The sequence below is a fragment of the Halomonas llamarensis genome (assembly GCF_023555005.1).
Lineage (GTDB): Bacteria > Pseudomonadota > Gammaproteobacteria > Pseudomonadales > Halomonadaceae > Vreelandella > Vreelandella llamarensis.
The window spans coordinates 55701-170564 of sequence record NZ_JAMJPJ010000004.1 but is presented as its reverse complement, the minus strand read 5'-3'; the positions used below and the strand labels follow the sequence as shown (position 1 = coordinate 170564).

Sequence of the window (114864 nt, the reverse complement as noted above, 5' to 3'; positions counted from 1 at the left end):
GTCGCTCTGGACGGCCAAAACAGGCTTAGAGGCACAGCAGACCAAGCTTGATGTGATCTCCAATAACTTGGCCAACGTCAGTACCAACGGGTTTAAGCGCTCGCGGCCGGTATTTGAAGACCTGCTGTACCAAAACATGCGCCAACCCGGTGCACAGAACAATATTCAAGACCGTCTACCTTCCGGCATGCAAGTGGGTACCGGTGTCCGCTCGGTAGCGACGGAGCGCTTGCATACGCAAGGCGGGCTCGAGCAGACTGAAAACTCGCGTGACCTGGCGATTAATGGCAAAGGGTTTTTTCAAGTGCTGATGCCCGATGGCACCACAGCGTATACCCGCGATGGTAGTTTCCAGCTAAATGAAAACGGCCAGATGGTGACTGCAAACGGTTATCCCCTGGAACCGGCCGTTTTTATTCCCGAAAACGCACTGTCGGTCAACATTGGTGAAGATGGTATCGTCAGCGTACGAGAGCCTGGTAACCCGGTAGATAATGAAATTGGTCAAGTTAACCTTGCTTCTTTTATCAACCCCACAGGGCTTGAAAGTATTGGCGGCAATCTTTATTTGGAAACGGGGTCATCCGGCGCACCAAACCAAAACATTCCCGGCCAAAATGGCATCGGTAGTCTCTTCCAAGGTTATGTAGAAACGTCCAATGTGAGTGTAGTGGAAGAAATGGTTAGCATGATTCAAACCCAGCGCGCTTACGAGATCAACAGTAAGGCAATTACGACCAGCGATGAAATGTTGGCGCGTTTAAGCCAGCTGTAATGGCCGTTATGATGAGACAAGCGATGTGCCACTTTTTTTTAGCTTTCGGCAGGCGATTAACGCTTCTTGGTTTGGCACTACTCATCCTTGCATTAGCCGGTTGTGCGCAAATACCACATGCCTCAGTGGTCGGTGAGCAAGAGCAAATCGAAATCGTAGATAGACCGCCACCGGTGCCCAACGGCTCGATTTATCAGACACGGCGCGGCTATCAGCCACTTTTTGAGGATCGTCGGCCGAGGGCTATTGGCGATATTTTGACCATTGTTCTCGATGAAGAAGTGAGTGCGAGCAAAAACTCGCAATCCAACGCTGACCGTAGTGGCAGTGCGGGTTTAGAGCTTGAGCAACTACCTGATGCATTAGACACGCTTGCTGAATACGGTTTTGATGTTTCCGGAAATAGCGAGTTTAGCGGTGGCGGGGGCTCGCAAGCCACCAACTCCTTTACCGGTACCATCACCGTCTCTGTGTTGGATGTTTTGAATAACGGTAACCTGCGCGTGCGTGGCGAAAAGCAAATCGCTATCAACCAAGGCACTGAGTTTATTCGCTTTTCAGGTGTTGTTAATCCGAGGACGATCACCGCGCAAAATTCCGTACCGTCGACGCAGGTCGCTGATGCGCGCATCGAATACGTCGGCGATGGCTATATTAATGAGGCGCAGCATATGGGCTGGCTGCAGCGCTTCTTCTTAAACGTATCGCCCTTCTAGCGGTGATGTGACAATAACCGAGAATAGAGATACACAATGCGATACAACCCCGTTTCAGCTAAACACTTTTGGCAGCGCGTTGGTGCTATCGCCTTGGTGTGCGTGACGTGTATCGCTGCGTTGCCCGCGCAGGCTGAGCAGGTACGCGAGCTATCGAGCTTTGCTGGGGTACGCAATAACCAGCTGGTGGGCTATGGGCTCGTCGTGGGGCTCGATGGTACCGGTGACCAGACCACTCAAGCGCCGTTTACCAGCCAGAGTCTTGCCAATATGCTCTCGCAGCTAGGAGTCACTATTCCCCAAGGCACTAACATGCAGCTACGCAACGTAGCGGCTGTCATGGTGACGTCGGATTTGCCGCCGTTTGCACGCCCAGGTCAAGAGCTCGATATTGTGGTCTCCTCCATTGCTAACGCCGGTAGCTTGCGTGGCGGTACGTTGCTGATGACGCCATTGAAAGGCGCCGATGGTGATACGTACGCCATGGCGCAGGGTAATATGCTGGTGGGCGGTGCTGGCGCGCAGGCGGGTGGCAGTAGTGTGCAGATTAATCAACAAGCAGTGGGCCGAATTCCCAATGGCGCCACGGTAGAGAAAGAGGTGCCGCTAAATCTTGGCGCCAATGGTGGTACGTTGGAGCTGCAACTAGATCAAGCCGATTTCGGCACCGCGCAGCGAATGGTCACCGCCATTAACACCGAATTTGGCCGCTCCGTGGCGTATGCGCGTAACGGTGGGGTGATCGCATTGGATGGCCCGGCTGACGATAATGCGCGTGTTAATTTTATGGCGCGTGTGGAAAGCGTCGATGTCACGCCCACACGCGCACCGGCTAAGGTGGTGGTGAATGCGCGCACAGGGTCGGTGGTGATGAATCAGGCAGTTACACTACGCGAAGCGGCCGTGGCCCACGGGAGCTTGTCGATCATGATCGATACCAATTTTGGTGTAAGCCAGCCCAATCCTCTCGGTGAAGGGGAAACCGTGGTGGTGCCCGATGCTGATATTGAGGTTGAGCAGCAAGAGGCTTACTTGAGAATGGTAGAAGGGGCTCAGCTCAACGAAGTCGTCAACGCGTTGAATGCATTAGGCGCCACGCCACAGGATCTGATGTCGATTCTTGAAGCCTTGAAGCAAGCAGGTGCCTTACGCGCTGAACTGGAGGTGATCTAGTGAGCGTGAATCAAGATATGACCGGCCAGTTCGCGCTGGATATGCAAGGGTTTCAGCGTTTGCAGCACACGGCGCGGGTGAGCCCAGAAAAAGGCGTCGACAGCGCGGCCCAGCAGTTTGAAGCGCTGTTCGTGAAGATGATGGTCAAAAGCATGCGCGATGCGGTACCCACCTCAGGGCTGATGGATAGCCGCCAAACCGATTTTTATCAGTCGATGCTGGATCAGCAGTGGTCACAGGTGATTGCCTCGCGCGGTATGGGGTTAGCCGATGCATTGGTCGATCAGCTTGAACGCCAAGGCGCGTTCACGCGTAGTGAGCCTGCAGTCGATAGTGATAATGCAATGCAAGCGTTGATTGCCGGCATTCCTCGTGGCACACCACGTGAGCTCAATAATCCTGGCGCATTGTCTGCTGGCGACAATCGCGGCGCTGCAGCGCAAACCGAGCGACAAGGTTTCTTGTCTGAGCTTGATGCTGTCCGTCAAACGGCGCCGATAATCGATAGCATTGATGAACAAACACCTGAGAAAAGCGGAACAAGTGACCATATCCAGCAGTTTAAAGACCGACTGACTGGGCCTGCTCAGGCGGCTAGCCAAGCGACCGGCGTCCCCGCTGAGTTGATTCTCGCACAGGCTGCGCTGGAAACTGGCTGGGGACGGCATGAAATCACTACCCAAGACGGTCGTAATAGCCATAATCTGTTCGGTATCAAGGCGGGTAGCCGGTGGGAGGGGGACACTACCGATATTGTCACCCATGAGTATGTGGATGGTCGCCGCACCCAGGTAAGCGATACGTTCCGCGTTTATGACTCCTTTGAACATGCGTTTACCGATTACGCGTCGTTAATTGGCAATAACCCTCGCTATGCCAATGTGGTATCGGCACCGGATGCGCAGCAGGCCGCTCGAGAACTCCAAGCAGGCGGCTACGCTACTGACCCCCGTTACGCCGATAAGTTAGTGGCGGTAATGCAAACCTTTAACCCAACATCATCAGGCGACTGGCTGGCGGCATCACGCTAGCACACCCTTAAGTTTTTCTGCGCTTAGCCGATAATTAAAGCATCGGCTTAAGGAATCGAACCATGAGCATGTTTTCTACCGGGCTAAGCGGCCTCAGTGCAGCGCAAAGCGCCCTCAATACGACCAGCAATAATATTAGCAACGTCTTTACGCCGGGCTATAACCGTGAGCTCACGCAGCTAGGTGAAGGCTCGGCGGGTACCCCTGGTGTGCAAGTTGATAATATTGAGCGTCAGTTCAATCGCTATGTGGCGGATCAGCTTAATAGCGCCAAAACGCAGTCGAGTGCGCTGCAAAAATATTCTGAGCAGGTTACCCAGATTGATAACTTGCTGGCGGACCGCGACGCGGGCTTGGCGCCGCTGATGCAAAACTTCTTCTCTTCGCTGGAAGACATGGCCAGCGCACCTTCAGACCCTGCTGCACGCCAAGGGGTGTTGGGCGCCACGCAAACGTTAAGCGCGCAATTCCGCTCGTTTGATGGGTATCTGCAAGACATGCAGAGCAATATCAATAGCGAGATTGAAGACGAAGTTACCCAGATCAATAACACCTCGGAGCAAGTCGCAGGCTTGAATCGTGAGATTGCGCTTGCACGCGCACGTACCGGTGAAGCGCCTAACAGTCTGCTGAATCAGCGTGACAAGCTAGTATCGGATCTTAATGAGCGGATGGACCTTCGCCTCAATATTCAAGACGGCAAAACCTATAACATCAGCCTGCCTAACGGCCAGCCGCTGGTAACGGGGACGGATTCCTTCACGTTAGAGCCGCTGAAGTCGGAGCTTGACCCACAGCGTACCGTTGTTGGTTACCGCGACGGCGGCGGCAACTTGGTGGAGCTAGAGGAAGATGTGATCACCGGTGGTGAGCTGGGCGGCTTAATGTCTTTTCGCCAAGAGACGCTGGACAAAACCCAAAACCAGATCGGCCAGCTGGCAGTGTCCCTCTCCGTTGCTTTTAACGAGCAACACAAGCAGGGCGTTGACCTAAACGGCGAGCAGGGTGAAGATTTCTTTGATATTCGCCAGCCGCAAGCGTATAGCTATGACAGCAATAGCGCGAATAACCTTTTAACGTCTGCTGAATTCGACGTTACCTCTATTGATGACTTGAGGGCGACGGACTACTCACTCACTTTTGCAGATGATGCAGGTGACCTTAACCCTGTCATAACTCGTACTGATAACGGCCAGGTTCTCGACGGTACAAAGGTCGATACTTCTGGCTGGGATGAAAGTGTCGGCACCGGCGAAATTACCTTTGGTGGTGTAACAATTGCGTTTAATAGTGGCACCAGCGTGGCCGAAGGAGATACGTTTGAAATTCAGCCGGTGCGCCGCGCCGGTGCGGGGATGGAAGCCAATATCGCCGATCTAGATAAGATTGCGGCGGGTAGTTTTGAAATTGATCAAAGTGGCAGTATGGCTGTGAGTGATGTTGGTGTTACCGGTGCTAATGCTTTTGCAAACACGAACCAACCACTTGGACTGCAACTGTCTGGCAATGAGCTAACAATAACTGGTTTCACAGGTTCATCTGTACGGGTAAATGGTGAAGAACGTGCTCTCACTAGTGGGGTAGTTCAGGATGATGCGGTAGGTGGTACGAATGCAACTCTCGCTGATGGCGATGAAGTTACCGTCGACGGAGTTACTTTTACTATCGATGACGCAGATACTAATTCAACATTGGACTTACGGCAGTCAGTTGCCGCTTCAGGCGATAACCGTAACGCCCTCGCGCTTCAAGACTTGCAAAGCCAAAACGTGGTGGGTGGCAGTTCGACGGTCAGTGGCGCTTATGGGTCGATGGTGAGCGACGTGGGTAACCGCACCAATATTACTCAGGTCAACTTGGATGCGCGCCAGGGCTTAACCGATCAGCTAAGGGCGGTGCAGCAGTCGGAATCTGGCGTAAATCTAGACGAAGAAGCAGCAAATCTGATTCGTTACCAGCAGTATTATCAAGCCAATGCCAAGGTAATTGATTCGGCAACGACAATCATGGACACCATTTTGGGTCTACGCGGTTAACTCGGGAGCTTAAGTCATGCGTATTAGTTCGGTCACCATGTTTGAGCAGAGCACTGCGTCGATTAATCAGCAGCAGAGTGACTTTCTCAACGTGAGCAAGCAGATTGCCAGCGGTCGCCGTGTGGTTAACCCATCCGACGACCCCCAAGCAGCTGCGCGCGCGGTTCGCGTTGATCAGTCGAAAGCGGTGACGCAACAGTTTGAAGACTCACGTGTTTCAGCACGAAACTCGCTGGCGCAGACGGAAAGCATTCTCAATAGCGTGAGTGATGCCGTTACCAGCGCTAAGACGCTGCTGGTACAGGCTTCTAGCGATACCTTAAGCAACGTTGACCGTGAATCTATTGCCAGCGAAATGCGCGGCATTTACGAGACGATGCTTGGCCAAGCGAATGCCACCGACGGCAACGGCCGCTATCTATTCGGCGGCTATGCGGATAACGCCCCGCCGTTTGTTAAAAACACCGACGGTAATGTGGAATACAAAGGCGATACCAATGCGCGCGAACAGCGTATTGATGCCTCGCGCTTAATGCCTGTTACCGAAAACGGTGACTCTATTTTCAAAAGTGTACCGAGTGGTGCGGGTTATGTAGCTGAGGCTACAAAAACAGACATTAATGGTGATCCTTTAGCTGGCAATAATGTTAGGAACGATGGAAGCGTCACCTTTGGCGGTCCGCAGGTCACCAACGTCAATGATGATGATCATGGTGATAGCTTCCGGATCGTTTTTGAAGAGTTTAATGGAGAAGATGCTTTTAGGGTTGAGAAATTTGATGCTGGCTGGGAGCCATTCAATCCTGCTACTTCAACAGATGATCCTATAGCTTATGAGGGCGAAGGCCAAACCGTGTCGTTTGGTGGCTTAGATATCACACTTGATGGTACACCTGATAACGGCGATCAAATACTAGTCGCTCAGGCAGGCAGCGAGCAACGGGAGCCGAATCTGTTCCGCACCATGGAAGAAGCCATTCGGGTGCTGGAAAAGCCGGTAGAGAACGATACGGATAAGGCCGATTTGCGCAACACACTCAACACCTCAATGCGCGATTTGGATAACGCGCTGGATAACGTGCTCACCGTGCGTGCCTCTGCCGGGGCGCGTTTAAACGAGCTCGATGTGGTGGATGCCGTGGGTGGTAACCGGATGCTGAACTACGAGCAAACGCTTTCAAATCTGGTTGACTTAGACTATTACGATGCGATTTCGGAATATAGCTTGCGCCAAGTCGGTCTGCAGGCATCACAGCAGGCGTTTGTTGATATCAAAGGCATGTCGTTGTTTGATTTCCTGCGTTAATACATCAAGCTAGCGTAGCTTAAAAACCCTAGGCCAACTGCCTGGGGTTTTTTTATGGCTTAAGGCAATTGGGCCATTAACTCGATCAAGCCTTGCATAAAGGCGACGCCATCGCTGAAAAGCCGCTGCAAAAAGCTGCCGATGTCTGTCATTAACACCATCATCAGCGTTAATCCAACGGTGAGCGAGGTAGGGAAGCCAATATTGAACACAGTGAGCTGAGGGGCTGAGCGATTTAAGATACCCAGCGCTAAGTTGATGATCAGCAGTGAGGCAACCAGTGGGAGTGCTAAGAGCATGCCGGAGGCGAAGATAGTGCCCCCGTAACGGGCGAGTATTTCAAAGGCATTGGCGTTAATCAGGTTGACCCCGATGGGCAGCGTCTGGAAACTCATCACCAACGTTTCCAGCACCATAAGGTGACCATTCATGGCAAGGAACATCAAAAGCGTAATCATATAAAGAATACGTGATAACACCATGATGTTAGTGCCGCTCGCAGCATCAAAAAAGCTGGCAAAAGCCAGGCCCATTTGCAGCCCAATGAATTCCCCTGCGGCTTGTACCACGGCAAAGACAATGTGCATTACCATGCCAATGGCTGCCCCAATAACGATTTGCTCAACAATAATCCCCGTCCCTACCCAAGATACAAGGGGCACATCAGGCATGGGGGGAAGAATGGGGGCAATGACCACCGCCACAACGGCGGCAAGTGCGACTTTGGCTTGGTTAGGAACGCTGGAGTGCCCCCATAGAGGGGTCGCCGCCATAAACGCGGTGATGCGTACAAACGGCCAAAAAAAGGCCACAAGCCACCCATGGAGCTGAGCGTAGGTGACCTCGATCATGCGCTTACATCACCATGCTGGGGATATTGGTAAAGAGGCGTTCTGTATAGTCAGTAATCAACCCCAACAGCCAAGGGCCCGCGATGACCAAGGTAGCAAAAACAGCCAGAATCTTGGGGATAAACGTGAGCGTCATCTCGTTAATTTGAGTGGCCGCCTGGAAGAGGCTGATCAAAAGGCCGGTGGCAAGAGCGGCAAGTAATAACGGGCCTGCCAGAAACAGCGTAACACGCATCCCTTGGTAGGCAATGTTCATGACCATTTCGGGTGTCATGGGGAAGCTCCTGCACGGCAGTGTGCTGGTGAATAGGGGCTATACGATATAGAAGCTTTCGGCCATCGAGCCGATGATAAGTTGCCAACCATCGACCAGGACAAAAAGCATCAGCTTGAACGGCAGTGAAATCGTAATGGGTGGTACCATCATCATGCCTAGCGCCATCAATGTGCTGGCCACGACCAAGTCGATGATCAAAAACGGAATAAAAATCGTAAAGCCGATTTGAAAGGCGGTTTTCAACTCGCTGGTGACAAAAGAGGGAAGCAAAACCCGCATCGGAAGTTCTTCCGGCCCTTCCATCGGGCCAATGTCCGCTAGGCGTGCAAAAAGAGCGATATCTGGCTCGCGGGTTTGGGCCAGCATGAACTCGCGAAAAGGCTGCTGCGCGAGAGCAAAAAACTCTTCAAAGTTGATGCTCTCTTCCGATAGGGGCACCCAAGCGGTTTGATAGACCTGCTCAAGTACTGGCGACATAATAAAAAATGTCAAAAATAGTGCAATGCCGAGAAGCACTTGGTTAGGCGGCGTGGCCTGCGTCCCCATGGCGGTACGCAGTAAGCTCAGTACAATAATAATGCGCGTAAAGCTGGTCATCATTAACAGCATGGCCGGCAAAAAAGCCAGCGAGCTTAAAAAAAGGAGTGTTTGCAGCGAGACGGACCATTGTTGGCCACCGCTCTCCGTTGGCTCGCTGACGATACCGGGAATTTCTTGAGCGAAACCTAGGCTCGGCAGTCCCAGCAACACGAAAAGCCCCAGTAGGGCAATAAAGGCAGGTAAGTATCTAGATGGCGGCGTTGGCATAGGAGTTAAAGCGGGCATCCTATAAGTCATTTCATTGTATCGGCGTCTGAGGATGCGGAAGAACTACCGCGTCTGCGTTGCTTTTGGAGCGCTTTAGCCAAGCGTTGCGAAAAACGCAAGCTTGGTGCGTTATCATGGGGTGACGGCTTGGGCGCGGAAAGCTCGTGCAGCTTGCTAATGTGACCGTTCCCCACCCCCAGTACTAGCCACGTACCTTCCACATCCACGATCACCACTCGCTCGCGGTTACCGACGGCTGTGCTGCCGACCACGTTGAGGTTTACGTTTTGATGCGAGCCTTGACGTGTCCAGCGCTTTAGCAAAGCTGAGCAGAGAAAAATGGTGGCCACAACTAGCGCAAGTGCTGCCGCCGTTTTACCTAGCGCCGCCATGCCGATGAGGGCATCGCTGCTGCCGACGGAGGTGATAGCACCGTTGGATGTGGCCTCTGTGCTCATCGGTTAAGCTTATGGATCCGCTCAGATGGCGTGATAATTTCGGTAATACGGATGCCGTATTTATCTTCAATCACCACGACTTCACCCTGGGCAACCAAATAGCCATTGATAAGAATATCCATCGGCTCGCCGGCTAAGCCATCAAGCTCAATCACAGAGCCTTGGGCAAGCTCTAAGAGTTGTTTGATCGTAAGTTTGGTGCGCCCTAACTCCACGGTCAGCTTGACCGGGATATCCATTATCATTTCAAGATCACGCGAAGCAGCGCTGTTATTTTCTTGATCCAACGGAGGGAAGACATCGCTGGTGGCGGCTTTTGCTTGCGGCGGCTCTGGAGTAAGCGCTTCTTCTTGCTCTGAGGTATTGTCTTCTTCTACCGCTTGCTGTTCTGCCATGGCAGCAGCCCAGGGATCTTCTTCCTCTTCTGAGCTATCCGTATCCGAGCTATCCGTGCTTTGTTGCGCTGCTTGCTCAAACGCATCATCGTCTGTGTTGGTATCGCCGTCGGTAGGCTCTTGTTCGGACATGGCGGCCGCCCAATCGTCATCAGAAATGTTCTGATCGTCAGAGTTTTGATCGTTAGAGTTCTGATCGTCGGGCTTGTTAGGATCAGTCATGCTTTCGATTCCTTGGCTTTCAGTCGCGTAGACCCGTTATTAAAGTCGTCGGACGATAGGTTATTCATAGCGGCGTGGTCATACATTCTTAAAACGCGCAGCGCACGTTGCTGCTTTTGGCTGCCGAACTGGCACTCCATGACGGGCACACCGCCAACATGCGCGTTTACCTTTTCGGGGATTTCGACAGGGAGTACATCGCCTTTTTTTAGCCCCATGATCTCGGCAATCCGGCTCGGAATATGGGCAAACTCTGCTACGAGCTCTACTTCTGATTGCCTTAGCTCGCTCGCCATGCGTTTGTTCCAGGTGCCGTCCTGATCATGGTTACTGTCATTGATCGGGTTGGCGAGCAAGTCGCGTAATGGCTCTATCATCGCGTACGGCATGCAGACCTGAAAATTACTGGCCAAGTTGCCCACTTCAAGATTGAATTTGGTATTGACCACTATTTCATTGGGCGAGTTGGTAATGTTGGCAAACTTGGACTGCACCTCAGAACGCAAGAAATTGATATCTAAAGGATAAACGACTTTCCAGGCCTCTTCGTACGCCTCTATTGCCAGATTGAGTAAGCGCTGGATAATGCGCTGCTCGGTATTGGTAAATTCACGACCATCTGACTTGGTCACAAAACGGCCGTCACCACCAAATAAGTTATCCACCACCATAAAGACGAGGTTAGGCGGGAAAACGATAAGTGCAGAGCCGCGCAGAGGCTTCATGGCTACAATGTTAAGGTTGGTCGGTACCGGCACATTGCGTGAAAAGTCGCTGAAACTCTGGTAACGCACGGATTCCACGGTGATATCGGCGCTGCGCCTAATCAGGTTGAAAAGCCCGGTACGGAAGTAGCGCGCGAAACGTTCGTTGATAAAATCTAATGCGTGCAGGCGCTCGCGTATGACGCGATGCTGCGTTGAAGGGTCATAGGGACGAATGCGCGATTCATCACCCTGCTGCTGGCTCGACGAAGAAGTTTCCTCGTCGCCGCTGACCCCTTTTAGCAAGGCATCAATTTCATCCTGGGACAGTAGATCGTCCTGTGACATGACGGCTCCGAGTTCCCGGGGTTATTGCACAATGAATTCAGTGAAAAGCACTTCACGTAAATCCAGGGGCGCTTGATTTTCTGCTAATGGCTCACTCAGCGCGGTGACGATATCTTGTGATAACGCTTTTTTGCCTTCCGGTGATGTGAGATCACCAGCCCGCTTACCTGAGAGGAGCGTGAGCAACCGGCTGCGTACTTGAGGCATATGCTCGTCTAGAATCTGTTTACTTTCTTTATTACCAACGCGTAGCGTAATGCCGGTGTAGAGTAGCCGAGAGCCTGCGCGGTCGCTTTCGAGGTTGACCGTAAAAGGTTCAATATTCAGAAAAATAGGTGATTGGCGTTCTGGTTCTACTTGGGCCTCAGCGGTATTATCATCACCACCACCATCCTGGTTCATTACCATATAGATGGCCGCTGCGGCTCCCGCTGAGGAGAGCAATACGAGGATAATCATTATCCAAAGCAGTTTTTTAGACCCACCGCTTGATTCTGCCATTGTGCTTCCCGTGATCATGATGCGCAAAAGAGCATTATGCCCAATGTGCGTGTTCGTGATGAAATGAATAGGCTCGCTGCGCGAGCCTATCTTCTAGCTTAAGACTGACAAGCGTTAGCTATTAAGCATATAAATCAACGCGGCCATCGATAGCCACTGCCCTTGGCGGCAGCGATGTTGGCTCGCTAGTGTCTTCGCCACCCCCTTCTAGGGTGCTACCTGACTGACCGGCTGTGTTGCTTCCACCCTCGGCAAGTTCGGATTCACCGTTTTGTTGTCGTTGCTCGCCAACTGATGTTTCACCTAGGGAAATGCCCTGTTCGGCTAACGCTTCACGCAGTTGGGGGATTGCCTGCTCAATGACTTGGCGTACTTGTGCTTGGGCTGAAAGGAAGAGGGCCTGAGTGCCTTGCTCGCCCACCTTGAGCGAAATAGACAGGGGGCCGAGTTCCGCTGGGTGCAGTTGTAGTTTTACATGCTGCTCTCCGCCACGTTGAGCAAACTGAACGAGCTGCTGACCGAGTTGCTGTGACCAGGCGGGACTGGAAACCGGGGTGGCTATACTACCTTGTGCTGCCGCTCCCTGAGAAAGTCCGTTGGCGCTATTTTGCAGCGCTGCAGCAGGCGAGCCGCCACCGTTTAAACTCGCTTGAAGGGCAGCGGGTAGCTCAAAATTAGGGGCGGGCGTTGAATTATGGGTGCTAGACAACGCCGCAAGTAATGCATCGCTACTGATACGCGATGAGTTATTAGCACTCGTGCCATCCAATAGTGACAGCGCTCGGTTAGCCGCCTCACTTTGTGACGCGGCGTCTGATGCTTGGGCATTGCCTCGCATGGCAGCAAGGGACGGCGAGAATAACGTAGAAGCGGAAGATTCCGTACTACCGTTAGCTGCCGTGATGTGTGTACCGTTATTTTGCATTGCCGCAATACCGCCTAAAAGCGCTGCTAACTGCTGGGCAAGCCCCTCGCTACCATCGTCATTGAGGGCTTCAAGGGTATTCGCGAGCGATTGTTGCTCCTTCTGCAATGCATTATCACTCATTGACGAGGTGTGTGTACCGTTATTTTGCATTGCCGCAATACCGCCTAAAAGCGCTGCTAACTGCTGGGCAAGCCCCTCGCTACCATCGTCATTGAAGGCTTCAAGGGCATTCGCGAGCGTTTGTTGCTCCTTCTGCAATGCGTTATCACTCATTGACGTACTGCCGGAGGATTCTTCAAATGCTGATATCAGTTGAAGCCGTTGGGTAATTTCAGCCAACGACGAAGCGCTATCTGCTAACTCGCCTTGAAACAGCTCGCTACCGGGTAACGCGTCGGCTCCGGTATTGGCATCCAAAGAGGCAGTCAGGGCTTGTAGCGCATTCATCAGCATGGGTTGCTGGCGAACTTGCTCCATCAGAGCTTGCATATCGGCTTTCTGCAGCTGCTCCTCGCTGAGACCAAGCGCTTGTAGCTGGTCGGCAATCTGTTGTAGCGAAACCGGACCACTGCCGCTTTTCGGGTTTCCACTGTCGGCTTGAGCACTGTGGCTCAGAGAAGTATGCGATGCCTGACTAAAGGCCTGCATAAAACCATTCGTCTGTGCGTTATCGGAACGACTTGCCGACGTGGCTTGATTGGATTGGCCTGGGTGCATCGAAAGCAGAGCATGAATGTTCATAATTCGTCCCTGACACCGTTACCGCGGTGTCTCAGATTGCTGGCGTGCCATACGGCTATTCACCAAGTCATCGTTAATCTTCTGTTCTTGGCGCGCGCTGCGGCGCTGCGCTTCGAGCAAACGGCGCGAGGCTAACGTGTCGTAGGAAGAGAGCTTGCGCTGTTCTTGGCGCCACTGCTCTTGGCTTTTCTCTACGCGGTTTTGCTGTTCTGCAAGCGCTTGCTGGGCACGTGTTAGTGCGGCATCCAGCGAAGCTAGAAACTGCTGGTAATTGTACATACTGGCGGGGTCAATGCCCTGGCGCATGGCCGTTTGTAAGCGCTCGCTGTACTCTGCCCGGTAACGATGCAGCGCTTGTAGCTGCGCCTGCGTTTGCTGCTCGGATTGACGCTCCTTGGCCAGCAGTTGCCCGGCTTGGTCGCGCGCATCTTTGGCAAGGCTCGAGAGCATCTCGAGTTGCGAAGTACCTGCTTGGGACGTGCTCATGCTTTCCCTCCGGCGGCCTGCTTACCAGCAACGGCGTCTAGTGCTTGCCGTGATGCCTCTATCGTCGCACATTCGTCAATATTTTGCTGTAAGAAGTGCTCAAGCTCAGGAAAACGCTTGACCGCTTCATCGAGTTGCGGGTCATGCCCCGGCGTATAGGCGCCAACGCTAATCAGGTCACGGTTGCGCTGGTAGCGCGAGAACAGACGTTTAAAGTTGCGCGCATTACGTTGCTGCAGTTCGTCCGTAATCGCTGTCATGGCGCGGCTAATAGAAGCTTCTATGTCGATTGCCGGATAGTGACCCGCCTCAGCTAGTGTGCGTGATAGTACAATATGACCATCTAGAATAGCACGCGCTGAATCGGCGATGGGGTCTTGTTGGTCGTCCCCTTCAGTGAGCACCGTATAAAATGCGGTAATTGAGCCACCGCCACGCTCCGCGTTACCTGCGCGCTCCACAAGGCTTGGCAACTTAGCAAATACGGAAGGTGGATACCCCTTGGTGGCAGGGGGTTCGCCGATCGCAAGTGCAATCTCGCGCTGCGCCATGGCATAGCGCGTCAGCGAATCCATAATTAGCAGGACGTCTCGCCCCTGATCACGAAACCCTTCGGCTAAACGAGTGGCGTAAGCAGCACCCTGTAAACGCTGTAGCGGTGAGGTATCGGCGGGGGCTGCCACCACCACGGCCCGCCTACGCCCTTCAGGGCCAAGGATATTATCAATAAAGTCTTGCACTTCGCGACCACGCTCACCAATCAACCCTACTATGATCACATCGGCTTGCGTATAGCGAGCCATCATGCCCAGCAGCACGGATTTCCCTACACCGGAGCCAGCAAACAGCCCCATTCGCTGGCCGCGACCGACGCTTAATAGCGCGTTAATGGCACGGATACCTACGTCGATTTGCTCATCAATCGGCGCGCGTAAAAGTGGGTTTAATGGTGGGGTGCTGAGAGTGGCGCGCGGTGCCTCTTCTACGCTTTCGTGATCGTCTAGCGGGTTTCCATTGCCATCAAGAACGCGCCCGAGAAGGCTTTCGCCTAGCGGAAAACGGCGGGCGCTGTGCCCGGCATCACTTAACGGCGAGACGCGCGCACCGGGCATCAGTCCGGATATCTCTTCCAGCGGCATTAAATAGAGCTTATCACCAGCAAAACCGACGACTTCAGCTTCAGCATAATGCGCGCTTTGGCCGAGTCGGCCGTCACTGCCGGGTAGTTCAATGCGACAAGCGCTACCTACCGCGACTTTTAACCCCACCACCTCAATCACCATGCCGGTGGCGCGTACGACACGCCCGCTAACGCGATAATACGGTAGCGGGTCGACGCGTTTAAGCGTACGTCGCAACGCTGTTTGCCAGCGCTGATGATGGCGTGCAGTCGCGGTCGTCATCGGGTTACTCTATCGCGTTATTCGTCGATTCACTATCGCTAGGCGTTATATGGCGCTGTCGCGTTTGCGATTGAATTGATTGCCAGCGACTTTCAAATGTCGCGTCTAACTCACCTTGTGCGCTCGTCACACGGCATCCGCCGCGAGCGAGTTGGTCGTCAGGCTGTAGTTTCCAGTTGGCAGCACGCAGCTCGTCGCCTAAGTGTTGTTCCACAATTGCATGATCTTCTGGATTTAGCCACAGACGTTGTTGGCCCACCAACGGGGGCTCGGTGTGCAATAGCTGACGCACGGTGTCGAGAATATACTCGGGCGAGGCGTCGAGTGCATCGCTAGCCAGCTGTTTTCCAGTCGCAAGGGCCAAGTCAACCAGGTCATGGGCGACTGTATTGTCGAGTTGGGCAAGCGCTTCGTTAAACGCTTGGGTCAGCGTCACCAGTGGCGTAATCGTCTGCTTTACTTGTTCCTTAAGCTCTTTACTTGCTTGCTCGCGGCCATCTACAAGCCCTTGCGCATGCCCCTCTTTTTGCCCACGTTCAAAGCCAGCTTGATAGCCTTCTTCCTCAGCTTGGCGACGCACCTTGTCATAGAGAGCTTGACGTTCTTGCTCTTCGCGTTTGCGCGCTGATTCCGCCGCTTTTTGGGCGGCGGCGACTTTGCGTTTATGTTCGTCGGCGGGTGACTCCGGTTCTCCGGGGTTGCGCTGTACGGGCTGACTCAGTTCGTCCATTTGCCAGCGCCGCCAATGGCCATGTCGGTCAAACTCAGCGGATTGAGAATTAGACATACTCGTCGTCTCCGCCGGCTAAAACGACTTCGCCTGCATCGGCTAGGCGGCGTACCACCTGAAGAATGGTTTTTTGCTCGGTTTCCACTTGTGAAACGCGGATCGGGCCGCGAGCTTCCATGTCTTCGCGCACCAAGTCTGCAGCGCGCTGCGACATATTGCGTAAGAACTTGTCGATCAAGGCGTCTTCTGCGCCTTTGAGTGCGACCACCAGCGAGTTGGTCTCCACCTCTTGAAGTACCATTTGAATCGCGCGATTGTCGAGGTCGAGTAGGTTCTCGAATAGGAACATCTCGTCGATAATCTTCTGTGCTAAGTCTTCGCTGTGTGCCCGGACGGTTTCGATAGCCGTCTCTTCCTGAGAGGAGTTCATCAGGTTGAGAATTTCGGCAGCGGTCCTTACGCCGCCCATTTTGCTGCGCTTGAGGTTTTGGCCTTCCAGCATATTACTCAGCACTTCCGTCAGCTCTTGAAGTGCAGCCGGTTGAACACCGCTGAATGTCGCGATACGCAGAAGGACATCGTTACGTAGCTTCTCGTCAAAATGCTCCAAAATATCGGATGCCTGATGACGCTCTAGGTGAACCAAAATAGTAGCGATAATCTGTGGGTGCTCATCGCGGATGAGCTCAGATACCATCGAGGCTTCCATGAGGTTGAGCGCGTCAATGCCGGAATTTTCCCCAGTGGTTTCGAGAATATCCTCAATTAAGCTGGACGCGCGCTCACTACCAAGCGCCTTGGTCAGCACCGAGCGAATATGGTCGCTAGAGTTCAGGTTAAGGGCGACAAACTCTTCTGTCTCGGCATGGAATGCTTCAAGAACGGCCTTCATGTCTTCATGAGAGACCTGTTGTAGCTTCGTCATTTCCATACTGATCTCTTGCACTTCGTTAGCGCCGAGGTACTTAAAGACTTCTGCGGCACTGTCCTCTTCAAGGGCGAGAAGTAGGATGGCGCTTTTACGTGCGCCAGTCATTTCTTCGGCTGCGCTACTCATTTTGAATTCATCCAGCTGCGAATGATCATGGAGACCATGCGGGGGTCTTCTTGGGCCATTTCACGAAGATCATTGAGATTATGCTCATAAAGCGATGTTTTACGTTTACGCTTAGGCTTGTGGTACGTCTCATCCGCGTCTTCCCCACCTTCGCGGCTTGCTTCGCTTTCCTCATCGTCGTCATCGCCCACGCTTGTCTGCAGTGTGCCGCCGCCGGGTGCCGTTGCCATGACTGGCACTTGGGTGTAACGCTTGATTAGCGGTCTTAGAATCAGCAAGTAAAGCAGCAGCGCGGCGAGGGCGACGAGCAGATAACGGCCAAGCGTTGAAGCGAGTTCCAGCACCTCGGGGCGTTGCCACCATTCTCTAGTGTCTTCTTCTTCGCGCACTTCGGCAAACGGCGTATTCACTACGTCAATGGCGTCATCGCGCGCAGGTGAAAAGCCCATGGCTTGACGGACCAAGCGTTCAATTTGCTGCACTTCCACGTCACTCAGCGCTACCTGTTCCCACTCACCGTCGTCGTTCATCTCTTCGCGATAGTTGACCACGACGGCGGCGGTTAAGCGCTCGATTTGTCCCAAGCGGTGCTGGATGTGCTCGACGCTGCGGTCAACTTCGTAATTAATAACGTCGTCTTGATTTAAGCGACGCAGATCGCCGGGGTTGTTGGCGCCTTCATCACCTTCACCCTCATCGGGGGCGTTGATGGGGGAGGCCGCAACGCCTGGCGGTGTGTTACTTAATGCGCCGGGAATACCGGTGGCGAGTGGATCTTCGCCATCGAGTGAGAGGCCCGTCTGGCGGCTGCGAACGGCCGCTTCGTTGGGCGGTTGATTGGGTCCGTAGGTTTCAGAGGTTTCTTCGCGGCGTGAGAAGTCAATCTGCGCTGCCACTTGAGCACGAATATTATCGTCACCGAGGATAGGCGTCAGAATATTTTCTATGCGTCGTTGATAAGAGCGCTCAACTTCTTTGATGTACTCCAGCTGAGAGCCATCTAAGTCGTTATTGCCGCCTGCGTCAGCCGAGAGTAAGCGCCCATCTTGGTTAACCACCGAGACATCTTCCGCCGCGAGCTCAGGTACACTGCTTGACACCATGTGCACAATCGCACTGACTTGGCCTTGGCCGAGTACGCGCCCAGGTAGAAGCGTGAGCACCACCGATGCCTTGGCGGATTCACGATCACGGATAAACACCGACGGTTTGGCCATCGATAAATGGACACGAACATCTTCGACAGGCCCTAGCGATGTGATTGACTGAGCTAGCTCACCCTCAAGGCCGCGCTGGTAATTGATCTGTTCGGCAAACTGGCTAATGCCGAAGGCTTGATCGTCCATAAGCTCCAGGCCGATGTTGCCACCGCGAGGGAGGCCCTGCTCGGCGAGTTGCAGCCGTAAGGTGTATACGTTTTCGCTAGGCACTAGCAGGGCTTGTCCGCCGTTGCTAAATCGGTAAGGGATGCCGCGAGTGTCAAGCTCGGTAATAATGCGCCCGCCGTCGGCTTCACTGAGATTGCTGTAAAGCACGCGGTATTCGGGGCTACTTGCCCACATAAATAGCGCCACGATAATTGCCACACTGGCCGCGCCTGCAATGAGCAGGACGACCAAAGGGTTGCCGCGGAGCTGCTGTGAAACGCGCCCAAACACAGACGGGGCAGGCTTGTTACTTGCCTGCGCCCCGTCTTGCTGGGAAGCTTGTGCTGTACTGTTTTGACGGCCTGTCGCTGTGCCGGTTTCGCTCATGCGCTCCTCCGAGAAGACAAGCAAAACCGATCAAGACCCAGGCGCATCACCAAAGAAGGCATAGGCTATATCCGTCAATCGCGATTGTCCGCTATTCTAGTCATGCGGAATTATGATGGACGCCATTATCCGGCGGCACGTCGAGCCTAAAGGAACGAAAAGCCTCGGTTTTTATACGCATTTGTTCGCATGAGGAAGCTGACACCGGTGTTAGGCTTTCTGCATTATTTCATTTTTTAGCGCTTGAGGCATGTGTATGAGCTCACCGGCGATTCAATCCGCGTTACAACAGATGCAGCAGCTAGCTAGCCAAGCCAGCCAGCAACCTCTTCAGGGGTCGCAAGTGGCAGCGACGATGGGGCAAGGAAGCTTTGGTAGTGAGCTTCAAACGTCTATCCAACGCATTAATCGTTTGCAGCAAACCGCTAACAGCCAGGCCGTGGCGTTTCAGGCTGGTGATTCTGATTTGGCGCTTAACGAAGTGATGGTTGATATGCAGAAAGCAAGCGTTGCCTTTCAAATGGGAATGCAAGTACGTAACCGTGTGGTTTCGGCTTACAGAGACGTGATGAACATGCAGGTATAACGTCGCGGGTTGGCAACGTCAGGCGGTTAAATTTACCAGCCCGCCTTGCAAGTCATTAAGGCGTTCGGCAATACGCAACACCTCTTCTGCGGGGATCTGGCGAATCACTTCCCCCGATTCGCGGTCGATAACACGTGTGATCACACGTGAGCTCTCATCACTTAAATCGAATTCCAGCCCGCGTTGGCTCATGACTTCATTGATGCGTTGCAAAGGTTCGATCAGCGCAGATGGCGACGCCACGATGCTGTTGCTCTCTGCTTGGGCAAGCTGTGAGCCCGCCGCAGGCAGTTTGTCAAAAACGCTCTCGAGGCTTTGCCTTGGTGTAACATCGTTTGGTGACGACGCTGATAGCGTATGAGTCGCATCCGTTAATGGTGAGCTCATATCTATTCCTCTGTTGAGTGCCCGTACAGTGCCTAGTTTCGGCAGGCCATCCAGGCATTTTTTTATGGTTTTATACTGCCTATCGGCAACATTATCCAAATCTTAAAATTATGTAACATAAGCGCAGTATAGCGAATAGCGTCGAAACTGCCAGGTTGATTAAAGTATCATACACCATACCGTGTATGAGCATTTCTGAGCTGTGGGGCGCTGTCGCTGTTGCCTAACATTTCTCAATTTTTCCACTATTGGCTGTTATTCAAGGACCGGCAGTTTTGAGGGTTGGCCTGTGTCAGGCTGAGTGGTTGTGCACATCGTTGGTTAACCTATCGGCCTAGGGGTTCTTTAGGCATTAAGCGAGAAATATTAAGCCAACTATGCGCTAGGTGAAAAAGGTTCTGGTATTCTGCAGTGCTGCATTAAGGCATTCGCCTTAACTATCAGGTTTGTCGTTAAGGAATATAGGGAAGTGAGGCGAGGATGTCAGCGCAAGAAGGTGAATATGAGCGGGTCGCAGGGCCTGTTGCGATCGAGTCACTGCTTGATGGGTTGATTGAAAGCGGTGGTGTTTCGTTGTGCTTAAACGAGGCTGGCACGCGTCCAGAGCCGATTGTGCTGATGGAGCAGCATGCCGCGGAAACATTGGTGATGGACCTTTCTTCGGTCGATCATCTGTTAACTCGTTTGCAAAAAGGCGCGTCCTTCTTTTTGCGCGGTCAAGCGCAAGGAAAAGTGGTGCGTACTCCATCGCTTGAGCTGACTGAAGTCCGCCATGCAGGCGGGCGCTATTTATGCTGTAGCGACTATCCGGCTTATCTCGATGTGTTACAGCGGCGGGAGTCATTTCGTGCTGAACTGCGGATGGGGATGGAAGTGCCGGTCACGCTGTTTGGGCATGATGATTTGGTCGCCGAGGGTGAGCTTCGCGATCTATCCCAAGATGGCTGTCAGGTCGAGCTGCCCATGACCGCCAGCGGTATTCTTTCTCAGGCAGACGCGCTGCCGCTAAAAATGGGGCTTAAGTTCCCTGATGGCACGTATTTTGAAGTTCAGGGCGAAGTGCGCCACCGGAAAACCGATCCTGACCACCAGTTACTACGGATTGGTTTGCGCTTTGCGAATTGCAGTTCTGAACAAGAGCGGCAGATTTGGTATTTCGTCTGTGAAATTGAGCGTGAAGCGTCACGCTACGAGAAAGATAGCAACAAAGCGGGGCGGCAGCCGTCGCCGTTATTTGAAGCCTCCAAAAAGCGCAGCGGCGATAATATCGGCCAACGCGAACTGAAGCACTACGCCACGCCGATGGCACGGCGTTTGGCCAAAGTGGCGGCGTATCTCGACTCTCAAATGCTGCTTTTGCAAAACGGCAGCGACGTGAACTCTCGCCAACTTTCCCGCTACGCTGATCGACTGCTGGCGCTGCATGAAGAGGATCGAGAAGCTCTGCTGTTTGCAACCCGCTGCATGACACGCGAGCCATTACTGGTGCGCCACAGCCTCTCCGTCGCCGTGCATTTATTAGATCTGGTGGGTCCCCATATTGCCCAGGATCTGCGTAAAGCCATTGCCGCGAGTGCCATGGTGCATGATTTGGGTAAAGCGCTCGTACCGCAGGTGCTTTTTCAGGCGCCTAAGTTTGAAGGGGTGCACCGCAGTGCGATGAGCGAACATGTCGAGTTAATTTTATCGCGGCTACATAATTGTCACTGGCTATCGACGCGGATTGCTCAGGCTGTGATTGGCGGCATTAATGAGCGTATGGATGGAAGCGGCTATCCTAAAGGGCTAAGTGGCCGTCAGTTGCATGATTTAGCAAAGGCCAGCGCAATCGTCGATGTGGTGGAGGCGATGCGCCGTGATCGAGCCGATCGGCCTGCCCGCACTGCCCAACAGATTTATCGTCATTTGCTTCGTCACCCGCATCAGTTTGATCCTAGCTGGATGAAGCGTTACATCGAGCATTTTAAGGCACTACCTATTGGTTCTTTGGTGCGTTTCTCAGGTGAGCAGTTAGCCTGGGTGCTACGTTTGGATGCCAAAGGCAATGCCGTCGAAGTGCGGCTTGCTAAACAATCCGAACCCCCTTCCAATGAAAACTTAGGGGCCGTCATTCGGGGCGATGTGGGCGAACGACTGGGTCGGCCTGTTGGTGAAGTGGCAGTTTCTACTTAATACCAACGTAGTATGAAGTTAAAAACCTTAGGATGAAGTTAAACGTTTAACGTTAAACGTAGCGTGAAGTTAAGAGCCATGCCAATGTGAAAAACATAGCGTCGCGTTAAAGTCTCCGTAGATGATGCCGATATGGTATGTATTAGCGATTTATTTCATGACAGGAGTTTGTATCTATGACTTACTCACGTGGCGCCAATGCCTACGGCCGAGGGGCCAATGCGTATGCACGGGTAGGTGTCGAGAGCGGCGTGATGTCGGCGGATCCGCATCAGCTGATTGTAATGCTCTTTGACGGCGCTCAGGCTGCCATTCGTGCGGCTCGCATCCATATGCAGGCAGGCAATGCCAGCGAGAAAGGCAAGTCGATCTCAAAAGCATTGGATATCATTAATAATGGCCTTGCCGCGGCGCTCAATCAAGAAAAAGGCGGTGAAATTGCCGAGCGTTTGGGGTCGCTTTATGAGTACATCGCACGGCTACTGTTGGCGGCTAATCTGCGCAATGATGAAGAAAGCCTAAATCAAGCAGAACAGCTGCTTGAAGATATCGCCTCGGCGTGGCGAGAAATTGGCCAACAGCAAAGCGCATGAGGCTTACATGTCAGTGTCTAACTCTGCTCACGGTCCAATGACGCAGCAATCATTGCTTGATGCCTATGCCGCACTGCTCGATAGTGCCGCATACATGCACGAGCTTGCGAATGCTGAAGAGTGGGCTGCGCTCATTGATCAGCGCACCCACTACGTTATGTCAGTGGAAAAATTGAAGCAACTTGATGGCTCTCTGGCATTAGATGAAAATGCGCAGAGAATAAAAGCCGAGCTTTTAGAAGCGATTCTTGAGCACGATGTTGAGATTCGTCGCCAACTTGTTGCGCGCCGTGATGAGTTGGGAAAATTGATCGGCGTCTCCCAGCGTCAGCGCAGTTTGCACCGTGCATATGCACCGCAACAAGGTGGTTCGGAAGCATTTTATGCGCTTGGTGAGGCGGACACGAAGAGGTCAACGTGAGCGGTATCACGCCGTTAATCGACACCTTAATGCACCAAGTGTTGGGCAAGCGAGGGGATGCTTCGCCGCGTGTCTTGAATGAGCCGGTGCGTCCCATAGACTCTGGTGAAGGGCCGCGTGCTTTGCATAGCGACTCGCGTTTGGATGCACGTTCTTCTGATACTCGCTTAACCGATCTGCGCCGTTTGCCGCCTCAACTGGATCTTCCGCGTCAAGGCGTTCGCGGCGATCTGCTACCTCAAGGTCCAGGCTCAACCCAAACGCACTTTAGCCCCGCCGCTCGCAGCATTGCTGATGTTCTGATGCGCTTTCCTGCGCCCCCTTCCGTGTTGCGGCCCGAAGCGCCGTTGATGTCGACAACCGAAGCCGCATCGCCGCAAGCGCTTGCTACGCGACTGGAGTTGAGCATCCGTGACAGTGGCCTGTTTTATGAATCACACCTGAAGCGTTGGTTTCAAGGTGAGGGGACGCGTCAACAGTTATTGCGTGAACCCCAGATGCAGCCCGGTATTCGGCCGTCGCCTTCGATAGCCAATGTAGCGCTGGGAGGCGGTGCTGTTGGCGCCGGAAGCTCGGGATGGGGCGCGATTAACAATCCACTTGTGCCCCATGGGCCACCGCTTTTGTTGCCATCCTCCGTTCCGTTTGTGGTACCGGAAAGGTCGAATCTAAACCTGATGCTTCAGGGTCTACTCGGCGGCCAACTGGGGCAGGGTGGCTCAAGCAGTCCCGGCGGTAGTTCTTTGATTCAGCCCGGTAGTGTGCTGCTGCCGACGCCTGGTAGTGCTGAGGCTGCGGCTGGGCGTGGTGTCAACGTACCGACTGGCACGCCGCTAAGTGCTACGCCAGACGCTGCACGAGGAGAGCTAGCCGGTGCGCGTGAGATGCTTGAAATGGGCGCGGCGCGGCAATCGCGAGACGTCGTGCATGAGAGCTTGCAGAGCATGGTGCGCCAGCAGTTAGAGATGCTGGTGATGCCCACGATTCGCTGGGAAGGTGATGTATGGGCGGGGATTTTCATGGCGTTGGTCGTTACGCTTCCCACTCGCGAAGAAGAGCAAGGTGGTGAAGAAAAAGGCAGTGAGGAGGCAGATGGTTGGCGCTCCGAAATGCGCCTTGAAGTGCCTAATTTAGGCGAATTAGAGGTGGCTTTATGGCTCTATCGTGGGGTGTTAAGCGTTGATCTCACCACCGAGAGTCAAACGGTTCATCAACGTTTAGAAGAGGGCGTGCCTGCGCTGGAAAAGCGCCTATCCGCGCTGGATCTGCGTAAAGTGCAGGTGCGCGCGCGTTATATACCACAAGAGGGCGCCGATGAGCTCTACGGATGAGCGACGTCGCCAAGCAGTAGCGCTTGCGTATCAAAGCGATGACGGTGCACCGCGCGTTGTCGCTAAAGGGTACGGTGAATTAGCGGAGCGCATTATGGCAGAAGCGCAACGCCAGGGGATCTATGTGCACGATGCGCCGGAGCTGGTGGCGCTTTTGATGCAACTTGATATAGATGAAGAAATCCCAGGCAGCCTTTATCAAGTCGTGGCGGAGCTTTTGGTATGGGTATTTGAGCTTTCTGCGGAGGGGGTTAGCCCTCGCGACGTGTCTGAGTAGCCAATATCGCATATTGTATGCAACCATGGAATGGATAGAGGTTCCCTATAAAGGGTACTTGCAGAGAAGAGGGTAAACCATGGATTTACCATGTTATTTTAATAGGGCAACATGAGCCAAACCAGTTTTCTCGACGAAATCCAAGAAATTAACTTGACCTACTTGCTTCTTGCTCAGCGCTTGCTGGGAGAAGATCGCGAGGCAGGGATGTTTCGTCTCAAAATTGACGCCGAGATGGCGGATCTTCTCATGGCGCTCAATGCACGGCAGCTCACTCAGTTGGCACGCACCAACCAGCTTCTGTGTCGCCTAACGTCCGTTAGTGCCGAACAGCTTCGCCAAGTGACACATAACCCGCGCGATCAAGGGTTAGCCGGGTTGCATACCTCGCTGTTGCTAGCCGGTAAGGCACCCGAGTTACTGCCTAAGTGTCCGAAGGCGTCTTCCTCAAAAACACCCAAATCAGATGAGGAGCCTCAGTGAGCCAAAAAAGCTTGGTGGATGAAATGCACCAAGTGCAGCTGGCCATCGAGCTGATTGAGCTAGGTGCGCGGCTACAGGTGCTGGAGACGGAAACGGAGTTGAGCCGTACGCGCTTAATTAAGCTCTATAAAGAAGTGCGTGGTATGTCGCCGCCAAAAGGTATGCTGCCCTTCTCGGCCGACTGGTTTATTACCTGGCTTCCGAATATCCACTCGTCGCTTTTTTATAATGTCTATATCAGCTTGATGCAAAGGGAGAATTGCGAGCGTATTGATGCGTTTGTAAAAGCCTATCGTCTATATAACGAGCAAATCACGTTAGAGGGTGTTGAGCCCGTCTTAGGATTGACTCGTGCCTGGACGCTTGTGCGTTTTTTTGAAAGTGACCTTTTGCAGTTGAATACCTGCACTCGTTGTGGGGGGCGTTTTGTGACGCATGCGCATAGCCCCGCCCAGGATTATGTGTGCGGTATTTGTCAGCCACCTTCAAGAGCGGGAAAAACCCGCAAAGCGTGCCCGAAAAAGACATAAAGCTAGCAGTCTAACATCTGCGTTGCTGTTCAAGTTCGATAAAAAAGTGCCGATTGTATAGATGCAGCTCAATGGTAATGGTACTTTTTGATTAGCGCCGATATTAACGTGTTGTGTACTTATGCGCTGCCGAAAGACTCTTCTGGCGACAAAAGAATAGAAAGGAAATTACTTGTGCTTATTTCTCTAGGATATTTAGTCGTTCTATTCTCCGTATTTGGCGGCTACGTTTTGGCGGGCGGGAGCCTCGGGCCGTTGTTCCAGCCAACCGAGCTTTTGATGATCGGCGGCGCGGGCGTCGGTGCGTTCATTGCGGCCAACAACGGCAAGGCGTTAAAGGCCACCTTTAAAATTTTCTCCAAGCTAAAGCGCACGAAAAAATACAACAAAGCCATGTACATGGAATTGATGGCGCTGCAATTTAAGTTGTTGTCTAAAATTCGGCGCGAAGGGATGCTCGGGATTGAGCGCGATATTGATGACCCGCAAGAGAGCCCGCTGTTCCAAGAACATCCGGCGTTGCTCGCTGACCCACATATCATGAATTTCCTCACTGATTACCTGCGCTTGATGGTGAGTGGCGGCATGGAGCCCATGGAGATTGATGAGCTGATGCTGCATGAGATTGAGGCATTTGAGCAGGAGTCGCACATTCCCATTGATGCGATCACCAAAGTGGGCGATGCCATGCCCGCGTTTGGCATTGTGGCGGCGGTAATGGGGGTGGTGAAAGCACTGACATATGCCAATGCCAGCCCCGAGCAGATGGGCGTAATGATTGCCCACGCGTTAGTGGGGACTTTTCTCGGAATTCTGCTCGGGTATGGCTTTGTGAACCCCGTCGCGAGCTACTTGGATCGCCAAGCCAAAGAAGCAGAAAAAATGCTGCAGTGTATCCGCGTGACGCTGCTAGCCAGCCTGCACGGCTACGCCCCCCAAATTGCCGTAGAGTTTGGTCGTAAAGCCTTATTTACCGCTGAACGACCAAGTTTCACCGAGCTTGAAGACTACGTGCGCGACGCCAAAAAAGCAGGCGGCGCATGAGTCAAGGTGGTGATCGGCGCCCGATTGTTATTCGGCGTAAAAAAGTGGTGCACGCTCACCACGGCGGATCGTGGAAAATTGCGCTAGCGGACTTCATGACCGCGCTCATGGCGCTTTTTTTGGTCATGTGGATCTTATCTACTGCCAGCGAAGAACAGCGCCAGGGTGTTTCTGATTACTTCAGTACGCCGCTAACCACGGTTATCACGGGAGGGGATCGCTCTGGCAGTACCAGTGCGATCCCCGGTGGTGGCCCCGATCCTACCCATGCGGATGGTGAGCGCGCCCGTATCGATACCTTTCAGCAAACCCGCCCCAGTATGCAGGAGCGGCGCTTTTTTCGCGACGTACAGGAGCGTATTGAGCAAGCCATTGCCTTAGACCCTGAGCTCAATCAGTTGCGCAACCAGATGCGCTTTGATCTCACCCGCGAAGGGTTGCGTATCCAGCTACTCGATACCGAACAGCGCCCCATGTTTGAGCTGGGCAGCGATCAGGTTGCGCCCTATATGCGTGATCTTTTGCGCACGATTGCGCCACTGCTAAATGAGTTACCCAATGATTTAAGTATTAGTGGTCATACGGATAGTGTGCCATATGGCGGCGGATTTCGCGGTTACAGCAACTGGGAGCTGTCAAATGACCGGGCAAACGCCTCGCGGCGTGAACTTATTGTCGGCGGACTTGATCCGGATCAATTGCTACGGGTTTCAGGCTTTGCCGACCGGGTTACTCTACCAGACACTGAATCGGATGATCCGGTCAACCGCCGCATTGAACTTGTGGTACTGCTGCCGGGGATCGCCGACGCTATCCGCAATCCTAGCGTGATGTTGGATATGCCGTCGCCGATTCCCCTGCCGGTTCCCGGCTTAGATGCCGAAGTAGGCACAGAAGTGGACGCTCTGAATGACAATTTTTCACAGCCGCCAGAGACCGCTGAGTAGCTGGTAGTTGACATAAAAAATACGACGTACAAGGTGGGATGGTGCATGGATATCACGGATTTTTTTGACACCTTTTTTGAAGAAGCCGAAGAGTTGCTTGCGGATATGGAGCAGCACTTGCTGGAGCTGGATGTCGAGGATCCGGACAGCGAGCAGTTAAACGCCATTTTCCGCGCCGCCCACTCTATTAAAGGGGGGGCGGGCACGTTCGGCTTCACGGCGTTGCAAAAAACAACGCATATTTTTGAGAATTTGCTCGATCACGCGCGCAAAGGCGAGCTTGCGCTGCGGGCTGACCTCGTTGATACGTTTTTAGAGGCAAAAGATATCATGCACGACCAACTTAATGCCTACCGTAGCGAGGAAGAACCCGATCAAGAAGTTTTTGAGCGTATTTGCCAAACACTTCAACAAATTGCGTTAGAAGAAATCGGTGAAGGTTTGGAAGCGGCAGAGGGTGCGCCGATTGCTAATGCCACTTCATCGTCTTCATCAAGCGACACCAAAGCGGCACCTGCCAAAGAAGCACCGGTGGAAGAAGCTAGCGGCGCAGATGATTCGTCGGCGGCGTCTGGTGACATGCTTAACGTCACACTGATCAACGTAGATGAAAAAGACCGCATTTTATTGGTAGAAGAACTTGAGCAGCTAGGCGATGTTAAGTCCCACTCAGGGGACGAGTCTCGCTACGAAGTCATTCTGCAAGGTAATACCAGCGCGGACGATATCGAAGCGGTCATGTGCTTTATTATTGAGCCGGAGCAAGTGGAAATTACCGCTATCGAAGGCGAAGCACCGACGCCTGCGCAAGAACCGCCGCAAGCGCCAGAACAAGCAACGGCGCAAGAGGAAACACCTGCAAAAGCGGCAGAGCCGGCACCCAAAGCCGAGAAAAAGCCCGAGAAAAAGCCCGAGAAAAAAGCTGAAAAGCCGAAAACCAAAAAAGCCGCCGCCGAGTCCTCATCGATTCGTGTTTCTGTCGACAAGGTGGATCAGATTATCAATCTGGTAGGCGAGCTGATCATCACACAGTCTATGCTCGATCAGACAGTGAGCGACCTTGAAGACGCCAATAGCTCATTGCAAAACGGCATGAGCCTTTTGCAGCGTAACGCACGGGATCTGCAAGAGTCGGTGATGTCAATCCGCATGATACCGATGGAATTCGTCTTCAGCCGCTTTCCTCGCGTGGTACGTGATACGGCGGGCAAGCTGGGTAAAGAGATTGAGCTTGTCACCGAAGGTAAGTCTACCGAACTCGATAAGAGTCTCGTGGAGCGCATCACTGACCCCTTAACGCACTTAGTACGCAATAGCCTGGACCACGGCGTTGAAATGCCCGATAAACGTGAGGCCTTGGGTAAGCCGAGAACCGGTAAGTTGATACTTTCAGCCCGTCACCAAGGTGGCAATATTCTTATTGAGGTGAAAGACGACGGCGCGGGTATGGATCGCGAACGTTTGTTAGCCAAAGCACGAGAAAATGGCCTGAACGTATCCGACACGATGAGCGACGAAGACGTTTGGCAGTTGATTTTTGCCCCCGGCTTTTCTCTCGCCAAAGAAGTCACCGATGTGTCTGGGCGTGGTGTCGGCATGGATGTGGTGAAACGAAACATCCAAGGAATGGGAGGCCGGGTCGAGATCCAATCGAAAAAAGGGGAAGGTACCAATACGCGTATTGTTCTGCCGTTGACGCTGGCCATCTTGGATGGCATGTCGATCAAAGTTGGCGCAGAAACGTTTATCCTGCCACTTTCTGCCGTGCTTGAGTCACTACAGCCGGCCAAAGAAGACATGTATGCCATGGCCGGTGACGATGTGGTGCTCAAGGTGCGCGATGAGTATTTGCCCGTCATTGCCATTCATGAAGTGCTCGACGTCGAAAATGCCATTACTGATCCGACCAAAAGTATCGCGGTGATTGTGCAAGGCGAAGGGCGACGCTACGCCATGCTTGTGGATGAGTTAATCGGCCAGCAGCAAGTCGTCGTGAAAAATCTAGAAGATAATTATCGCAAAGTGCCAGGCATCTCAGCGGCGACCATCCTTGGTGATGGTAGTGTGTCGCTGATTCTGGATATTACAGGGCTTCACCGCTTAAGCCGGGCGAAAAAAGCGTCTGGTAAACCGGTAAGTCAGCAAAACCCGACGTATTTTAAGGAGGCAGAGCCGTCATGAGCCAGGCTAACAACGATGCGGTGCTGGCCGCTGCAGAAGAAGACAACTGTGAATTTTTGGTCTTCTCACTAGGGGATGAAGAGTACGCGATTGATATTCTCAAAGTGCAGGAGATTCGTGGTTACGAAAACGTAACGCGTATTGCCAATGCTCCCGATTTTATCAAAGGGGTCACCAATCTTCGCGGTGTGATCGTGCCGATCGTGGATCTGCGCATTAAGTTCCATTTGGATAGCGTTGAGTACGGTGGTCAAACAGTCGTGATCGTGGTCAATGTGGCGGATCGTATTGTCGGCATCGTGGTTGATGGCGTCTCTGATGTGATGACACTCACGCCAGACCAAATCAAGCCCGCGCCTGAGTTTGGCGTAACGCTCTCTTCAGACTTCCTCAGTGGTCTTGGCAGTTTAGAGGATCGCATGCTGGTGTTGGTGGATATCGACAAGCTATTGACGAGTGAAGAGATGGCGCTAGTAGATAGCACCAGCAACCGCTAATAGGATGGGTTATGCAGGGAAGCGTTAAGCGACTAAGCAAGCTACGTCTGCACCGTCGCGCTTGGGATAAAAAACTAACGGTAAGTATTTAACGCGCAGGGAGCGTTGTGCGTGACACAGCTAATACGACAACTAATGCAAAACTTGACGGTTCGGCTCAGCTGGATCCTCATCTTATTGACGTTTTCCGTGCTGGTGCTGCTGGCTTGCGGAGTGGGCTTTTACGCTCTGCAGCAAGGAGAACAGATTGTAGCCAACGGGGGGGCGGCGGCGGCGCAACAGGCGGCATTTGTTGAGATCGCTCAGTGGTTGCGCTGGGCGTTGCTTGCCCTTGTGTTGATCACTGCAGTGACGGTAATTGTCGTCATATGGGGTGTGGCGGTTAACGTGCTACGACCGCTGGATAACCTGGTGGGTCATTTCGAGCGAATGGCGCAGGGAGATTTAAGCCAGTCGATACATGTGCCGGGTAATAACGAGATTGGCCGTCTTTATCGCGCGATGGCTGAGATGCAAGCGTCTCTCTCTCACACGGTGGGCGAGGTGCGTGAAAGTGGTACCTCTATTTACGACCGCTCCCAGCATATTGCGAGCGGCAATAACGATTTGTCGGCGCGTACCGAGCAGCAAGCCTCGTCGTTAGAAGAAACAGCATCAAGCATGGAACAACTTTCCTCCACCGTCTCTCACAATGCTGATAATGCACGCCAAGCCAGCCAGCTCGCTGGGGATGCCACCTTCACGGCAAGACGCAGCGGTGAAGACGTCGGTGAGATCGTTACGACGATGGAAGAGATTAGCCAAAGCTCCCATCAGGTCGGCGATATTATTACCGTGATCGACAATATCGCATTTCAAACGAATATATTAGCGCTTAACGCATCGGTAGAGGCGGCGAGGGCTGGCGAGCATGGCAAGGGCTTTGCCGTTGTGGCCCAAGAAGTACGAAGCCTAGCCGGACGTAGCGCTGATGCGGCTAAAGAGATTCGTCACCTGATCGATCAATCGCTAAGTAAAGTGGATGCTGGCACTGAGCGGGTTAATCAGGCGGGGGAGACCATGCATACGTTAGTGGCGGCGGTTCAACGTGTTAGCGATATCATGGATGAAATTGCCGCTGCGTCTGAAGAGCAAAGTAACGGTATTATTCAGGTCAACCAAGCGGTAACGCAGATGGATCAGGTGGTACAACAAAATGCTGAACTGGTGCAGCAAGCTTCCCGCAGCGCCAATGAGCTAGAAAATGATGCCGCGCGCCTACGCGATGCTGTTGAACGCTTTACGGTTCAAACAGAGCGTCCCCTTAAGCTAACGTGAAGCGTGCCGATACCTAACGAAAATACCCTGACGAAAAAACGAAATGTAAGGCATCACAATGCGAAACAACCAACCGGTGACTCAACGAGAAATCGAGCTCAACGATGAAGATTTTCTAGTCTCCAGAACGGATTTAAAAGGCTGCCTTACATACGCCAATCCGGCATTTATTGAGATCAGCGGTTTTACACAAGATGAATTGATCGGCTCGCCGCATAACATTATTCGCCACCCCGATATGCCGTCGGCAGCGTTTGAAGACATTTGGCGCACCATTAAAGCGGGGGATACCTGGCGTGGCTTGGTAAAAAATCGCTGCAAAAATGGCGATCATTACTGGGTAGAAGCCAGTGTGTCACCTATCACCGAAGGCGATGACGTCGTTGGTTATGCCTCGGCCCGGGTTAAGGCGAGCCGCGACGCCATTAATCACGCTGAGCGTATTTACGCTGAAATGCGCGAAGACCGAAAATCACGTGTGTATTTGGATAAAGGACGTATTCGAAAGCGCGGTATCATCGCGCGTTTATCGCGAGTGCGCCTTGATACGATTCGCGCCAAGCTAACCGCCATGATCGTCTTAGCGGGTCTTCTATTGCTTGTTAGCAGCGGGCTGGGGCTATACGGATTACAGGTGGCCGGAGAGCGTTTAGAGCGGGTTAACCACGATGGCCTACTTGATGTCATTCGCTTACAGCAGATTGATCAAACCATTGCACGGGCACGACAAGCAATGATTGAACCGGAACGGATGTCGCTTATCGACCAGCGCTTTGATATAGGCGAGGCAATAGAAGCACAAGCGGCTGAAGTGGCGTCTGCATGGGAGGCGTATTACACCCGTGAGGTAAATAGTGGCAAGCTCTCACGTGAATTTGATCAGCAACTGCAAACGTTTTTAGCGCAAGGAATGAACCGCGCGGCTAGCGTGCTCCAGTCAGAAGATACTTATGACGCTTTTGTTGGGCTTGATGACGTGATTAGCGTGATGAATCGTGATGGCCAAAAGATTTCGGCGCAGGTAAATCAGCTAGTTGAGCAAAAACAGCGCGCCGCAGAAGCCATGGTGGTAGACGCGAAAGAAGGGCAAACCTTGATGCTTTCCGCGCAGGCGGTGGTGCTGGTAGTGGGGCTTCTGTTATTAGGGTTGATTGGCGTGCTGACACTGCTCGCGATTACACGGCCATTGAATAGCGCCGCACGCTTTACCCTGCAGATTGCGAGCGGCAACTTGGCAGCGAAGGTGCCGGCTCATCGTCGTGATGAAGTGGGATACTTGATGGATGCGCTGAATACTATGCGCAAAAGCCTCAGTAGCATTATTGGCGATGTGAAAAGCGGTATTGATGTTGTTACACCCTCGGCACGAGATATTGCCAGCGGCAATGAAGCGTTGTCAGCCCGCACCGAACAGCAGGCGGCAGCGTTGCAGCAAACGGCATCGAGCATGGAAGAGATGACGACGACGGTGCGCCAAAATAGTGATAACGCACAGGAAGCGCGACGTTTAGCCGAAAATAACAACGCTCAAGTGACCCAAACGAATGACCTGATGGGTGAGCTTGTAGCGAACATGGAACGCATCACCAATAGTGCCAAGAAAATGACTGAGATCATCGACGTCATCGATTCCATTGCCTTTCAGACCAATATTTTAGCGCTTAATGCATCGGTAGAAGCGGCGCGGGCGGGGGAGCATGGACGTGGCTTTGCTGTTGTTGCCGACGAAGTACGCAAGCTCGCCGGACGCAGTGCGGATGCCTCGGGTGAAATTCGCCAGCTTATTGATGGTTCTAACCGCGATATCAACGTTGGCGCCGGGTTGGTGAAAAAAGCGGAAGGGTCGATTGCCGAGGTGATCCAAGCAACCCAAAGTGTAACGCAAATTATGCACGAAATTTCCTCCGCGTCTGAAGAGCAAAGCAGTGGTATTGCGGAGGTTAACCAAGCTGTGGTCGAGATGGACCAGAGCACGCAGCAAAATGCGGTGCGCGTTCAGGAAACGGCGCGGGCGGCGGCGGCGCTAGAACAGCAAGCATCACTGTTGGCGCTATCGGTAGAAGCCTTCCGTTTGAAATCAAGCGGGTCGTCGCGTTCAGCTGTGCTACAGCGTTCAGTTAATACGAGTGCAAGTCCGTCTGGCAATTTGCCAAGTCGTCAACGCGATAGCGATGAGCGCCGCGAAACTCGGCCCATGTTGTCGAATAATCGACAACCGGCCGCTGTGGATGAGTGGGAGGAGTTTTGACACAACAACGTGAAGGAACGGGCGCCGGCCAGTGGGCGTCGGGTAGCCAAATCGAACGCGATCTGGTGCTGACAGATGCTGACTTTACACGTATTCGCGAGCAAATTTACCTGCGCGCGGGTATCGTATTGGCGGAGCACAAGCGCGAAATGGTTTACAGCCGCTTAGCCAAGCGGCTGCGTCATCATGACCTTACGCGTTTTAGCGACTATCTTTCGCGTCTTGAGCGCCAGCCGGATGCGAAAGAGTGGGAGGCGTTCACCAACGCGTTGACGACCAATCTGACGGCGTTTTTCCGTGAGGCGCATCACTTCCCGCTACTCGCGGAGCATATTAAGCATAAAACCGGCTCGGTGAATGTTTGGTGCGCGGCAGCGTCAACCGGTGAAGAACCCTACTCACTCGCTATGACGCTCTTGGAAACGCTAGGCCCCAAAGCTAGCCAGTCTAAAGTGGTGGCGACCGATATCGATACCGAAGCGCTGAAAAAAGCGCGTGCGGGCGTCTACCCACTTGAGCAGGTCAACAAGCTCGATGAAGTGCGTGTTAAACGCTTTTTCCAAAAAGGCACTGGACGCCGCGTGGGAATGGCGCGCATACGCCCGGAGGTCTCGGAGATCGTTGAGTTTTTGCCGTTGAATCTGTTAGCACCACAGTGGCCGATTAAAGGCCCATTTGATGTCATATTTTGTCGCAATATCATGATTTATTTCGATAAAGACACACAGGCAAAAATTCTTAAGCGTTTTGCGCCGATGCTAAAACCCGACGGTATCTTGTTTGCCGGGCATTCGGAGAACTTTTCCTACATCAGCAGCGAATTCAAGCTACGTGGGCAAACGGTGTATACATTGGCGCCCAAATAGCGGGCGTCTAGATGGTTTATATTCCGCTAATAGTGTAGGGGCGTGTCAACCGATGGTGGTGGCCAGCTTAACTCTCGTATTAACACGAAAGGAGGCGTGCATTGAGCGCATCTAAAATTAAAGTCTTGTGCGTCGACGATTCAGCACTCATTCGCGACTTACTGACTGAAATCATCAACACTCAGCCGGATATGGAAGTGGTGGCGGTGGCACCCGACCCTATCGTAGCGCGGGATCTGATTAAGCAGCATAATCCGGATGTGCTCACACTTGATGTGGAAATGCCGCGTATGGATGGCCTGGATTTTCTTGAGCGCTTGATGCGTTTGCGGCCGATGCCGGTGCTGATGGTCTCCTCGCTGACCCAGGCAGGCTCCGAGATTACGCTGCGCGCACTGGAATTAGGCGCATTGGATTTTGTCGCCAAGCCGAGCTTGGGTATTCGTACGGGCATGATGGAGTACGCCAACGAGATTGCGGAAAAACTGCGTGCCGCTGCCCGTTCGCGTCCTCGTCAAGCACGCCATAAAAACGCGCCCCCGAAGCAAGAGTTGAAGGCCCCGCTGGTCTCGAGCGAGAAGCTGATTATCATTGGCGCCTCCACCGGCGGCACCGAAGCTATTCGTTCGGTATTAGAGCCGTTACCAGCCAATGCCCCGGCAATTTTGATTACCCAGCACATGCCGGGCGGTTTTACCCGCTCGTTTGCTGAACGCCTTGACCGCTTATGCCGTATGACCGTGAAAGAGGTCAGTGATGGCGAGCGCGTCCTGCCGGGCCATGCCTACATTGCGCCGGGGGATCAGCACATGGAGCTCGCGCGCAGCGGGGCTAATTATGTGGCGCGCCTCAACGACGGCCCGCCGGTCAACCGGCACCGTCCCTCGGTTGACGTGCTGTTCCACTCGGCGTCCAAACAAGCTGGGAAAAATGCTATCGGCGTTATTTTGACTGGCATGGGGAAAGACGGCGCTGCGGGGCTTTTGGAAATGCGCCAAGCGGGTGCCGAGACAATTGCGCAAAACGAAGAAACCTGTGTTGTCTTTGGTATGCCGCGCGAAGCGATTGCACTTGGTGGGGCAACCGAAGTGGCATCCTTGGACGATATTCCCGGTCGTTTGATGTCGCTAGTGGCCTCATCCGGCCGCGCCCAACGTGTTTAATGAGGCCGTGCGCCATGAGTCAGTACGTCGTGTAACTGATATTATAATACTCACACCATCGTCATCGCATGAGCATGATGATGGGTAAGAATTTTAAAAGCTGATATTGATAGAGGATGACCCATGGCAGATAAGAACATGAGCTTTTTGGTAGTAGATGACTTTCCTACCATGCGCCGCATTGTGCGTAGCCTACTCAAAGAGCTTGGCTTTACCAACGTGGAAGAGGCAGAAGACGGACAAGACGCGCTCAACAAACTGCGTGCAGGCAGCTTTGAGTTTGTGGTTTCCGATTGGAACATGCCGAACCTTGACGGGCTCGAAATGCTCAAAGAGATGCGTCAAGATGATGCGCTTAAAGAATTACCGGTGCTGATGGTGACCGCTGAGGCCAAAAAAGAAAACATTATTGCCGCCGCCCAGGCAGGTGCCAATGGTTACGTGGTTAAGCCCTTTACCGCTGCGACCCTCGAAGAAAAGCTCAATAAGATCTTCGAGAAAATGGGTAAGTGAGCGGTAGGACGTCACGGCGTCTGAATAACAAGGAGACAACACCATGAGTCAGAATGAGCAAACCGGCTCTGACCAGCTGTCTGAGGAGGCCTCTGAAGAGCTGATTCATCGCATTGGCAAGCTGACGCGAATGTTACGTGAGAACATGCGTGAGCTGGGCTTGGACAAAGAGATCGAAAAGGCGGCCGAGGCGATTCCCGATGCGCGTGATCGTTTGCACTACGTGGCGGCGATGACCGAGCAAGCAGCCGAGCGCGCACTCAATGCTATTGACCGCGCCCAGCCCATGCAAGATGAGCTAACTGAGCGTGCTGAAGCACTGGATAAACGTTGGGCTGAGTGGTTCGACGCACCGAAAGAGCTTGATGAAGCCAAAGCGTTGGTCAACGATACGCGCGGCTATTTAAATGATGTGCCGGATATGACCGCTGCGACCGGTAAAGAGCTTCTAGAAATCATGATGGCTCAGGATTTCCAAGACCTGACCGGTCAAGTGATCAAGAAGATGATGGACGTGATCCGTGAGATTGAACATCAATTGGTGCAGGTGCTGATCGATAACGTGCCTGAAGCGCAAGCGCGGGAAACCATGCAGCGTAAGGCCGAAGATCAATGGAAGCACGACACCGCGCGGCGTAACGAAGAACTACTAAACGGCCCACAAGTCAAAGAGGACGTACCTGACACCGTATCAGATCAAGATCAAGTGGATGATTTGCTAGACGAACTTGGGTTCTAGCGCCGGACATTCTTTGTGTTTCCTTTGCGCACCCGCAACGTGATCACGGGCTCAGCCGCCCTTTGGGGCGGCTGAGCCCGTATGCGCTGCTCTCAATGATAGATAACCCGCCATGGCCGATAACGATAGCGACGAGGAAAAGACCGAAGAGGCCACGCCCCGACGCGAGGAAAAGGCACGCGAAGAAGGTCAGGTACCGCGCTCGCGCGAGCTCACCACCTTTTTGATGCTGCTCGGCGGTGTGATTGGCCTTTGGAGCATGGGGAGGTCGCTGTATGACCAGTTGGGCATGGTCATGGAGCAAGCGTTTCTGTTTGAGCGCCGTGAGGCAATGGAAACCATGCCTATGCTGGTCTCAGCATTGGATTTAGGCGAACGCACGCTGTATGCGATTCTGCCGTTATTTTTGCTGCTGACGGTCATCGCGCTGGTCGCACCGGCGCTTTTGGGTGGCTGGCTTATCTCCGCTAAGTCACTGCAGCCCAAAATTTCCAAGCTCAACCCGGTGAAGGGATTGCAGCGAATTTTTGCCCTGCAGGCGCTGATTGAGTTGGCAAAGGCGCTCGCCAAGACGGTACTTGTCGGTGGTGTGGGTGGGGCGTTTTTGTATTTTAATATTGGCAAATTTTTGGCGCTGATGGATCAGCCGGTGCAGCAGGCGCTGGCGAATGCTTTGAGCATGGCGGCGCAGGCGGCGGGGCTGATGGTCTTGACGCTGATCGTGGTGATTTTGATTGATGTGCCGTTTCAGCTCTACAGCCACGCGAAAAAGTTGCGCATGACCAAAGAAGAGGTCAAGCGCGAGCATAAAGAGTCTGAGGGTGATCCTCAGGTTAAAGCGCGCATTCGTCAGCAACAGCAAGCTATGGCGCGTGGCCGGATGATGAGTCAAGTGCCCGACGCCGATGTTATCATTACCAACCCGAGCCATTACGCCGTCGCGCTGGTTTACCAAGAAGGGTCGATGGGTGCGCCGCGCTTGGTTGCAAAAGGGGCGGATGTCGTCGCCGCTAAAATTCGCGAAGTGGGCGAAGAGTCTGGCGTGCCGCGCCTAGAAGCGCCGCCGCTGGCGCGAGCGCTTTACCATCACGTTGACTTGGAAGAAGAAATACCCGCCCAGCTGTACAGCGCTGTGGCAGAAGTCATGGCTTGGGCGTATCGCTTGAAGCATGTAACCGATCAAGGAGGCGAGGTGCCCCCCACCCCTGACAACCTTCCGGTACCGCCGGAATTGGATAGCCGCACAGAGCGCGGTAACGAGGCGCCGTCATGAAAGGGCTGAGTCAACTACTGAGTCAGCGTGATCGTCTGGGCGATGTGCGGATGAAGATGCTCGCCGGGCCAGTCTTGATCCTCATGATTCTGGGCATGATGATCCTGCCGCTGCCGCCGTTTGTGCTGGATTTGCTCTTTACTTTCAACATTGCATTGGCAGTCATGGTGCTGCTGGTCAGCATGTTTACGCAAAAACCGCTCGATTTTGCCGCCTTTCCTGCGGTGTTGCTGTTTACCACGTTGCTGCGCCTGTCGTTGAACGTGGCCTCCACCCGTGTGGTGCTGATGAATGGTCACGAAGGGGGGGACGCGGCGGGTAAAGTCATCGAGGCATTTGGTACCTTCCTCGTTGGCGGTAATTTTGCCGTGGGTTTGGTCGTGTTCCTGATTTTGGTGGTGATCAACTTTATGGTGATCACCAAAGGTGCTGGGCGTATCGCCGAAGTGGGCGCGCGCTTTATGCTTGACGCCATGCCGGGTAAACAGATGGCAATTGATGCCGACTTGAACGCCGGGCTGATCGGCGAAGAGGATGCTAAGCAACGCCGTGCCGAAGTGTCTCAAGAAGCTGACTTTTACGGCTCCATGGACGGTGCGAGCAAGTTCGTGCGCGGCGATGCCATGGCGGGTCTGGTGATCATGGTAGTTAATATCATCGGCGGGCTACTGATCGGTATGATGCAGCACGGCATGAGCTTTGGCGATGCGGGGGAAACCTACACGTTGCTGACTATCGGTGATGGCTTGGTCGCGCAGATTCCGGCGCTGGTCATCTCCACTGCGGCGGGTGTCACTGTCTCGCGGGTGACGACCGACCAAGACGTGGGTCAGCAGATGTTGAGCCAGCTGTTCGTTAACCCACAGGTGTTGATTCTTGCCGCTGTGGTAATGGGGCTTCTGGGGCTGGTTCCCGGTATGCCCAACCTGGTGTTCTTGATTTTTACCGGGCTGCTCGGTGGGTTGGCGTGGTTTTTGGTTCGGCAAAAGACGCAATTGTTGGTCAAAGAAGAGATATCCACGGAAGCGCCGCCGCCCTCTCAAGAGGCACCCGAGGCCAGTTGGGAAGACGTGCAGTTGGTCGATACGCTGGGCTTGGAAGTGGGCCATCGGTTGATTCCTCTGGTCGATTCGCGCCAGAAAGGCGAGCTTTTGGGGCGGATTAAAAGCGTGCGCAAAAAGTTTGCCCAGGAAGTGGGTTTTTTGCCGCCGGTGGTGCATATCCGCGATAACTTGGAGCTTTCACCTAACGCCTATGTGCTGACCATGAAGGGCGCGGAAATTGGCCGCGCCGAGGCACACCCAGGCAAATGGCTGGCGATTGACCCCGGTCAAGTCTCGGGCGAGCTGCAGGGCACACCAACGCAAGACCCGGCGTTTGGCCTTCCTGCGGTATGGATCGACAGCAACCAACGCGAACACGCCCAGGTGTACGGGTATACGGTGGTGGATGCCAGCACCGTGATTGCCACGCACCTCAACCATCTGCTGCACCGTCATTCACCCGAAATGCTGGGGCGTGCCGAGGTGCAGAAACTCCTCGACAAGCTCAGCGATGAACAGAAATCGTTGGTTGAAGAAGTGGTGCCTAAAGCGATTTCACTTACGGTTTTACAGCGTATTTTGCAGAACCTGCTCGACGAGGAGATCTCCATCCGTGATATGCGCTCCATTCTTGATACCCTGGCCGAGTATGCGCCGCAGCAGCAGGATGCCAACGAGCTCACTGCGCTGGTGCGCGTTGCCCTCGGCCGCGCGATTACGCAGCAATGGTTCGCCGGACAAGAGACGCTTAACGTGATGGGGCTGGATGCTCAGCTTGAACAAGTCTTGTTGCAGGCCATGAACGGCAGTGGTGCGCTGGAACCGGGCCTTGCCGATACGCTGATGACGCAAGCCGAGCAGGCGCTTGAACGCCACGAAAGTGCGGGCGAGCCGCCGGTGTTGGTCGTGCAGCACTCATTACGCGCCGTATTGGCGCGTTTCTTGCGCCGTCGGCTACGCCACTTGGTGGTGATGTCGCAGGCAGAAATTCCCGATGATCGCACCTTGCGTGTGATTACGTTGGTAGGCGGGCGTCAGTAATGGCGCGAGCGCTTTAGTTATTCCACGGGCAGAGGGTGAAGCATGAGCGTAAGACGTTTCGTGGGCGCCAATAGCCGCGATGTAATGCGCCAAGTGCGCGAGGCGCTAGGCGACGACGCCCTGATTGTCGCTAATCGCCGCACCGAAGGTGGCGTCGAAATTCTCGCCATGGCGGATTCGGCGGTGGATCACTTCGAGCCCGCGCCGGAAGAGCCACCGGCAGCGTCACCTGCGCCCGCCAACCCCGCGTCGTCGGCGGATGTCACATCGCCAGCGCCTCAGCCGTCGCCTTCCGCCGCACCCGACCCACTGCAGGCGATGAGTGAGCGACTGCTCAAAGAAATGCAGGACATGCGCGCGCTGCTCGCGAGTAGCGGCCAGCCAGCGGAGGCCCATACGCCGCCCAAAGGTTGGGCGCAGCGTCTACACCAGCTGCTGTTTGAAGTGGGTTTTAGCGTTGAGATCGCTAACGAGGTGCTGGGGGGGATGCCGCCGGATTTCGCTGCATTGCCTGAAGACAGTGAGCGCCCGCTGACGTGGCTGCGTGAGCAATTGATCGCACAGCTTTCCGTGCTTAAGGCGGAAAACGCCTTTTTCGACGAAACCGGTATCGTGGCGTTGGTGGGTCCCACCGGCGTGGGCAAAACCACTACCACAGCTAAGCTTGCCGCGCGCTTTGTGATGCGCCACGGCACGCGTCCGGTTGCGCTGGTCACCACCGATAGTTTTCGTATCGGCGCCCATGAGCAGCTGCGTATCTACGCCCGTTTGCTGGATATTCCCATGTACGCACTGGACGCTGAGCAACCTATCGATTCGCTCTTAGGGCGTCTTCAAGGCAAGCAGTGGGTCATTATTGACACCGTGGGTATGAGCCAGCGCGACCGGCGCGTGATCGAGCAAATCGACCACCTGCAAGGGGGGCACTCGCGGGTACGTTTGGTGCTGCTGCTTAATGCCGCGAGCCAACCGGAGACCCTTGAAGAAGTGGTGCTACGCTATCGTCAGGCCGCTCGCGCGGCCGGCGCGGAACTTGATGATTGCATTATCACCAAGCAGGACGAAGCGGGCCGTTTGGCGCCGGTGCTGGATATTATTATGCGCCACGGCATGCGCGTGCTGTTCGGCTCCCACGGCCAGCAAGTGCCGGAAGACATGAGCGTCGCCAATGCTGACGGACTCATTGAACAAGCGCTGAAAACGCGTACGCCGCGCTCACCGCATGCCGTTGACACGCCGAACGAATCGACGCTGGCGCTGCCGCGCTGGTCGCGGGATGTGCTGGGCCAAGGGCGGCGGCTGTCATCGCTTTTAAGCCGCCTGCGTCAGCGCATCGGTGGCTTTGCCCATTTAGAAGCGAGCTGGGATTTAGCCGCACTGCCGGCGACCGTGCAAGATCAGCGTCTCGATCAGCTGCTCGCGGATTATCCACCCGCCGGTGCCACGCTGGGGATGCAGTGGTCACCGCGGCGCAACGAACGCAATTGCGACTGGGCGATGCCTGATATTGGCCTCGACCCGGATGGTGCGTGGCTGGCCCTGGCGTGGTTACAACATCGTCAACCGGCCGGTTGGCAGCCGCGTCTGGCGGCGGTCACGGCGCAAAGCGGTGTGGCGGTGCATCTGCTGCCGCTGCTGCCGGATGCTGCGACTCGCGAATGGCTCGATACCGAGCGTCTGACCTGGGTTAGCCAAGTGCGCGCCTCGCAGCGGATTATCTGCCGGGGTGAGCGCACCAGCTTGAAGCCGTTATTCGCTGAAAGTACGTTAACCCACAGCGTAGATGTACGTTTTCGTGGCCAGCCGCTGGAGCTTTGGGATGTCTACGCCGAAGTAGAAAGCGATGATGGTCAGGCGTTGCTCGCTTGGTACGGGGAAGTCCGCGACCCCGAAAGCGCCAAAACCGTGGTGCGCCGCTACTGGCTGACGCCGCAGCACTTAGGCGCCGATGCACTCTCGTTGTTGGTCACTCAGCTCCAAGGAGAGGGGCTGGCGCCGTTGACCCGTCGCGCCTGGCAGCAGCTAAAACAGGATGACGGCGGCGAAGTCAGTGCCGAAGTGCGGCTCTTGATGGCGAGCGGCTGCGCGGCGGTGGCAAGCCATCTCGATCTGGCCACCGACGAGTCAGCGGCCACACTACGCAGCGATTTGCTCGGCTTGCTCGGTGGTCGGCGTCGGCGGCGCGATACAGCGTTGTTGGATGCACTTCTGTATGCGTTGATGGCCCGCGATGCGATTCGCCAACTAGGGAGCGTTAATCGGGAGGGTGTCGTGTGACAGGCTCGCAAGATCAAGCATCGGGGCTGCGTAAATGGGCCAACCTGCAACGTCAGCAGCAGCCGGATACGACCGGTGACGCGGTAGACGACCCGCAGGCGCCCGAAGAGGAAGCGGTTGAAGGCTCGGTCGAAAGCGCCGAGATGCTTGCCGACGCCGAGCCGCGCGTGGAAAACGCCCCGGTTGAGCCAGCCCCGACCGCGGCCGCCGCCGCAGAGCCGGAAACGGTCGCCCCCCCAAAGCCAAAAACCGTCTTGATGGTCGTGGGTTTGCCCTCAACCAGCACGCTACAGGCCAATCGCGTTAAAGCGCGGTTAGGGCAATGGTCAGCGCTGGGGCGGCAGTGGGCTGGCGATCCGGATGACTGGGACGTACGCGTGATAATGCCCGATGACCCTGCGCTACACCACCTTGCGCGCGAGCACTCGCGCTGGGCGCTTTGGGTGAGCAGCCACGCCGATGCGTTTGCGGAAACCTACCGCACGCTGCGTCAGCTGCGTAATGCCGGTGGCCCCAGGCGTTTACTGGCGCTGCACGAGCCCCACTTACCGCGTGCCGGGCTTTTGGATAATTTGCACGCGGCCGCACAGACTTATTTAGGCGTTGAGCTGCTAATTTTGGCCCAATAGGCGCCGATTGGCGTAAGCTTAAGTGATGAGAGCAACACAGCGAGGCAAACGCCATGCAACGACACAATGATAGGCAGCGTTGGGCAAGTATCTTCGCTTTGCTCGCTGTACTGTTAACGGGCGCGGCTCAGGCCGCCTCAGGTAGCTGGGTGGCGCAGGTGCCGGGTATGATGGTGGCGATGAGCGATCGCCAGAGCACTTCTCAACAGGCAGTGCCCCCGCTGGATGCCCCCGTTCAGAGCGGGGCAATAAACCGTATTCAGTGGCGTTTCCAACATCCACCGGGGCAGACGGTCAACGCTTGGCTGTGTCAATCTGAGCGTTGTACAGCGTTAACGGGAATGCGCGGGCGCACGCAGGCTTTTGCTGGCGAGCCCGCCGCGGCGGCGCTGCATTTTCGCTTTACCTTGCCTGCAGGGAAGCCGCCAGTGCGGGTGCACGGCATGCAAGTTATCGTCAATTACCAGTGAAGGTGCCAGCCGCGAGGCGAAACGATGTACACAGCACAGGGTAGATTTGAACAGCAAGATCAATTGACCCAATACATGCCATTGGTGCGTCGCCAGGCGTTATCGTTGCAGGTGCGGCTGCCGGCGAGTATCGAGCTCGATGACTTGATTCAGGCCGGTACGGTGGGGCTTTTAGAAGCGCTAAGCCGTTTTGACGCCAGCCAAGGTGCCACTTTTGCCACGTTCGCCAGCCAACGTATCCGCGGGGCGATGGTGGATGAGCTGCGTACCCGTGACTGGCTCCCGCGCAGTGTGCGGCGCTCGGCGAGAGCGGTGGATGAAACCGTGCGCGAGCTAGAACAATGCCTTGGACGCGCCCCCGACGAGCACGAAATTGCCGCTGAGATGGCGATGCCGCTTGGCGAGTACCAGCAGCTCCTTCACGATACCAATAGCGGGCAACTGCTGCCGTTTGAGGCGCTGGTAGAAGAAAGCGGCGAGCCCGCCGCCGGGCAAGGGGCGCAGAGCCAGCCATTTGAGCAGCTGCTGGATAGTCAGCAGCGCGAACGTTTGGTGGCGGCCATCGCCATGCTGCCCGAGCGCGAAAAACTCTTAATGGCGCTCTACTACCAAGAAGAGCTGAACTTGAAAGAGGTCGGTGCGGTGCTTGGCGTGACTGAGTCGCGCGTATCGCAGCTGCACAGTCAGGCGGTTAGCCGTCTGCGGGCGAAACTACACGACTCCGCCTAAGCGGAGCCAATAAGAATTCTCGCCGTGCCGAGGGCACGACAATTTTTGACGTTATGTGACCGGCAAGGAGCCGTTGATGAACCCTTCAACGCTAATCGGTATGTTTGCCAGCATTGTGCTGCTGGTGAGTGTGCTTTTTTTTACTGCAGAGTCGCCTGGGAGCTTTCTCAATTTACCGGGGCTGGCGATCGTGATTACCGGCACACTTGCCGCCACGTTTATCAGTTACCCCCTGCGTGAAGTACTGCGCGTGGTGCGTTTGGTGGGGGTGGTTTTCCGGCGTGAAAATACCTACGTGCGCGACGACATTAAAGAGCTCGTGGATATGTCGCGGCTGTGGTTCAAAGGCGATGTTCGCGCGGTCGAAGAGGCGCTTGAGTTCACTCGCAATCCCTTTTTGCGTTCGGGGATTCAACTCGTGATTGCCAATACCAAAGAAGACGAAATTTTCGATATGCTGCGTTGGCGAATTGCGCGGCTTAAGGCACGCGAACACGCTGAGGCGCAAATTTTTCGCACCATGGCCACCTACGCCCCGGCGTTTGGGATGATCGGCACGTTGGTGGGGCTTGTGAATATGCTGGAAGTCATGGATGCCGGCGACTTAGAAATTATCGGGCCGCGGATGGCCGTGGCCCTTTTGACCACCTTTTACGGCATTTTGTTATCCAACCTGATCTTTAAGCCCATCGCGGTTAAGCTTGAACGCCGCACGGAAGAGCGCTTGATCACCATGAACATGGTGCTGGAAGGGATTTCGTTGATTACCAAGCGCCGGCTGCCCTCGTTTATTGAGGAGACGCTTAACTCGTTTATCGCGAACTATCATGATGAAATTCGCGACCCTAACGTGAAAACGCGTAAACATAAGGGGTAGCGGCCATGTTGGACCGTGATACGCGTCGCACGTTGGAGCCGTCGCCATCAGGAGATGGTGATGACGAGAGCTGGCTGACTAGCTACCTTGATGTGTTAACGCTATTGATCACGCTGTTCGTACTGCTGCTCGCGCTGACGCCCCCCGGTGGTGGTGAGGCGAGCGATAGTGACCAAATGCGCCCGCCAAGCGCGGTGCCCTCGATGTCGCTTGCCACCATGGCTACTGGCATTCAGCCGCGCCACGATGGCCTACAGCCACAGTTTTCCGGCCTGACGGTGCCGGGCGTTAACGTCGAGCAGGGGCGTGAAGGGATTACCCTGCGGATTGATGACAGCCTGCTGTTTTCTAGCGGTGCTGCGCAGCTGACGGCGCAGGGGCGCGGGGTAATTGACAGCCTGGTCGACGTGTTAGAATCCTTTGATGGACAAATTTCAATTGAAGGCCACACCGATAGTATTCCCATTTCGACCGTACGTTTCCCTTCTAATTGGGAGCTTTCCGCAGCGCGTGCGATTGCTGTACTGCGCCATTTAGACAGCAAAGGACTTGATGTCTCGCGTATGCGGGCTGTCGGCTATGCTGATACTCAGCCCATGGAAAGCAACGAGATGCCAGAAGGCCGCGCGGCCAATCGGCGCGTTGAGCTACTGCTGCGCCAACCGGTGGGTGGGTAACCTGTTTCCGAGGCAACGCTCGTGACGCCATTGTTAAACAAACCGTCGACTAAGATGCACCCGGCACACCCATCAGCCGCCCATATTCAGCCTTTTGGTGCGGTGATAGCGGTGGACAGTGCGTGCCGCCGTGTGCATTCGGTAAGCGCCAACCTGGGCGCAATACTTGATATTTCCTTACCTGAGCCAGATCAGCTTTCGCTTGCGTGTTTGTTGGGTAAGCGGCTGAGTCAGCGTGTGCGTCGTGCCATGCAAGGGCGCGAGCGCCTGCTGGCACCGATTACGTTTGTGCGCCCAACAGACAGCCGCAACGTGCGCTACCAAATTCATGCACTGCGTAGCGGTGAGCAGGTGCTGGTCGAAATCGAGCCGTTGCAGGCGTTGGGTAAGTGGCGCTTGCTTGGCGCCGTGAACGAGCGGCTGATGCAGCTCGCCGATGCCACACACCAGGAAGCGCTACTCGATAACCTGGTAGGGGCAATTCAAGAATTAACCGGTTATGACCGAGTGGTGGTGTGTCATTTTGATAGCGATTGGCACGGCTTTACTCTGGCTGAGGCTCGGGAGGGACGTCTGCCCACGATTTTGGGGCAGCACTTCCCAGCCAGCGACTTTCCCGTCGCGTTGCGCCAGGCCTACGAGCGCAACGCCATTCGCTATATCCAAGATGTAAAAGCGCCAGCCGTGGGTTTTGTACCCGAAACGGCGGCTCCCTCGCTGGAAGACAGCCTGTTACGCGCCCCAGCGGCGGATCGCGTGCGTTACTTACAAGCGCTTGAAGTGCGTGGCTCGCTAAGCCTTGCCATGCAAGGTGATAGCGGGCTCTGGGGTATGGTCGTTTGTCATGCGGCGGCGTCGCATCCTACGCCGCCGCCGGTGCGCGATGCCGCACGGGCGCTGGTACAGATGGCAACACAACGTTTACTCCTGCTACGTGCCCGGCAAGAGGCGCGCTATCTTCAGCGCGTGCAAGATAGCCTGGTCCTCTCTAGCACCGCCCGTAAAGCGCCGCAAAGCCCAGCGCAGCTATTGCGTGCGCATGCTGATACCTGGATGACGCTTTTCCGTGCCCGTGGCGTGGCGCTCTGGATTGACGGTAATACTTACCAATCAGGCAGTAGCCCATCGCCTACCGTGACCCGTCAGCTCGTTAAACGGCTAGCGCGTGCCCATGATCATTCTGGCCCCTGGTGCAGCCGTGAGTTGGCAACAAACCCGCTGACCCGTTCGCTGGCGATGAACAAACAGTGCGGTTTGCTGGCGGTGCCGTTGCCGTTTAGTTTGGAGGCGTGTGGCTGGCTGCTCTTTTTCCGTCCCCAGCAGGTTGAAACGCTTTATTGGGCCATGCAGCCTTCGTTCAATCAGCCTTCATCCAGCCAACCGTCTGTACTAACGCACCCTTCGTCGCCTGCCGCATGCTACGAACACGTCGTGGGCAAAAGCGAGGCGTGGCAGCGCGTTGAGCGGTTAGCCGCGGTGGATTTGGGCGAAGACCTGACGCTGGCGATATCGGTGTATGAGATCAGCAAACTAAACGGTTGCTTAGAGCAAGAGCGTAAAGCCCTGGCAGACGCCAATCAGCGCCTAGAGCAGCTGGCGCATTTTGATCCCTTAACGCAGGTGTGGAACCGCTACCGTATTGAACAGGCCATCGACGCCGAGCTGGTGGCGGCGAAACGTTATGGGGCGCAATTTGGACTACTGCTGTTTGATGTCGACCACTTCAAAGAGATCAACGACACGCATGGCCATGCCTTGGGCGATGACGTATTGGTTGCCCTGGCGCGCCTGGTGGAAAACTCGCTGCGCGGCTGCGACCACTTGGGCCGCTGGGGCGGTGAGGAGTTTATTGTGCTCGCCAAGCATGCAGATACTGAGGCATTAATCGGCCTAGCAGAGCGTCTACGCGAGCTGATAACAACGCTCAATGTTGAGGGGCTGAGCAAACCGTTGACAGTCAGTGTCGGCGTGACTGAATGGCAGTTGGATGATAGCTGCAAAAGCATGGTGGCGCGGGCAGATAAGGCGATGTATCGGGCCAAGCACAAGGGACGGAACCGGGTGGAAGTCGCGACGAGGAAGGGATCGTGACGTTACGTTCGTTAATCGGGCACTGGATGTCCCCGCGGCGCGCCACGTGGGGGGCCGGGGTGATGTTTGTGGGTTTGTTGCTACTGGTGATGTGGGAGATGCGCCACTTCTATCACAATCAACAGCAGCAAGCACAGGCACGCACCGCCGCTAATGCCGAGATGGTCGCGCAGTGGATGGAAAGCGCGCTTGATGCGTCACGGCACTCGCTGCAAGGCGTCGGTGACCTTTACCACCTTTGGCAAGCCCAAAGCTTGGCACAGCAAGATTTGGCGATGCTGCTAAATCGCCAGCGCGATAGCCTGGATGTGTGGCAAGACGTGGCCGTGCTGTCGCCAAAGACAGAGCTTGTGGCCACAACCGCACCGCTATCCTTGTCCTTCGATGAATCGAGGTTACTTCAAACGCTTGCTTGCAACGATGGCGGGCCGAAAAGTGCGGTATCACCGCTTTACCGTGAGGGAGACAACGATTCGCCGTATTTGCTTCACGCCCTGCGGATTGAAAACAGTAACGGCGAATTGGATGCCTTGGTGGTTGCCCGGCTATCACCGCGCTATATCGTTCACGTGGTGAACCAGTTGCCACTGCGTCGCGGTGATAGCGTGGCGCTTTTAGATACGTCGGCGCGGGTAATGGCCCGGCGTAGCGACGAGCGGCCCAAAGCCAAATCGCTACTGGGCAAAGCGGTTAGCACCGAGCAGCTTGACACCTTTTTGAATTCATCCGTTGTGAGTAATAGCTGGGTGCGCCATTCACCGCTGGACGGAGATCAGCGGATGTTCACCGGGCGCAAGCTGCAGACGGCCCCGTGGCTTGTGATCGTCGGCGAAAATACCACTGTGTATCTGCACGATTGGTGGCGACGTTTTTGGGCGCTATTGGTTGGCAGCTTGCTGTTGCTGGCACTGGGAGCACTCACCCTGCGTCATTATCGTCAACTCTATGACGCCGAGCAAACCTTGCGCGAGCACCGCAATCGGTTAGTCAAGGAAGTGACCTTACGCAAAGAAATGCAGCAGGTCAGCGAACTCAAAGCCGCGCAGCTCAAAATTGCAGCCATGGCGTTTGAAACACATCTGGGGATGTTCATCGCCGATGCAAACAATCGCATTGTGCAGGTCAATCGTACCTTCAGCGAGATCACCGGTTATCGCGAAGAGGAGGTGCTCGGGCAGACCCCGGCGCTGCTTAACTCCGGACGCCACGATGCTACCTTCTACAATGAAATGTGGCAGCAACTGAACGAGTCCGGTCGCTGGCAAGGTGAAGTGTGGAACCAGCGCAAAAGCGGTGAGGTTTACCCGCAGTGGCTCACCATTAGCGTGGTGCGTAACGATGCCGGTGAGGTGACTCACTATGTCGCCACGCTCAGTGATATCACCCAGCGCAAAGCGGCTGAGCAGGAAATTCACCAGCTGGCGTTTTTTGATTCGCTGACTGGACTACCTAACCGGCGTCTGTTGATTGACCGGCTAGAGGCTGCGCTTAAAGACACTCAGCGCGAAGGCCACTACAGCGCGGTGATGTTTATTGATCTGGATAACTTCAAAACCATCAATGACAGTCTTGGCCACTATTTAGGCGATGCACTGCTAAATGCCGTGGCCGAGCGGCTATCCGGCATCATCCGTGATAACGATACCGTGGCGCGCTTAGGTGGCGATGAGTTTGTGGTGATGCTGCACAAACTCGGGAGTAATGAGCAGGCGGCGACGCACAGCGCAGAAGCCGTGGGGCAAAAGTTGCTCAAAACGCTACTGGAGCCAATTGACGTTGATGGGCACATGCTGCAAGTCAGCGGTAGCGTCGGCATCACCCTGTTTTACGGTGACGGCATGGGGGTTAGCGCTATTCTCCAGCAGGCCGACCTTGCCATGTATCAAGCCAAGGCCGCTGGGCGAAATACGCTGCGCTTTTTTGACCCGACGATGCAGGCGGCGGTGATCGACCGTGCGCAACTTGAAGCCGACTTGCGCCATGTTATCGAGCGCCAAGAGCTGGCGCTCTTTTATCAAACCCAAGTGAATGCACGGGGTAACGTCGTTGGCGTTGAGGCCCTGGTGCGCTGGGAGCATCCTAACCGCGGCGTAATCTCGCCGGGGGTATTTATCCCCTTGGCGGAAGAAAGTCACCTGATTGGGCCAGTGGGGGCTTGGGTGATGGAAACGGCTTGCGCACAGTTAGTGCAGTGGGCAAGTGACCCATCAACCGAGCACTTAAGCATTGCGGTGAACGTCAGCCCCAACCAGTTTCGCCAAGTAGGGTTTGTCGAACAGGTTGAAACGGTGTTATCGCGAACCGGGGCGAATCCACAGCGGCTTAAGCTTGAAGTCACCGAAAGCCTGCTAATGGAAGATTTAGAAGCGGTGTGCGCACGCATGGAGCAACTGCGTAAGCTCGGCGTGCGCTTCTCACTGGATGATTTCGGCACGGGTTACTCGTCGCTTGCCTACCTGAAACGGCTGCCGCTGGATCAGCTTAAAATCGATCAATCCTTCGTGCGCGATGTGCTTGATGACCCGGCGGATGCGGCCATTGTGCGTACCGTGATTGCGCTCGCCCACAGCCTAGAGCTTGAGGTGATCGCCGAAGGCGTTGAAACGCAGGCGCACCGCGACTGGCTTTATGCTGAGGGCTGCATGGCGTACCAAGGTTACTGGTTCTCGCGCCCGGGGCCGGTGGAGACGCTGTCGCTATAACGTTCGCTATAACATGCGCCTTGCATCCGTTTGAGGGCCGTATCGGCGCCGTCCAGACTGAACGTCATATGCCACGGTTCGCGTTCGCCTTGTTCGAAGGTCGAAAGCTCAAAGGCAAGAAAAAGCTGCTCACCGTCGCGCATGTCTGCCAATACGGCCTCCAGCGCATTGATATAAAAGTGTGCATAGAAACCGTCGTCGCCGCGCTGGGTAATAAACTCCGCGACCGCGTGGCGAATCTCACCGTCATCCACGCGTATCAGCGCCGGCACCACGTTCAGCGTATCGCTTTTGCCTTGGTGCTCCTCCAACGTGACGCGCATCTCCAACCAAGGTAAATCGCACACATCGCGTGTGGCGTTCACGCTGAGGGTCGCATCGGTATAACTGTGACCTTCCACGGCGCGAAAATGACGCTCATCGCCGAGGGTGAGCGTCATTGATTGCCAGTGAGCGTGGCGCTTTGCATCGCTGACGTTAAAAGAGGTGGCGAAAGCAATGGCCGACAGCAAACTGATCACGATCAATAAGCAGCAACGTAGCGGGTGTAACAAGCTTAATGGCATGCGGGGCTCTTTATCCAAACGGCAGGGTTGATGGAAACGGTGCAAAAAATAGCAGCCTATAATGGTGAGGGCGCTAGGGAAAGCTAACGCGCTGATTTTCCTATATCTAGTAGATTTTTTAAAAAAAGATAGCCTATATAGTGGCTGTCAAGCCTATACTTCACCACTGTGCGCCGTATAATGCGCGTCAATTTCCGCTCTGCTGTTTTTAGTCGCCACGTTCCCGTCGGGAAGGAGTTAAGCCCCATGAGCACTGCTGCCAACGCCGTCAAAACCTCCAATGATGTGCCGCTACAAGCGCCGTCGAAGGAGATTTGGGACGCCAAATATCGCCTGAAAGACCGCCATAATCAGCCGGTTGATCAGGATGTAGGCGCCACCTTTGAGCGCGTTGCCCGCGCGTTGGCAGCGGTAGAAGAAGATAAGGCGGACGCGTGGTTGCCCAAGTTCCGTTGGGCATTGGAAAACGGTGCCGTTCCCGCGGGCCGAATTCTCTCCAACGCTGGCGCGGAAGTTTACAAACCCGCGGTGAGCTTGATCAACTGCACCGTGTCGCGCACCATTCGCGACTCCATGCGCGATATTCTCGACTCCGTGGTCGATGCGGGCATGACGTTAAAATCCGGCGCGGGCATTGGCTACGACTTCTCGACGCTACGCCACAAAGGGGCGTTTGTATTTGGCGCAGGCGCGGGTACCAACGGCCCGCTGGCGTTTATGGATATCTACGACAAGATGTGCTTTACCGTCGCCTCAGCGGGCGGGCGTCGTGGCGCGCAGATGGGCACGTTCGACGTCGGCCACCCGGATGTGCGCGAGTTTATCCAAGCCAAGCGCGAAGCCGGGCGTTTGCGCCAGTTTAACTTGAGCCTGTTGATCACCGACGAGTTCATGGAAGCGGTGAAGCAGAACGCTGACTGGCCGCTGGCCTTCCCGCTGCACCCGGGCGAGAAAGAGGATGTGAAGCCGGAAGATTTGATTTACCGCGACTGGCCGGTGATTGAGGAGGGCTACACAGTGGATGACGAAGGCCGCGTCGCCTGCCGCGTTGTCGAGGTGATCAAAGCCCGCGAGCTGTGGGACACCATCATGGCGTCCACCTATGACTACGCCGAGCCCGGGTTTATCCTGATTGACCAGGTCAATCGCATGAACAACAACTGGTTCTGCGAAGATATTCGCGCCACCAATCCGTGCGGCGAACAGCCATTACCGCCGGAAGGCGCATGCTTGTTGGGGTCGATCAACCTGACCAAGTTCGTGATCGACCCGTTTGGCCAAAAGCCCCGCTTTGATTGGGAGCGCTACCGCAAGGTGGTGGCGATTTTTACCCGCATGCTGGATAACGTGGTTGCAATCGCCGGCTTACCGCTGCCGCAGCAGCAGCGCGAAATCGAGCACAAGCGCCGCCACGGCATGGGCTTTTTGGGGCTGGGTTCTACGTTGACCATGCTCAAGATCCCTTACGGCTCCAAAGCGTCGCTCGCCTTTACCGAGGAAGTCAGCCGCCACCAAGCCATTGAGGGCTGGAAGCAGGCGCTGGAACTCTCACAAGAAAAAGGGATGGCGCCGGTGCTGAGTGAGGAGCACACCATCACACCGAAGATGATGCGCGAGCGCCCGCAGCTGAAAAAAGACGGCTATGAAATTGGCGACAAAGTACCGGGGCGGATTTTGCACGCCCGCTACAGTGAGTACATGGCAAAAGTGGCCGAACACGAGCCGGAGCTGGTAGCCGCCCTTGCCGAGCACGGCGCGCGTTTTACCCATCACAGCTCGATTGCGCCGACCGGCACGATTTCGCTCTCCATGGGCAATAACGCCTCTAACGGCATCGAGCCATCGTTCTCGCACCGTTACTTCCGCAACATTATTCAGTCGGGCAAAAAGACCAAAGAGCAGGTAGAGGTGGTCTCCTTTGAACTCGCGGCGTATCGCCACTTTATTGCCGCTGAGGCGGTCGAAAGTGATCTGCCGGACTACTTCATCACTGCCGATGCGGTCACGCCCGAGCAGCACGTTGCCGTGCAGGCCGCCGCGCAGCAGTGGGTCGACTCAGCAATCTCCAAAACGGTCAACGTACCGACTGATTTCCCCTTTGAGCCGTTTCAAGATCTTTACCTGCAGGCGTATGAAAGCCGCCTGAAAGGCTGCACTACCTTTCGCTTTAACCCGGAGGCTTTCCAGGGTGTGCTGGTCCGCGAGGATGATCTCAAAAACACCACCTATGTGTTTGAGCTGGAAAACGGTGAAACCGTCGAGCTTAATGGCGACGAAAAGGTGGTCTACGATGGCGAAGAGCATAACGCCGCCAATCTGTTTGATGCGTTGAAAGAGGGCACTTACGGCAAATGGTGATGGCGAACTTCACCTGAACGCATCACTCTTTTTTGCCTCAGTGCGAAAAGACAGTTAATAAGACAGTGGAGAAGACAATGACTGTTGAAATCACCTCAAAGATCGTCGGTTACCGCATCAAGCAGGATGAGCCTGCGACGCCTGAGCCGGTGTTGCAGGAGGAGAACCCGCTCACGGTGCGCATCCCGTCGCGCCCGGAGGGCACGCTGGAAGCCGTCTCGGAGAAGATCTCTTACGTCGGTGCGGAAGGCCGTAAGAAAGTCTACCTGCTGGTTTCGTTTATGCCCGTTGAGGGCGTGGTCGGCGGCAAGCGCGTGGTGATCGAGCGCCCGGTAGAGTTTTTCTTTCCCTCCGGACAGCTCTCAAGCGAACACCAGTGGATCACTGCCACCATGCGCAGCCTATCGCTGGCCGCTCGCGGTGGTTACGTTACGCAAGCGGTGGCCGATTTGCGCAAGGTCGCGTGGGATAAGGGCTTGGTACGCTGCGGTTGGAACCGCTGGGGCAAACCGATGTTCCATGACTCGGAAGTCGCGGCGATTGCCTGGTCGATCCAGCAGATTCTCTATCGCCGTGGCTTCCTCGATCAGGATGGCAACCAGGTGCCGGTAGAATCACTCGTCGAGTGCTACCAGCACCGCATGCAGCACGGCCACGCTTGGCAGCCGCCGGTTGAGGAAGAAGAGAGCGTGCCTGGCGCCGTCGAGCCGATTGGCGCAGGCTCGGAGGCGGAAAAAAAGCCTAAAGGCAGCGGCCTAGCCACGGTCGGCCACTGCCCTGAATGTCGTGGCGAGCTGATCATGATGGACGGTTGCCCCACTTGCTACGCCGGTTGCGGCTGGTCGAAGTGTGGCTAATCCGCTTTTTTAGTGTTTAACCACGGTTTTCGGGCTACGCGCTAGTAGCGGCTTAAGAAACCGCCCGGTGTGGGACGCGTCCATCTTCGCGACCTGCTCGGGCGTGCCTTCGGCGATGATCTCCCCGCCGCCGGCGCCGCCTTCGGGGCCTAAGTCGATCAGCCAGTCGGCGGTTTTGATCACGTCCAGGTTATGCTCGATGACTAATACCGTGTTGCCGTGGTCGCGCAGGCGATGCAACACCACCAGCAGTTGGCGAATATCCTCAAAGTGCAGCCCCGTGGTGGGTTCATCAAGAATATACAGCGTTTTGCCGGTATCGCGCTTGGCCAACTCGCGCGCGAGCTTTACCCGCTGCGCTTCGCCACCAGAGAGCGTGGTGGCACTCTGACCGAGGTGGATATACGAGAGCCCTACATCGAGCAGCGTTTGCAAGCGTCGGGCGATGGCGGGCACCGGGCTGAAGAATGCCAGCGCGTCTTCCACCGTCATTTCCAGTACCTCGTGGATGGTTTTGCCTTTGTACTTGATGTCTAAGGTTTCGCGGTTGTAGCGCTTGCCTTTGCACACATCGCAAGGCACGTAGATATCCGGCAGGAAATGCATCTCGACCTTGATCATGCCCTCGCCCTGGCACGCCTCGCAGCGCCCGCCTTTGACGTTGAAGCTAAAGCGACCGGGCTTGTAGCCCCGCGAGCGCGCTTCCTGGGTACCGGCAAATAATTCCCGAATCGGCGTAAAGATGCCGGTATAGGTAGCCGGATTAGAGCGCGGTGTACGGCCAATGGGGCTTTGATCGATATCAATGACTTTATCGAGCTGATCAAGCCCATCGATTTGCTGGTAGGACGCTGCCTTGAGCGTGGTCGCGCGGTTGAGTTCGCGGGCGGCAATCGGCATTAAGGTGCCGTTGATCAGCGTCGACTTGCCCGAGCCGGACACCCCCGTGACGCAGACAAAACAGCCCAGCGGCAGATTGAGCGTAACGTTTTGCAGGTTGTTGCCGGTGGCGCCGCTGAGTACCAGCTGTTTCTCTGGATTGCCGGGAATGCGGTAGGGCGGTACGGCGATCTCGCGCTTGCCGGATAAGTACTGGCCAGTAAGTGAGTCAGGGTGATCCATCACCTCTTGCGGCGTGCCCTGGGCGACGATTTCGCCGCCATGAACGCCTGCGCCGGGGCCGATATCCAAGACGTGGTCGGCGGCGCGAATGGCCTCTTCGTCGTGCTCGACGACGATTACGGTGTTACCCAAATCGCGCAGGCGCTCTAGGGTTTTTAAAAGCCGGTCGTTGTCGCGTTGGTGCAGGCCGATGGAGGGTTCGTCGAGAATATACATCACGCCGACAAGACCGGCACCGATTTGGCTCGCCAAGCGGATACGCTGGGCTTCACCACCGGAGAGGGTATCGGCGCTGCGCTCTAGGTTGAGGTAATCCAGCCCCACGTTGACTAGAAATTCCAACCGGGCATGGATTTCGTTGACGATCTTCTCGGCGATTTCGCCTTTACGCCCGGGAAGCGAAAGCGCAGCGAAATAGCGCTGGGCGTCGCCAATCGGGAAGCGCACGATATCGGCGATGTTGTGATCATCGACGTAAACGTGGCGCGATTCCTTGCGCAGCCGCGAGCCCTGGCAGGTGGCGCAAGACTGCACGGCGATGTATTTGGCCAGGTCGTCGCGCACCATGCTCGATTCGGTTTCGCGGTAGCGCCGCTGTAGGTTGGGCAGCACGCCTTCAAACGGGTGCTCGCGGGTCACCTTGCGCCCGCGGTCGCTGACGTAGCCAAACGGGATCGCCTCGTCGCCGCTGCCGTGAAGAATGATCGCCTTCTCGTGGTCGCCAAGGTCCTGCCATGAGGTTTCCAGGGTAAAACCGTAGTGCTCGGCGAGTGCTTGTAGCTGGGTAAAGTAATAGACGTTGCGACGATCCCAGCCCTTGATCACGCCTTCGGCGAGCGATAGCTCCGGGTGGCTGATTAGCTTGTCTGGGTCGAAGTACTGCTGTACGCCCAGGCCCTCGCAAGTGGGGCAGGCGCCCGCCGGGTTGTTGAACGAGAACATGCGCGGTTCAAGCTCGGCGAGCGAGTAACCGCACACCGGGCAAGCAAAACGCGAGGAGAAGGCGATGTCTTCGTGCTCGCCGTCCATAAAGTGAATCATCGCCGTGCCGTCGGCTAAGTTCAGCGCGGTCTCAAACGACTCCGCCAGGCGCTGGGCGATGTCGTCGCGCACCTTAAAGCGGTCGACCACCACGCTGATATCGTGCTTTTTGCGTTTATCCAGCGGGGCGATGTCGTCAAGCTCCAGCACTTGGCCGTCGATCAGCACGCGCACAAAGCCCTGGGCGCGAAGCTCAGCGAGAAGCTGCAGGTGCTCCCCTTTGCGCCCCTTGATTACGGGGGCGAGCAGCATCAGCTTGGTGCCCTCAACCAGGTTCATTACCTGGTCGACCATCTGTGAGATGGTTTGCGCTTCTAAGTCTTCGCCGTGCTCCGGGCAGCGTGGCGTACCCGCCCGCGCGAACAGTAGGCGCAGGTAATCGTAAATTTCGGTGATGGTGCCGACGGTAGAGCGTGGGTTGTGTGAGGTGGATTTCTGCTCGATGGAAATGGCCGGCGAAAGCCCTTCGATGTGGTCGACATCGGGCTTTTCCATCATTGATAGAAACTGCCGCGCGTAGGTGGAGAGCGATTCCACGTAGCGGCGCTGGCCTTCGGCGTAGAGGGTGTCGAACGCCAACGACGATTTGCCCGAGCCAGATAGGCCGGTGATCACAATCAGCTTATCGCGGGGGAGCTTGACATCGATCTGCTTGAGGTTATGGGTGCGGGCACCCCTGACCAGAATGCTGTCCATTAACACCTCGTGTCGCGCAGCAAAAGAACGATTATACGTTTCTTATACCCTGTTCGGCAAAGCGGATGAGGTTTGATGCAGGCGGGTAAGGTTTCCCTCGGTCGTTTCCACTATCGAGGCAACGCGCTAGAATAGCGGGCTGTCTTAAACGTATGGTCACCATTGTTGATCAAAACGTTCATTCTATACGTTCACCACGTGTAACCGTCGTTGCCACAAGGATTCTATGCGTAAGGTTTCCGCACTGTTGCTGGCCTCTGAGCGCCGAGCTATTAGCGGTCTCGCCGGGCTCTATGCCTCGCGTATGCTCGGGCTTTTCATGGTATTGCCGGTGTTGGCGATCTATGCCGAAGCCCTAGCGGGCGCCACGCCGCTTCTTATCGGTGTGGCCTTAGGGATTTATGGGTTGACTCAAGCGTGCCTGCAGATCCCGTTCGGCTGGCTGTCTGATCGTTATGGGCGCAAGCGAATGATTGCGTTGGGGCTTTTGCTGTTTGCTGCGGGAAGTGTGGTGGCGGCGCTAGCGGATTCGATCGGTGGAGTGATCGCCGGGCGAGCGTTGCAGGGTAGCGGGGCGGTCGCGGCGGCGATCATGGCGCTGTTGGCGGATCAAACGCGCGAACAGGTACGCACCGCCGCGATGGCGACAATTGGCGTCTCGATTGGCCTTTCGTTTGCGCTGGCGATGGTGCTGGGGCCGTGGCTCGCCGCCTGGGCCGGGCTTGCCGGTGTGTTTTGGTTTACCGCCGCGCTAACGCTCGTGGGGCTTTTGGCGCTGTGGCGCTGGGTGCCGCCGGCGCCTCGGCGGCTTAAGCACCGCGATGTGGGAATGGACCGCCAACAGCTACGCCACGTGATCACGCGCCCGGATTTATGGCGGCTCGATCTGTCGATTTTTACCCTGCATTTAGTGCTAATGGCGATTTTTGTTGCCGTGCCGCTTCGCTTGGTCAATGCCGGTATCAGTATTGAGCATCATGGCCTGGCTTATTTGGGCATTATGGGTGCGGCCTTTGTGCTGATGATTCCAATGGTCATCATCGCCGAGAAAAAACAGCGTATGAAGCTCATGTGTCTCGTGGCGATTGGCGCGATGGTGCTGAGCTTGGCAAGCCTTGGATTGCCGGTATCGCAAGGCGCGGGGCTATTTTTCTGGTTACTGATATTTTTCACCGGCTTCAACTTGCTAGAAGCAACGCTGCCTTCCATGCTCAGTAAACTCGCCCCGGCGGGGGCCAAGGGCACAGCGATGGGAGTGTACTCCACCGGGCAGTTTTTAGGTGCCTTTTTAGGCGGGACGCTAGGCGGGTGGCTGGCGCATACGTGGGGGTTAGACGCGGTATTTCTCGGCGCCGCCGCGCTGGCATTTTTATGGTGGGTGACGATGTGGTCGATGCCCTCGCCACCGCCGCTATCGAGTGAAGTGGTCGCTTTAAGTGAGGAGCACACCGATACGCTAGATGCCTTGTTGGAGCGCTTGGCTGATGTGGCTGGCGTAGAAGACGTGATGGTGGTACCGGAAGAACGGCTGGCCTACCTTAAGGTCAACCGCCAGCAGCTCGACCAAGCGGCGTTATCACGGCTTTTATCACCGCCCAAGCAATAGCATTCACTCAGCAGCAACAGCATCGAAAGTAGATGCATAATGATTTGACGACAGCTTTACAAAGACAGACAAGGAGCAGCTTTTATGGCGCGCGGCATCAATAAAGTCATCTTGATTGGCAACTTGGGGCAAGACCCTGAAGTACGTTTCACACCATCAGGCACCGCGGTGGCAAACCTCAATCTAGCGACCACCGACACCTGGATGGACCGCCAAAGCGGCCAGCGCCAAGAGCGTACTGAGTGGCATCGTATTGTGCTGTTTAATAAAACCGCGGAGATCGCCCAGCAATACCTGAAAAAGGGTTCTAAGGTTTATATCGAAGGACGATTGCAAACGCGTAAATGGCAGGACCAAAACGGTCAGGACCGCTTCACCACCGAGATCGTCGGCAACGACATGCAGATGCTCGACTCTCGCGGTGGCGGTGACTCCCAGGGTGGCGGCATGTCGCAAGGCCACTATCAAGGCGCTCAGCAAGGTGGCGGCTACCCGCAGCAGCAGAATACCCCGCAGGGGAACCCGTACCAGGGCGGTGGTCAGCCCCAGCAAAACGGACCTCAGCCCGCCCCTAACCAGCAGGGTACACCCGCGCAGCCCCAACAAGGCCAGCAGAACAATCAACACAACAACCAACAAAACAATAACTATGGTGCACCGGATCCGGGTAATTTCGACGATTTCGACGACGAGATACCGTTTTAACGCATGGCAAGATAGCGTGTAACGTTGCCAATACCCACGCCTTGTACATATTTGAATTATAAAACCCTGATTTATCAGGGTTTTATATTAGGCTTCGATAGGCAAGCTACATCCAATGCAAACAAACGTTTGTTTGTATCCTGTCGTCCTATTAGGGAAGTAGAATGAAATTTCAAAAAGCCTTCTTTGTACCCTTAACTGCCGCCAGCTTGGCAGTATATAGCGCCTCAGTTATCGCGGCTCCTCGGTGATGTCAGCACATAGACGTTGCTACGGGTGGGCTGATGAGCTGATATACTATGCCCACCTAGAACCTTTGAAAAAGTAGGCATTTGTCCTGAGGGGGTTAATTAGCCATTACTTTTGAGGGGTCGAACAGCGTTATTACCGCGATGGGAGAGAGGCATTCGTGAAGCTGCTGATTTTAGATGCGGGGCACTGCTTGAGCTTGGCGCTGGCGCGGGAGGCTAGCCGCCGCTCGGATACAGAGCTGGTGATTGAGCAAGATGCCAACCTTGCGCCCGAGCACTTAACGCATGTGGCCCCGGATGCGGTCATTATCCCGCCGCTGGCGCACCCGCTTTCTATGGCGCCGGCGGCGGTCACCGCGCATGCGGATGCGGTGGATGCGTGCCTGGATGCGTGCCGCGCCCAAGGAGTGCCATTGGTGTGGTGCGTGTCGGATCAGCTGTATGAAGATGGCTTTGACGTGCCGATTGATGAGCACGTTGTCCCTGCCCCGCGGGATGATAGCCTGCGGCGGCTAGTCAAAACCGGTGATCGTATCCGGGCAGACTACCCGCGCCACCTGATTGTGCGTTTAGGGCCTCTGTTTGCGCTGGAAGGTAGCCACGCGTGGGTCAATGAAATTATCGATAGTTTGGTGGTAGGCGATAGCGTGCGGGCGGCAGAAGATGTGATTTTTTGCCCCACCTCGGCGGATGCCGTCGCGGCGGCGCTAGTGGGTATGCTGCAGCAGCTTGGTTGCGGCGCAAACGCCTGGGGCGCGTATCATTTGGCAGGTACTGAGCCGGTCAGTGCCTTTACCTTTACCTCGATGGTGCGCACGCAGTTGGCAACGCACTTAGAAGGGCGCGGTGAAACGATTATGCTCGGCGAGGTAAAGGCGCTGAATCACCACCACGATGCCAAGCTTCGTCGCGTATTGAACTGCCGACGCGTGTTGGATGTGTTCGGTGTCCATCAAAAGCCGTGGCGGTTAGAAGTGGGAAGACTTTTAGATGCGTGGTGCTTAACCCGTGACGCGCAAGACGAAAATGGCGCGGAGGGTGCTGCTTTATGAACACCGTGCGTAGCGCGATTTTTTATCTGGGTTATTTCACCGCCCTGTTGGTATGTGGCGTGCTATTTCTACCAATCTCCCCGTTTTTGCCACTTTCTGCCCGTTATCGGCTACTTAACCTTTACAACCACTTTATCGTTGTCTGGTTTGGTATCGCGTGCGGCGTACGCTATGAGATCGAAGGTCGGGAAAACTTACCCAGTGGCCCCTGCGTGATTCAAGCGAACCACCAATGTGAGTGGGAAACGGTATTTTTGCAGGTGATGAAACCGCCAGTCTGCACGGTGCTCAAGCAAGAGCTGCTAAAGTTTCCTATATTTGGCTGGGCACTGCGGTTATTGGACCCCATTGCATTGGATCGTTCTAGACCCGCGCGGGCGATGAAGCAGGTGTTAACGCAGGGGGAGGCGCGTTTAAGAAGCGGGCTTTCGGTGCTGATTTTTCCTGAAGGTACGCGGGTGGATCCGGGCCAGCGTCGACGCTACAACAAAAGCGGTAGCGTCATCGCCTGCCGGGCAGGCGTGCCGGTATTGCCCGTGGCGCACAATGCCGGCGAGTGCTGGCCGGGGCGTCACTGGGTGAAACGCCCAGGGGTTTTGCGAGTGCGGATCGGCGCGCCGATCGACACGGCCGATAAAACCCCGGATGTAGTGATAGCGGAAGTGGAAGCCTGGGTGGAAGGGCAGCTCCAAGAGATCTCCGATGTGCCGCGCCCAGAGTCAAGTTAGCGTGCCTAAACCATGATAAAAATAGCTCAGTAAAAAAACGGCACCGCTGCGTTAACAGTCGGTGCCGTTTTTGTTTGTCGCTAACGTTTATCTCGCACGTTAGCGATTAGTCCATATAGCGCTGGAATACCAAGCAAGCATTGGTGCCACCAAACCCGAAGCTGTTCGATAGCACCCGATTTAGCGTCACGCTATCGCGGCGCTGGGTCACGATGTCAAAACCGTCGGCCTGTTCGTCGAGGTTTTCGATATTGGCAGAGGCAGCGACAAAGTTGTTTTCCATCATCAGCAGCGAGTAAATCGCTTCTTGCACGCCGGTTGCCCCTAAAGAGTGACCGGTAAGCGATTTGGTCGAGCTCATCGCTGGCGTGGTATTGCCAAAGACTTCGCGCACAGCTTTGAGCTCTGCGACATCGCCCACGGGCGTGGAGGTGCCATGGGTGTTGATGTAGTCGATATCGCCGTCGACCGTGGCCATCGCCTGGCGCATACAGCGCATAGCGCCTTCGCCGGAAGGGGCGACCATATCGTGGCCGTCAGAGGTGGCGCCATAGCCGACCAGCTCGCCGTAAATCTTAGCGCCGCGGGCTTGGGCATGCTCTAGCGCTTCGAGCACCAGCATGCCGCCGCCACCAGCGATCACAAAGCCGTCGCGGGCCTGGTCGTAGGGGCGCGAGGCTTTGTCTGGCGTCTCGTTGTAGTGGGTCGAGAGCGCGCCCATGGCGTCGAAAAGACACGAGAGCGTCCAGTGCTCCTCTTCACCGCCGCCGGCAAATACCACATCCTGTTTGCCCATCTGGATCTGTTCCATGGCGCTGCCAATGCAGTGTGCCGATGTCGCGCAGGCAGATGAGATCGAGTAGTTGACGCCTTTGATTTGAAACGGCGTGGCCAAGCAAGCTGACACGGTGCTGCCCATCGTACGTGTTACGCGGTACGGGCCAACGCGACGAAGGCCTTTTTCGCGCAGCACATCGGCGGCTTCTACTTGGTTGGCGCTTGAGGCACCACCGGAGCCGGCGATGAGGCCAGTGCGCTCGCTAGATACTTGCTCGGGCGTTAGCGCTGCGTCTTCGATGGCCTGGGCCATGGAGATATACGCGTAAGCGGCCGCATCGCCCATAAAGCGCAGCAGCTTGCGGTCGATGAGCGCTTCAAGGTCGATATCCACGCTACCGGCGACATGGCTTCTAAAACCGCGCTCGGCATACTCGTCTTTAAAGCGAATACCGCTACGCCCTTGTTTGAGCGCCTCTAGCACCTGTTGCTGGTCGTTGCCCAAGCAAGAAACGATGCCTAGGCCGGTGACTACCACTCGTCGCATGGGAGCCTCCTGTTAAAAATTCGCAGTGGAGGTAAACAGGCCAACGCGTAAGTCGTTTGCCTGGTAAATGTCACGCCCGTCGACAGCAACGGTGCCGTCGGCGATGCCTAAGATTAGGCGCCGCGTAATGATACGCTTGACGTTGATACGGTAAGTGACTTTTTGCGCATCAGGTAAAATTTGGCCGGAAAATTTCACTTCGCCGCAGCCGAGTGCGCGACCGCGGCCAGGGTGGCCTAGCCAGCCAAGGTAAAAGCCGACGAGCTGCCACATAGCATCCAGCCCCAGGCAGCCGGGCATGACCGGGTCACCGGGGAAGTGGCAGTCAAAAAACCACAAGTTGGAGGCAATATCCAGCTCGGCGATCAGCTCGCCTTTATCGTGCTCGCCGCCATCTTCCGTAATAGCTGTAATGCGGTCGAGCATCAGCATATTGGGAGCCGGAAGTTGGGCGTTTCCGGGGCCAAAAAGCTCGCCGCGCGAGCAGGCCAGCAGTTCTTCGCGATCAAAAGAGTGTTGCTTGGTCACTGAGTCGTTCCGAGTGTCGAGATGATTGTGCGCCTAGTCTACTTCCCGAAGCGAGCGAATGCACGTAGCGCGGCACTCTTTCCCTTTACCGCTCGATAGCGTTATGCCCATGGGGTTAATGCGCAAGGTGTCTGGTCTAAGGGCTTGTTGGAGCATTAGACAGCGTAAAGCCTTCTACCCACGGCAGCATGTCGTTGGCGGGCATGGGGCGTGCAAAAGCATAACCTTGGCCGTACTGGCAGCCAAGAGTCAGTAGTGCCTGCGCATGGGCGTAGGTTTCTACCCCTTCGGCAATAACGCGCCGCTGAAACGCTTTGGCAAGGCTTAGTATGCCTTTGAGCATGACCAAATCCTCTTCTTTCTCGAGCATATGGAACACAAAGCTGCGATCGATTTTAAGCTGCTCGACGGGTAAATAGCGTAGGTAAGCAAGCGAGGCATAACCCGTGCCGAAGTCATCCAAGGCGAAGTGAGCGCCAAAACGTTGGCAACGTCGCATAATGCCTGCCACATGATGAATGTCGTCTAACGCACTGCTTTCTAACACTTCGATTTCGATATCGCCCGGCGCCACACTGGGGTAGCGTGAAAATGTTTGCTGCAGCCAGTCGGTAAAGCCTGCGTCCTGCAAGTGAATGCCATCAATATTGATGCTAACCGGCAAATGCACACCTTGTTCTTTCCAGTCGCAAAACTGGGTTATTGCCGTGTGAACCACCCATTCGCCCACGGCAATCGCGAGCGAATGTTGCTGAAGGTCGGGTAAAAACGCGACGGGCAATAACAGGCCTCTGTCAGGGTGTTGCCACCGAATGAGCGCTTCGACGCCAATCACCTCACCGCTGTGCATGTTGACTTTGGGTTGGTAAAAGAGCACGAACTCGTCATTGTTCAGTGCTTGCTGCATACGGGCGATGCTCCGGTGGTGGCCGCGTACGGCGCGTTCGTGTGCGGAATCAAAAATGTGGTAGCGGTTTTTCCCTAACTGTTTGGCCTGGTACATGGCGTGATCGGCATGACGAATGAACTGGTCTGGCTCAATATCATCATGACCCGCGTAACAGGCGACGCCAATGCTAGCTGACACGTTGAGTTCGTGACCGGCAAGCCACATTGGCTGGTTGACGCGTTGGATGAGGATATTGATGACATGCTGCATCGCTTCGTCGCTGTGCAGGTGAAGTAGCATAATCGCGAACTCATCACCGCCTAGGCGCGCGACCGTACTATTACCCTCTACCGCGCTGCGAAGCCGCTCAGAAATGACTTTTAACACTTGATCGCCTAGCGTATGACCATAGGTATCGTTAATTTGCTTGAAACCATCAAGATCGAGATAGGCAAGCACCACGCGATGGCCGTGGTGTCGAGCGCTGGTCATGGCGTGTGTTAGGTGCTGGGTTAAGCCTTCGCGGTTAGGTAGGTTGGTTAGGCGATCAAAGTAGGCGAGGTGCTCCAGCCGGTTTTCATACTCTTTTTGGCGGGAAATATCGGTTAAGACAACGACAAAGTGGGTGCTACGGTCAGCGCTATTATCGACGCGTGAAATGGTCAAAAGCGCCGGAAAATGTTCGCCATTCTTGCGTGTTTCCTGTACTTCGCCCTGCCAGGTCGCCTGCTCATTACCTAGGCAATCCAATAGTGTCGCACGCGTGTGAAGCACGTCCTCCGGCTCAAATCCGCTAATGTGTGTGAATGCCGCATTGATGTCTACGATCACGCCATCGCGATCAGTGAGCAGGATGGCATCGTGGGCGTTGCGAAAAACACTCGCCGCCAAATGAAGATCCGCTTCAGCGTGGCGTTCAGCGCTAATATCAATGCGGGTTCCTGAGACTTTAAGTGCGTCTCCTTGGTCATTGCGGCTCGTGACTTTGCCGCGGTCAAGCACCCATAGCCAGTGGCCATCGCGGTGGCGTAAGCGATATTCGCAAGAGTAGCTGGATGTTTGGCCACGTAAGTGGGCGTTTAGCGTTTGCTCCGCTTCGGTAAGGTCATCCGGGTGGACCCAACCCCGCCACTGCGAAAGGCTGCAAATGCTGAGCGTTTCGGGCGCGTAACCCAGTATTTCGGCCCAGCAGTCGTTGACGCTAAGTAGACCGGTGGCGACATCCAGTTCCCAGGTGGCCGTGCGGGTGACGTGCAGTATTTCCGTTAAGCGTTTTTGGTGATGACGTAGTTCGCGGGTTTTGCGGCGTACTAGCTGGCGCAGCCATAGGTTCCAGGCAATCACCCAGAGTGCGGCGATCATCACAAGCAGCGCATGGGGCCAATAGTCGCGCCAGTTGATACGCGCGGAGGGCAGCATCTCGCCGAACCACTTTTCGTTTAATCGATCCAACGTGCCTTGCTTGCGAGCCTGGTTGATTCCCTTGTTAAGAATGCTTTGTAGCGGTTGATTGCCCTCAATCACGGCCATGGCGTTTAAGCCGGTATAGAGCGGTTCCCCTACCCGTTTCATCTCATCATTTAGCCCTTCACGGTAAAGGTGATAAAGCACGATTTGCTCATCACCGACCATGGCGTCGGCATCACCGGCCAAAACGGCCTGAGCGGCACTGGCAAAGTTGGCGGTAGAGACGAGTTCAATATCTAGGTTCGTGTCTGCCAAATATTCTTCGGCGTAGTCACCGCGTTGAGTCGCCACGCGACGGCCTTTTAGGTCCTGTAACTGCGCAATATCGGGGCGGTCTGCGCGAACAAAAATGGCGGCTGGGACCTCGAAAATCGTTTGAGTAAAATCAAAACGTTGGTCGCGGTTGTCGCTGTAGAAAAAGCTGGTGAGCACATCGGCGTCACCGCGTTGAATCTGCGCTTGGGCGGCACTGAAGTCAGTGTTAACAAACTGGGCGTGAAATCCCGCCTCGGTAGCGATCCAGTGGGCCAGCTCCACCATCATGCCCTGCCGTTCGCCATCGTTGCCGACAAATTCAAACGGCGGGTAGGCACGTTGGCTGACAAAAATGATCGGCTCGTTTTCCTCAAGAAAGGCTTTTTCTGCGCTGCTTAGCCGAATCCCAGGCTTATCGGCATAAGCCGGGAAGGTGATCAGCAAGCCGATAAGCCCTGCTGTCAGCCAATGCAAGCAAAACGATTGGGCGGTGCAATCCTTGTCTGCCACGCGTTACGCCTCCCTAATGATGGTGGTTCTGTGAAAACGGTTGTGTTGGCTTAGCCGTTGCGTCAACGCGTCGCTATCGTGTTGACACTTGGTAGCCTCGCGCAACTTTTGCGATCCGTCTAGGACGCAGGTCAACGTTTTGACGCCGCCGCCTAAGCAGTATATATCACGCATCCAAGTTGGCTGACGTCGTAAGCGGGATGTGCCATGGCAGTACCTTGTCGGCTAAGAGAAAAGCGGTTTCACTGCATCAAGCTGCATATATTTCAATAATAGATGAAAAACGTAACATAAAAGACGACGATGCAGTTCTACCAAGGAGACGTCATGCCACAAGAGACCAACGCCTTTTTTGTCGCGATATCGCTGCTCTTAAGCGGGGACGCGGCGCTGATGAGCATTGTGGCGCTGTCGCTGAAGGTGTCGCTGGTTGCCGTGCTGGTGGCTGCTGTGCTGGGCTTTCCTTTAGGTGCGGCAGTGGCGCTGTGGCGCTTTCCAGGGCGTGGTGTGGTAGTGGTGACGCTTAACGCGTTGATGGGGCTGCCCCCGGTGGTGGCGGGTCTCTGCGTTTATTTGCTGCTCTCCCGCGCGGGCCCGCTGGGTGAGTGGGGGCTTTTGTTTACCCCTGCAGCGATGGTCATTGCTCAGGTGGTGCTGGTGCTGCCGATTTTGGCCGCGCTGTCACGCCAGAAAGTGGAAGAGCTTTTAGGCGAGTATCGCGAGCAGTTGGTGTCGCTGGGGATGTCGCGGTTGCGCATGATGCCAACGCTTTTGTGGGATGCACGTTTTGCGCTTTTGACGGTGCTACTTGCTGGTTTCGGTCGCGCCAGCGCGGAGGTCGGCGCGGTGATGATGGTGGGCGGCAATATCGACGGTGTCACCCGAGTGATGACCAGCGCCATCGTGCTGGAAACCAGCAAGGGAAATCTGCCGTTAGCGCTGGGCTTAGGGATGGTATTACTGACCTTGGTGATGCTGATTAATGCCGCTGCTTATGTGATTGGCGAAATGGCGAGGAGGCGCATGGGATGACATCACTCTCGATGCCCGACGCACACACTATCCCTGATATACCGGTGTTTAGCGGCCCAGTCGCGTGCCTCACGTTTGAGGCGGTGAGCTTTGCCCACCAAGGTAAAACGCTCTTTGGACCGTGCTCGTTCACCCTGGCGGGCCCCGGCCCGACGCTGGTGATGGGCCCTAATGGGGCGGGGAAAAGCCTGCTGTTGCGCCTGGCGCACGGGCTGCTCTCGCCCACTCAGGGGGGCGTGTCATGGTCGTCTGCTCGTCCGCGCCAGGCGATGGTCTTCCAACAGCCGGTGCTGTTGCGTCGCTCGGCGCTTTCCAATCTCACGCATGCGCTGGCGGTGAATAAAACCCCGCGCAAGGCACGCAAGCCGCTCGCTGAAAAAGCACTGGCGCGCTTTGGGCTCGCTGCCTGCACCGATACGTCCGCCCGCGTGCTCTCCGGCGGCGAGCAGCAGCGCTTAGCGCTGGCGCGGGCCTGGGTGCTTGAGCCCGAGGTGCTGTTTCTGGATGAACCCACCTCCGCGCTCGACCCGGCGGCGATCAAAGCGGTGGAGGCAGCGGTGCACGCCTTTCAGCGTCAAGGCACGCGCGTTGTGATGACCACCCACGACGTGCATCAAGCAAAGCGGCTGGCGGGCGATGTGTTGTTTCTTGCCGGCGGCCATGTACGTGAACACACTCTGGCGGATACGTTTTTTACCGCGCCCGCCTCAAAAGCGGCGCAGGCGTTTCTTGCAGGCGAGCTGATCGAATAACGGTGCTCTGGCTGTTTTGCGCCATGACAGGAGAACGACCAGATGAAATCGACTATAACATTGGCCTTTGCGGGCATTATGACCGTGGGCTGGGCCTCACAAGCCCACTCGGAAGACTACATTACCTTGGCCTCGACCACCTCGACGGAAAACTCGGGGCTGTTTGATGCGATCGTGCCGCTATTCGAGCAAGCGACCGGTATCGAAGTGCGCGTGGTAGCCGTTGGCACCGGGCAAGCCTTTGAGATTGCGCGTCGCGGTGACGCCGATAGCTTGCTGGTGCACGACACAGCCGGCGAAAAGACGTTTGTCGAAAACGGCTACGCCACCGAGCGCGCCGATGTGATGGTTAACGACTTCGTGCTGATTGGCCCGGCGAGTGACCCAGCGGGCATTGCCGATGCACAAAACGCCGCCGAGGCGTTTGCGGATATCGCCGAGGTTGAGGCACCTTTTACCTCGCGCGGCGACGACAGTGGTACCCACCGCGCGGAGCTTCGCCTGTGGGATGAGGCTTCCGTCACACCAGAGGGCGACTGGTACCGCGAGCTGGGCAGTGGCATGGGGCCGACGCTCAACACCGCCGCCGCCATGGGTGCCTACGTGATGTCCGACCGCGCCACCTGGGTCGCCTTTGAAAATCCGCAACACCTGACGCTGTTATTTGAGGGTGACGACGTATTGTTTAACCAGTACGGCAGCTTATTGCTATCAAAAGCGCGCTATCCGCACTTAAAACGCGATCTTGCCGAGCAGTGGCACCAATGGCTGCTGTCGGATGAGGGGCAGCAAGCGATTGCGGCGTTTGAGGTGGAGGGCCAGCCGCTGTTTTTCCCCAATGCGCAATAAGATGTCGTGATGGGTGGTCGCGGTTGTAATGTGATGTCACAGCACTCATGTTATATAGGAACTACTCAACTCACATCAGGAGCCGATTATGTCACTACGCATCAACGAAGTTGTACCGGATTTTGCAGCCGAAACCAGCCAAGGTAAGATTCACTTTCATGACTGGATTGGCGATAGCTGGGCAATTTTGTTCTCCCACCCGAAGGACTTCACGCCGGTGTGCACCACCGAGTTTGGCGCCGTCGCGTCGCTGAATGAAGAGTGGAAAAAACGAGGTACCAAAGTGATCGGTGTGTCGGTGGATGGCGTCGAAGATCACAAGCGTTGGATCAACGACATTGAAACCTACTGCGGTAACGATGTTCATTTCCCGATCATCGCCGATGAAGACCTGGAAGTTTCCAAGCTTTTCGACATGCTACCGGCGGAAGCCTACTTGCCGGACGGTCGCACCCCAGCCGATAGCGCCACGGTTCGCTCGGTATTTATCATCGGCCCGGACAAGCAGCTTAAGCTCTCCATGACCTATCCGATGACCGTTGGTCGCAACTTCGCTGAAGTGCTGCGCGCCCTTGATGCACTTCAAACCACGACACAGCATGGCATCGCGACGCCAGCTGACTGGACGATTGGGCAAGATGTCATCATTCCGCCGAGCGTGTCTGATGACGACGCTAAGGCAAAATATGGTGAATACGACACTATCTTTCCGTACCTGCGCAAGACCAAATTGCCTGAGTAGTGCTGCCTGAGTCGTTAAGAGAAACGGCTTAAGACAGACGGCAATGGTCAGCCAGTTAAGCCACCTCAATGTGATGGGGTGGCTTTTTTAATGCGCACAGGTTGGATAAAATTCTTAACACATGAGCTATAAATGTCTAAGCTCATTGTTTTATCGCATATAATGTTGTTGCCGCTTCGCCGTAAGCACGGTGTTGTGACTGATCGCACGGTAGACAGGAGGATCGCAGGTGAATACGTGGCTTTACGCAGCAGGATTGTTAGCCGGCGGCTCGGCGCTGGGCATTGTGCTGCAGCAGCGTTTTCACCGCCGTTTGCACTGCGAGCTCGCCGCACCCCGGGAGCCGGTGAGTCACGCGCTTGATGCTTACTCGTTAGTGGGGGAAACGGTGCACTTCCCCACCCAGCGTGAGCGGAAACTAGAAGGCTGGTGGTTGCCTGCGGCATCTGCTCAAGGGCACGTTGTGATGACACATGGCTGGGGAGCCAACCGGGCCACCCTTTTGGTCTTGGCACCGCTGTTGCTTGAGGCGGGGTGGAATGTACTGCTGTTTGATGTGCGCAATCACGGTAACAGCGATAGCGATACGTTTTCGTCCATGCCACGTTTCGCCGAGGATATCGAGGCCGCACTTGCCTGGTTACACAAGACTCAAGCCACACGTCCGGTTGCGTTGATCGGTCACTCTGTAGGCGCTGCCGCCACGCTGCTTGCCGCTTCGCGCCGCGACGATATTGCCGCGGTGGTGAGTCTTTCAAGCTTTGCCCACCCGGATGGCATGATGCGCCGCTGGCTTTCAGAGAAAGGTCTGCCGTTTTTCCCCTTGGGATGGTACGTACTGCGCTATGTTGAGCGTGTGATTGGTCACCGTTTTGATGCGATCGCTCCGGTGAATACACTGGGTAAGATACGTTGCCCAGTGCTCTTAGTACACGGCGAAGATGACACCGTCATTCCGCCTCAAGATGCGCATACGCTGGCGGATCAGAACAAAAATGCGACGCTGCGCTTGGTTGAGGGTGGGCATGACTTAAGCGAAAGCCTTGCCCGCCACGGCGATGAGCTGGTGATGTTCTTACGTGCGGCGCTGTTATGAATGACCTTGTGCGGCTTCTAGCGCGCTGCGGCGGTCTTCCAGGTCGTGGCCCGCTTTGTGGGCCGCCGTCAGCAGCGCGGGGATATCGCAGCTTTCCTCTTGGCTTTTCGCGTGTGCCCAAAGGTGTACGGCGCGCTTGCCGCTACGGCAGAAAGCGAGTATCGGCGTTGGCAGTTCATCCAGCGCCCGTCCAAAGGCGGCAATATCGGCGTCGCTGTATTCGCCCGGCGTGACAGGAATGCAGCGCCACTCAAGACCCAGCGATTGCGCTTTGGTGCTTAGCGATTTGTCGTCCGGGTGGTCCTCGGCTTCACCAGGGCGGCGATTGCAGATCACCGATTTGAAGCCGCGCGCCGCGACGTCTTCCAAGTCATCTGGGGTAACGGCTTCGCTGATGGCAAATCCCGGTTCGAGTTCATGAATATTCACGGCAGGCTCCATATCGTCATTTGAGTGAAAATGCCCACAATGCCACCTGAGCCGGTGACGCCATGGGCAGTTTAGTTTGCTGCGTTGCACTGTGCCCAAGATTAATCCCAGGCAGCCCCCTCTAATGCATCCAACGGAATTTTGAGATAGCGCTTGCCGTTGGCTTCCGGTTCCGGCAGGCGCCCGCCGCGGGTATTGACCTGCAGTGCATGCAGGATCAACTTGGGCATTGGTAACTCGCTGTCGCGCTTGTCGCGTAAGGCAATAAAATCTGCCTCACTGATGCCTGCCAAATGCGGGTTCTCTGTTTTCTGCTGTTTTACCGTGCTTTCCCACTGTGGCTCGCGATCATTTGGCATGTAGTCATGCCCGGTGAACAGGCGCGTGTCATCCGGCAAGGCGAGAATGGCCTGAATCGAATCCCATAGCGCTTTAGCGCTGCCACCGGGAAAGTCGGCGCGCGCGGTGCCAAAGTCCGGCTGGAAGAGGGTGTCGTGGACAAACGCCGCCTCGCCGATCACGTAGGTGATGGAAGCAAGCGTGTGGCCGGGCGAGAAGATGACCTGCGCCTCAATATTGCCGACCTTAAATGTCTCGCCTTCGGTGAAAAGATGATCCCATTGGCGGCCGTCGGCGGGGAAATCCGGCCAATGGTAAATGCCTTTCCACAGTTGTTGGACGTCTTTGACGTAGCTGCCGATGGCGGTGGGGGCGCCGGTCTCTTCTTTCAGGTAGTGTGCGGCCGAAAAGTGATCGGCGTGGGGGTGCGTGTCGAGAATCCACTGCACGGTAAAGCCTTGCTCTTTGACGTAAGCCAGCAGTTCATCGGCGTGATGAGTGGCGGTGGCACCCGATTTCTCGTCGTAATCAAGCACAGGATCGATAATCGCGCACTGCTTCGTCGCTGGATCGCTGACGATGTATTGCACGCTGAACGTGCGCGAGTCAAAAAAGCCTGCTACATCCGGTGCGTAGGTGTCTGTACTTTTATCCGTTCTCTTATCAGGGCGGCGAGAAAGCGAAAACGTTTGCATGGTGCCCTCCGTGAAGAAGTGAAATAAAACTTATATTTAATTATAAAGGTAGCTCATTTTTTTATAAAAGAAAAATAACGTCTCCGTATAATTGACATAGCGCCGGGGTATCAGAAAAAGGGCGCCAATACTGGCGCCCAAATCTGCATTTAAAATGCAGAGGGGGAGATAAACTGAGCCACGGTTAATGGTAGCCTTCGCCGACTTTGACCTTGCCGCGGAAAACCCAGTAGGTCCATGCGGTGTAAGCGACCACAATCGGGATGATGAAGACCACGCCAACCAGCAAGAAAAGCTGTGATTCGGGCGCTGAGGACGCATCCCAAATGGTGTGGTCGGGCGGCACGATCACCGGCCACTTACTGGCAATCAGCCCTAGATAAGTGAAGATGAAAAGCCCCAGCGCCATGACGAACGGAAGACCTTCCTGCTCCCGCTTGACGCTGCGATAGAGCATGCCAGCGCATACTAATGTCAAAATGGGGAAGACCCAAATAAGGTGGAGTTGATCCAGCCAGCGTGACCTGACCTCAAGGCTCACTAGTGGTGTCCACAGGCTAATGATGGCGAATACCGCCAGCACCGCAAACAGCAGTTTTGGTGTGATGCGATACGCCCATGCTTGCACGTAACCTTCCGATTTTAGAATCAACCAAGTCGCCCCAAGCAGCGCGTAGCCTGCCATTAAGCCAAGCCCCGTGAGTACGGTGAAAGGAGTCAGCCAGTCGAGCGCGCCGCCGACGTAAACGAAATCTTCCACCGCGAAGCCCTGGATATACGTGCCGACCAACGCGCCTTGAGCAAACGTCGCCACCACCGAGCCCCAGCAAAAGGCGCGATTCCACCAGTGGCGGTTTTTACTCGATTTAAAGCGAAATTCAAACGAGATGCCGCGGAAAATAAGTCCCGCCAGCATTAAGAAAACACCGATATAAAGGGCGGGCAGAAACACCGAATATACCAGCGGGAAAGCACCTAACAGGCCTGCGCCCCCGAGCACTAACCAGGTTTCGTTGCCGTCCCACACGGGCGCGACAGAGTTCATCATCACATCCCGTGCGTCGTCATCTGGGGCAAAGGGGTACAAGATTCCTAAGCCCAGGTCGAAACCGTCCATCAGCACGTACATAATCACGCCAAAGCCAATAATACCGGCCCAAATCAACGGCAAATAGAACTCCATCATGAGCGAACTCCTTGCATGTCGTTGTCATCGAACGGCGTGTGTGCAGCAGAGAGCGGACGCTTGGGACGCTCTACTTCGCCATGGGTTTCTTCTGGATCTTCCAGCATGCCAAAGCGCACCACGCGGGTGAGGTAATAAACCCCCACGCAGAACACCACGCTATACACCGCGATATAGCCAATCAGGGTGAACAACGCCATGGCGCCGGTCAGCGAGGGGGTAAGGCCTTGTGCGTGAGTCATAACGCCATAAACGAGCCACGGCGCACGGCCAGATTCAGTGACAATCCAGCCCGCTAACACCGCCAGGAAGGGCGATACGATCATGGCCACCAGCGCTTTGAGGAATAGCGGGTTTTGATAAACGCGGCCACGGCGGCGCAGTATTAGTCCGGCAATGGCCACGCCGATCATGGCAAAGCCAAGCGCCACCATGATGCGGAACGACCAAAACACAATCGCCACCGGTGGCTGCTCATCAGGTGCCGCCTCGGTAATACCCGGCACGACACCATCAGCGCTGTGCTTGAGAATAATACTCGCCATGCTGGGGATACCGATTTCAAAGCGGTTGGTTTGCGCGTCTTGATCCGGTATGGCAAACAGCAATAGCGGTACGTTGGATTGAGTTTCCCAATTACCTTCCATCGCGGCCACTTTAGTCGGCTGGTGCTCCAGCGTATTCAAACCATGGAAGTCGCCGACAACGGCTTGCGCCGGTGCGAGAAATAGCAGTAGCCACAAGCACATGGAAAGCGCCTTCTTGTTCGCTTCCACATCGCGCTTGCGCAGGAGGAACCAAGCACTGACGCCCGCCACGACAAACCCACCGGTTAAGAACGAGGCCATGACCATGTGCGAAAAGCGATACCAGAACGACGGGTTAAAGATCGCCGCCATCCAGGACGTGATATGGAAGTGACCGTCAATCACCTCAAAGCCCGCCGGTGTTTGCATCCAGCTGTTAGCGGAAAGAATCCAGAACGACGAGATAAACGTGCCCACGGCGACCATGATGGCGGCAAATAGATGCACGCCCTCCGGTACTTTGTGGCGGCCAAAGAGCAGCACGCCGAGAAAAGCGGCTTCAAGGAAGAAGGCCGTTACCACCTCGTAGCTGAGCATGGGGCCAAGAAAGTTGGATGTTGCCTGGGAGAAGTTGCTCCAATTCGTACCAAACTGAAACGACATCACGATCCCTGAGACCACGCCCATGCCGAAAACGACGGCAAACACCTTGGTCCAAAAAAGCGCTAGGCGATCCCAGGCCGGGTTTTCTGTTTTATAGAAAAGGCCGTGCAATACGGCAATATAAGACGCCAGCCCGATGGTGAATACCGGAAAAATGGCGTGAAAAGACACCACAAAGGCAAATTGCAGCCTTGAAAGTAACAGCGGATCAAGCTCCATGATGACCTCCCAGAGCACGTCGCGGGGGAAGAGATAAGCACGCCACTAACAATCAAAACTGGCGCGATAACGTCCGAATTTTATTTTTTAATGGAATATGCTTATCACGTATAATCTATTGTAGAGGAAAACCTTGCTTGCAATAACCTTAAGTTAATCCGTTGGCAATGGCGTATTGTCGCAGTAAAGGGTAATTAACCGGTTAACGCCAAGGTATGCGTGATACGCGGCGGCATAGGGGCGTTCACGTTAAGGCCATGAACAAGATAGATCACGCTGCGCCCCGCTAACCAAGCATCTAAAAAGTTAGACAAATGTTGTGCAGTAAGTTCGTCAACGCCAGCAAACGGCTCATCCAACAGCACAAGGTCTGGGTTGCGCAAAAATAGCCGTGCCAGCGCCACGCGGCGAGCTTGCCCGCCCGAGAGCTGGCGACCGCCTTCCCCCACACGAGTATTTAGCCCTTGAGGTAGCGTATTCGCCCATTCGCCCAGGTCGACGTTGTTGAGTACCTGCCACAGGGCGGTGTCGTCGGCATCGGGAGCCGCCAAGCGCAGGTTAGCCGCCAGGCTATCGTCCAACAGTTCGGTTTGCTGAGTAAGCACGGCAACGCGTTGGCGCAGCGTGTCGTTCGGCCATTGCTCAAGCGGTACGCCGCCAAGGGTGATGTGCCCAGCGGTGGGGTATAGCTGGCGGCTAACCAGGGCGGCCAGGGTAGATTTCCCCGCGCCGGAAGCACCGGTGACGGCCAAGCGTTCGCCGGGGTTAAGCGTCAGCGAGAGTGACTCAAGCGCAGGCTGTAGCGATCCAGGGTAGTGAACGGAGACATTTTCCAGCGTCAGCGTTTGGGCGCTACTCACCGGCTGAGTGGCCTCAGCGTTCACCGGCATTTGCTGGTCGTTAAGCTGATTTAAGCGCGCCGCGGCGCCTTTGGTGGCGCCAAGCCAGGTGAACGAGGCCGGTAGCGCCCCAAGTGCCTCGTTCATGGCGAGCACCGCCATCGGTAACATCACCATTACCGGGCCGCTAATAGCTCCGGCCTGCCACGCCTGGGCGGCAAACCAAAGTGTCATTAGCGTAGCGGCACTCACAAGCCACCCTTGTAGCGCGTTACCCAACGCTGATAGGCGCCCGAGTGTTCGCTGGTCGTGCTGCAGGCGAATTTCAATTTCATCGAGACGAGCGCGGTGGTCAGCCAAACTGCCGTACGCTTCCAGTTCCGCGAGCCCCTGAAGCTGCTCGATGGTGCGACTACGCAGCGCTTCCAGCTGGTGAACGTGGCGCTCGCTTGCCGCCATGCCCAGCCGCGCCTGACCGAGCGTTAGCCATAGCCAGCCAAGAAGCAGCACGGCCGCGAGTAGGGCACCGGCCTGCGGGACAAAAATCGCGACACCGCCGCTTAGCAGGAGAATCGCCACCAAGGCCACCGCAGGCGGTGCGAGCAGGCGCAGATAAAGGCTGTCCAGGGTATCAATGTCGGCGGTTAAACGGTTGAGCCAATCGCTGGCGCGACGTTTGGCTAGCGTGCGGCTATCCAGCCCTGCCAGCACGCCAAAAAGCTGGGTGCGTAAATCTGCCAGCAGGCGCAGCACCGTATCATGGTTGTACACACGCTCGACGTAACGGGTCACCGTGCGGCTGACGGCAAAAAAACGAATCGCCCCGCCGGGCACATACACCTCAAGGCTGGCAGCGACGCCCGCGGCAAGCAATAGCCCAGTGATACCGGTGGCGGTAATAAACCACCCGGAGACGGCCAGAAGCCCCAGCGCGGAGAGCAAGGTGAGCGCCATGAGCAGCGCCCCCAGCCACAGCCGCGCGCGGCGTTTGGCCAGCGCCGAAAGCCACGGGCGTAGTGTGGCGAAAAGCGTATCAGGCGGGGTCATCGCGCACCTCCTGTCCTTGAGCCGAGTAAAGCTCGCCGTTTTCGATATGCCAATGACGATCAGCCAAGGCCTTAAGCGCCGGGTGATGGGTCGCAATCACCAGCGTACGGCCTTCGCGCTTGAGCGTCTCAAGCCCCTGCATTACCGCACGCTCGGTGTGTTCATCTAGGCTGGCGGTGGGTTCATCGAGTAATACCAGTGGCGCTTGGGAGAGAAACACTCGCGCCAGTGCCAGTCGCTGCGCTTGCCCGCCGGAAAGTCCCACGCCGCGTTCGCTAATAGAGGTTTCGATACCGTGGGGTAAGCTGCTGACCAGGTCACGAAGCTCCGCCTGGGCGAGCGCTTGGTGAAGCGCTTCATCGCTGGCGTTCGGGGCGGCAAGGCGGAGGTTTTCCGTCAGCGTGCCCTGAATCAGCAGCGGGCGTTGGTCCATCCAGGCGAAGCGGAAATCTTCCGCTATCAGGCGTTTGCCCTTGCCTGGGTCGACAAAACCGGCGAGTAGCTGCAAAAGCGTCGATTTACCACTACCCGAGGCGCCGGTGAGGATCACCGTTTCACCGCGTGAAAGCGAAAGGGTGACCGGGCCAAGCACAACGCCACGCGCCGGGTGGGCAACGTTAGCGTTTTGCAGCGCGACAAGCGTGCTGGGTGCTTGTGGTGCGACCGCTGGCGCGTGATCGGTGCGTGTGGTCGGTGGCGATTCGGCGAGTAAGTTGACCAAACTGTCTGCTGCCCCTAGTGCGGCCGCGCGGTCGTGGTAGTGCTGGGCGAGGCTTCTTAGTGGCTGAAAAAATTCCGGCGCCAGCAGCAAGATGAATAAGCCGCTAAACAGCGTTAGCTCATCCGAAGGGCCATAGTCGATGTAGCCAAGAAGGCCAAAACCGATATAAATCGCCACGACGGCAATCGCTACGGCGGCGAAAAACTCCAGCACCGCCGAGGAGAGAAACGCAAGGCGTAGCGTACGCATGCTGCGGGTGCGATAGCCTTCAGAAGCCGCCCACACGCTTGCGCGCGCCTGCGCCGTTTGGCCGAAAAGCTGCAGCGTTGTGAGGCTTCTCACACGGTCAATAAAATGCCCGGAAAGCCGCGCGACCGCGGCGAACTGGTCACGGTTTAAACGCTCGGCTCCCATGCCCACGAGTGCCATAAACAGCGGAATCATCGGCGCAGCAAGGGCTAGGAACAGTGCCGCTAGCCAATCTTGGCGTAGGGTGATGACAAATACGCCTAACGGCAGCAGCGCGGCCAGCCAAAGCTGCACGCGAAAGCGGGCAAAGTAGCCATCCAGTGCCTCAACTTGTTCCACCAGCTGATAGGAAAGCGACGCTGAGTGATAACCCGACAGGCGCACTGGCCCCAAGGCGATCATATGATGTAAAAGCCGCTGGCGAAGCCGTTTGCGGATGGCAAGAGATGCCCGCTGGCTTAGCGTCTCCTGCACGTAGGTGAGCAGCCCCCGTAGCGGCAGAATCAAAAACCATAAGACAAAGAGCGGGGTTAGCTGGCTTAGCGGCTGTGAATTGACCAATAGTGCGGTGACACACCAAGCAAAGAGCCCCATTTGCAACCAAGTAAGCGCACCGGCAAACAGACCGCTAACCACGGCAAGCCTAAAGCGGCGTTGTTCAGCGCGCGCCAGTTGGTTGAGTAATTGCTTAGCGCTGTTGCCACTTATATCGCTTTTAGCACTCGGTGCGACCATGACAGCCCCTTAGCGTCGAGCCCCTGAAGCGTGAGGCCCCTAAGCTTGAAAAAAATAGTCAGGTAATATCGCTAGAGTACGGCGAAAGTCGAACTTTACCAAGGCGAGTGCGGCAATAGGACGCTTTGGCGTTTTTTATCGTATGCCGGCAGGGTGATGGGAAGAAGCTATCGCGCTTAATGCGGCTGGTTACAAACGCTGACGATAGGCGGCGCTTCGATGACTTGGTTGCGGCCTGCGTGTTTCGCCTGGTAGAGCGCTTCATCGAGACGTTTCATGCAGCTGTGAGGACAGTCGGTTGACTGCAATGTCGTGAGGCTAAGGCTTGCAGTAATCGTCCTTACCACGGTAAAGCAGTGTGAGGCGATCAACTGACGTAACCGCTCGGCGAGGTAGTACGCTTCGCTTAAGCCGGTATCGGGCAACAAAAGCACGAACTCCTCGCCGCCCCAACGCGCGAGTAAATCCGGGACACGCAGGCTCTCTTGGATGAGGTGGGTAAGCTCGACCAGTACCTGGTCGCCAACATCGTGGCCGTGTGTATCGTTAACGGGCTTAAAGTGGTCGATATCGAGGAGTATCAGCGCGGTGGAAACGCCGTTGCGGCGGAGTCGGGCGAGCGCTTTCTCGATTTCTTCATCAAAACGTTTGCGGTTAAAGGCGCCGGTGAGGTGGTCGGTAATGGCGCTGTGTGCAAGCTCCGCTTCCAGGCGTTTTTGCTCGGTAATATCCTGCACGGTGCCTATCATCCGCCGCGCCTGGCCGTCTGGGCTGAATTCTATTTGGCCGCGTGCGTGTACCGTGCGTACGCGGCCATCGGGGTGAACCACGCGGTGCACGATATCGTAAGGCGCGCCGCGCATCGCCGCATCAAAGGCAGTTTGAACGTGATCACGGTCGTCAGGGTGAACGGCCTGCATGAAAATCGCATGGGTAATGTGCTCGCCTTGAGGGCGGCCGAACATTTGGTAAATCTGCTCGCACCAGCGGATCTCGCTACGCTCAAAGTCTGAAATCCAGTTGCCTAAGCAGGCGATGCGCTGTGCTTCGAGCAGGTCTTGCTCGCGCTGAAGCAATGCTTGGCGCTGCGCTTGACGCTCACTGATATCGCGCACCGTGGCTTGCAATACTCTGCCCTCGGGCAGATCGAGGCGGTAAAGCATCACCTCGGCAGGAAACTCACGTCCGCCAAGGTCGCGCATTTGCCAATCAAAGAACGCTTGGCCGGTGTTTAGTGCCCGCTTAATACGGATGTTGCCTGCAATATCGCTGCGTTGGCCGTTTGGCTGCTTGAATGGTGAAAGGTTGTCGATATCCAGTTTGGCGAGCTGTTTACGGTGTGGAATGCGAAAGAGCGCCAGGAACGCCGGGTTGCAGTCAAAAATGCGCCCGTGCTGAAAGAATAAGATCGCATCGCGTGATTGGGTGAACGCCGCCCGGTAACGGTGTAAAAGGGTACTATCGGTCGCTTCAGCACCGTTGGTTTTGTTTTTTATCGAGTGTTGAGTCGCCATCTCGGGGTCCCTGTCGAGGCATCAAAAACGTATGCTGTTGCGCATGCCGCTTTATGGGTGCGTATTGGCCTGAATCGCTATCCTAGCGCCATCTTTTTTGTCGGCATACGGTCGGTGTGTGCAGCGTATTGCGTTCAATGTACAACCATTCGACGTTACTTAGCCGGCGAGTGTGTCTCAAGCCCGCCATGCCAGGCAATAGCCTTGATGCGCTATTTGTAAACGTTATTAGCAATTGCCGTGACTAATATGCTCACCATTATCCGTATGGCCCATGCCAAGCGACGATACCCCGAGGCGTTTGAAGCGGTTATTAAACAACAATAGGCGTTGGTCGAATGACGCTTTGTTACGGCGCGTTATTTTCCACCGCATCGGCCAGTAGCTCAGCGGTAATGGCTGAAAGCGTCCAGCCGAGGTGCCCGTGGCCGGTGTTATAGAACACGGTGGGAAGCTTTCCGCTTCCTACGCGGGGCATCATATTCGGCAGCATCGGGCGCAGCCCTGCCCAGGGCACGACACGGCGGGTGCTAACTTCGGGGAAACATTCTTCTACCCAACGAATCAGCGGGCGAATGCGGTCGTCGCGGATATCACGATTGAGGCCGTTGAACTCTGCGGTACCCGCCACGCGAAAGCGGTCATCCCCTAAGCGGCTGGTGACGAGCTTGGTTTCATCGTCTAGCAGGCTGACCGTCGGCGCTCCCTGCTGCGATGTTGGGTCATCAAGCTGAACAGTGATCGAGTAGCCTTTCACGGGATAAACATTAACACGGTCGCCCAGCTTGGCCGCCAACGCGCGGCTGCCAACCCCCGCACAAATCACCATGCCATCAAAGGTTTGGCGCACGGGCACGCCGTCGGCTTCGGCGGTGACCCAGGCACTGCTGGCATCCGCGCCTACATCCTGCACGCTGTGGCCGTAATTAAGCGTGGCGCCGCGGCGCTCGGCGGCTTGGGCAAGCCCGTGGGTAAATTTGTGGATATCGCCGGTGGCGTCGCTATCGGTAAAGAACCCCCCGTAGTAGCTCCCCGCTAGCGTGGGCTCGATGGCGCGCATTTCTTCTTGCGTGACCGCACGGCGTTCCAGGCCGCCTTTTGCCAGTAGCTTGGATACATTGGAGGCGTGGTCAAACCCGGCTTTGTCGCGGTAAATATGCAAAATACCTTCACGCTTGAGGTCGAAATCGATGGACTCGTCATCGGCCCATTGAAACAGATGGTCGCGAGCGGCGATGGCAAGCCGTGCCGTTTCGCTCGTATTATCAGTGTATCGCGGAATAGAACGAATAAACTCGGCGAACCAACTTAGCTTGTGCCATGAAGGGCGTGGGCTGACCAACAGCGGTGCGTCGCGGCGTAGCATCCAGCGCAGGCCTTTGGTGACTGTCGGCCAGTGGTTCCACACTTCGGCATTGGAGGCAGAAAGCTGCCCACCATTGGCGAAGGACGTCTCCATAGCGGCATAGCGGTTTTTTTCGAACACGGTTACATCAAAGCCGCGCTTGATCAGGCTATACGCAGTGGTAATACCGGTAATACCGCCACCAATGACGGCGATATGACGGGGGGAAGCGGGAAGCATGTTTTGTTTCTCCAGGGGTAGGCGCCAGGGAAATACACGCTGGATCAGCGTGTGCCCCTTCCGTCTATAACCTGAGAGATTCACAAGTGGTATGCTTGCTTGCTCCTTCGGTGGGCTGAGTGACGCTTTTATCAGCCGCTCTTCGGAAAGTGATCACACAAACGGTCCGGGGGCCTGAGAGTTTCCGGGGCGGTTGCTCCTTCGGCGCTGTCTCGATGTGAAGATCGAGAGCAGTCTCTCCCGCAAGTGCGTAAACCATGCTAGCGTGCATTGATACCGTGTAAGGGAAATAATGTGCAATTCACCAAAGGTCTAATGATGCAAGCAAACGGTTTTTTTCAGGGAGTCGGCGAAGCCGTTGGCGAAGCGATTCACACGGTTGTCACGTTTTTGCTCTCGATATTTACCAATTTCTTTGATGCCTTTGAGACGTTTATCGATGGCCTGGCGCGTTCGCTGGGCATTAGCCCGTCATTTTTCAGTATCTTGGTGCTGGTGATTGGCCTGTGGGTTTTGTGGGGCGGTCTGCGTGCGCTGTTTCGCGGTGCACTAATCGGCGGGATTGTGCGTATCGTTCTGGGGCTTTTAGTACTCGGATGGCTGTTAATGTAGGTGCTAGTCAAGGCTCGGCACGTTTACGTTTGCGGTATTAGGCGCTCCGCTAAGGCAAAGGTGTGTGGGTCGTCGACGTCGAGTTCACGCAGGGCGCAAGCGAGGTTGAGCAGGTATTCACGGTTGGCGCCGCTCGGGCCGTGGGCGCGATCAATCTGGGCAGCGATGGCATCAAGCGGTGCGTCGCCAAGGTAAGCGGGGTTCTCTTCGGTAGCGAGATAAACAAGCCCCTTGGCGTGTTCGCCATCGTCAAAGGTGAGCGTAGTGACCTCGCGTAAATAGCCGTTTTTTTCACGGATATCCAACGGTTTGAGCGTTTTTCCCGTGATACGGTAGGCCACGGCGTGGCACACCGCACCAGGTGAAGCAACTAACGTCGCTACGCGACCGGGTGCCTCATGTGTGCCACGGTGGTCGTGCGACCCCTGCCAAAAGCGCCGCTCCCAGCCGCGGATAAACGCACGGCGCCGCTCAAGAAAGGGGAAATCCGCTTTCCAAATCAGCGAGCCGTAGCCGAATAACCAAACGGATTCGTCGTCGCCCACGCGCTGGCGCTGTTGGTTAATCGTGCGAGTATCAAGCTGCATACAAGACTCCTGTAGTTTTGTTGAAATGAGTTTTGTTGAAATGAGTTTTGTTGAAATGAGTTTTGTTGAAATGAGTGTTGCTGAAATGAGCTTTGCGGACATGACACGGATATAGCACGAAAAAATGCCACTGACTGTTGTTCATCACCCGGGGTATACGATTGATATGCCCGAACACCATCCTTTTCCGATGGCCAAATTCTGTGTACTGCGCGAGCAGCTGGGGGAAGCGGCGCTCGCCTTGCCGATTGATTGGCAGCAGCCCGAAACCGTCACGCTCGAAGCGCTTTTGCGTGTCCATGACCGTGAGTATATCAAGGCATTGTTAGAGGGACAGCTTGAACGTGCGGCGCAACGGCGAAGCGGCTTTGCTTGGTCAGAATCGTTGGTCGAAAGGGTTCGATTGGAGACGGGCGGCACGCTGCTGACAGTGGAGGCGGCATGCGCGACGGGGTTGGCGTGTAACTGTAACTCGGCGGGCGGCACGCACCATGCCCATGCGGATGCCGCAAGCGGTTACTGCTTGATTAACGACTTGGCGGTGGCCGCCGCCCATGCATTGGCAAAAGGGTGGGCCTCACGCGTACTGATTGTTGACCTTGATGTGCATCAGGGAGACGGTACAGCGCGGCTTTTTACGCATGAGCCTGACGTGTTGACGTTTTCTATGCATGCTGCGCGAAATTTTCCGGTGCGCAAAGCTAAAAGCGACTTGGATATTCCCCTGGCGAACGGGCTGGATGATGCGGCCTATATGCAAACCTTAAGCTCTTACTTGCCTGGGTTACTGGCCGCCTACCATCCCGATTTAGTGCTTTACGATGCCGGTGTCGATGTTCATCGTGATGATCGGCTAGGGTACTTAAACTTGACAGACACGGGACTTTACCAGCGCGATGGCTATGTGTTGAGCGCCTGTGTGATGCGTGAGATCCCTGTTGCAGCGGTGATTGGCGGGGGTTATGACCGCGATATTGCTGCATTAGCGGCACGTCATGCTTTGTTGCATCGTGCCGGGGCGGATGTGCTAGCCGGCAGTTTTCAATCACACTATTAACGACACCAGAGGACCGTCATGCGCGCGATTTTTCTCACTGATAACGGCTCATTGCGGCCACAGGCGACGTTCAACCTACGTCGTGTAGCGGAAAAACTCAGCAAGACATGCGGCGAGCCGGTGCAAGCGGCGTCGCTTTTGCACGCCAATAAAATTCCCGCCGAGCAGCTTGACGGTCAGCCGGCCGTCACGCTTGGGCCCCTCGCTGAACGCGCCGCTGAGCAGGGCGCTAGTGAAATTGTCGTCGTGCCGTTTTTTTTCGGCCCCAGCCGGGCGCTGACCGATTACTTGCCGCAGCGAATGGGCGAGCTGCAGGCCCGCTTTCCGGATGTTGCCGTGCAGGTGGCCAAGCCGCTGGTGGATGAGCGCGCGTCGGTGGATCTGCGCCTTGCGCAGTTGCTTGCTGATAACGTGCGTGAGCGCATCACTCCGGCCACACAGCCGAAAGTGGTGCTGGTGGATCACGGCAGCCCGATTCCGGAAGTAACGGCGGTTCGCAACCGTTTGGCGGGACAGCTGAGCGTGCTGCTGGCAGACGAGGCTGCTTGCGTGTGTGCTGCCTCAATGGAACGTCGTGAGGGCGATGCTTATCGTTTCAACGAGCCGCTTTTGGAACACTTACTGGCAGAGCCATCGTTTCATCATGGCGAAGTGGTGTTGGCCATGCTGTTTCTCTCGCCGGGGCGCCATGCCGGCGACGGCGGCGATATTGCTGGGATTTGCGCGGCTGCTGAACAAGCACATCCCGGCTTGCGCGTGGTACCAACGCGCCTAGTGGGTGAGCATGACGGGATCACTGCGGTGCTCGCCTCACGTCTTGAGGCGGTGAATGCAAAAGACGTGCTGCTAGCACTGCCGCCGCTTAGCCAATAATGTGCGCGTAGGTCTCTTCGCTGGCAGGGTCGCCGTCGAGCATATCGTCTTCAAAAATGTCCCCCATCTCTTTGGCTAGCTCCACATATACGACCATTTGCTGGTTGCGTCGCTTACGCAGCGGCGGTTTGACCAACGTCAAATTGAACGCCCGGTATGCAACCGCCCCATAGCGGCACTCATAGCGCCCTATGGGCTAATAGTTTCAAATGAAACAAGTTTGATCCTGGTCAAGTCAGACGCTGATTATCGCAACGATACTGCAGGTATTCACTCGAAGGGAGAAGACCATGACGTATCCCCAATCTAAAGCCCCTAAAAGCCGTCCCTCCTGGTGGGAGCGTATCAGTGAGCGTTGCTACCGGGCTTCCACACCCACCCTGGCGCGAGGTATGCAAAATGAGTCGCCGGATGCCTTTCAAGCGGTGGTCAGCGATATCACGATGCCATTGGATGCCTCCTTCGAACAGGAAGTCGCCAAGCAACTGGCACAGGGAACCTATGCTGGTTTTCGCCCCGCCAAGTCATTGATGCCGGTAATGGTACAGCGCTTCGGTCTGGTACTCGAAAACCTTGGTGAGGAGCAAAAGCCTCTTGAAGACACCTGCAATGCATGCCCTGTAGTGGGCCATTGCTGGAAGACGCTGCGCTACTCCACCGATATCGAGACCTTCCGTGACTTCTGCCCCAACGCCGAGGCGTTCGATCGGATGGGGGCTCAGGTCGACGAATAACCGGGCTAGCCCTTAGCAATGGGAATGGCGGTTTCTTCCTTGATATTACGCAGCACGAAGTTGGAGCTGACCTGGGAAATACCGTTAAGGGTGAAGAGTTTCTCGTTGAGAAAGCGGTCATAGGCTGCCATGTCCTCAATCACCACGCGCAGCACGAAGTCGGCGTTACCGGTGGTGGCGTAGCACTGCAGCACTTCTGGGTACTGCAGGATACGATTTTCGAATTCGGCGGTATTGTCGATATGGTGGCGAACCAGCGTCACCATCACCAATGCCGATAACGGCTGGCCCACTAGGCTGGGTTCCACCAGTGCCGCAAAGCGACGAATGACGCCACTCTCTTCCAACGCCTTTACGCGTCGCCAGCAGGCGGCAGGGGAAAGGCCTATCTGTTCGGCAAGCTCATTGTTGGTAATGCGCCCCTGTTGCTGAAGCAGGGTAAGGATGCGCTGATCATGCCTATCTAACGTGATTTCTTTGGTCACTTCTTTCATAGGGCTATTTCATTTATTTGTGGTTTGTTGAATATCATTGCGTTAAACCGCAAAAAATGAAAGTAATAATTAATAACCAGGGTTTTGAAGAGTGAATTAGCAAGCACCTTTAGTGCGCTCTTGGCTAGACTTCAGGTCATTACAACCATAATTTTTCGACCTGACTGGTGACACCTCATGACGACCTCTCCTCGTGTTGATATCACGCTCGATGACTATGCGCTGGCCGACCGCTATAGCCGTGGCCAAGGGCGTATCTTTCTGACCGGCACCCAGGCACTGGTGCGTATCGCCCTGCGCCAGGCTGAGCTCGACCGTCGTGACGGTCGCCAGACGGCGGGGCTGATCAGCGGCTACCGGGGTTCGCCCCTGGGTGGCGTCGACCAAGCGATCTGGCAGGCCAAGGCCGCCATGGATGAGCATAAGATCGACTTTGTCCCTGCCATCAACGAAGACCTGGCCGCCACCATGATGCTGGGTTGCCAGCAGGTGGAAACGGACCCTGACCGGCAGGTCGAAGGTGTCTTTGGCATGTGGTACGGCAAAGGGCCGGGCGTTGACCGCGCGGGTGATGCTTTGAAGCACGGCAATGCCTACGGCAGCTCGCCCACCGGCGGTGTGCTGGTGGTGGCCGGTGACGACCACGGTTGCGTGTCGTCCTCGATGCCGCACCAGTCGGATGTCGCCTTTATGGCATGGTTTATGCCGGTGGTAAGCCCTGCGTCATTGGCGGAATATGAGCGCTTTGGGCTGTGGGGCTATGCCCTTTCACGCTTCTCGGGGTGTTGGGTGGGTTTCAAAGCCGTGTCTGAAACCGTCGAGAGTGGCGCTTCAGTCGAGGTGCCTCCCTTGCCAGACTATGTAACGCCCGACATCGAGGTGCCGGAGGGTGGGCTGCACTACCGCTGGCCCGATTTGCCGGGGCCACAACTCGAGACTCGCATTGAGCACAAGCTGGCCGCCGTGCAGGCGTTTGCCACGGCGAATCCGATTGATCAGTATCTGTTTCGCCAAGAGCAGACGACCTTCGGGCTAGTCACTACCGGCAAGGGTCACTTGGACTTGCTTGAGGCGCTGCGTTTACTGGGGCTGAATGAAGCGAAGCTGCGTGATCTCGGGATAGAAATATACAAGGTTGGCATGGTGTGGCCACTCCATCGCCCCGGCATCCTTGAGTTTATTCATGACAAGCGTGAGGTGCTGGTCATTGAAGAGAAACGCGGAATTATCGAAAGCCAGTTGAAGGAGTACATGTCGGAACCCGATCACCCCGGTGAGGTCATCATTACCGGTAAGCAGGATGAGACCGGTAAACCGCTGATTCCCTATGTCGGAGAACTGAGCCCGCGTCTCTTGGCTGGCTTCGTGGCAGAGCGCCTGGCGCGCTTTTTCGGGGTTGATTTTAGCGACAAGCTGGCAACGGTTGATGCTTGCCAAGCGGGCGTTAAGGAACTCGGCGGTGTGCGCCGCATGCCCTATTTCTGCTCAGGTTGCCCGCACAACAGCTCGACCAAGGTGCCCGAAGGCAGCAAAGCCCTGGCGGGTATTGGTTGCCACTTTATGGCCTCTTGGATGGACCGCAGCACCGAATCGCTGATCCAGATGGGTGGCGAAGGTGTCAACTGGGTGGGCAAGAGCCGCTTTACCGGCAACGGCCACATCTTCCAGAATCTCGGCGAAGGCACCTGGTTCCACTCGGGTTCAATGGCGGTGCGCCAGGCAGTGGCTGCCAACGTCAACCTCACCTACAAGATCCTGTTCAACGACGCCGTGGCCATGACCGGCGGCCAGCCGGTGGACGGCCAGATCAGCGTGCCCATGATCGCCCGCCAGTCGCTGGACGAAGGGGTGCGTCGGGTGATGGTGGTGAGCGACGAACCGGAAAAATACCGCGGTCATGAAAAGGAATTTCCCGAAGGCGTGACCTTCCATGGGCGTGAGGAGATGGATACGTTGCAGCGTGAGTTGCGCGAGATCCCCGGTTGCACCGTACTGATCTATGATCAGGCCTGTGCGGCGGAAAAACGTCGCCGCCGCAAGCGTGGCCTGCTGGAAGACCCGGCGCGCCGGGTGTTCATCAACCACCACGTCTGCGAAGGCTGTGGCGACTGCTCGGTACAGTCTAATTGCCTGTCGGTGGTGCCTCGCGAGACCGAGCTGGGTCGCAAGCGCAAGATTGATCAGTCCTCCTGCAACAAGGATATGTCCTGCGTAAGTGGTTTTTGTCCCAGCTTTGTCACCGTGGAAGGCGGCGAGCTACGCAAAGGCCAGGGTGTGGCGGCGGATAACGCCTTCTGGGAGCGCATTTCACGGTTGCCGTCCCCGGCGCTTGCCACTCTCCAGGCGCCTTATGACCTTCTGGTAGGCGGTGTGGGTGGCACCGGGGTGGTCACGGTCGGCCAGCTGATCACCATGGCCGCGCACCTGGAAGGCAAGGGCGCCAGTGTGCTCGATTTCATGGGCTTCGCCCAGAAAGGCGGGGCGGTACTTAGCTACGTTCGCCTGGCACCGCAGCCTGGCGAGCTGAACCAGGTGCGTATCGAAACCGGCCAGGCCGATGCCTTGATCGCCTGCGACATGGTGGTGGCAAGCTCGCAGAAAGCGCTCAATGTGCTGCAGCCGACGACCCGAATCGTCGCCAACCTAGCCGAGCTAGCCACCGCGGATTACGTCCTGTATCGCGATGCCGACATGCAGCCTGACAAGCGCCTCCAGCTGCTGCGTGATGCCGTGGGTGAGGCGCGTTTCGCCACCCTGGATGCCAATCGCCTGGCCGAACAGTTGCTGGGGGATACGGTCTTTTCCAACATGATGCTGCTGGGATTCGCCTGGCAGCAAGGGCTGGTGCCGCTTTCCGAGCCAGCGCTGCAGCGTGCCCTTGAACTCAACGGTGTGGCGGTGGAAAAGAACCGCCAGGCATTCGCCTGGGGGCGTCTGGCGGCAGTCGAGCCCGACTACCTCCAGCAGCGCCTGGATGCCGTGCCGCTACCCACGGGCGCTACCTTGGACGACGTGGTAGCGCGAAACGGCCGTTACCTGGAGCGTTACCAGAACCGTGGCCTGGCCGAGCGTTACGCGGCGAAGGTGGCCAAGGTGCGTGAGGCCGAGGCGCCCTTGGGAGGTGGCGAAGCATTGAGTGAGGCAGTCGCTCAGCAGCTCTACCGCCTGATGGCCTACAAGGATGAGTACGAAGTGGCGCGGCTGTACACCCAGAGTGATTTCCTCGACGAGGTCAAGGCTACCTTTGCCGGGGATTATCAGTTGACCTTCCACCTGGCGCCGCCGCTGCTGGGGGGACGCAAGGATACCCAGGGGCGCCCGGTAAAACGCCGCTTCGGCCCTTGGGTGCTGAAAGCCATGGGGGCGCTGGCGAAAATGCGCGGTTTGCGCAACACCGCCCTCGACCCGTTCCGCTTCAGCGCTGACCGTAAGCTCGACCGAAAGTTGCTGGCGGATTACGAGCAGCTGATTGATGAGTTAGTGATGCGTCTTGATGGCACTAACCATGCCACTGCGTTGGCGCTTTCCAAGTTGCCGGAAGAGGTGCGTGGCTATGGCCCGGTACGTGAGCAGGCTGCCGATAAAGCCGCCGAGCGTCAGGCCCGGCTGCTCAAGGAGCTGCGTGAAGACAAGCCGGTGAGCATTGCCTCAGTGGCCTGATTCCGGTTTGTTGCCGACGGCCTGAGCCGGTGCTGCGTCGTGACGCACCAGGCTCAGGTAGCTCACCAGCGCCAGCAGGCCGGATGCACCGATCGCCAGGGCCATGGTACGCGAGGTGCCGTCATGCAATTGCCCGACCACGCCGCCGACCACGGCGGCGATGCTCATCTGCAGAAAGCCGAATAGTGAGGACGCCGCCCCGGCACAGTCGGGGTTGGGCGCAAGCGCACCGGCCATGGTCTGCGGCATGAGAATACCCACACCTATCATGAAGATGACATGCGGACCGACCACCGCCCAGGGAGCAAAGACCCCGGCGATGGCCAGTGCCGCCATGCTGCCTCCCCCCAATGCGCACAGCAGCGTTCCCCGCTGTATCAGGCGGTCGCGCCCCAGGCGGTGGCTATAACGACCACTGAGCAAGGTCCCGGTGAAAAAACCGGCCACGATCAGGATAAAGAAAAGCCCGTAATGCAAGGGCGCGACTCTCAGAAACTCGATCAACACGAACGAGGAACCGGAAAGATAGGCGAACAACCCGCAAAAGGCGGTGGTATTGGTCAGGGTGTAACCGACGAAGGCGCGCTGGGTGAGCAGCATGCGGAAATTGCTGAGGATGGCGCTCGGATGAATCGATTGGCGGTGGTCGAGAGGTAATGACTCGGGCAGGGCCAGGCTGAGGATCAGCAGCATCACGCCGGCATACAGGGCCAGCACCACGAACACCGACTCCCAACCGAAGAACACCAGCAGCCCGGCACCCACTAAAGGGGCCAGTGCTGGCGCCAACGCCATGGTGCTGGCCATGTAGGAAAGGATTCGTCCGGCTTCCAGCGGGCCGTGGATATCGCGTACCGCCGCTCGCCCCAATACCGGGCCGGCCGCGCCGCCGAAGGCTTGCAGAAAACGCCCTGCCAGCAACACCTCGATGCTAGGCGCAAAGGCACACAACAGGCTGGCCAGCAAAAATAGCGTAATTCCCCCGACCATGATCGGCTTGCGGCCGAACCGGTCGGAAAGCGGTCCGTAGAGTAGCTGCGCCACGGCGAACCCCGCCATATAAAGGCTGAGGGTCAGTTGTACTTGGTCGGGGCCGGTATTCAAGGCGTCGGCCATGGCCGGCATGGCCGGCAGATACATGTCGGTTGCCAAGGGGCCTAGCGCCGTCAGGGCAGCGAGCACCGCTACGGTGGTGGGGGACGTAAGCTTCAGCACCCGAATCTCCTTGGGCAGCCAGGAGTGCTCGGGGCTGCCTTGAAAGCAATGGAACGAGAAGTGGGTGCGACCCTGAGGGGCACACCCACTTAATTAGCCTGCTTATTGTAACCGCAAAACGCGCGTCTGTTTAGTTGGCGTTCGTCTGGTCAGTTGGTGTCAGGCTGTTCGCCTGGCGCTGCCAGGCGGAACGCTTCCAGGGCGCGACAGTTGGCGGTAATGCGTTGGATGGTCGGATACGCTGCCAGGTCGCATTCAAAGCGTTCGGCGTTGAACACCTGGGGGACCAAGCAAAGATCTGCCAGCGTCGGGGTATCCCCATGGCAGAAGTCGCCAGTACCGGCGGCCGGTTTGAGCATCGGCTCCAGTGCATTGAAGCCTTCGATGACCCAGTGGCGATACCACGTCAGCTTGTCCTGCTCACTGACGCCCAGCTCGCTGACCAGATATTTCAGCACCCGCAGGTTGTTGAGCGGATGCATTTCACAGGCGACCAGCTGTGCCAGTGCCCGCACCCGGGCGCGCTCCTCGATATGTTCGGGGAGCAGGGCCGGGGTGGGGTAACGCTCGTCAAGGTATTCGCAGATCGCCAGCGATTGCGTGAGCGGCACGCCTTCTTCGGTCTCAAGTACAGGCACCAGCCCCTGGGGATTGAGCGCGCGGTAAGCATCATCGTGGTTCTCGCCCTTGACCAGGTTGATCGGGGCCTGAGCATAGTCCAGGCCCTTGAGGTTAAGCGCGATGCGTACCCGATAGGCGGCCGACGAACGGAAATAGCCATGTAGTGTCGTCATGCGAGTTGTCGTCATGCAAACTCCTTAGGCCTTGGGCTGATACTTCACTACCTGTTGGTCGATGGTGCCGAAAATGTTGTTGCCGTCGCGGTCGAACATCTCGATGCGCACCCGGTCACCGAAACGCATGAACGAGGTCTTGATTTCATCAAAGAGAATCTTTTCCACCATCCTGATTTCCGCAAGGCAGCTATAGCCTACGCCGCCGTCAGTCACCGGCTTTCCGGGGCCGCCGTCCGGGTCGGGGTTGGAAACCGTGCCCGAGCCGACGATGGCACCGGCACCCAGGTAACGCGTCTTGGCGGCGTGGGCGACCAGCTGCGGGAAGCTGAAAATCATATCGGGTCCGGCTTCGGGCTCGCCGAATTTCTCGCCGTTGAAATGCACGGTCAGCGGTAAATGCACCTTGCCTTCCTGCCAGGCGTCACCGAGTTCGTCGGGCGTGACGCAGATCGGCGAGAAGCTTGAAGCCGGTTTGGCCTGGAAGAAACCGAAACCCTTGGCGAGTTCGCCCGGAATCAAGCCCCGCAAGCTGACGTCGTTGACCAGCATGACCAGCTTGATATGACCGGCGGCCTGTTCCGGGGTGACGTTCATGGGCACATCGTCAGTGATCACGGCGATTTCACCTTCGAAATCGATGCCGTGCTCTTCACTGACGGCTTCGATGTCTTCGGTCGGCGCAAGGAAGCAATCGCCGCCGCCCTGGTACATCAAGGGGTCGGTCCAGAAGGTGTCCGGCATCTCGGCACCGCGTGCCTGGCGTACCAATTGGACGTGGTTGAGGTAAGCGGAGCCATCGGCCCAGTGGTAGCTGCGCGGTAGCGGTGAGTGCAGCTTACTCTGATCCAGGTCGAAAGCTCCTTCGGCCTTGCCGTCATTGAGCTGGGCGTAAAGCGCTTCAAGCTTGGGTGCGAAGGAATCCCAGTTCTCGATGGCTTGCTGCATGGTGGCGACAATGCCGGTAGCGCGCACGGCGCGGGTTAGGTCTTTCGAGACCACGAGCAGTTCGCCGTCGCGGCCGGTGTTGAGAGTAGCGAGTTTCATCGTTGTTCAATCCTTGTCGTCAGGGTGATATAGGGTTCAGGGCTTGCTCGGGTCGAAGTGCGAGCGCAGGGTCGACCACACATCGACGTAGTCGCGTTGACGAATATCGGCGTTCAGCGCCGTTTCAGTCGGATGGTAGACGTAGCGGCTCTCGAACATGAAGGCCATGGTATCGCTCTGATGCTGGGGTGTCAGATCAGCATTGGTGGCCTTCTCGAAGGTGTCGGCGTCGGGGCCGTGGGGCGACATGCAGTTATGCAGGCTAGCACCGCCGGGGGTGAAGCCTTCCGCTTTGGCATCGTATTCACCGTGAATTAGACCCATGAACTCGCTCATCAAGTTGCGATGAAAGTAGGGTGGGCGGAAGGTGTTCTCAGCCACCATCCAGCGCGGCGGGAAGATCACGAAGTCCAGGTTGGCCGTTCCCGGCGTATCGGATGCCGAGGTCAGTACGGTGAAGATCGACGGGTCGGGATGGTCGAAACTTACCGTATTGATGGTGTTGAAGTTGGCCAGGTTGTACTTGTAGGGCGCGTAGTTACCGTGCCAGGCCACCACGTCAAGCGGTGAGTGCGAAAGCTTGGTTTCCCAGAAGCGCCCGGAGAACTTGGCCACCAGCGAGTAGTCGCCTTCCAGGTCTTCGTAGCTGGCCACGGGGCTCAAGAAATCCCGCGGGTTGGCCAGGCCGTTGGCACCAATAGGGCCGAGGCCGGGGAGTTCCAGAGGACTGCCATAGTTTTCGCAAATATAGCCGCGAGCGCTATCAGCACCGCCGCTCAACCGCACTTGGAACTTGATGCCGCGGGGAATCACGCCAATTTCGCCATTGGCAATATCCAGCTCGCCCAACTCGGTTCTCAAGCGGAGCGTGCCCAGTTGCGGCACAATCAGCAGTTCGCCGTCGGCGTTATAGAAGAAGCGCTCGGTCATGTCGCGGTTGAAGGCATACACATGTACCCCGACGCCGCTTTGCGCGTCGGCATCGCCATTGACCGCGATTGTCAGCAGGCCGTCGATGAAATCGGTGGGCTCATTGGGCACCGGTAGCGGGTCCCAGCGCATCTGGTTGGGGTCGGCTGCGGGCTTGGCCAGCGGCGCGGTGGCTACCGTTTTGTCGGGCAGCGGCTGGTAGGCGCTTTGAGCCACCGAAGGGTGGATGCGGTAAAGCCAGCTGCGCAGATTCTGGTGGCGCGGTGCGGTGAACGCTGAGCCGGTGTATTGCTCGGCATACAGGCCGTAAGGGCAGCGCTGTGGCGAGTTTTGCCCTTTCGGCAAAGCGTTGGGAAGGGCTTCAGTGGCGAAGTGATTACGAAAACCGCTTTGATATTCAAGCATTTCAGTATTCATGAAAACCTCTTTTCAACCTTGATGCAGGGGATGTTGTGGGGTTATGGGTTGCTGTGTCGTCACGGCTTGTTCGGCAACGCCCAGCGCTTCTTCAAGCACCTGCTGGTCACCGATATGGTTGGCCAGCAACAGGATCAAGCGGGCATTGATGCGTTCGCTTTCTTCGTCGCTATGCTCGCGGTGGGTGGCTGTCAAGGCTGCGTAGAAAGCATCCGGTTGCGTTAAGTTGGGGTTGAGTTCAAGCCGTGGCATAGCGTTTCTCCACTTCGTCGAGATGAGCGCCCAGGGCGCAAGCAAGGGCGCTTTCTACCGCCTCGGCGGAAACCTGGGCCCAGCGGGCGGTGACGTGCTGGTCGGGGCGCAAGAGATAGCCGGCGCCGCCACTTAGTCGATAGCGCTCACGGACCGACCCATGAACATCGTCGATCACCAGGCTGCGGGGCAATTCACTCAGCTCGGCGGGGGCCGGCCCCAGGATCACCAGGTCCAGGTCGTGTTGGACGTCAAGCAACGCCTTGAGCTCAGCGCCCAGGGTGGTCGCCCGATCGCTTTCGACGCGGCCGTCAAGCAGCAGCACGAAGCGGTCGCCGAACTGATTGAGCAGCCAGGCAGCGTTGCCGTCCTTTTCGATTGGAGCATCCTTGGCTGGGGTTCCGGGGCGCAACTCATCGGGAAAGCCGACATCATCGGCACCGTTGAGCGGTGACGCATCGTAGTAACAAGGCAATGACAGGCGGCCGCTGTTAACCAGGCTGCGGGCGAAGGGATAGTGCTCCGCCAGTTCCAGCGTGGTATCGCGGAACAGTCGGCTGACACGGCTCTTGGGCGTGATGAAGTCGGTGGCCCGAGTGGAGTTGAGAATGTTTTCCTTGGCACCGTGCTGGCGCTCGATGTTGTAAGTCTCGAGCAAGGCCTGGGGTGCTTGCCCCTTGAGCACTCGCGCCAGTTTCCACGCCAGGTTGTCGGTGCTCTGGAGGGCGCCATTGGCACCGCGAGCACCGAAGGGCGACACCTGATGCGCGGCATCGCCCATGAAGAGCACCCGATTGTGGATGAAGTTGTCCATCATGCGGCAGCGGAAGGTGTAGACGCTGGCCCATTCCAATTCGAACTCGACACCCTCGCCGAGCATCTGCTGCACGCGGGGGCGAATATTCTCTTCTTTCTTTTCTTCTTCCGGGTCGGCATCCCAGCCCAGCTGGAAATCGATACGCCAGACATTGTCCGGCTGCTTGTGCAGCAATACCGATTGGTCGGGGTGAAAGGGCGGGTCGAACCAGAACCAGCGCTCGGTGGGAAACTCGGCTTTCATCACCACGTCGGCAATCAGGAAGCGGTCATGAAATACCTGGCCTTTGCTTTCCAGCCCCAAGATGTCGCGAATCATGCTGTTGGCGCCGTCGGCCACCAGCAGGTAGTCACAGCTCAGCTGGTAGTTGCCGTCTTCGGTGGTGACTGAAACGAGGGTGCGTTCAGCCTGGCTGTCCACCGTGGTGACCTTTTGCATCCAGCGCAGATCGATTCGATCCTTGAGCTCGTCGGCGCGGTTGACCAGGTATTCTTCGAAATAATACTGCTGCAGATTGATGAAGGCGGGTACGCGGTGGCCTTCTTCGGGCAGCAGGTTGAAGTCATAGACTTCACGTTCCTGGAAAAACACCCGGCCGTGTTGCCAGGTGACGCCCTTGTCCAGCATCGGCTGAGCGGCCCCCAGTCGGTCGAGAATTTCCAGGGTGCGCTTGGAAAAACAGATCGCTCTTGAACCCACGCTCACGGTGTTGTTGTCATCCAGCACGACGCTGTGGATGCCCTGCTGGGCCAGGTCGATGGCGACAGCCAGGCCGCTGGGGCCGGCGCCGACGATAACGACCGGGCAATGGCGGACGTCGCTGCGATCCAGTTCCGGCGGGCGATGGTAGGGATAGACGGGATTTTTGTAGGTTGTCATCAATGTAACTCTCCCATGGCATCGCCGTGGCACGCGGCCAAGCGATGCGTCCTGCTCCCGGCTAACCGGGAGCTAACGACTATTAAGTCTTTCGATGATTGTTTTTTGATGATTAGCTTTCGAGAACGTCCTGCAGCGAATGCCACATTTCAGTGTCACGCTCGGCGGTCCAGATGCGTGGATCCGGATGTTCGCCGCCAGCTTCGTCATAGCAGCGCGTCACATCGAACGGCAGGCAGTGATCGAAGATCACCCAGTGGCCGTACTGGGGCTTGAGTTTGGCGTAAGTCTCGGCATAGCACTCGGAAAGGGGTTTGCCAGCCGCCTTGCCTGCCTTGACGCTTTCATACATGTCGGCGAGGAAATCGCGGGTGCCTTGAATCGCTTCTTGACATTTTTCTGGGGTTTCCAGGGCATCGCCGCGGCCGGGTACCAGCTTATGCGGCTGCATGGCTTGCAGGCGATCCAGGGTGGCGGGCCAGTCTTCGTGATAGGCGTCGCCGGTGTAGGGCGTGGCGCCGTATTCGACTAGATCACCAGCGAACATGATTTTTTCTTCAGGCAGCCAGACGATGGTGTCGCCCTTGGTGTGGCCGCGCCCCAGATGGATGATGCGCACTTCGCGCTTACCCATGAAGACGGTGAGTTCTTCCTGGAAAACGATGGTGGGCCAAGTCAGGCCGGGTACCGATTCGACGCCCTGGAACAGGCGCGGGAAACGACCGACTTCGGATTCGTAATCCTGCTGACCGCGTTCGACGATCAGGTCGTAAGTGTTCTGGCTGGCATAGATGTTTTCAGCGTTATACGCCGAGGCACCCAGTACGCGTACCGCATGGTAATGGGTCATCAGCACATGCTTGATCGGCAGGTCGGTGACTTCACGAATACGGCGGATCACATCCTGCGCCATGATCGGCGTGGCCTGGGTGTCGATGACCATTACGCTGTCGTCGCCAATGATGATGCCGCTATTAGGGTCGCCTTCGGCGGTATAGGCGTAGAGCCCTTCTGCCAGCTTGGTAAAACTGATGTTTTTTTCTTCTGTATCGGCGTGGGAAGCGAACTTCTTGCTCATGTTATCTCCGGTGCTGTCAGGGTGGTCCAGGTATTCATTGGCATGTTGTATGTCAGGATGATAGTTTCTAATGAAACTATATGTCCAGTGGCCAGTCTGCTTTATTCGTTAGCTAGCAAGGCGTTTGGCGTTAATCGCGTTGATAAATCGGGTTTTTTAATAATTTAAGACATAAGTATATGATGTATTTTTCGCAAATTAGTTGCGAAAGAAATTATCTATCGGCATGGTGGAAACGGCAGGATGCCTAGGGCTGCGTCTCTTTTCCGCCTACTACTCAGCAAGAGCCAGCCACGACAACCATACGGCGCAAAGGCGCCTCACCCGTGACGACGAGGTAAAAAAATGAATAATTCAACCCGCCTGATGGTCGGCGCTGTGGCAGCGTTTGGCTTGAGTTTTGGTACACAAGCCTTGGCCCAGACCACGATTACGGTCAGCACTTGGGGAGGGCCCAACCATGGGATTAACACCATGGTCTGGCCGACCTGGAAAGCGTGGATCGAAGAAGCCACCGATGACCGCGTGACCGTCGAGGTGATTCACGACATGGGGCCGCCAGCGTCACAAATGGCCTTGGTAGCGGATGGTGTCGCGGATGCCAGCTGGATCTTTCATGCGCATATGGCGGGTCGTTTCCTGGCGACTCAGTTACCTGAATTCCCGACGTTCGAAGAGTTTTCTTCCGAAGATGCCTCCGCTGCTTATTGGCAGACCCATCAAGAGCATCTGGCTCAGGCGGGTGAACATCGTGGTATCGACGTCATGGCGATGGGGGTGCATGGCCCGGGGCAAATCTTCACTCGCGATCAGGTCGAAGATCTCGACGGCCTTGACGGCAAGCGTCTACGTGTTGGGGGCGGCGTGATGAGTGGTCTCGCCGATGCGATGGACGTGATCGGAGTGGCTCTACCGCCGACCGGTGTCTATGAAGCGGCTTCGCAAGGCGTGGTTGATGGCGCCATGCTGACGTTGGAAAGCCTGAAAAGTTTTCGTGTGGCGGAAGTGGCTCCGCATACGTTGACCGTGGACGGTGGTTTTTACCGCGGCAGCTTTGCCATCGTGGTCAATCCAATGGTCTGGGACCAGATGTCCGAGGAAGACCGCGAGGCCGTGCATAGTGTCTCCGGCGAGCCACTCTCCCGGTTGTTCGGTTACATGATGGATGTTTCCGACGAGCGCGGTGTCGAGTTTGGCAAGGCGGAAGGGCAGACCTTCACGCCAGTACCCGAAAGCGATGTCGCAATGTTGCGTCAGGTTACCGATCAATTGATTGCCGACTGGTCCGAGTCCGTCAGCGAGCGTGGTGTTAAGGCAGAAGAGGCGTTGGCGTATTTCTATGATCAACTGGACGCTGCCGCTAATCAGGACAGCATCGCACCACGCGTCTTGGAGCGTTAACCACTGGTCCCGGGAGACTCGATAATGCAAGACCCTGACGAGTCGCGGGTCGAACGTCGGCAAGGTCATGCAATTCGGAGTGGTTCGGTATTCTGGTGCTCATCGTTATCGTGATCGAGATCAGTTTGATCACACCACCGGTGGAGGTGAGCGTTTTCGTGCTGCAGGTGGTGTTGCCAGGCGTGATTGCCGGGACAATCTTCCAGGGCGTGACACCTTTCTAGGTCGCCGGTACGCTACGCGCCCTACTGGTACTGGTGTTTTCGGGCATCGTACTGTTCTTGCCACAGCTGCTGTATCGACGACAGTGTTAACCGATGGGGAAATGACTTAATGGACGCTAACCACAAGCCTTCGGATGATGAAGAAGGGGGACAGCACGCCTCTTCTTCTGGGGAAATGCGTACTAGGGCTGAATTGGATCTTAATCAATTCCTTCCTTATCGGCTCAATAACTTAGCTGACCGAATCAGTCAGGCGTTAGAGACGCTTTATGCCGAGTCTTATGCACTCAACATCGCCCAGTGGCGTGTGCTTGCCTGGCTTAGCCACTGTGATGACTTAACCGCAAAGAAGGTTTGTGCCTACACCAATATGGATAAGGCGCGGGTGTCTCGCGCTATTCAGTCGCTAGAAGATCGTGGACTGATAATCCGCACGCCATCACAGCAGGACCAGCGACAACATGACTTACAGCTAACCGACGCCGGGCAAGCGCTGCTCAATAAGCTAGTGCCCGAAGCTCAAGCGTGGGAGGCGCAGTTAGTTGAGACATTGTCGGTAAGTGAATATCGCGACCTGCTCCACACCATGGGCAAGCTGGAGCGTCAGTTGGATAGGCTTGGCTAAAGGTTAAATACAGGGTAATCAAACCAAGACGGTGGATGTTGGCTGCTTTTTCAGTGGCGTGTCATTCGTGTCGAAAAAAATATGTTTTATGTAACGAAAAAGAGGACTATAAATTATCTGCCAACAGGCGTTGATATACGCTATAAGAGGTAGTTTTTTAAAATAACTACCTGTAATTAAAGTGAATTAATTTTAATGCTACTTAAGTATTAGCATCTATTAGTCGATGGATCGTTGCATAAATCGCGTGTCTGCAGGCATTGTTATAGGTGAAGCGATTCATATATATTATATTTTATAAAAATAAAGTATCACGTTTTGTGCTCCCAATTCGTGATGACCAGAGGAAAGAAAAATGAATAAAACAACAAACCTGATGATCGGTGCTATCGCCGCTGCGACGCTGAGCACATCCGCCTTGGCCCAGACCACCATTACGGTAAGCACTTGGGCGGGTCCCAATCACGGGATTAACACCATGGTTTGGCCGACCTGGAAGGGCTGGATCGAAGAAGCCACCGATGGCCGGGTAACCGTCGAGGTCATTCATGATTTAGGCCCGCCGGACTCGCAAATGGAAATGGTGGCCGATGGTATCGCCGATGCGACCTGGGTATTTCACGGCTACAACGCAGGGCGTTTCCTGGCGACCCAGCTGCCGGAGTTCCCGACTTTCGAAGCCTTTTCCTCGGAGAATGCCTCTGCTGCCTATTGGCACACTCACCAGGAATACCTGGCGCAAGCCGGTGAACACCGGGGTGTGGATGTCGTGGCTGCCGGTGTCCATGGGCCGGGTTGGATCTTCAGTAGCGACCTGTACGAGACGCTTGACGATCTTGAGGGCGAGCGTATTCGCGTCGGTGGCGGTGTGATGGGAGATCTCTCCAACGCGCTCGGCCTGACCGGTGTAGCCTTGCCTCCAACCGGTGTCTACGAAGCCGGTTCTCAAGGGGTCATCGACGGGGCCATGCTGGTGCCAGAAGGTCTACGTAGCTTCCGTGTGGCGGAAGTCTTTCCCCATACGCTGATGGTCGATGGCGGCTTCTATCGCGGTAGCTTCACCATCGTGGTCAATCCAATGATTTGGGACCAGATGTCCGAGGAAGACCGCGAAGCCGTTCAGGAAGTCTCGGGTGAGCGTTTGTCACGTCTGTTCGGTTACATGATGGATGTTTCTGATGAGCGTGGTGTCGAGTTTGCCGAAGAAATGGGCCACACCTTTACTTCCCTGGGTGATGAAGACCTCAAAACCCTGCATGGTATCAGTAATGACTTGATAGAAACGTGGTCTGAAAAGGTCAATGATCGCGGTGTGGATGCCGATGCTGCCCTGGAATACTTTCACCAACAGCTCAAAGAAGCTGCCGAACAAGACAGCGTTGCACCCCTGGTGCCGCAGTCGTAATTATCCTTCGCCACCTGGAGGGCGATAATGCAGACCTTGACGCGTCGCGGGTCGAGCGTCGGTAAGGTCATGCAATTGGGGCTGGAGGGTGTGGCGGGCGCCACCCTCTTTGCCTTGATGCTGCTGACCACCGCCGATGTCGTCGGCCGTTATTTCTTTAATGCTCCTATTCTTGGCACCGTCGAACTCACCCAGCAGATGCTGGCGGCAGTAGTGTTTCTGTCGTTGCCGGTGGCTTGCTGGCGGGAGGAGCACATCAGTGTCGACCTGCTGGACGCGGTATTTCCGGCGCGCTTTATCTGGTTGCGCCAGCTGATCGTCAACCTGATAGTCGCTCTGGCGCTGTGGGTGATCGCGGGTCGCGTTTGGTCTTTGGGCGAGCGCGCTTTTGCCTGGGGCGATGTGACCGAGTTTCTGCGCATTCCCAACGGCTACCTGATTTACCTGATTTCCCTCATGCTATTTCTTTCTGCGCTGCTAACGCTGGGGCGAGCGCTGGGCTACCTGCTCGAGGGGATGGGCGTCGTCGAAAGGGGTGGGCCGGTAAGCTTAGCCGCCACACCCAACACCGCCAAATCTCAGGGAGGCACGCATGATTGAAGCACTCTACGGGTTTGCCGCCCTATTGGTTCTGGTGTTTCTGAGAGTTCCGTTGGCCTTCGCCATGGGCATCGTGGGGTTCGCGGGGTTTTACTACCTGACCGGCAACTGGAACGCAGCCGAAGCCATGGCGGCGCGTCGGGTGGTGGATACCGCCATGAGCTACGGCCTGTCGGTGATTCCGCTGTTCATCCTGATGGGCAACTTGGTCTCGCATGCGGGGCTCTCGGATGCGCTGTTCCGAGCCTCTAACGGCTTTCTCGGCCACCGCAAGGGCGGCCAGGCGATGGCGACGATTGTTGCCTGTGGCGGTTTTAGTGCTATTTGCGGTTCAAGCTTGGCAACGTGTGCCACCATGGGCCGAGTCGCTATGCCGCAAATGCGCAAATATGGCTACAAGGATTCGCTTGCTGCCGCTTCTATTGCTGCAGGTGGCACCTTGGGGATTTTGATACCGCCCAGCGTCATGCTGGTGATCTACGGCATCATCACCGAGACCAGTATCCGCGAACTGTTCGCGGCCGGCTTCATTCCCGGCATGCTGGGGATCGTGATGTACCTCGGTGCGGTGAAATGGGTGCTGTGGCGCGATCCGAGCGCTGGCCCCGCTGCCGAGAAAGTGCCCTGGGGCGAGCGGATATCGGCGCTCAAGAACGTCGGTAGCACCCTGGCGCTGTTCGTTCTGGTGATTGGCGGAATTTATCTTGGTGTGTTTACACCCACCGAAGCCGCCGGTATCGGCGCCATGGGCGCCTTCGTTATCGCCCTGCTCAAGCGTGCCTTGACGCCCCGGGTGCTGATGAACGTCCTGATGGACACGGTGCGCACCACCGCGATGCTGTTTGCCGTGGTGCTGACGGCCCTGATCTTTGCCAACTTTATCAACCGGGCAGGATTGCCAAACGATTTGTTGGCGTTGGTCAATAATCTCAATGTAGCACCCTTCGTGGTGATCCTGGTGATTATCGCGATCTACGTGGTGCTGGGCTGTGTGTTTGAAAGCATGTCGATGCTGCTGCTCACCGTGCCGGTATTTTTCCCGGTTGTCGCAGGGCTGGGTTACGACTTGGTGTGGTTCGGTATTCTGGTGGTGATCGTGATTGAGATCAGTTTAATCACACCGCCGGTGGGGATGAACGTGTTCGTACTGCGGGCGGTACTGCCAGACGTGAGTACCGGAACAATCTTCCGAGGCGTGACACCTTTCTGGGTCGCGGGTACGTTACGTGCATTGCTCGTGCTTCTCTTCCCCGCTATTGTGCTTTTCCTGCCGGAGTTGCTGTATTAAACGGCGTTATTAGTGCGGTTTTATTAGCACGGTTTTATTAAATAACCTGCTGGCGAAACAAACGGGTGACAGAGCGTATGCTCTGTCACCCGTTGTGCTTTTTGCCTTGCTTTTTTGTCTGGCTTTATCGGCTGAACCGTTACTGTCGCTTCGCGACCAGCGTTAGGATATCGTAACTGGCGACCAGCTCATCATGTTGATTGGTCACCGCCACATACCACATCACCACACCCTGCGGGTGACCATCGGGCGATGCCCGGCCCTGATCAATCTTGCGCTTGCAGGTGAGGCGGGCGCGGATGGTGTCGCCGACCAACACGGGCGTAATAAAGCGCAGGGTATCCAGGCCGTAGTTAGCCAGTACGGGTCCTTCGCCTGGATAAACGAACAGACCAGCCGCCGCCGACAGTACGAAATAGCCATGAGCGATACGCTGGCCGAATTGAGTCTCTTTGGCGGCAATGTCGTCGAAATGCATATAGAAGTGGTCGCCGGAAAGGCAGCCAAAATTGACGATGTCAGCTTCGGTGACGGTACGGCGGTGGGTTAACAATGATTCACCCACCTGTAGGTCGTCAAAGTGGCGGCGGAACGGGTGGACGTCAGTCTCGATCACCTTCGCGCCACGCACATATTGCCTTGTCACTGCCGCAACCATGGTGGGCGACCCTTGAATAGCGGTGCGCTGTAAATAGTGGTGAACCGCACGAATGCCACCCAGCTCTTCGCCACCGCCTGCACGGCCAGGCCCGCCATGTTTGAGCATCGGTAACGGCGAGCCGTGGCCAGTGGATTCTTTTGAGGCTTGGGCATCCAGAATGTGCAGGCGGCCGTGATGGGCGGCCAGGACGGGGATCATCTCGGCAGCAATGGCAGGGTCTTTGGTGGTCAGTGTGGTGACCAGGCTACCCTTGCCTTTGGCAGCGATGGCCAACGCTTCATTGATGCCGCGGTAGGGCATTAGCGTCGCGACAGGGCCAAAGGCTTCAATGTCGTGAGCGCCGCCGTCGTTCAACGGGTTGCGGTTGATCAGCAAGTGGGGAGCGATAAAGGCACCGTGTTCCACTCCCTGGCCGACAGGTTTAAAGCTGCCGTCTTTGCCGAACACACACTCACTGGTTTCCAATAGGCGTTCGATGGCGTCGTTCACGTCGTGGAGCTGATCACGCGACGAGAGGGCGCCCATGCGCACGCCTTCTTCATGAGGGTCGCCGGCGACGATGCTTGAAAGGCGCTCTTTGATCATGTTCGCTAATGCATCCAGGTGCTCGGCGGGCACTAACACCCGCCGGATGGCGGTACATTTCTGACCTGCCTTGGCGGTCATCTCTTTGACGACTTCTTTGGCAAAGATCTCGAACTCTTCGTCTTCCGGGCTAACATCCGGGGCCATGATGGCGCTGTTGAGTGAGTCTGCCTCGGCGTTGAACGGGATGCTCTTGGCCATGATGTTTGGGTGGCTTTTCAGCATCAAGGCCGTGGTTGCGGAACCAGTGAAGGTGACAACGTCCTGCTCTTCCAATTGGTCGAGTAAGTCACCGGCGCCGCCAATCACCAGTTGCAAGGCGCCTTCCGGCAATAGCCCCGAGTCGTTGATGACGCGCATGGCAGCTTCGGTCAGATAGCTTGTCGCCGTGGCCGGTTTGAAGATACACGGCATGCCTGCCAGAAAGGCGGGGGCGAACTTCTCCAGCATGCCCCAGATGGGGAAGTTGAACGCATTAATATGAACAGAAACACCGCGGCGAGGTACCAGAATGTGGCTGCCGTTGAAGTGGTTATCTTTACCTAATTGAGTCACCGGGCCTTCGTGGGCCACGTTACCGGAGGGCAGTTCCTTGCGCCCCGTAGAAGCGTAGGTAAACAGGGTGCCAAAGCCACCGTCAATGTCGATCCAGGAGTCGGCCTTGGTGCAGCCGGTGTGATGAGAGATAGCATAGAGCTCACGCTTGCGCTCTTGGATATAACCGGCCAGCGCTTTAAGAATGGCGGCCCGCTGCTGGAAATCCAGCGCCAATAGGTTTTTCACGCCGGTGTTACGGGCAAACGCCACTGCTTCGGCGAAGTTGATGCTTTCTTGGTGAGTATGTGCAACGGTCTCGCCATTGATGGCGCTGATCAGTGCTTTGGACTCGGTTTTTCCAAACCACTGGCCGGCGATGTAACTCTGTAAAACTGGCATTAAGTGTTCTCCCGCAAAACATAGACTAAGCCGACGGGGTCGCCGACTTTGAAGTAGGTGGGCTAGGGTCTATACCTCGTCATAGTCAAGCACCACCTTGTCGCTGATCGGATAGCACTGACAGGACAGTACGTAGCCAGCGTCTATTTCGTAATCTTCCAGGGCAAAATTGGCGTCCATTTCCACCTCGCCTTCGATGACTTTTGACTTGCAGGTGGAGCACACGCCGGCCTTGCATGAGAACGGGAGGTCTGCCCCGTGTTCGTTACCCGCTTCCAGGATGCTCTGGGTATTGCGGGGCAAGTCGTATTCAATGGTGCGGCCGTCGATAATCACTTTGATGTGCGATGTTTCAGCTTTTACCTGCTCGGCTTTCGTCGCCTGGCGGCGCTTGGCGCCTGCCGTCGGCCCTGTCGTGAACAGCTCAAAGTGTACTTTTTCCTTTGGCAAGCCATGTTGGGGCAGCACATCACGCACGATCTCGGTCATTTCTTGTGGGCCACAGAGGAACGCGGCGTCGAGCTTGGGTACCTCTACCCAGCGGTCAAACAGGGCATTGCACTTATCGGCATCAATCCGGCCGTTATACAGATCAATTTCCTGTTGCTCGCGGCTGAACACGTAAATGATGTTAAGGCGTTCCAGGTAGCGGTCTTTGAGATCCTGCAGGCGCTCGCGAAACAGCGTGCCCGTGGTGGAGCGGTTGCCATAGATGACGGTAAAACGGCTTTTCGGCTCGCTTTCCAGGGTGGTGGAAACAATCGACATGATAGGGGTGACGCCACTGCCAGCGGTCACCGCCAGGTAGTGCCCTTCACGACTGGGGTCGAGAGGCACGAAGAACTTGCCCTGTGGCGGCATGACTTCCAGGCGATCACCGGGCTGCAATTGCTGGTTGGCAAAGGTGGAGAAGCTACCGCCCGGCACCAGCTTAACGGCCACTCTCAGCTCATGTTCGTGAACGCCGGTGCAGATTGAGTAAGAGCGACGTATATCCTCACCTTCGATATCGCGGCGCAGTGTCAGGTACTGCCCTTGGGTAAAGCGAAAGGCGTCCAGCAGGTCGTCGGGAATGTCGAAAGCAATGGAAACGGCATCATGGGTTTCCTTGCGAACATCCTTGACGGTCAAGGCGTGAAATCGGCTCATGGGAAATGGTCTCGTCGTTTTACAGACATTTGAAATAATCGAAAGGCTCCAGGCAATCGCGACAGCGGTAGAGCGCCTTGCAAGCCGTAGAGCCGAATTCGCTGACGCGTTCAGTCGCTTCGCTGCCGCATAAGGGGCAGGGCACTACCGGGTCGGACTGGCCGGTCAGGCTGCGCTTGCTCGCACTGCCCACCGGTGGGGCGATGCCGTAGGAGCGCAGTTTTTCGCGACCCACGTCGGTCAGCCAATCGGTCGTCCAGGCGGGTGACAGGCGGCGCTGGATCAGTGGGTCTGCGTAGCCAGCGGCCACCAGCGCCTCAAGAATGTGCTGTTCGATAACTTCGGTGGCCGGGCAGCCGGAGTAAGTCGGGGTCACGTTGACCACCAGCCGCTCATCGAGCCAATCGATATCACGCACAATTCCCAGCTCAACCACACTGACCACCGGCACTTCCGGGTCCAGCACGTGCTGTAAAACCGCCAGCACGGCGTCGACATCACCTTGTTCACCCGCTCGCGGCAGCCCGCTGCGGTCGCTGCCGATCAAGTCGCTGGAAGGCCAGTTATCGATAGACGCAGACGGATGATTACCAGACGGTCGCATCGGGATATGCCCTCGGCAGATATTGCATTTCCGCCAATAGAAAGCCTAGGTGCTCGGTGTGATGACCGACTTTGCCACCGGTATACATCCAGGCGTCGTAGGAAGGCCGCTCCAGCGTGGCTTCTTCAAGGACCTCTTCAACGGTGGCTTTCCAGCGAGTGGCAACGGTTTGCAGATCCGGCGCAATGCCGGCGGCTAACATAGCCTGATCAATCTCGTCGGCCTGCAATAGCTCACCGGTAAATTGCCATAGGTTGTTTAGGGCACGCTGCATGCGGGTGTGGCTCTCTTCAGTGCCATCGCCCAAGCGAATCACCCATTCAGAGGAGCGGCGCAGGTGATACGTTGCTTCCTTAAGCGACTTGGCCGCTACTTCGGCAATGCGCGGGTCGCTGGAGTGAGCCAGGCCGTCAAGTAGGTGGACGTGCCATGCATCGAACAGAAACTGGCGCCCGATGATGTCGGCAAAATCGCCGTTAGGCTGCTCAACGAGCAACAGGTTGCGGAAGTCCTGGGCATCACGGCGGAAGGCCAGCTGGTCGGCATCGACCTTGTCAGTCGCCCGTTCAGCAGCCATCAGTTCAGCGGCATAGCCCAGCCAGTTGCGTGCCTGCCCGAAGAGGTCGAGCCCTACGTTCATTAAGGCTAGCTCTTCTTCCAGTGCCGGGGCCTTGCCGCACAGTTGTGCGTGACGTTGACCGAGTACCAAGGCGTTGTCGCCAAGGCGCAGCAGGCAGTCGGTCAGCGGTGTCTGTGTTGTTTGGGCGATATTTTTCTGAGCCATGTTTTGCATGACAGCCTCCTTTACATGTGGCCGACTTCTTTCGGCAGTTTGTAGAAGGATGCGTGGCGGTAGACCTTGTCGTTAGACGGGTCAAACAGCGGCTCTTTCTCGTCGGGAGAAGAAGCGGTAATTTCGCTGGCCGGAACCACCCAGATGCTCACCCCTTCATTACGACGGGTGTAAAGCTCGCGCGCGTTTTCAATGGCCATACGGCGATCAGCGGCGTGCACGCTACCGACGTGCTTGTGGTTAAGGCCGTGCTTGCTGCGTATGAAAACTTCAAATAAGGGCCAGTCAGCCATGAGGAAAGCCTCTGTGGTCACAGGAGCCCCGTGCTGCGGGGCTCTGTATTGTTTTAAAAATCAGGTTTAAGAATCAGGTTTTAAAAATCAGGCCGCTCGGCGTTGCCGCTTGGCGGCATAAGCCACGGCGGCTTCACGTACCCAGGCACCGTTATCAATCGCGTGACGGCGTGCCTCGACACGTTCGCGGTTGCAGGGGCCGTTGCCCTTCACTACGTCAAAAAACTCCTGCCAATCGATTTCACCGAACTCATAGTGGCCGGTCTCTTGGTTATATTTGAGATCCGGGTCAGGCGCGGTGCAGCCCAGCAGCTCTAGCTGCGGTACAGTTTGGTCAAGGAAGCGTTGGCGCAGCTCATCATTGCTGTGACGTTTGATCTTCCAGGCCATCGACTGAGCACTGTTGGGCGAGTTTTCGTCGGAGGGCCCGAACATCATTAGCGACGGCCACCAGAAGCGGTTGATGGAGTCCTGCACCATGGCTTTCTGCTCGTCAGTGCCCTCTTGCATCATGGTCAGCAGGATCTGAAAGCCCTGGCGCTGGTGGAAGCTCTCTTCCTTACACACGCGGATCATGGCGCGGGCGTAAGGGCCATAAGAGGTACGCTGCAGCGGCACCTGGTTGACGATGGCGGCACCATCAACCAGCCAGCCGACCGTGCCCATATCCGCCCAGTTAAGCGTTGGGTAATTGAAGATGCTGGAGTACTTGGCGCGGCCGTCGTGGAGCTTATCGATCTCCTCATCGCGGTCGGCACCCAGGGTTTCCATGGCGCTATACAGGTACAGGCCGTGACCCGCTTCATCCTGAATCTTGGCCATTAGCTGCAGCTTGCGCTTAAGGGTCGGCGCGCGTGTCAGCCAGTTACCCTCCGGCAGCATACCGACGATCTCGGAATGCGCGTGCTGTGAGATCTGACGGATCAATGTCTTGCGGTAGGCATCCGGCATCCAATTCTTGGGTTCGATTTTAATTTCGTCATTGATGCGTTCCTGGAACTGGCGTTCCTCAGGATCCATCTCATCAAGCGTTTTGAGTTTGTTAGAACCGGTTTCAACGAGCTGCGCGTACATAGAGACCTCCGCGGCGTCGGACTATCAGGGAGTGTGGCTTATCTTACTTAAAGTATAGTGATACATAATATTTTATCAATAAGTATTTTTGTGTGTCGCTTTAAGACTTTGTGATGACAGATGATGCCAAGTTGCTTGGTTTATAAAGGAAATGTGGTCAAAAGTAAGTGATTCTGAATATGTTGAATTTTTTACTTAAACTGAATGAGTAGGCATAAAAAGCCCTTGCAGAGCTGCCTGCAAGGGCGTCAGTATTTTCGTATTCAGTCTCAATCTAGGCCGATAAGAACCTGTTAAGCACGAAAGGCTGACTCAACTCAGCGAAGATCTTTAACGCGTCTGGCCTTACCCAGCGAGCGCATCACACTCTCTACCGGGCACACCTCAACCTGGGTGCTGATACCAATGTACGTCTTGACGGCATGCTGAAGCTCTTTCTCGGCTTGTTCACAGGCCACGGGGTCGCGGGCGATGTCGTGATGATTCGCTTCGACACGCACCAGCATCATGTCCATATTGCCTTGGCGGCTGACTTCAATTTCGTAATGAGGCGAAAGCGACGCGATTTTGAGCAGCTGCTCTTCGATCTGGGTGGGAAACATATTGACCCCACGAATAATCAGCATGTCGTCGCTGCGACCAGTGATTTTGTCGATGCGGCGCATGGGGCGTGCGGTGCCGGGTAGCAGGCGGGTCAGGTCGCGGGTGCGGTAGCGAATCACCGGCAGGCCTTCTTTGGTCAGGGTGGTGAACACCAGCTCACCGTATTCGCCGTCTGGCAGGACGTCGCCGCTGACCGGGTCGATGATCTCAGGGTAGAAATGATCTTCCCAGATGGTCGGGCCATCTTTGGTTTCTAGGCACTCCATGCCCACGCCCGGCCCCATCACTTCAGAGAGGCCGTAAATATCGAGGGCATCGATGCCCAGGCGCTGCTCTAGGGCGGTGCGCATGCTGTCGGTCCAGGGTTCGGCACCGAAAATACCGGTGCGCAGGGGCAGCGTGCGCGGGTCGATGCCTTGGCGCTCCATTTCGTCCGCGATGTTGAGCATGTAAGAAGGGGTGACCATGATGATGTCTGGCGCGAAATCACGGATCAGCTGAACCTGTTTCTCAGTTTGGCCGCCCGACATGGGAATCACCGCGCAGCCCAGGCGCTCGGCGCCGTAATGCGCGCCCAGCCCGCCAGTAAACAGGCCGTAGCCATAGGCTACATGCACCTTATCGTTGCGGCTGCCGCCAGCGGCGCGGATTGAGCGCGCCATCACATCGGACCACACATCAATATCCTTCTGGGTGTAGCCCACCACCGTGGGTTGCCCAGTGGTGCCGCTGGAGGCGTGGATGCGCACGATCTCGCTCATCGGCGTGGCCAACATGCCAAACGGGTAGTTGTCGCGCAAATCGGCCTTGGTGGTGAACGGCAGTTTGGCGAGATCCGCCAGCGTCTGGATGTCGTCGGGATGCACCCCGGCGTTATCGAAGGACTGGCGGTAGAACGGCACATTGTCGTAAGCGTGCTTGAGGCTCCACTTCAGGCGCTTGACCTGAGTGGCGCGCAGCTCGTCGACGCTGGCGGTTTCCAAGGGGTCGAGTGTCGCAGTGTCGATACGTGTAGCGGGCTGATTCATCAGGAGTCTCCGGTCAAGCAAGTTGTTATTGGATTAATGTCTACACACGCCGTGGCCAGTGATTTGAGCAATAGGCTTACAAACGCTCAATGATCATCGCGATGCCCTGTCCGACACCGATGCACATGGTGCATAGCGCAAAGCGCCCTTGCCGACGTTCGAGTTCATGCAGGGCGGTGGTCACCAACCGAGCGCCACTCATGCCCAGCGGGTGGCCGAGTGCAATGGCTCCTCCGTTGGGGTTGATGTGTTCGGCATCATCGCTCAGTCCCAAGTCACGCATGACCGCCAAGGCCTGAGCCGCAAAGGCTTCATTCAGTTCGATAACATCCATCTGATCGAGGGTAAGCCCGGTCTGGGCAAGCACCTTGCGGGTGGCCGGGGACGGGCCGAATCCCATAATCCGAGGTTCCACACCCGCAGTGGCCATGCCCACCACACGGGCGCGGGCTTTCAGGCCAAAACGTTCGGCCTGCTCGGGAGACGCCATCAGCAGCGCACAGGCGCCATCGTTAACGCCTGAGGCATTGCCTGCCGTCACACTGCCGCCTTCACGGAAGGGCGTGGGCAGTTTGGCGAGCTGCTCGGCGGTCGTGGTGGCGCGCGGGTGCTCATCGCTATCGACCACCAGCGGCTCCTGTTTGCGCCGGGGGATTTCGACGGCAACGATCTCTTCAGCCAATCGGCCAGCCTCCATAGCGGCGGCGGTGCGCTGCTGGCTGCGCAGCGCAAAGGCATCCTGGTCTTGCCGGGAAATACCAAACTGTTCGGCGACGTTCTCGGCGGTTTCGGGCATGGAGTCGATGCCGAACTGAGCCTTCATGGCACGGTTCACAAAGCGCCAGCCGATGGTGGTGTCGAAGATGTCGGCTTGGCGTGAGAAAGCTTGTTCTGCCTTACCCATCACAAAGGGCGCGCGGGACATCGACTCCACACCGCCTGCCATCATCAGCCCCGCTTCACCGGTCTTGATGGCGCGGGCGGCGTTGCCGACGGCGTCCATGCCGGAACCGCACAGGCGGTTGATGGTGGAGCCGGGCACCTCGACGGGAAGCCCTGCGAGCAACGCGGACATGCGCGCTACGTTGCGGTTATCTTCCCCTGCCTGGTTGGCGCAGCCGTAAAAAATATCGTCAATCAGTGACCAGTCGACGCTCGGGTTCCGCTCTATCAGGGTGCGCATTGGCACAGCACCAAGATCATCGGGGCGAACTGACGAGAGGGCACCGCCGTAGCGACCTATCGGGGTACGAATGGCATCAATGATCAGCGCGTCTTTCATGGGTTATCTCCAGCAGCGGTGTCTTCTAGGCGGCGTACGCTGCCGCGAATTTTGTAGGAATGTCCGCGGAACAAGGCAACGGTATCGCCGTGCTGATTGCGCAACGTGATGTCGTAAATGCCGGTGCGCCCGCGGCGGCTGCGCTCTTCGGCGGTGGCGGTGAGCTCATCACCCAGCTGGCCGGGGCCGAGGTAGTCGATACTGCAGCCAGATGCCACGGTAGCTTCATCGTAGCTGTTGCAGGCAAACGCAAAGGCGGAGTCGGCCAGGGCAAACAGAAAGCCACCATGGCAGTTGCCGTGGCCCTGCACCATGTCTTGGCGCACGGTCATGGTGAGTTCGGCAAACCCGGGAGCCATGCGCGTAATACGCATGCCCAGCCCTTGGCTGGCATGGTCGCGGGAAAACATCGCCTCGGCACAGGCTTCCGCCAACTGTTGTGGGGTCAGTGGGGAATCACTCATGAAAGCTTGCCTCGCTCAGGGCGTTGCGGCGCAGCAGGAAAGAGCTGCGATAGCGCTCTTCGCCGTAGCTCTGCTGCAGGTGCGTAAGGGTACGGTGAACGAAGGGCAGTCCCAATGAATCTGCCCAGGTCAAGGGGCCGCGGGGATAGTTGACCCCGGCCTGCATGGCCAGATCGCCATCCTTGGCGCTGCACACGCCCTGCAAAACGGCATCGGCGGCTTCATTGGCGAGCATGGCCACGGTGCGCAATACCACTAGCCCCGGCGTGTCGGTTAGCCAGACGACGTCCATGCCCAAGCGTTGGAATAACGCGGTAGCCAGCTGGCGGGCCTCGGGCGAGGTGGTATGGCTGGCAGCAAGCCCGATGGCGCTGGCGCTGCGGTAGTCCAGGCATAGGTCGAACAGTACCAGTGCTTCGAGCCCTTCATTAACGGCGCGCTCGGCGGCACATCGCCCGTCGCTGAGGGCCAGCGCCAGATCACCTATATACAGGCGAGGCGTGCCGTCCAGTTGCAGTGATTCGCGACGCACTACCTCAAGTCCAGCTTCTTGAGCGCGTTCCAGCAGCGGAGCGATGGTGCTGTCCGCGCCCTGTGCGACAAGTGTCGGGAGTTGCGTGCTGGCGGGGGCGGCAAAGTTGGGCTGCGGCTTTGCAGCGCTTTCACCCGCGTAGTCAAAGAAGCCTTGGCCGGACTTACGCCCCAGGCGACCGGCTTCAACCAGCGCCTGCTGCACCAGGGAGGGTTCAAAGCGGGTATCGCCATAGTAGGCGTCGAACACCGAGCGGGTCACTGCGTAGTTGACGTCATGGCCGATCAGGTCCATCAGCTCGAAAGGCCCCATGCGGAAGCCGCCGGCCTGACGCAGCAGCGCATCCAGCGTGGCAGCGTCGCTGGCGCCTTCCTGTAGCAGGCGAAGCCCTTCGGCATAGAAAGGCCGTGCCACGCGGTTAACGATGAACCCAGGGGTGGAGCTGGCGTGCACCGCAACCTTGCCCCAGGCGCTGGCGGTATCAAAAAGCGTCTCGGCGACCTCGGTGGTCGTTGCCAGGCCCGATACCACTTCTACCAGCTTCATGACGGGGGCTGGGTTGAAGAAGTGCAGCCCAGCCAGGCGCTCGGGGCGTTCAAGGTTGGCGGCAATTGAAGTGATTGACAGCGACGAGGTATTACTGGCGAGCAAGGTATCCGGCGCACACATTGCTTCGAGCTGAGCGAATACCTGGCGTTTGATGTCAAGGTTCTCAACGATGGCTTCGATAACCAAACGGCTATCGGCCAGGGCATCAATCACGTCGGCAGGCTGCAGGCGAGCGATGATGTTATCCACACCACCTTGGGTCATCTTGCCCTTGGCAACCCGCTTTTCCAACTGGCGACGAATGCTGTCGATGCCTGCTTTGGCGGCACCCGGCTGGTTATCATGCAGGATGACGGCATGACCCGCCTGGGCGGCCACCTGAGCGATACCGGCACCCATGGCACCGGCGCCGATCACACCAATAACGGTGGTCGTGGATAGGGCTGGCATATCACTCTCCCTTGAAGGTGGGGCGGCGTTTTTCGATAAACGCACTGACCCCTTCACGGTAGTCTTCGCTGCGCCCAGCCAGACGCTGCAGGTCGCGCTCCAGGTCAAGCTGTTCATTAAAGCTGTTATCGCTGCTGGCGTGCAGGGCGCGTTTAATCAGCGCTAGGCCACGGGTGGGTTGAGTGGCCAGGTGGCGAGCCATGTTCATGGCTTCTTCCTGAAGCACCTCATCGTCGACGCAGCGCCAGATCATGCCCCACTGTTCGGCGGTCTCGGCGGGAAGCTTGTCGCCCAGCATGGCCAAGCCCTTGGCGCGGGCCATGCCGACTAAGTTAGGCAGGGTCCAGGTGCCGCCGGAGTCCGGGATCAAACCGATCTTGCAGAAGGCCTGAATAAAGCTTGCCGAGCGAGCCGCCAATACGATGTCGCAGGCCAGGGCGATATTGGCACCAGCGCCGGCGGCCACACCGTTCACCGCGCAAATAGTCGGAAACGGCATATCTTTCAGGGCGCGCAACATGGGGTTATAGCGTTTCTCAAGCGACTCGCCGAGGTCTGGCGCTTGCTCGCCGGGCGCGACGCTACGGTCGGAAAGGTCTTGACCGGCGCAGAAGCCGCGGCCACTGCCCGTCAGCAGCAGCGCACGGACGCTTGCGTCCTGGCGCACGGCCTTGAGCGCCTTGCGCATTTCGGCATGCATCTCGGTATTAAAGCTATTCAGGCTGTCGGGGCGGTTCAATGTAATACAGGCGACGCCGTCTTCGACGCTATAAAGCAGGGGCGCTTGGCTCATGGGGTATATCCTTGTCTCAGTGCCCTTGAAAAGTGGCAGGTCGTTTTTCTTGGAAGGCGCGAATGCCCTCGTCGCGGTCGTCGGTGCCCGCCAGTAAGGTGA

104 protein-coding genes, 1 pseudogene and 1 riboswitch (2 of these 106 running past the window's edge) are annotated in these 114864 nt (G+C 56.3%); of the genes and pseudogenes, 56 read left to right on the top strand and 49 right to left on the bottom strand.

The genetic code is table 11. The annotated features are described in order from the left end of the window. The 6 genes from flgG to flgL form a co-directional block, all read left to right on the top strand. Nucleotides 1-775, top strand: the 3' portion of a protein-coding gene (gene flgG, locus M8006_RS04740) for a flagellar basal-body rod protein FlgG (RefSeq protein ID WP_250080312.1). Its footprint begins 8 nt before the window's first position; only the last 775 of its 783 coding nucleotides appear in the window; its start codon lies off the left edge, out of view; it ends in the stop codon at nucleotides 773-775. Nucleotides 776-798: 23 nt separating this feature from the next. After that, the gene (locus M8006_RS04735) at nucleotides 799-1491 is read left to right on the top strand and encodes a flagellar basal body L-ring protein FlgH (RefSeq protein ID WP_250080311.1); all 693 of its coding nucleotides are present in this window, start codon (nucleotides 799-801) and stop codon (nucleotides 1489-1491) included. Between the two features lie 36 nt (nucleotides 1492-1527). Beyond that, nucleotides 1528-2664 (top strand): flagellar basal body P-ring protein FlgI, encoded by a 1137-nt coding sequence (locus M8006_RS04730; protein WP_250080310.1) that lies wholly within the window; start codon nucleotides 1528-1530, stop codon nucleotides 2662-2664. Then, nucleotides 2664-3695: a flagellar assembly peptidoglycan hydrolase FlgJ gene (flgJ, locus tag M8006_RS04725; RefSeq protein ID WP_250080309.1), complete on the top strand. Its 1032-nt coding sequence runs from the start codon at nucleotides 2664-2666 to the stop codon at nucleotides 3693-3695. Before M8006_RS04730 ends, flgJ begins: the two co-directional genes overlap by 1 nt. Before the next feature lie 62 nt (nucleotides 3696-3757). Continuing rightward, entirely contained in the window at nucleotides 3758-5731 is a 1974-nt protein-coding gene (flgK, locus tag M8006_RS04720; RefSeq protein ID WP_250080308.1) for a flagellar hook-associated protein FlgK, read from the top strand. Nucleotides 5732-5747: 16 nt separating this feature from the next. After that, the gene (flgL, locus tag M8006_RS04715; RefSeq protein ID WP_250080307.1) at nucleotides 5748-7037 is read left to right on the top strand and encodes a flagellar hook-associated protein FlgL; all 1290 of its coding nucleotides are present in this window, start codon (nucleotides 5748-5750) and stop codon (nucleotides 7035-7037) included. Nucleotides 7038-7096: 59 nt separating this feature from the next. On the opposite strand, the gene fliR is transcribed toward flgL, so the two are convergent. The 13 genes from fliR to fliF all read right to left on the bottom strand — a co-directional run bounded on the left by fliR (nucleotide 7097) and on the right by fliF (nucleotide 18699). After that, a complete protein-coding gene (gene fliR, locus M8006_RS04710) occupies nucleotides 7097-7888 on the bottom strand; it encodes a flagellar biosynthetic protein FliR (protein ID WP_250080306.1) in 792 nt (263 codons plus the stop codon). Nucleotides 7889-7892: 4 nt separating this feature from the next. After that, nucleotides 7893-8162, bottom strand: coding sequence for a flagellar biosynthesis protein FliQ (gene fliQ, locus M8006_RS04705; RefSeq protein ID WP_250080305.1), 270 nt, complete (start codon nucleotides 8160-8162; stop codon nucleotides 7893-7895). 39 nt (nucleotides 8163-8201) lie between these two features. Beyond that, a complete protein-coding gene (gene fliP, locus M8006_RS04700) occupies nucleotides 8202-8990 on the bottom strand; it encodes a flagellar type III secretion system pore protein FliP (protein WP_284046921.1) in 789 nt (262 codons plus the stop codon). 8 nt (nucleotides 8991-8998) lie between these two features. After that, complete coding sequence (fliO, locus tag M8006_RS04695) at nucleotides 8999-9430, bottom strand: flagellar biosynthetic protein FliO (RefSeq protein WP_250080304.1); 432 nt, start codon at nucleotides 9428-9430, stop codon at nucleotides 8999-9001. After that, a complete protein-coding gene (gene fliN / locus M8006_RS04690; protein ID WP_250080303.1) occupies nucleotides 9427-10047 on the bottom strand; it encodes a flagellar motor switch protein FliN in 621 nt (206 codons plus the stop codon). Before fliN ends, fliO begins: the two co-directional genes overlap by 4 nt. Beyond that, nucleotides 10044-11099, bottom strand: a complete 1056-nt coding sequence (gene fliM, locus M8006_RS04685; protein WP_250080302.1) for a flagellar motor switch protein FliM — start codon at nucleotides 11097-11099, stop codon at nucleotides 10044-10046. Before fliM ends, fliN begins: the two co-directional genes overlap by 4 nt. Before the next feature lie 21 nt (nucleotides 11100-11120). Next, nucleotides 11121-11600: a flagellar basal body-associated protein FliL gene (fliL, locus tag M8006_RS04680; RefSeq protein ID WP_250080301.1), complete on the bottom strand. Its 480-nt coding sequence runs from the start codon at nucleotides 11598-11600 to the stop codon at nucleotides 11121-11123. Between the two features lie 121 nt (nucleotides 11601-11721). Then, nucleotides 11722-13269: a flagellar hook-length control protein FliK gene (locus M8006_RS04675; RefSeq protein ID WP_250080300.1), complete on the bottom strand. Its 1548-nt coding sequence runs from the start codon at nucleotides 13267-13269 to the stop codon at nucleotides 11722-11724. Nucleotides 13270-13287: 18 nt separating this feature from the next. Beyond that, nucleotides 13288-13755: a flagellar export protein FliJ gene (gene fliJ / locus M8006_RS04670; protein ID WP_250080299.1), complete on the bottom strand. Its 468-nt coding sequence runs from the start codon at nucleotides 13753-13755 to the stop codon at nucleotides 13288-13290. Continuing rightward, on the bottom strand, nucleotides 13752-15158 hold the full coding sequence (gene fliI / locus M8006_RS04665) for a flagellar protein export ATPase FliI (protein ID WP_250080298.1): 1407 nt from the start codon (nucleotides 15156-15158) through the stop codon (nucleotides 13752-13754). Before fliI ends, fliJ begins: the two co-directional genes overlap by 4 nt. A 4-nt stretch (nucleotides 15159-15162) precedes the next feature. Next, nucleotides 15163-15945: a flagellar assembly protein FliH gene (gene fliH / locus M8006_RS04660; protein WP_250080297.1), complete on the bottom strand. Its 783-nt coding sequence runs from the start codon at nucleotides 15943-15945 to the stop codon at nucleotides 15163-15165. Further along, the gene (gene fliG / locus M8006_RS04655) at nucleotides 15938-16945 is read right to left on the bottom strand and encodes a flagellar motor switch protein FliG (RefSeq protein ID WP_250080296.1); all 1008 of its coding nucleotides are present in this window, start codon (nucleotides 16943-16945) and stop codon (nucleotides 15938-15940) included. The genes fliH and fliG overlap by 8 nt, the downstream gene beginning before the upstream one ends. After that, nucleotides 16942-18699 (bottom strand): flagellar basal-body MS-ring/collar protein FliF, encoded by a 1758-nt coding sequence (fliF, locus tag M8006_RS04650; RefSeq protein ID WP_250080295.1) that lies wholly within the window; start codon nucleotides 18697-18699, stop codon nucleotides 16942-16944. The genes fliG and fliF overlap by 4 nt, the downstream gene beginning before the upstream one ends. Nucleotides 18700-18955: 256 nt before the next feature. Between fliF and fliE the strand changes: the two genes are divergently transcribed. Continuing rightward, nucleotides 18956-19285, top strand: a complete 330-nt coding sequence (gene fliE / locus M8006_RS04645) for a flagellar hook-basal body complex protein FliE (protein ID WP_250080294.1) — start codon at nucleotides 18956-18958, stop codon at nucleotides 19283-19285. A gap of 18 nt (nucleotides 19286-19303) precedes the next feature. On the opposite strand, the gene M8006_RS04640 is transcribed toward fliE, so the two are convergent. Beyond that, nucleotides 19304-19672 carry a flagellar protein FlaG gene (locus M8006_RS04640; protein ID WP_250080293.1) on the bottom strand — a complete coding sequence of 123 codons (369 nt, stop codon included), beginning with the start codon at nucleotides 19670-19672 and terminating at the stop codon, nucleotides 19304-19306. Between the two features lie 480 nt (nucleotides 19673-20152). Between M8006_RS04640 and M8006_RS04635 the strand changes: the two genes are divergently transcribed. The 27 genes from M8006_RS04635 (at nucleotide 20153) to M8006_RS18245 (ending at nucleotide 50803) form a co-directional block, all read left to right on the top strand. Then, complete coding sequence (locus M8006_RS04635; RefSeq protein WP_250080292.1) at nucleotides 20153-21844, top strand: PilZ domain-containing protein; 1692 nt, start codon at nucleotides 20153-20155, stop codon at nucleotides 21842-21844. 176 nt (nucleotides 21845-22020) lie between these two features. Further along, entirely contained in the window at nucleotides 22021-22437 is a 417-nt protein-coding gene (fliS, locus tag M8006_RS04630; RefSeq protein ID WP_250080291.1) for a flagellar export chaperone FliS, read from the top strand. A gap of 7 nt (nucleotides 22438-22444) precedes the next feature. Continuing rightward, nucleotides 22445-22858: a flagellar protein FliT gene (fliT, locus tag M8006_RS04625; protein ID WP_250080290.1), complete on the top strand. Its 414-nt coding sequence runs from the start codon at nucleotides 22445-22447 to the stop codon at nucleotides 22856-22858. Further along, nucleotides 22855-24189 carry a flagellar hook-length control protein FliK gene (gene fliK, locus M8006_RS04620; protein ID WP_250080289.1) on the top strand — a complete coding sequence of 445 codons (1335 nt, stop codon included), beginning with the start codon at nucleotides 22855-22857 and terminating at the stop codon, nucleotides 24187-24189. Before fliT ends, fliK begins: the two co-directional genes overlap by 4 nt. After that, the gene (locus M8006_RS04615) at nucleotides 24173-24466 is read left to right on the top strand and encodes an EscU/YscU/HrcU family type III secretion system export apparatus switch protein (protein WP_250080288.1); all 294 of its coding nucleotides are present in this window, start codon (nucleotides 24173-24175) and stop codon (nucleotides 24464-24466) included. Before fliK ends, M8006_RS04615 begins: the two co-directional genes overlap by 17 nt. A 111-nt stretch (nucleotides 24467-24577) precedes the next feature. Beyond that, on the top strand, nucleotides 24578-24949 hold the full coding sequence (gene flhD, locus M8006_RS04610) for a flagellar transcriptional regulator FlhD (RefSeq protein WP_250080287.1): 372 nt from the start codon (nucleotides 24578-24580) through the stop codon (nucleotides 24947-24949). Further along, nucleotides 24946-25479, top strand: coding sequence for a flagellar transcriptional regulator FlhC (gene flhC / locus M8006_RS04605; protein ID WP_250080286.1), 534 nt, complete (start codon nucleotides 24946-24948; stop codon nucleotides 25477-25479). Before flhD ends, flhC begins: the two co-directional genes overlap by 4 nt. A 174-nt stretch (nucleotides 25480-25653) precedes the next feature. Next, a complete protein-coding gene (motA, locus tag M8006_RS04600; protein WP_250080285.1) occupies nucleotides 25654-26523 on the top strand; it encodes a flagellar motor stator protein MotA in 870 nt (289 codons plus the stop codon). Then, entirely contained in the window at nucleotides 26520-27470 is a 951-nt protein-coding gene (gene motB, locus M8006_RS04595) for a flagellar motor protein MotB (RefSeq protein WP_250080284.1), read from the top strand. The genes motA and motB overlap by 4 nt, the downstream gene beginning before the upstream one ends. Nucleotides 27471-27515: 45 nt before the next feature. Then, on the top strand, nucleotides 27516-29651 hold the full coding sequence (gene cheA, locus M8006_RS04590) for a chemotaxis protein CheA (protein WP_250080283.1): 2136 nt from the start codon (nucleotides 27516-27518) through the stop codon (nucleotides 29649-29651). Next, nucleotides 29648-30148, top strand: a complete 501-nt coding sequence (cheW, locus tag M8006_RS04585; RefSeq protein ID WP_250080282.1) for a chemotaxis protein CheW — start codon at nucleotides 29648-29650, stop codon at nucleotides 30146-30148. The genes cheA and cheW overlap by 4 nt, the downstream gene beginning before the upstream one ends. A gap of 135 nt (nucleotides 30149-30283) precedes the next feature. Beyond that, entirely contained in the window at nucleotides 30284-31465 is a 1182-nt protein-coding gene (locus tag M8006_RS04580; protein ID WP_250080325.1) for a methyl-accepting chemotaxis protein, read from the top strand. Between the two features lie 58 nt (nucleotides 31466-31523). After that, nucleotides 31524-33713, top strand: a complete 2190-nt coding sequence (locus tag M8006_RS04575; RefSeq protein ID WP_250080281.1) for a methyl-accepting chemotaxis protein — start codon at nucleotides 31524-31526, stop codon at nucleotides 33711-33713. Next, nucleotides 33710-34579: a CheR family methyltransferase gene (locus M8006_RS04570; protein WP_250080280.1), complete on the top strand. Its 870-nt coding sequence runs from the start codon at nucleotides 33710-33712 to the stop codon at nucleotides 34577-34579. The genes M8006_RS04575 and M8006_RS04570 overlap by 4 nt, the downstream gene beginning before the upstream one ends. 101 nt (nucleotides 34580-34680) lie before the next feature. Then, a complete protein-coding gene (locus M8006_RS04565) occupies nucleotides 34681-35742 on the top strand; it encodes a protein-glutamate methylesterase/protein-glutamine glutaminase (protein WP_250080279.1) in 1062 nt (353 codons plus the stop codon). Between the two features lie 123 nt (nucleotides 35743-35865). After that, nucleotides 35866-36255: a chemotaxis response regulator CheY gene (cheY, locus tag M8006_RS04560; protein ID WP_250080278.1), complete on the top strand. Its 390-nt coding sequence runs from the start codon at nucleotides 35866-35868 to the stop codon at nucleotides 36253-36255. A 43-nt stretch (nucleotides 36256-36298) separates the two neighbouring features. Then, nucleotides 36299-36994 (top strand): protein phosphatase CheZ, encoded by a 696-nt coding sequence (gene cheZ, locus M8006_RS04555; RefSeq protein ID WP_250080277.1) that lies wholly within the window; start codon nucleotides 36299-36301, stop codon nucleotides 36992-36994. Nucleotides 36995-37106: 112 nt separating this feature from the next. Next, nucleotides 37107-38267 carry a flagellar biosynthesis protein FlhB gene (gene flhB, locus M8006_RS04550; RefSeq protein WP_250080276.1) on the top strand — a complete coding sequence of 387 codons (1161 nt, stop codon included), beginning with the start codon at nucleotides 37107-37109 and terminating at the stop codon, nucleotides 38265-38267. Beyond that, nucleotides 38264-40351, top strand: a complete 2088-nt coding sequence (gene flhA, locus M8006_RS04545; RefSeq protein WP_250080275.1) for a flagellar biosynthesis protein FlhA — start codon at nucleotides 38264-38266, stop codon at nucleotides 40349-40351. The genes flhB and flhA overlap by 4 nt, the downstream gene beginning before the upstream one ends. 42 nt (nucleotides 40352-40393) lie before the next feature. Beyond that, a complete protein-coding gene (gene flhF / locus M8006_RS04540; RefSeq protein WP_250080274.1) occupies nucleotides 40394-42628 on the top strand; it encodes a flagellar biosynthesis GTPase FlhF in 2235 nt (744 codons plus the stop codon). After that, on the top strand, nucleotides 42625-43257 hold the full coding sequence (locus M8006_RS04535) for a hypothetical protein (protein ID WP_250080273.1): 633 nt from the start codon (nucleotides 42625-42627) through the stop codon (nucleotides 43255-43257). Before flhF ends, M8006_RS04535 begins: the two co-directional genes overlap by 4 nt. 53 nt (nucleotides 43258-43310) lie before the next feature. Continuing rightward, entirely contained in the window at nucleotides 43311-43727 is a 417-nt protein-coding gene (locus M8006_RS04530) for a flagellar protein FlhE (RefSeq protein ID WP_250080272.1), read from the top strand. Between the two features lie 24 nt (nucleotides 43728-43751). After that, complete coding sequence (locus M8006_RS04525) at nucleotides 43752-44456, top strand: RNA polymerase sigma factor FliA (protein WP_250080271.1); 705 nt, start codon at nucleotides 43752-43754, stop codon at nucleotides 44454-44456. Between the two features lie 76 nt (nucleotides 44457-44532). After that, nucleotides 44533-45333: a motility protein A gene (locus M8006_RS04520; protein WP_250080270.1), complete on the top strand. Its 801-nt coding sequence runs from the start codon at nucleotides 44533-44535 to the stop codon at nucleotides 45331-45333. A gap of 5 nt (nucleotides 45334-45338) precedes the next feature. Beyond that, a complete protein-coding gene (locus tag M8006_RS04515) occupies nucleotides 45339-46010 on the top strand; it encodes an OmpA/MotB family protein (RefSeq protein ID WP_250080269.1) in 672 nt (223 codons plus the stop codon). Between the two features lie 21 nt (nucleotides 46011-46031). Next, nucleotides 46032-48101 carry a sensor domain-containing diguanylate cyclase gene (locus M8006_RS04510; RefSeq protein ID WP_347709739.1) on the top strand — a complete coding sequence of 690 codons (2070 nt, stop codon included), beginning with the start codon at nucleotides 46032-46034 and terminating at the stop codon, nucleotides 48099-48101. Next, nucleotides 48098-50803 carry a bifunctional diguanylate cyclase/phosphodiesterase gene (locus M8006_RS18245; RefSeq protein WP_250080268.1) on the top strand — a complete coding sequence of 902 codons (2706 nt, stop codon included), beginning with the start codon at nucleotides 48098-48100 and terminating at the stop codon, nucleotides 50801-50803. The genes M8006_RS04510 and M8006_RS18245 overlap by 4 nt, the downstream gene beginning before the upstream one ends. On the opposite strand, the gene M8006_RS04500 is transcribed toward M8006_RS18245, so the two are convergent. Then, nucleotides 50758-51369: a hypothetical protein gene (locus M8006_RS04500; RefSeq protein ID WP_250080267.1), complete on the bottom strand. Its 612-nt coding sequence runs from the start codon at nucleotides 51367-51369 to the stop codon at nucleotides 50758-50760. The genes M8006_RS18245 and M8006_RS04500 overlap by 46 nt on opposite strands. A gap of 246 nt (nucleotides 51370-51615) precedes the next feature. On the opposite strand from M8006_RS04500, the gene M8006_RS04495 reads away from it, so the two are divergent. Together M8006_RS04495 and M8006_RS04490 are read left to right on the top strand one after the other, a co-directional pair. Further along, complete coding sequence (locus tag M8006_RS04495) at nucleotides 51616-53727, top strand: adenosylcobalamin-dependent ribonucleoside-diphosphate reductase (RefSeq protein ID WP_250080266.1); 2112 nt, start codon at nucleotides 51616-51618, stop codon at nucleotides 53725-53727. A gap of 77 nt (nucleotides 53728-53804) precedes the next feature. Then, the gene (locus M8006_RS04490; RefSeq protein ID WP_250080265.1) at nucleotides 53805-54584 is read left to right on the top strand and encodes a ribonucleoside-diphosphate reductase; all 780 of its coding nucleotides are present in this window, start codon (nucleotides 53805-53807) and stop codon (nucleotides 54582-54584) included. Nucleotides 54585-54593: 9 nt separating this feature from the next. Here M8006_RS04490 and uvrA read toward each other — a convergent pair whose 3' ends face one another. Further along, nucleotides 54594-57443, bottom strand: a complete 2850-nt coding sequence (gene uvrA, locus M8006_RS04485) for an excinuclease ABC subunit UvrA (protein ID WP_250080264.1) — start codon at nucleotides 57441-57443, stop codon at nucleotides 54594-54596. Between the two features lie 226 nt (nucleotides 57444-57669). Between uvrA and M8006_RS04480 the strand changes: the two genes are divergently transcribed. The 4 genes from M8006_RS04480 (at nucleotide 57670) to M8006_RS04465 (ending at nucleotide 61785) form a co-directional block, all read left to right on the top strand. Then, entirely contained in the window at nucleotides 57670-59049 is a 1380-nt protein-coding gene (locus tag M8006_RS04480; RefSeq protein ID WP_250080263.1) for an MFS transporter, read from the top strand. Nucleotides 59050-59133: 84 nt separating this feature from the next. Next, complete coding sequence (ssb, locus tag M8006_RS04475) at nucleotides 59134-59754, top strand: single-stranded DNA-binding protein (protein WP_250080262.1); 621 nt, start codon at nucleotides 59134-59136, stop codon at nucleotides 59752-59754. Nucleotides 59755-60163: 409 nt separating this feature from the next. Then, on the top strand, nucleotides 60164-61057 hold the full coding sequence (locus M8006_RS04470; protein WP_250080261.1) for a sugar nucleotide-binding protein: 894 nt from the start codon (nucleotides 60164-60166) through the stop codon (nucleotides 61055-61057). Further along, a complete protein-coding gene (locus M8006_RS04465; RefSeq protein ID WP_250080260.1) occupies nucleotides 61054-61785 on the top strand; it encodes a lysophospholipid acyltransferase family protein in 732 nt (243 codons plus the stop codon). Before M8006_RS04470 ends, M8006_RS04465 begins: the two co-directional genes overlap by 4 nt. 106 nt (nucleotides 61786-61891) lie before the next feature. Here M8006_RS04465 and fabB read toward each other — a convergent pair whose 3' ends face one another. The 3 genes from fabB to M8006_RS04450 all read right to left on the bottom strand — a co-directional run bounded on the left by fabB (nucleotide 61892) and on the right by M8006_RS04450 (nucleotide 66758). Further along, a complete protein-coding gene (gene fabB / locus M8006_RS04460; RefSeq protein WP_250080259.1) occupies nucleotides 61892-63109 on the bottom strand; it encodes a beta-ketoacyl-ACP synthase I in 1218 nt (405 codons plus the stop codon). 12 nt (nucleotides 63110-63121) lie between these two features. Next, complete coding sequence (fabA, locus tag M8006_RS04455) at nucleotides 63122-63637, bottom strand: 3-hydroxyacyl-[acyl-carrier-protein] dehydratase FabA (RefSeq protein ID WP_250080258.1); 516 nt, start codon at nucleotides 63635-63637, stop codon at nucleotides 63122-63124. 136 nt (nucleotides 63638-63773) lie between these two features. After that, nucleotides 63774-66758, bottom strand: coding sequence for an EAL domain-containing protein (locus M8006_RS04450; RefSeq protein WP_250080257.1), 2985 nt, complete (start codon nucleotides 66756-66758; stop codon nucleotides 63774-63776). Between the two features lie 327 nt (nucleotides 66759-67085). Between M8006_RS04450 and M8006_RS04445 the strand changes: the two genes are divergently transcribed. The 5 genes from M8006_RS04445 to M8006_RS04425 all read left to right on the top strand — a co-directional run bounded on the left by M8006_RS04445 (nucleotide 67086) and on the right by M8006_RS04425 (nucleotide 71229). After that, nucleotides 67086-67790, top strand: a complete 705-nt coding sequence (locus M8006_RS04445) for an ABC transporter permease (protein ID WP_250080256.1) — start codon at nucleotides 67086-67088, stop codon at nucleotides 67788-67790. After that, on the top strand, nucleotides 67787-68542 hold the full coding sequence (locus M8006_RS04440; RefSeq protein WP_250080255.1) for an ABC transporter ATP-binding protein: 756 nt from the start codon (nucleotides 67787-67789) through the stop codon (nucleotides 68540-68542). Before M8006_RS04445 ends, M8006_RS04440 begins: the two co-directional genes overlap by 4 nt. Before the next feature lie 42 nt (nucleotides 68543-68584). Then, on the top strand, nucleotides 68585-69391 hold the full coding sequence (locus M8006_RS04435) for an ABC transporter substrate-binding protein (RefSeq protein WP_250080254.1): 807 nt from the start codon (nucleotides 68585-68587) through the stop codon (nucleotides 69389-69391). A gap of 88 nt (nucleotides 69392-69479) precedes the next feature. Further along, nucleotides 69480-70133: a peroxiredoxin gene (locus M8006_RS04430; RefSeq protein WP_250080253.1), complete on the top strand. Its 654-nt coding sequence runs from the start codon at nucleotides 69480-69482 to the stop codon at nucleotides 70131-70133. 229 nt (nucleotides 70134-70362) lie between these two features. Continuing rightward, nucleotides 70363-71229, top strand: a complete 867-nt coding sequence (locus M8006_RS04425; RefSeq protein WP_250080252.1) for an alpha/beta hydrolase — start codon at nucleotides 70363-70365, stop codon at nucleotides 71227-71229. Here the strand turns inward: M8006_RS04425 and M8006_RS04420 are convergent. The 8 genes from M8006_RS04420 to M8006_RS04385 all read right to left on the bottom strand — a co-directional run bounded on the left by M8006_RS04420 (nucleotide 71224) and on the right by M8006_RS04385 (nucleotide 81977). Then, nucleotides 71224-71658, bottom strand: coding sequence for a protein tyrosine phosphatase family protein (locus M8006_RS04420; RefSeq protein ID WP_250080251.1), 435 nt, complete (start codon nucleotides 71656-71658; stop codon nucleotides 71224-71226). The two genes, M8006_RS04425 and M8006_RS04420, sit on opposite strands and share 6 nt — an antisense overlap. Before the next feature lie 101 nt (nucleotides 71659-71759). Further along, nucleotides 71760-72692 carry an MBL fold metallo-hydrolase gene (locus M8006_RS04415; protein ID WP_250080250.1) on the bottom strand — a complete coding sequence of 311 codons (933 nt, stop codon included), beginning with the start codon at nucleotides 72690-72692 and terminating at the stop codon, nucleotides 71760-71762. Nucleotides 72693-72876: 184 nt separating this feature from the next. After that, complete coding sequence (gene cydB / locus M8006_RS04410; protein WP_284046919.1) at nucleotides 72877-73878, bottom strand: cytochrome d ubiquinol oxidase subunit II; 1002 nt, start codon at nucleotides 73876-73878, stop codon at nucleotides 72877-72879. Beyond that, nucleotides 73875-75287 carry a cytochrome ubiquinol oxidase subunit I gene (locus tag M8006_RS04405; protein WP_250080249.1) on the bottom strand — a complete coding sequence of 471 codons (1413 nt, stop codon included), beginning with the start codon at nucleotides 75285-75287 and terminating at the stop codon, nucleotides 73875-73877. Before M8006_RS04405 ends, cydB begins: the two co-directional genes overlap by 4 nt. A gap of 194 nt (nucleotides 75288-75481) precedes the next feature. Continuing rightward, nucleotides 75482-77173, bottom strand: coding sequence for a thiol reductant ABC exporter subunit CydC (gene cydC / locus M8006_RS04400; protein ID WP_250080248.1), 1692 nt, complete (start codon nucleotides 77171-77173; stop codon nucleotides 75482-75484). After that, nucleotides 77160-78878 carry a thiol reductant ABC exporter subunit CydD gene (cydD, locus tag M8006_RS04395; RefSeq protein ID WP_250080247.1) on the bottom strand — a complete coding sequence of 573 codons (1719 nt, stop codon included), beginning with the start codon at nucleotides 78876-78878 and terminating at the stop codon, nucleotides 77160-77162. The genes cydC and cydD overlap by 14 nt, the downstream gene beginning before the upstream one ends. 176 nt (nucleotides 78879-79054) lie before the next feature. Further along, nucleotides 79055-80392: a sensor domain-containing diguanylate cyclase gene (locus M8006_RS04390; RefSeq protein ID WP_250080246.1), complete on the bottom strand. Its 1338-nt coding sequence runs from the start codon at nucleotides 80390-80392 to the stop codon at nucleotides 79055-79057. 349 nt (nucleotides 80393-80741) lie between these two features. Next, complete coding sequence (locus M8006_RS04385; RefSeq protein WP_250080245.1) at nucleotides 80742-81977, bottom strand: D-amino acid dehydrogenase; 1236 nt, start codon at nucleotides 81975-81977, stop codon at nucleotides 80742-80744. A 50-nt stretch (nucleotides 81978-82027) separates the two neighbouring features. Beyond that, nucleotides 82028-82133: riboswitch (glycine riboswitch) on the bottom strand. Nucleotides 82134-82295: 162 nt separating this feature from the next. On the opposite strand from M8006_RS04385, the gene M8006_RS04380 reads away from it, so the two are divergent. Beyond that, the gene (locus M8006_RS04380; protein ID WP_250080322.1) at nucleotides 82296-82589 is read left to right on the top strand and encodes a hypothetical protein; all 294 of its coding nucleotides are present in this window, start codon (nucleotides 82296-82298) and stop codon (nucleotides 82587-82589) included. A 23-nt stretch (nucleotides 82590-82612) separates the two neighbouring features. On the opposite strand, the gene M8006_RS04375 is transcribed toward M8006_RS04380, so the two are convergent. After that, nucleotides 82613-83176, bottom strand: a complete 564-nt coding sequence (locus M8006_RS04375; protein ID WP_250080244.1) for a gamma-glutamylcyclotransferase — start codon at nucleotides 83174-83176, stop codon at nucleotides 82613-82615. Nucleotides 83177-83300: 124 nt separating this feature from the next. Here M8006_RS04375 and M8006_RS04370 point away from each other — a divergent pair, with 124 nt between their 5' ends. Together M8006_RS04370 and M8006_RS04365 are read left to right on the top strand one after the other, a co-directional pair. Next, complete coding sequence (locus tag M8006_RS04370; RefSeq protein ID WP_250080243.1) at nucleotides 83301-84233, top strand: histone deacetylase family protein; 933 nt, start codon at nucleotides 83301-83303, stop codon at nucleotides 84231-84233. Between the two features lie 18 nt (nucleotides 84234-84251). Then, entirely contained in the window at nucleotides 84252-85106 is an 855-nt protein-coding gene (locus tag M8006_RS04365; RefSeq protein WP_250080242.1) for a sirohydrochlorin chelatase, read from the top strand. Here the strand turns inward: M8006_RS04365 and M8006_RS04360 are convergent. Then, on the bottom strand, nucleotides 85096-85248 hold the full coding sequence (locus tag M8006_RS04360; RefSeq protein ID WP_250080241.1) for a hypothetical protein: 153 nt from the start codon (nucleotides 85246-85248) through the stop codon (nucleotides 85096-85098). The two genes, M8006_RS04365 and M8006_RS04360, sit on opposite strands and share 11 nt — an antisense overlap. A gap of 148 nt (nucleotides 85249-85396) precedes the next feature. On the opposite strand from M8006_RS04360, the gene M8006_RS04355 reads away from it, so the two are divergent. Continuing rightward, on the top strand, nucleotides 85397-85840 hold the full coding sequence (locus M8006_RS04355; protein WP_250080240.1) for a hypothetical protein: 444 nt from the start codon (nucleotides 85397-85399) through the stop codon (nucleotides 85838-85840). 5 nt (nucleotides 85841-85845) lie between these two features. Here the strand turns inward: M8006_RS04355 and M8006_RS04350 are convergent, their stop codons facing one another. Continuing rightward, nucleotides 85846-86334: an Lrp/AsnC family transcriptional regulator gene (locus tag M8006_RS04350; protein ID WP_250080239.1), complete on the bottom strand. Its 489-nt coding sequence runs from the start codon at nucleotides 86332-86334 to the stop codon at nucleotides 85846-85848. 177 nt (nucleotides 86335-86511) lie between these two features. Here M8006_RS04350 and M8006_RS04345 point away from each other — a divergent pair, with 177 nt between their 5' ends. Beyond that, complete coding sequence (locus M8006_RS04345) at nucleotides 86512-89994, top strand: indolepyruvate ferredoxin oxidoreductase family protein (protein WP_250080238.1); 3483 nt, start codon at nucleotides 86512-86514, stop codon at nucleotides 89992-89994. Here the strand turns inward: M8006_RS04345 and M8006_RS04340 are convergent. From M8006_RS04340 to M8006_RS04310, 7 genes are all read right to left on the bottom strand, one after another. Further along, on the bottom strand, nucleotides 89983-91209 hold the full coding sequence (locus M8006_RS04340; protein ID WP_250080237.1) for a multidrug effflux MFS transporter: 1227 nt from the start codon (nucleotides 91207-91209) through the stop codon (nucleotides 89983-89985). The genes M8006_RS04345 and M8006_RS04340 overlap by 12 nt on opposite strands. Before the next feature lie 149 nt (nucleotides 91210-91358). Continuing rightward, nucleotides 91359-92003, bottom strand: coding sequence for a maleylacetoacetate isomerase (gene maiA, locus M8006_RS04335; protein ID WP_250080321.1), 645 nt, complete (start codon nucleotides 92001-92003; stop codon nucleotides 91359-91361). A 24-nt stretch (nucleotides 92004-92027) separates the two neighbouring features. Next, the gene (locus tag M8006_RS04330) at nucleotides 92028-93050 is read right to left on the bottom strand and encodes a fumarylacetoacetate hydrolase family protein (protein WP_250080236.1); all 1023 of its coding nucleotides are present in this window, start codon (nucleotides 93048-93050) and stop codon (nucleotides 92028-92030) included. A 36-nt stretch (nucleotides 93051-93086) separates the two neighbouring features. Continuing rightward, on the bottom strand, nucleotides 93087-94397 hold the full coding sequence (hmgA, locus tag M8006_RS04325) for a homogentisate 1,2-dioxygenase (protein ID WP_250080235.1): 1311 nt from the start codon (nucleotides 94395-94397) through the stop codon (nucleotides 93087-93089). A 12-nt stretch (nucleotides 94398-94409) separates the two neighbouring features. Continuing rightward, a complete protein-coding gene (locus M8006_RS04320) occupies nucleotides 94410-94649 on the bottom strand; it encodes a DUF2783 domain-containing protein (RefSeq protein ID WP_250080234.1) in 240 nt (79 codons plus the stop codon). Further along, nucleotides 94636-96345: an FAD-dependent oxidoreductase gene (locus M8006_RS04315; RefSeq protein WP_250080233.1), complete on the bottom strand. Its 1710-nt coding sequence runs from the start codon at nucleotides 96343-96345 to the stop codon at nucleotides 94636-94638. Before M8006_RS04315 ends, M8006_RS04320 begins: the two co-directional genes overlap by 14 nt. Nucleotides 96346-96457: 112 nt before the next feature. Beyond that, nucleotides 96458-97423 carry an MBL fold metallo-hydrolase gene (locus M8006_RS04310; protein ID WP_250080232.1) on the bottom strand — a complete coding sequence of 322 codons (966 nt, stop codon included), beginning with the start codon at nucleotides 97421-97423 and terminating at the stop codon, nucleotides 96458-96460. A gap of 345 nt (nucleotides 97424-97768) precedes the next feature. Here M8006_RS04310 and M8006_RS04305 point away from each other — a divergent pair, with 345 nt between their 5' ends. The 6 genes and pseudogenes from M8006_RS04305 (at nucleotide 97769) to M8006_RS04280 (ending at nucleotide 102966) form a co-directional block, all read left to right on the top strand. Continuing rightward, the gene (locus M8006_RS04305; protein ID WP_250080231.1) at nucleotides 97769-98824 is read left to right on the top strand and encodes a TRAP transporter substrate-binding protein; all 1056 of its coding nucleotides are present in this window, start codon (nucleotides 97769-97771) and stop codon (nucleotides 98822-98824) included. Nucleotides 98825-98904: 80 nt separating this feature from the next. Beyond that, a pseudogene (locus M8006_RS18345) lies at nucleotides 98905-99138 on the top strand (C4-dicarboxylate ABC transporter permease); the annotation flags it as partial. An 85-nt stretch (nucleotides 99139-99223) separates the two neighbouring features. After that, nucleotides 99224-99673, top strand: a complete 450-nt coding sequence (locus M8006_RS04295) for a MarR family winged helix-turn-helix transcriptional regulator (protein WP_250080320.1) — start codon at nucleotides 99224-99226, stop codon at nucleotides 99671-99673. Nucleotides 99674-100028: 355 nt separating this feature from the next. Beyond that, nucleotides 100029-101078, top strand: a complete 1050-nt coding sequence (locus M8006_RS04290; protein ID WP_250080230.1) for a TRAP transporter substrate-binding protein — start codon at nucleotides 100029-100031, stop codon at nucleotides 101076-101078. 27 nt (nucleotides 101079-101105) lie between these two features. Beyond that, nucleotides 101106-101678 (top strand): TRAP transporter small permease, encoded by a 573-nt coding sequence (locus M8006_RS04285; protein WP_250080229.1) that lies wholly within the window; start codon nucleotides 101106-101108, stop codon nucleotides 101676-101678. Next, complete coding sequence (locus tag M8006_RS04280) at nucleotides 101671-102966, top strand: TRAP transporter large permease (RefSeq protein WP_250080228.1); 1296 nt, start codon at nucleotides 101671-101673, stop codon at nucleotides 102964-102966. The genes M8006_RS04285 and M8006_RS04280 overlap by 8 nt, the downstream gene beginning before the upstream one ends. A gap of 139 nt (nucleotides 102967-103105) precedes the next feature. Here M8006_RS04280 and paaZ read toward each other — a convergent pair whose 3' ends face one another. The 12 genes from paaZ to paaF form a co-directional block, all read right to left on the bottom strand. Next, complete coding sequence (gene paaZ, locus M8006_RS04275; protein ID WP_250080227.1) at nucleotides 103106-105148, bottom strand: phenylacetic acid degradation bifunctional protein PaaZ; 2043 nt, start codon at nucleotides 105146-105148, stop codon at nucleotides 103106-103108. Nucleotides 105149-105217: 69 nt separating this feature from the next. Then, the gene (paaE, locus tag M8006_RS04270; protein ID WP_250080226.1) at nucleotides 105218-106297 is read right to left on the bottom strand and encodes a 1,2-phenylacetyl-CoA epoxidase subunit PaaE; all 1080 of its coding nucleotides are present in this window, start codon (nucleotides 106295-106297) and stop codon (nucleotides 105218-105220) included. 19 nt (nucleotides 106298-106316) lie between these two features. Beyond that, nucleotides 106317-106901 carry a 1,2-phenylacetyl-CoA epoxidase subunit PaaD gene (gene paaD, locus M8006_RS04265; protein ID WP_250080225.1) on the bottom strand — a complete coding sequence of 195 codons (585 nt, stop codon included), beginning with the start codon at nucleotides 106899-106901 and terminating at the stop codon, nucleotides 106317-106319. Next, nucleotides 106885-107694, bottom strand: coding sequence for a 1,2-phenylacetyl-CoA epoxidase subunit PaaC (paaC, locus tag M8006_RS04260; protein ID WP_250080224.1), 810 nt, complete (start codon nucleotides 107692-107694; stop codon nucleotides 106885-106887). Before paaC ends, paaD begins: the two co-directional genes overlap by 17 nt. An 11-nt stretch (nucleotides 107695-107705) precedes the next feature. Next, a complete protein-coding gene (paaB, locus tag M8006_RS04255) occupies nucleotides 107706-107987 on the bottom strand; it encodes a 1,2-phenylacetyl-CoA epoxidase subunit PaaB (RefSeq protein ID WP_022521442.1) in 282 nt (93 codons plus the stop codon). An 87-nt stretch (nucleotides 107988-108074) separates the two neighbouring features. Further along, nucleotides 108075-109061: a 1,2-phenylacetyl-CoA epoxidase subunit PaaA gene (paaA, locus tag M8006_RS04250; RefSeq protein WP_250080223.1), complete on the bottom strand. Its 987-nt coding sequence runs from the start codon at nucleotides 109059-109061 to the stop codon at nucleotides 108075-108077. 317 nt (nucleotides 109062-109378) lie between these two features. Continuing rightward, nucleotides 109379-110692 (bottom strand): phenylacetate--CoA ligase PaaK, encoded by a 1314-nt coding sequence (gene paaK, locus M8006_RS04245; RefSeq protein ID WP_250080222.1) that lies wholly within the window; start codon nucleotides 110690-110692, stop codon nucleotides 109379-109381. Nucleotides 110693-110768: 76 nt separating this feature from the next. After that, the gene (gene pcaF, locus M8006_RS04240; protein ID WP_250080221.1) at nucleotides 110769-111974 is read right to left on the bottom strand and encodes a 3-oxoadipyl-CoA thiolase; all 1206 of its coding nucleotides are present in this window, start codon (nucleotides 111972-111974) and stop codon (nucleotides 110769-110771) included. Then, nucleotides 111971-112438 (bottom strand): hydroxyphenylacetyl-CoA thioesterase PaaI, encoded by a 468-nt coding sequence (gene paaI, locus M8006_RS04235; protein ID WP_250080220.1) that lies wholly within the window; start codon nucleotides 112436-112438, stop codon nucleotides 111971-111973. The genes pcaF and paaI overlap by 4 nt, the downstream gene beginning before the upstream one ends. Next, nucleotides 112431-113969 carry a 3-hydroxyacyl-CoA dehydrogenase PaaH gene (gene paaH, locus M8006_RS04230; RefSeq protein WP_250080219.1) on the bottom strand — a complete coding sequence of 513 codons (1539 nt, stop codon included), beginning with the start codon at nucleotides 113967-113969 and terminating at the stop codon, nucleotides 112431-112433. The genes paaI and paaH overlap by 8 nt, the downstream gene beginning before the upstream one ends. A 1-nt stretch (nucleotide 113970) precedes the next feature. After that, on the bottom strand, nucleotides 113971-114762 hold the full coding sequence (paaG, locus tag M8006_RS04225; protein ID WP_250080218.1) for a 2-(1,2-epoxy-1,2-dihydrophenyl)acetyl-CoA isomerase PaaG: 792 nt from the start codon (nucleotides 114760-114762) through the stop codon (nucleotides 113971-113973). Between the two features lie 16 nt (nucleotides 114763-114778). Continuing rightward, nucleotides 114779-114864: the final stretch of a 2,3-dehydroadipyl-CoA hydratase PaaF gene (gene paaF, locus M8006_RS04220; RefSeq protein ID WP_250080217.1), read on the bottom strand. It continues 688 nt past the right edge of the window; only the last 86 of its 774 coding nucleotides appear in the window; its start codon lies off the right edge, out of view; its stop codon occupies nucleotides 114779-114781.

Excerpts from the sequence above, each read along its gene's own strand:
- M8006_RS04370 (WP_250080243.1), top strand. The coding sequence starts at position 83,301 with ATGCCACTGACTGTTGTTCATCACCCGGGGTATACGATTGATATGCCC.
- M8006_RS04615 (WP_250080288.1), top strand. The coding sequence starts at position 24,173 with ATGAGCTCTACGGATGAGCGACGTCGCCAAGCAGTAGCGCTTGCGTAT.
- paaA (WP_250080223.1), bottom strand. The coding sequence starts at position 109,061 with ATGTACGCGCAGCTCGTTGAAACCGGTTCTAACAAACTCAAAACGCTT.
- cydD (WP_250080247.1), bottom strand. The coding sequence starts at position 78,878 with ATGGTCGCACCGAGTGCTAAAAGCGATATAAGTGGCAACAGCGCTAAG.
- fliE (WP_250080294.1), top strand. The coding sequence starts at position 18,956 with ATGAGCTCACCGGCGATTCAATCCGCGTTACAACAGATGCAGCAGCTA.
- M8006_RS04305 (WP_250080231.1), top strand. The coding sequence starts at position 97,769 with ATGAATAATTCAACCCGCCTGATGGTCGGCGCTGTGGCAGCGTTTGGC.
- cheA (WP_250080283.1), top strand. The coding sequence starts at position 27,516 with ATGGATATCACGGATTTTTTTGACACCTTTTTTGAAGAAGCCGAAGAG.
- M8006_RS04290 (WP_250080230.1), top strand. The coding sequence starts at position 100,029 with ATGAATAAAACAACAAACCTGATGATCGGTGCTATCGCCGCTGCGACG.
- flhA (WP_250080275.1), top strand. The coding sequence starts at position 38,264 with ATGAAAGGGCTGAGTCAACTACTGAGTCAGCGTGATCGTCTGGGCGAT.
- ssb (WP_250080262.1), top strand. The coding sequence starts at position 59,134 with ATGGCGCGCGGCATCAATAAAGTCATCTTGATTGGCAACTTGGGGCAA.
- M8006_RS04345 (WP_250080238.1), top strand. The coding sequence starts at position 86,512 with ATGACGACCTCTCCTCGTGTTGATATCACGCTCGATGACTATGCGCTG.
- cydC (WP_250080248.1), bottom strand. The coding sequence starts at position 77,173 with ATGACCCCGCCTGATACGCTTTTCGCCACACTACGCCCGTGGCTTTCG.
- M8006_RS04575 (WP_250080281.1), top strand. The coding sequence starts at position 31,524 with ATGCGAAACAACCAACCGGTGACTCAACGAGAAATCGAGCTCAACGAT.
- paaK (WP_250080222.1), bottom strand. The coding sequence starts at position 110,692 with ATGAATCAGCCCGCTACACGTATCGACACTGCGACACTCGACCCCTTG.
- M8006_RS04500 (WP_250080267.1), bottom strand. The coding sequence starts at position 51,369 with ATGCCATTAAGCTTGTTACACCCGCTACGTTGCTGCTTATTGATCGTG.
- M8006_RS04515 (WP_250080269.1), top strand. The coding sequence starts at position 45,339 with ATGTTGGACCGTGATACGCGTCGCACGTTGGAGCCGTCGCCATCAGGA.
- fliH (WP_250080297.1), bottom strand. The coding sequence starts at position 15,945 with ATGTCTAATTCTCAATCCGCTGAGTTTGACCGACATGGCCATTGGCGG.
- M8006_RS04330 (WP_250080236.1), bottom strand. The coding sequence starts at position 93,050 with ATGAAACTCGCTACTCTCAACACCGGCCGCGACGGCGAACTGCTCGTG.
- paaC (WP_250080224.1), bottom strand. The coding sequence starts at position 107,694 with ATGCAAAACATGGCTCAGAAAAATATCGCCCAAACAACACAGACACCG.
- fliS (WP_250080291.1), top strand. The coding sequence starts at position 22,021 with ATGACTTACTCACGTGGCGCCAATGCCTACGGCCGAGGGGCCAATGCG.
- M8006_RS04495 (WP_250080266.1), top strand. The coding sequence starts at position 51,616 with ATGAGCACTGCTGCCAACGCCGTCAAAACCTCCAATGATGTGCCGCTA.
- M8006_RS04580 (WP_250080325.1), top strand. The coding sequence starts at position 30,284 with ATGCAAAACTTGACGGTTCGGCTCAGCTGGATCCTCATCTTATTGACG.
- flhB (WP_250080276.1), top strand. The coding sequence starts at position 37,107 with ATGGCCGATAACGATAGCGACGAGGAAAAGACCGAAGAGGCCACGCCC.
- fliT (WP_250080290.1), top strand. The coding sequence starts at position 22,445 with ATGTCAGTGTCTAACTCTGCTCACGGTCCAATGACGCAGCAATCATTG.
- fliQ (WP_250080305.1), bottom strand. The coding sequence starts at position 8,162 with ATGACACCCGAAATGGTCATGAACATTGCCTACCAAGGGATGCGTGTT.
- M8006_RS04430 (WP_250080253.1), top strand. The coding sequence starts at position 69,480 with ATGTCACTACGCATCAACGAAGTTGTACCGGATTTTGCAGCCGAAACC.
- fliO (WP_250080304.1), bottom strand. The coding sequence starts at position 9,430 with ATGAGCACAGAGGCCACATCCAACGGTGCTATCACCTCCGTCGGCAGC.
- fliP (WP_284046921.1), bottom strand. The coding sequence starts at position 8,990 with ATGCCCGCTTTAACTCCTATGCCAACGCCGCCATCTAGATACTTACCT.
- paaZ (WP_250080227.1), bottom strand. The coding sequence starts at position 105,148 with ATGCCAGTTTTACAGAGTTACATCGCCGGCCAGTGGTTTGGAAAAACC.
- M8006_RS04640 (WP_250080293.1), bottom strand. The coding sequence starts at position 19,672 with ATGAGCTCACCATTAACGGATGCGACTCATACGCTATCAGCGTCGTCA.
- M8006_RS04525 (WP_250080271.1), top strand. The coding sequence starts at position 43,752 with ATGTACACAGCACAGGGTAGATTTGAACAGCAAGATCAATTGACCCAA.
- flgL (WP_250080307.1), top strand. The coding sequence starts at position 5,748 with ATGCGTATTAGTTCGGTCACCATGTTTGAGCAGAGCACTGCGTCGATT.
- M8006_RS04315 (WP_250080233.1), bottom strand. The coding sequence starts at position 96,345 with ATGACAACCTACAAAAATCCCGTCTATCCCTACCATCGCCCGCCGGAA.
- flhD (WP_250080287.1), top strand. The coding sequence starts at position 24,578 with ATGAGCCAAACCAGTTTTCTCGACGAAATCCAAGAAATTAACTTGACC.
- fliR (WP_250080306.1), bottom strand. The coding sequence starts at position 7,888 with ATGATCGAGGTCACCTACGCTCAGCTCCATGGGTGGCTTGTGGCCTTT.
- paaE (WP_250080226.1), bottom strand. The coding sequence starts at position 106,297 with ATGAGCCGATTTCACGCCTTGACCGTCAAGGATGTTCGCAAGGAAACC.
- cydB (WP_284046919.1), bottom strand. The coding sequence starts at position 73,878 with ATGATGGAGTTCTATTTGCCGTTGATTTGGGCCGGTATTATTGGCTTT.
- M8006_RS04295 (WP_250080320.1), top strand. The coding sequence starts at position 99,224 with ATGCGTACTAGGGCTGAATTGGATCTTAATCAATTCCTTCCTTATCGG.
- cheZ (WP_250080277.1), top strand. The coding sequence starts at position 36,299 with ATGAGTCAGAATGAGCAAACCGGCTCTGACCAGCTGTCTGAGGAGGCC.
- hmgA (WP_250080235.1), bottom strand. The coding sequence starts at position 94,397 with ATGAATACTGAAATGCTTGAATATCAAAGCGGTTTTCGTAATCACTTC.
- M8006_RS04310 (WP_250080232.1), bottom strand. The coding sequence starts at position 97,423 with ATGAGCAAGAAGTTCGCTTCCCACGCCGATACAGAAGAAAAAAACATC.
- pcaF (WP_250080221.1), bottom strand. The coding sequence starts at position 111,974 with ATGAAAGACGCGCTGATCATTGATGCCATTCGTACCCCGATAGGTCGC.
- M8006_RS04445 (WP_250080256.1), top strand. The coding sequence starts at position 67,086 with ATGCCACAAGAGACCAACGCCTTTTTTGTCGCGATATCGCTGCTCTTA.
- M8006_RS04440 (WP_250080255.1), top strand. The coding sequence starts at position 67,787 with ATGACATCACTCTCGATGCCCGACGCACACACTATCCCTGATATACCG.
- cheW (WP_250080282.1), top strand. The coding sequence starts at position 29,648 with ATGAGCCAGGCTAACAACGATGCGGTGCTGGCCGCTGCAGAAGAAGAC.
- cheY (WP_250080278.1), top strand. The coding sequence starts at position 35,866 with ATGGCAGATAAGAACATGAGCTTTTTGGTAGTAGATGACTTTCCTACC.
- uvrA (WP_250080264.1), bottom strand. The coding sequence starts at position 57,443 with ATGGACAGCATTCTGGTCAGGGGTGCCCGCACCCATAACCTCAAGCAG.
- M8006_RS04675 (WP_250080300.1), bottom strand. The coding sequence starts at position 13,269 with ATGAACATTCATGCTCTGCTTTCGATGCACCCAGGCCAATCCAATCAA.
- fliL (WP_250080301.1), bottom strand. The coding sequence starts at position 11,600 with ATGGCAGAATCAAGCGGTGGGTCTAAAAAACTGCTTTGGATAATGATT.
- paaH (WP_250080219.1), bottom strand. The coding sequence starts at position 113,969 with ATGCCAGCCCTATCCACGACCACCGTTATTGGTGTGATCGGCGCCGGT.
- M8006_RS04285 (WP_250080229.1), top strand. The coding sequence starts at position 101,106 with ATGCAGACCTTGACGCGTCGCGGGTCGAGCGTCGGTAAGGTCATGCAA.
- M8006_RS04390 (WP_250080246.1), bottom strand. The coding sequence starts at position 80,392 with ATGGCGACTCAACACTCGATAAAAAACAAAACCAACGGTGCTGAAGCG.
- paaD (WP_250080225.1), bottom strand. The coding sequence starts at position 106,901 with ATGCGACCGTCTGGTAATCATCCGTCTGCGTCTATCGATAACTGGCCT.
- M8006_RS04415 (WP_250080250.1), bottom strand. The coding sequence starts at position 72,692 with ATGCAAACGTTTTCGCTTTCTCGCCGCCCTGATAAGAGAACGGATAAA.
- motB (WP_250080284.1), top strand. The coding sequence starts at position 26,520 with ATGAGTCAAGGTGGTGATCGGCGCCCGATTGTTATTCGGCGTAAAAAA.
- fliJ (WP_250080299.1), bottom strand. The coding sequence starts at position 13,755 with ATGAGCACGTCCCAAGCAGGTACTTCGCAACTCGAGATGCTCTCGAGC.
- M8006_RS04380 (WP_250080322.1), top strand. The coding sequence starts at position 82,296 with ATGCAAGCAAACGGTTTTTTTCAGGGAGTCGGCGAAGCCGTTGGCGAA.
- flgK (WP_250080308.1), top strand. The coding sequence starts at position 3,758 with ATGAGCATGTTTTCTACCGGGCTAAGCGGCCTCAGTGCAGCGCAAAGC.
- M8006_RS04320 (WP_250080234.1), bottom strand. The coding sequence starts at position 94,649 with ATGCCACGGCTTGAACTCAACCCCAACTTAACGCAACCGGATGCTTTC.
- paaB (WP_022521442.1), bottom strand. The coding sequence starts at position 107,987 with ATGGCTGACTGGCCCTTATTTGAAGTTTTCATACGCAGCAAGCACGGC.
- paaG (WP_250080218.1), bottom strand. The coding sequence starts at position 114,762 with ATGAGCCAAGCGCCCCTGCTTTATAGCGTCGAAGACGGCGTCGCCTGT.
- fliF (WP_250080295.1), bottom strand. The coding sequence starts at position 18,699 with ATGAGCGAAACCGGCACAGCGACAGGCCGTCAAAACAGTACAGCACAA.
- paaI (WP_250080220.1), bottom strand. The coding sequence starts at position 112,438 with ATGAGTGATTCCCCACTGACCCCACAACAGTTGGCGGAAGCCTGTGCC.
- M8006_RS04735 (WP_250080311.1), top strand. The coding sequence starts at position 799 with ATGTGCCACTTTTTTTTAGCTTTCGGCAGGCGATTAACGCTTCTTGGT.
- M8006_RS04350 (WP_250080239.1), bottom strand. The coding sequence starts at position 86,334 with ATGAAAGAAGTGACCAAAGAAATCACGTTAGATAGGCATGATCAGCGC.
- M8006_RS04365 (WP_250080242.1), top strand. The coding sequence starts at position 84,252 with ATGCGCGCGATTTTTCTCACTGATAACGGCTCATTGCGGCCACAGGCG.
- fliI (WP_250080298.1), bottom strand. The coding sequence starts at position 15,158 with ATGACGACCGCGACTGCACGCCATCATCAGCGCTGGCAAACAGCGTTG.
- flhF (WP_250080274.1), top strand. The coding sequence starts at position 40,394 with ATGAGCGTAAGACGTTTCGTGGGCGCCAATAGCCGCGATGTAATGCGC.
- M8006_RS04490 (WP_250080265.1), top strand. The coding sequence starts at position 53,805 with ATGACTGTTGAAATCACCTCAAAGATCGTCGGTTACCGCATCAAGCAG.
- M8006_RS04435 (WP_250080254.1), top strand. The coding sequence starts at position 68,585 with ATGAAATCGACTATAACATTGGCCTTTGCGGGCATTATGACCGTGGGC.
- M8006_RS04375 (WP_250080244.1), bottom strand. The coding sequence starts at position 83,176 with ATGCAGCTTGATACTCGCACGATTAACCAACAGCGCCAGCGCGTGGGC.
- M8006_RS04480 (WP_250080263.1), top strand. The coding sequence starts at position 57,670 with ATGCGTAAGGTTTCCGCACTGTTGCTGGCCTCTGAGCGCCGAGCTATT.
- M8006_RS04280 (WP_250080228.1), top strand. The coding sequence starts at position 101,671 with ATGATTGAAGCACTCTACGGGTTTGCCGCCCTATTGGTTCTGGTGTTT.
- fliN (WP_250080303.1), bottom strand. The coding sequence starts at position 10,047 with ATGACTGATCCTAACAAGCCCGACGATCAGAACTCTAACGATCAAAAC.
- M8006_RS04465 (WP_250080260.1), top strand. The coding sequence starts at position 61,054 with ATGAACACCGTGCGTAGCGCGATTTTTTATCTGGGTTATTTCACCGCC.
- maiA (WP_250080321.1), bottom strand. The coding sequence starts at position 92,003 with ATGACGACACTACATGGCTATTTCCGTTCGTCGGCCGCCTATCGGGTA.
- M8006_RS04520 (WP_250080270.1), top strand. The coding sequence starts at position 44,533 with ATGAACCCTTCAACGCTAATCGGTATGTTTGCCAGCATTGTGCTGCTG.
- M8006_RS04355 (WP_250080240.1), top strand. The coding sequence starts at position 85,397 with ATGACGTATCCCCAATCTAAAGCCCCTAAAAGCCGTCCCTCCTGGTGG.
- fabB (WP_250080259.1), bottom strand. The coding sequence starts at position 63,109 with ATGCGACGAGTGGTAGTCACCGGCCTAGGCATCGTTTCTTGCTTGGGC.
- fliM (WP_250080302.1), bottom strand. The coding sequence starts at position 11,099 with ATGTCACAGGACGATCTACTGTCCCAGGATGAAATTGATGCCTTGCTA.
- M8006_RS04405 (WP_250080249.1), bottom strand. The coding sequence starts at position 75,287 with ATGGAGCTTGATCCGCTGTTACTTTCAAGGCTGCAATTTGCCTTTGTG.
- M8006_RS04635 (WP_250080292.1), top strand. The coding sequence starts at position 20,153 with ATGTCAGCGCAAGAAGGTGAATATGAGCGGGTCGCAGGGCCTGTTGCG.
- M8006_RS04730 (WP_250080310.1), top strand. The coding sequence starts at position 1,528 with ATGCGATACAACCCCGTTTCAGCTAAACACTTTTGGCAGCGCGTTGGT.
- M8006_RS04530 (WP_250080272.1), top strand. The coding sequence starts at position 43,311 with ATGCAACGACACAATGATAGGCAGCGTTGGGCAAGTATCTTCGCTTTG.
- M8006_RS04385 (WP_250080245.1), bottom strand. The coding sequence starts at position 81,977 with ATGCTTCCCGCTTCCCCCCGTCATATCGCCGTCATTGGTGGCGGTATT.
- fliG (WP_250080296.1), bottom strand. The coding sequence starts at position 16,945 with ATGAGTAGCGCAGCCGAAGAAATGACTGGCGCACGTAAAAGCGCCATC.